This is a genomic window from Novosphingobium acidiphilum DSM 19966 (assembly GCF_000429005.1).
Lineage (GTDB): Bacteria > Pseudomonadota > Alphaproteobacteria > Sphingomonadales > Sphingomonadaceae > Novosphingobium > Novosphingobium acidiphilum.
This window is the reverse complement of record NZ_AUBA01000003.1, coordinates 113,591-225,800: the sequence shown is the minus strand read 5'-3', so window position 1 is coordinate 225,800 and position 112,210 is coordinate 113,591. Positions and strand designations below refer to the sequence as shown.

Genomic DNA, 112,210 nt, shown 5'->3' with positions numbered 1-112,210 from the left:
CAGACCTTCGGTGACGATCACATGCGCCATCGCGGTCAGAATCGCGACATTGGTGCCCGGCGTCAGCGGCAGGTGATAGTCGGCCTCGATATGCGGCGAACGCACGATGTCGGTGCGGCGCGGATCGATCACGATCAGCCTGGCGCCCTGGCGCAGACGGCGCTTCATGCGGCTGGCAAACACCGGGTGCCCATCGGTCGGATTGGCCCCGATCACCAGCATCACGTCGCTGTCTTCGACACTGTCGAAATCCTGCGTGCCGGCCGATGTGCCGAATGTCTTGCTCAGGCCATAGCCGGTGGGCGAATGGCACACCCGCGCGCACGTATCGACATTGTTGGTGCCGAACCCTGCCCGCACCAGTTTCTGCACAAGGAACCCTTCCTCGTTGGTGCAGCGGCTCGACACGATCCCGCCCAGCGCGTTGTTGCCGTGCTTGGCGGCAATCCGCTTGAATTCGCCCGCGGCATAGCCCAGCGCCTCTTCCCAGCTGACTTCGCGCCAGGGATCGGTTACTTTTGCGCGGATCATCGGCTTGGTCATGCGATCCTGATGGCGGGCATAGCCCCAGGCAAAGCGGCCCTTGACGCACGAATGCCCGCGATTGGCCTTGCCGTCCTTCCACGGCACCATGCGCACCACCTGTTCGCCGCGCAGTTCGGCGCGGAAGGTGCAGCCCACGCCGCAATAGGCGCATGTGGTGATGACCGATCGTTCGGGCTTGCCGATGTCCTTGATCGCCTTTTCGTTCAGCGTCGCGGTCGGGCAGGCCTGCACACAGGCGCCGCACGACACGCATTCGGAACTGAAGAAATTGTCGCTGGCCAGGCCGGCGCTGACCTTGGATTCAAACCCGCGCCCCGAAATGGTCAGCGCAAACGTGCCCTGCACCTCGTCGCAGGCGCGCACGCAGCGCGAACAGGCGATGCATTTGGACGGGTCGAAATCGAAATAGGGGTTCGAGGTATCGGTTGCCTCGCCCAGATGGTTTGCGCCTTCGTAGCCATAGCGCACATCGCGCAAGCCCACGTTGGCGGCCATATCCTGCAATTCGCAATCGTTGTTGGCGCTGCAGGTCAGGCAATCGAGCGGGTGGTCGGAAATGTACAGTTCCATCACCCCGCGCCGCAGTTTTTGCAGCCGGGCGGTTTCGGTGTGGACGGTCATGCCCTCGTTCACCAGCGTGGTGCACGATGCAGGGGTGCCGCGCATCCCGTCGATTTCAACCAGGCACAGGCGGCACGATCCGAATTGCTTCAGATTGTCGCTGGCGCACAGCTTGGGGATCGCCCCGCCCGACAGGGCGGCCGCGCGCATCACCGTGGTGCCTGCGGGCACGCTGACCGCGCGCCCGTCGATCGACAGCGTGACCGTGGTATCGCTCTTGACTGCAGGGGTGCCGAAATCGGCCTGGGGTTCATAGCCCATGCGTGGTGTCCTTTACGGCGGCAAGATCCGCCAGCGTGTTGATATTGACAGGTTGGCGCGAAAGCGTGGTTTCGCGCGCAGCGATCCGCGCGGCAAAGGCGCGCAACGAATGTCGGGTATCTTCGGCCAGCAGCGCATCGAGCGGCGCGCGCGCCGACACCGGCCACAGCCCGATCACCGGCGCATCTTTGGCATAGGCCGGCGCGGGCGACAGTTCATCCACCAGATCGACAGGCACATCGAACGCATCAACCGGGATCGACAGCACCGCATCGAAGCCGCGTTCGGCCGCGTGATGCAGCGCAGCGTTAAGCCCGCCCAGCGGACCCATCGCCGGGCGCGGCCGGTCGGCCACCCCTGCACACGACGCATGGTCGCGTCCCGCCACGATCACCGCATCGCATTGCCGTTCCAGCGCAGCCAGCGCGCGGTCGAGCAGGCTGCGCCCACCCAGTTCGGCCAGCGCCTTGTCGCTGCCGAACCGCGTCGACCGGCCGCCGGCCAGAACCACGCCCAGAATGCGCTGCCGCGTCATTCAGCGGCCTCTTGCTCGGGTGCGGCCAGGCCGAAATCCTGCGGAAAGTGCTTGATCGCCGACAGCACCGGATAGGGAGTGAACCCGCCCAGCGCGCACAGCGATCCGAACTTCATCGTTTCGCACAAGTCTTCCAGCAGTGCGATGTCTTCGCCCAGCGTGCGCGCGGCTTTGCGCGCGTTGTGCATCTGCGGCAGTGTTTCGACGCGATCGACCGTGCGGCCCGATCGCGCGCGGATGCGATCGATCACTTCGACCCCGCGCGTCGACCCGATGCGGCACGGCGTGCACTTGCCGCAGCTTTCGACCGCGCAGAACGACATTGCAAACCGCGCCAGCGCGCTCATGTCGGCGGTATCGTCAAACACGCTCAGTCCGGCATGGCCGATCAGGCCATCGGCCGCGGCAAAGGTTTCATAATCGAACGCCAGATGGAAATCGCTGGGCGGATGATACGCGCCCAACGGCCCGCCAACCTGCACCGCATGGACCGGACGACCGCTGGCGGTGCCCCCGCCGATCTCCATCACCAGCTCGCCCAGCGTGATGCCAAAGCCCACTTCGAACAGCCCGCCATGGCGCACATTGCCCGCAATCTGGATCGGCATCGTGCCGCGCGACCGGCCAAACCCGACCGCGGCATAAGCGGCGCCGCCATGGGCCATGATCCACGGCACCGCTGCCAACGTCAGCACGTTGTTGACCACTGTCGGCTTGCCGAACAGACCTTCGAGCGCGGGCAGCGGCGGCTTGGCGCGCACTTCGCCGCGTTTGCCTTCCAGGCTGTTGAGCAGCGATGTTTCCTCGCCGCAGACATAGGCCCCTGCACCCACGCGCACTTCGACCCGGAACGGTGCGATGATCGCGGCGGACAGCGCGGCCGCCGCCTCCATCTTGGCGATGGCATGCGGGTATTCGCTGCGGATATAGACATAGCCGACTTGCGCGCCGACCGCGTGCCCGGCAATCGCCATGCCCTCGATCAGCATGAAGGGATCGCCCTCCATCACCATACGGTCGGCAAAGGTCGCGCTGTCACCTTCATCGGCGTTGCAGACGATGTATTTGCGGTCGGCGGGCGCCCTGGCCACCGTCGTCCACTTGATCCCGGCGGGGAACCCGGCACCGCCGCGCCCGCGCAGGCCTGACTGGGTCACTTCGGCAATGGTCGCCTCGGCGCCCAGTTCGCGCGCGCGCGCCAGCCCGGCCCAGCCGCCGTTTGCTGCATAATCGTCCAGGCTGAGCGGGCGCGTCTTGCCGGCACGTGCAAACGTAAACCGCTGCTGGCGGGCGATGAACGGGTGGTGTTCGATCGCGCCGATGGCCAGCGGGCTGTTCCCCGCCAGCACCGCCGGGACATCGGCCACGGTCAGCGGGCCAAAGCCTTGCCCGTCGATATCGGCCAGGGGCTCAAGCCACTGCATGCCCCAGCTCGACACGCGCTCGACCGTGCAGCCCGCGGCCGCAAACGCCGCCGCGACGTGATCGGCGCCACAGGCAATGGCCAGCGCGTCGTCGCTGATGCGGACCTTGACCGTCATGCCACGCTCTCCACCAGTGCCGAAAGTTTGGCGGTATCAAGCCGCGCATGCAGCGTGTTGCCAACCATTGCGTTGGGGCCGACCGTGCACAGGCCCAGGCAATAGATCGGCTCGATGCTGACCCGGGTTTCGCCTTCGAATGCGCGCGCCAGCACCTCGACGCCGCGCGCCTGGCAGCTTTCCGACCGGCACAGCTTGATCACCGGGCGGGTGTGCGGTTCGACATGAAAATCGTGATAGAAACTGATCACCCCGTGCACTTCGGCGCGGCTGACATTCAGCGCATGCGCGATCGCGGGGATCACCGCTTCGGGCACATGGCCCAGCACCGCCTGGATATCGTGCAGGATCGGCAGCAGCGCGCCTTCGCGCGTGGCATGGGCGGCAAGGATGCGCGCCACTTCGGCGTCGCGTTCGCTTGCGGTCAGGTTCGTGGTCATAGTCATGTTTTCAGCCATAATGTGGTGATCCGCCCTTGGCCATCTGCCCGCTTGGGTCAAATCAAAAGCAGCAAAGGTTGATAGATCCCGTCTATCACAAAGGCGCGTGCGGCGGCCAGCGCGGCACGCGCACGCGGCAGCGGCGGATCGCGATCGAGCACCACCAGCCCCACCCGCCGCATCGGCTCTGGCGGATCGAGCGGCAGAAACCGGGCCCATTCGACACCGAGCAACAGATTGGCATAACTATCTGGCACAATGGCCGAAAATGCGCCCGACGCGACCATCGCCAGCAGCGCCACATGGCTGTCGGCGGTGGCGCGCGGCCGCACCGCATGGCCGCGCGCTGCCAGCGCGCGATCGAGCATCCGGCGATAAAGCATCGATTCGTCGAGCAGGCACAAGTCCTGCGCCACCGCTTCGTCCCAGGCGATAGTCAGACGATCGTCGTATTTGCCGCCACGCCGTGTCAGAAACCGGTAATCCTCGCTTGCCAGTGGCACACCGACCATGCCGGCAGGCGCCTCGGGGTCAAGATAGGTGATCCCGGCATCGACCTCGAGCGCGCTTAGCCCCTGGTCGATCGCGCGCGCCGTGGTCGATCGCACCGACAGCACCAGATCGGGATTGGCGGCCAGCAGCGCCGCGCCGAACCGTCCGACCAGCGGCAGTGCTGCGGGTATTGCCGCCAGGGTAAACGGCCCTTCCAGCGGGGTTTCGGCCACCGCCGCGGTCATCGCGCCCATCGCGCCAAGGATCTGGTGCGCCCAGGGCAGCATCGCCTCGCCATGCGGGGTCAGACCGATGAAGCGCCGGTCGCGATCGATCAGACGGCGGCCGAATTCCTGCTCCAGCGCAATCAGCCCCGATGACAGTGTCGGCTGCGACACCCCGCATTCGTCGGCGGCGCGGGCAAAATGCCGCACGCGGGCCAACGTAACGAAATATCGCAAGTGGCGCAGTTGCATCCGGCGTGGTCCTCCCGGCACGGTGCCTATCGCATTGCGCGCGCGGTGTCATCGCGCGGGGTTATTGCTCGGGAATGGGGCAAACGGCGCATCAGGACTGCACGGGGCGGATGTACCGTTCCACCTGTCTATCAAGCGTTTGCGCAGCAACAGGGTCAAGACCGGGCCGGTTGCGCCGCGCCGTGCAACAGGTGTCGGGACCTCCACCCAATGACCATCCGATTTCCCGATCCGGGCAAGCCATGCCACGAACCGATCGAACCGGCGATCATCGATCAGGGTCGACAGGTCATCCGGATCGAGGCGGCCGCGCTGGAGCGTCTGGCCGATGCGCTGGACCCGGCATTTGCCGCCGCGGTGTGCCTGATCATCAGCGCCGGTCACCGCGTGGTGGTGACCGGCATGGGCAAATCGGGCCATGTTGCGCGCAAGATCGTGGCCACCCTGTCGGCCACGGGCACCCCGGCCATGTTCCTCCACCCGGCAGAAGCGGCACACGGCGATCTGGGCATGCTGACGCCCGGTGACGTGCTGATCGCGCTGTCCAATTCGGGCTCCACGCCCGAAGTGCAGTTGATCATGCGTTATGCCCGGTCATTGGGATGTCGCAGCATCGCGATCAGCGGCCGCCCCGGTGCGCCGATGCTGCAGGCCGCCGACATCGCGCTGCTGTTGCCCCCCGCGCGTGAGGCATGCCCGGTGAATATCGCGCCAACCACATCGACCACGATGATGATCGCGCTGGGCGATGCGCTGGCGGTGGCGGTGATGGGGCTGCGCGGCATGTCGCGCGAACGGATCAAGGTGCTGCACCCCGGGGGTACGATCGGCGCCAGCCTGACCCCGGTCGAGGATCTGATGCACACCGGTGCGCGGCTGCCGCTGGTGCGCGTCGATGCACCGATGCGCGACGTGCTGGTGGTGATGACCGAAAAAAGCCTGGGACTGGCGGGCGTCATCGACGGGTCCGGCCACCTCGTGGGGGTTATCACCGATGGCGATCTGCGACGGCATATCGACACGCTGATGCAATCGATCGCGCGCGATGTGATGACCCCCGATCCACGCACGATCATGCTGGGCAGCTTTGCCGGCGATGCCCGCGCGATTTTGGCGGTGGCGCGGATCACCGCGTTGTTCGTCGTTGCGCGCGATGATCCGCATCGCCCGGTCGGCGTGGTGCATATCCACGATCTGGCGCGCTGCGATATCGCGGTCACCGCCGATGCGCCATACCCCGTAACCCCCGATTGGGATCGGCCGTGATGCGCCGCATGATCGTGATCCCCGCGCGCCACGCCTCCACCCGCTTTCCCGCCAAGCCGCTGGCCCCCTTGCGCGGCGCAAATGGCACAGTGCGTCCGCTGGTCGAACGCACCTGGCGCACGGCAATCGGGGTGCCGGGTATCGACAGGGTGATCGTGGCAACCGACGATGGCCGGATTGCCGATACCGCGCGCGGCTTTGGCGCCGAGGTGGTGATGACGCCCGCCACCTGCCGCAACGGCACCGAACGCTGCGCCGCCGTGCTCGACGCTGTGCACCAGACCCCCGATCTGGTGATCAATCTGCAAGGTGATGCGCCGCTGACGCCTGTCGCCGCAATCGCCGCGCTGATCGACCGCATCGAGCATGCACCCGATCTGGCCGTGGCAACGCCGGCAATGCCGTGCACGCCCGCTGTGCTGGCGGCGCTGCTGGGGGATCAGGCCGCGGGCCGGGTCGGCGGAACCACAGTGGTGTTCGATGCGGCGTTGCGGGCGCTTTATTTCTCCAGGCGCGTGATCCCTTATGCCGATCCGGCCATGCTGATCGCTGCTGCGCACCAGGTGCATCTGCATATGGGGGTCTATGCCTGTCGTCCGGCGGCGCTGCGCCGCTATGCCCTGGCACCGCCTTCGCGGCTGGAACTGCTCGAAGGACTTGAACAGTTGCGTTTTGCCGAAATCGGCCTGCCCGTCGGCATCGCGCTGTGCGCTGCACCCGCCTGGGATGCGATCGAATGCAACAATCCCGCCGATGTGCCGCGGATCGAACGCGTGCTGGCCGAACTGGGCATCGATTGATGCAAATTGCCGGGCATACCGTCGGCACGCATGCCAGCGACCGCTGGGCCCGCCCCTTCCTGATCGCCGGCCCCTGCGTGATCGAAAACGAGGCGTTGTGCCTGACCGTGGCCGATCATCTGGCCCGGCTGGGCGAACGGCTGGGCATTGCGGTGGTGTTCAAGGCCAGTTTCGACAAGGCCAACCGCACCGCGCACACCAGTTTTCGCGGACCGGGGATCGATGAAGGGCTGCGCGTGCTGACACGGGTGCGCGCAACCACCGGGCTGCCCGTGCTGACCGATGTGCACGATGTCGCGCAAGTGGTCGCGGCGGCACAGGCGGTCGATATCCTGCAGACGCCGGCATTCCTTGCCCGGCAGACCGACCTGATCGCGGCTGCCGCGGCCAGCGGCTGCCCGGTCAACATCAAGAAGGCGCAGTTCATGGCGCCGGGCGACATGGTGCCGGTCATCGCCAAGGCACGCGCCGCCGCGCGCGCCGCCGGCCTTGACGAAGACCGGTTCATGGTCTGCGAGCGCGGCACGATGTTCGGCTATCACAATCTGGTGGTCGACATGCGCGCGTTGATTGACATGCGCGACACCGGCTGTCCGGTGGTGTTCGACGCCACCCACAGCGTGCAATTGCCCGGCGCCCGGGGCACATCGTCGGGCGGCACCCGCCACCACGTCGCCCCGCTGGCGCGCGCCGCCGCCGCCACCGGCATCGCGGGCCTGTTTCTGGAAACCCACCCCGATCCCGACAAAGCCCTGTCCGACGGCCCCAACGCCGTGCCGCTGGACCAACTCGACGCGCTGGTTGAACAGGTGTTGCAGGTGGCCGAAGCATCAAGCACTTGAACAGATCGCGCATTCTGGGGCAAAGGCCACCACAGCATCATTTCAGCGCGATCGGACCGCTTGCCCGCCATGGATTTCAGTCCGATACCTGTTGAGACCGCAGTGGGTGCATTTCTGCTGGCGTTTCCGGCGTTGTTTTCGATCGTCAATCCGCTGGGTGGGGCGTTGATCTTCGACGCGGTTACAGTGGGGCGATCGCGCGCCGACAAGCAGCGCATGGCGCTGCGGATCGGGCTTTATGCCATGATCGTGCTGCTCGCCTCGCTATGGCTGGGGGGATACATTCTCAACTTTTTCGGCGTCAGCCTCAGCGCACTGCGCATTGCCGGGGGGCTGGTCGTGGCGGTACAGGCGTGGAGCCTGCTGATGCAGCCCGAAGCGCACGAAGCGCGCAAGGCGCACCAGGCAGAACCGGCGCAAAACGCCGAAGACATCGCCTTTTTCCCGCTGACCATGCCCCTGACCACCGGGCCCGGCACGATCGCGGTGGCGATCGCGCTATCCTCGCAACGCCCCACCAGCGGCTTTGCCCCGTTGGGCTTCTTCGGCGGGCTTAGCCTTGCGGCGGCGGCGATCGCACTGATGATCTGGATCTGTTACCGCGCGTCCGACAGCATCACCGCGCTGCTCGGCCAGGGCGGCGCACGCGTGATGTCGCGTCTGGTCGCGTTTCTGCTGCTGTGCGTCGGCGTGCAGATCATCGTGACCGGCGTGATCGGGGTCGCCGGCCTGGCGCACCTCACCACGCGCTGATCCAGGCATCGTCGGCCAACCGGTTGGAACCGGGTTAAACCCTGCGCAAAACCACCGACACATTGTTGGCGGGCATGTCGATCACATCTTCGCAGTGCAGCCCCTGCGCAGCCGCCACTGCGACCACCGCATCCAGATCGCGCAGACCCCACGCCGCATTGCGTGCGCGCAGATCGGCATCGAAGGCGGCATTGCCCGGTTCAAGCGCACGATCGGCACGGCGATAGGGGCCATACAGGTACAGCACGCCGCGGCGGGGCAGTATCCGCCCCGCCAATTGCATCAGCGCCAGCGTGGCGGCCCACGGGCTGATGTGGATCATGTTGATACACACGATGGCGTCGGCATATTCCACCGGCTGCGTCGCCGCCGTCACGTCGCAGTCGAGCGGCGCGCGGACATTCGCCAACCCTTCGCGTTCGCACCTGGCAACGATCGAGGCGCGCGCCACGGGCGAAGGGTCCGACGGTTGCCAGATCAGGCCGGGCATCGTCTGCGCAAACTGCACGACATGTTCGCCGGTGCCGCTGGCCAGTTCCAGCACCAGCCCGGTCGGGGGCAGCAACGGGCGCAGGATCGCGGCAATCAGCGCGCGATTGCGCAAGGCGGCAGGCGACGATTGGCAGCGTGGGTCGGTCATCGCCTATCCTGTAGCTGGGCGCGAAGCGCCTGGTCTGGCGCCGCGCCCGACCGATCCAGCGCATCGAGCGTGGCCATCGCCATCGCGCGATAGGCGGGCAGCAGATCGGGGCAATCGTGTGCCAGCGCGGCCAGATGCCGGCCGATGGTCTGGTCATCGCCGCGCACCAATGGCCCCGACAGCGCGGCGATGCCCCGATTCAGGCTGTTGTCGAGCGCCGCGCGCACCAAGGGTGCCAGCAACGCTGCCGGATCATCGACCCCGGCCCTGGCCAGCGCATCGGTCGATCCCGCAATCAGCGTCACCAGGTGGTTCGCCGCATGGCACAGCGCGGCATGATACAGCGCGCGGTGGTCTTCGGCAATTTCGACCGCCACCCCGCCCAATGCGGCAACAATGCACCGCGCCAGCGCGATCGATGCCGCATCCGCGCCCGTCACGGCAAACCGCGCGCCAACCATGCGCGCCACTTCCGCCGGCGCATCGCCGGTAAACGTCATCGCCGGATGGATTGCCGCGGTCAGCGCACCGCGCGCCGCCAGCAGCGACAAGACGCCGACGCCGCTGCGCCCGCTGACATGAAACACAAACGGCATGTTTGCCCCCATCGCGGCCGCCAGATCGCGGACCACGATGTCCAGCGCATCGTCGGCGACGGCCAGCGCAATGACATCGCACCGGTTCAGCAGGTCTGCGCTGTCACGCGCGGCCTGGGTATCGCCGATCCTGCCGCGGCCCAGCACCAGGATCGGACAGGCGCCATGCGGCGCCAGCCCCAGCGCCAGCGCAGCGGCCACGCGCCCGGTGCCGACGATGCCGATCTGGCGAAAGACAAATGCGTCCGGCACGGCCTAGGGCGCAACAAACGTCAGGTTCGAAGCCTGATCAACCGGCAGCGACTGGACCATGTCGCCCACCACGCCGCTGGCCGGATCGCGACGGAACACCACGACCGCATGACTGCGCTGGTTGGCTACCACGACAAAGCGTCCATCGGGGGAAAAGGCAAATTCGCGCGGTTCGCTGCCCGAAGTCGCGTGGCGATCGACCAGGCGCAGCGATCCATCGGCCGCCGACAGGGCGTAGGTGACCAGCGCGTTGTCGGTGCCGCGATCGGTTGCTGCCAAAAACCGGCCATCGGGCGAAAGGTGCAACGCGGCCGCCCCGACGGCCCCTCGGAAATCGGCCGGCGCCAGCGACAGCGTCTGGCGCAGCGTCAGATGCCCCTGCGCCTGGTCAAACACAGCCACCTGCCCCGCCATCTCAAGCGTGGCATAGGCATGGCGTCCATCGGCGGAAAACACCAGATGGCGCGGCCCCGACCCTGCGGGCAGATCGACAAAGGGCTGATCCCCGAGCGCCGACAAGGGCAGCTCGCGCTGTGCCGGATCATAGCGATAGACGTAGATCCGGTCCGCCCCCAGATCCTGCGCAAAGACAAACCGGCCGTCGGGCGATGACACCACCGAATGGACATGCGGGCTGGCCTGCCGCTGCGGATTGGCCATGCTCGCGCGATGCGTCTTGATCTGCGTCACCGGGCGCAGCGTGCCGTCGGCCGCCACCGGCACCACCGCCAGCGTCCCGCCCGGATCGGCAGAGCCGGAATAGTTCGCCACAAACAGATAGCGCCCATCGCGGCTGAGGCTGGCATACGTCGGATCTGCCCCAAGCGATGACACGCGATTGAGCAAGGCCATCCGCCCTGTCGCCGGATCGATGCGCCAGGCCGTAACCCGCCCCACCGGATCGCGCCGCCCGTCACCGTTTTCATTGACGGCATAAAGCCTGCGATGATCGGCCGACAACACCAGCCACGACGGATTTTCAGATGGCATGACCTGCACCGGCACTGCGGATATCTGCCCGGTGCGGTCGTCAAACCGATACAGCGTGATGCCCTTGTTCGTGCCCCCGGTATAGGCCCCGATCAGCAACGGCACCGATCGCGCCGCGACCTGGCCTGCTGTTGCCAGCAAAATCGCCGTGGCCGTGGCCAGCACCTTGAACACCATGCGCAACGCCTCCGCCAAACACCACGCGACCCGGGCTGCCCCCGCGATGCGCGCAGGTCAAGCGTTTCACAACCATGGTGCACTTCGGCGCTGTTGTGGGCCGATCGCCTCATGCCCGGTCATTTCACCTGGTTGATAATCCCCAGGCCCGCATAGGCAAAATTGGCCAAGGTATTGGCGAATTTCTGCAAATCGGCACCGGGAGCATTGGCCACGTAGAGCACGTCGTGATCGCGGATGCGGAAACCCTGCGCGATGAAGAACGCCGCCGGATCGGCCATATTCAGCCGATAGATAACCGGCACCCGGCCATCGGGCGTGGTTCGCGCGGTGGCAACCGTGGCCGGATCGAGCGCTGCCGGGTTTTCCAGCCGAAACAGAAACACCCCGTGGATATCGGCGCGCGCATCGTTCAGCCCGCCAGCGCGGCCCAGCGCCTGGGCCAGGGTCATGCCGGTGGCTTCGAACGGCACTTCGGCATTGGTGCCGGCAGCACCCAGCACGGTGAAGGTCCACGGCTGGTACAGCGCGGTCACCACATCGTCGGGGGCCAGCCGCACATTCTGTGCAGGATCGCGGATCACCGTGTCGAGCGGCATCGACGCCACTGTGGATCCGCGCGTGATCTGCAGCACCATTTTGGTGACCGGTTGCTTCACTCCGCCGGCATTGGCCAGCGCATCGAGCACGCGTTCGCCGTGCGGGGTCACGCCAAACCGCCCCGACGCGGCGACATCGCCAAGCACCGACACGTTTTTCAGCGCATTGTGCGTGATCCGCACGATCACTTGCGGATGGTTGGCCTTGCCCTGCAGGCGTTGCGTAATCTCGCGCTCGAGATCGATCGGCGAGCGCCCCGCGGCATCGACTTCGCCCACAAACGGCATGAAAATCCGCCCGGTTTCATCAACCGTCTGTTCGGGCAGGCCGGTGCTGCGTGCCGCCTGTATGCCCGAGGCCGGCGTGCCTGGCGGGCTGATCGTGGCAAACAGCGCTGCAGGCGGCGCCTCCCACACGGCAATGTCGATCGTGTCGCCCTTGCCGATCACCGTGCCGACCGGAGCGACATCGCCCAGCGCCTGCGCAAATGTCTGGCCATGGTCGGCCTGCACCAGGTGCGCTGCACTCGCGGCGGTCAGATCGACCACGGTGATGGCGGCGGCCTGAACCTGCGCGCCGCCGGCGTGGCGCAGCGCGCCGGCATATGGCCCCGACCGCCCGAACCGGCTGCAGCCTGCAACCGCTATAACCAGCGCCAGAACCAGCAGGCGGCCGAGCCGCACGCGCCGCACGGGGCGCCGATCTGTCGTTTTCATCATGCCGCCCTTCTAGCGCAACCGCAGGCGACGCCGTGGCAGGTATGGCTCCATTCCGGGGGTGTTGCGCGCGCTGCGGCAAAGCGCCGGTGGCAGCGCGGATGAGGCTTCCCGGCCACACCGGTGCCGCCCCTCGATCACGCCGAAACGGCTCTGATCCTGATGCAATCCGGTTTTGCCGCACAAGCGTGCCGCACTAGGCCGCCCTTCACACCGTGGCGGAAAGGCGTCTGCACATCATGAATGAACGCGGCAATGAATTGCCCGGTCCGTCGCGGCGCTGGTGGCTGCGGCCGCTGTTTGTGACGTGCGTCGTGCTGCCGTCGCTTATGGCGACCCTCTGGTTCGGCGTACTGGCATCGGACGTCTATGTCTCGGAATCGCGCTTTATCGTGCGCGGACAGGACAAGGCCACGCCGACTGCGCTGGGCCTGCTGCTCAACACGGCGGCGCTGGGCCACGGCACGCCTGAAAGCAGTGCTGCGCAAAGCTATCTGTTGTCGCGCGACGCGCTGGCCGCGCTCAACCATGGCAATGCCTACGCCCACGCCTACGCCCGGCCCTCGATCGCGCGGCTTGACCGGTTTGACCCGCTGGGTCTTGGCGGCAGTTTCGAGGATTTGTACAAATATTACCTGACCCACGTGCGTGTCGATACCGACAGCGCCGCAGGGATCACTGTGCTGAGCGTACGCGCCTATACCGCCGCCGATGCACGCGCTTTCAACGAACGGTTGCTGCGCATGGCCGAAACCACGGTCAACCGGATGAGCGCGCGCGCGCGGCAGGATCTGATCACCAGCGCGCAACACGAAGTGATCGATGCCAAAGCCGCCGCGCGCAACGCAAGCGCCGAAATGGCGCGGTTTCGCAACAGCGCCGGGGTGATCGATCCGACGCGGCAGGCCCCGATCCAGTACGAGCTGATCGCCAAGTTGCAGGACGAACTGATCGAGGCGCGCAGCGATCGGCGCCAGTTGACCATCATCGCCCCGCAAAGCGCCCAGATCGCAGCTCTCGATGCGCGGATTGCCGAAATCGGGACACGGATCAAGGAACAGTCCGGGCTGACTGCGGGCAATCGCATCAGGTCGCTCGCCGCCTCGAGCGAGGCCTATGAACGCCTGTCGCTCGACGCCGATTTCGCCGCCAAACGCCTTGCCGCAGCGCTCGCCTCGCTCGAGGCAGCGGAAAACGAGGCGCAGCGCAAATCGAGCTATGTCGAACGGATCGTCGAACCGGGCCTGCCCGACGCGGCGATCGAGCCGCACCGGCTGCGCGCCATCGTGACCACCCTGGCGTTCAGCCTGGTGGTGTGGGGCGTGATCACGCTGCTGATTGCAGGCATACGGGAACACGGATCGTGACCGCGCACCATCGCCCCGCGCTGGGCCCGGCGCTGGCGGTGCAAGGCCGCGTGGTGTTTGCACTGCTGATGCGCGAGGTGCTGACGCGTTATGGCCGGCACAACATCGGGTTTCTGTGGCTGTTTGTCGAACCGATGCTGTTCACCCTTGGCGTCACCGTGCTGTGGTCGCTCACCAAAAGCCTGCACGGCAGCACCATTCCGATCACCGCCTTTGCCCTGACCGGCTATTCCAGCGTGCTGTTGTGGCGCAACATGCCGGGGCGTTGCATCAATGCGGTCGAACCCAATCGTTCGCTGTTCTATCACCGCCATGTCCGTCTGCCTGATATTTTCGCGGCGCGGCTGCTGCTCGAACTGGGCGGCGCGACGATGTCGTTCATTCTGCTGGGCGTGATATTTTGCGGGCTCGATCTGCTCGAACCACCCGAAGACCTGCTGACCGTCATGACCGGATGGGGACTGCTGGCCTGGTTCGGCATGGCGCTGGCGCTGCTGCTGGGCACGCTGTCGCTGCGCAGCGAACTGGTCGAAAAACTGTGGCACCCGTTTTCCTATCTGACCTTTCCGCTGTCGGGTGCGGCGTTCATGGTCGATGCGCTGCCGCGCGATGTGCAGGATCTGGCGCTTTATCTGCCGATGGTCGACGGGGTCGAAATGGTCCGTGATGGCTATTTCGGCAGCTATGCCCATGCCCATTATGATGCCGGGTATCTGGTGGCGGTCTCGCTGATCCTGAGCCTGCTCGGACTGAGCCTGCTTATGCTGTCGCGCAATCTGGTGACGGTGGACGGATGATCCGCCTGCGCCAGATCGCGGTAACCTATCGCACGCGGCAGGGGCCGCGCCCGATCCTGCGCGGCATCGATCTGGATCTGGCGCGCGGGGAAAAACTTGGCATTCTGGGCCGCAACGGCGCGGGCAAATCGACGCTGGTCCGGGTCGTCAGCGGTGCTGAACGCGCGACCTCCGGACACGTCGAACGCACGATGTCGGTGTCATGGCCGCTGGCCTTTGCCGGCGCGTTTCAGGCTTCGCTGACGGGGCGCGACAACGTGCGGTTTATCAGCCGGATCTATCATTCGGATTTTCGCCGCAACATCGCCGCGGTCGAGGATTTTGCCGAACTGGGCGCCTATCTGAACGAGCCGGTGCGGACATATTCGTCGGGCATGCGCGCGCGGCTGGCCTTTGCCATTTCGCTGATCATCGAATTCGACTGTTTTCTGATCGATGAAGTCGCAGCCGTAGGCGATGCCCGGTTCCGCCAGAAATGTGAACACGAACTGTTCCACCGCCGTGCCGACCGCGCAATGATCATGGTCAGCCACGAAAATGAATACATCCGGAATCACTGCAACCGTTTCGCAGTGCTTGAAGGCGGCATGCTACACCCCTTCAACAGCTTTGACGAAGCGCACGACGCCCTGGCCGCAATCCTGGCGTGGCAACCCCCGGTTGATCCGGTTTCGCCTGAATGGAGCATCGATGCCCAGACCATCGCCTGAAGCCGCGATCAGCGAAGCCCCCGCTGCACAAGCCGCCACCGGAATTTTCAATTTCGAAGCAGGCACCCCACCCAACCGGCTGCAATCACCGCGGTATATGGCCGATCCCCATGCCATCACGCTGCCGCTGCTGCCCGCAGGCGCAATGCAGCCATCCGAGCGCGATCACAACGAAGCCGCGGTGCGCGCACGTGCCTGCAGCGCCTATCTGGGCGATCACACCGCGCTGTGCCGCATCATGGGGCGGTACAAATGCTATGTCGACACCCGCGACATCGGCCTGGCCAGCCACCTGATGCTCGACGGGTACTGGGAAATGTGGGTGACCGAGGCGCTGTCGGCGCTGGTCACACCCGGCATGACCGTCGCCGATATCGGAGCCAATCTGGGCTATTTCTCGGTGCTTCTGGCGGACTGGGTGGGACCGCACGGCCGCATGTTCGCGTTTGAGCCCAATCCCCGCATGCATGACCTGCTGACCAGAACGCTGGCCGTCAACGGCATGCACCATGCCAGCCCGCACCGCGTCGCGCTGGGCGATCGGGCGGGCGAGGCGATGCTGATGATCCCGCAAGGGGAGCCCAAGAACGCCTATATCGCGCCATTGTCCGATCCCCTGCCCGACCGGGCGGTGCGCGTGTCGACCAGGCGGCTCGACCAGAATCCGGACTGGGCCGATATCGAACTGGCCAAGATCGATGTCGAAGGCGCAGAGGAATTGATCTGGGCCGGCATGGCGGGCCTGCTGGACAGGCACACGTTGAAGACGGTCGTGCTGGAATTCACGCCGGTGCGGTATCGCGATCCGATGCGATTTCTGCGCGCGCTGATCGCTCCGGGATTTTCGCTGGCCCGTATCGATATTCACGACGGCATTGTCGAATGCAATCCCGAGCACGTGCTGGCGGGTGCCGCGCACGACGATGTCATGCTCGTGCTGCGCCGGTGATGTGGCGCAGATCCCATCTTACGCCTTTATGCTGAAAGTCGCTGACGCATGACCCGTATCCTGATCGATGGACGCAACCTTGGGCTTGAAAAAGGGACGGGCGTTGCGACGTACGCCCGCAATCTCAGTTATGAATTGCATGAAATGGGTCACGGGGTCGAAGTGCTCTATGGCTACGGCGCCGGGCCATCACGCAATGCGCTGATGCGCGAGATTGCATTTTTCGATTCCAACCATGGCGACCGCGATCGCATCGCTGCCGCGATCGAGGCGGTGCGTGGCCGCCTGGCCGGGCCGCTGGCCAAACATGCCTTTGATGTGCCGATCAGCGGCCGCGTGGTATCGCGCACGTTCAGCGCGCGGTTGCCCTATTTCGACCGCATCGTGAATTCGACCAATGTGTTCGGGCGCAGCCACGCAACCTTCAGCGCGTGGAAAATGATGTCGCGCCTGACCATGAAAAATCCGCCCGACATCGCGCATTGGACCTATCCGTTGCCGATCCGGCTGAAAGGCCGGCCCAATGTCTATACCCTGCACGATGTCGTGCCGCTGAAACTGCCCTACACCTCGCTTGACAACAAGCGGTTCTATTTGCGCCTGATGAAGCGGATCGCGCGCGTGGCCGACCATGTCGTCACCGTATCGGAATGTTCGAAACGCGATCTGATCGATCTTGTCGGGATCGCACCCGAACGCATCACCAACACCTATCAATCGGTCGACATCCCCGAAAAATTTCTGGCCAAGCCCGATGACGAAGTCGCGCGCGAAGTCGAGGGCGCGGTCGGGGTCGATTATAAGGGCTATTACCTGTTCTGGGGCTCGATCGAGCCCAAGAAAAACATCGGCCGCATGATCGAAGGGTATCTGGCCAGCAAAGTCGATGCTCCGCTGGTCATCGTCGGCGCGATGGCGTGGAAATCCGAAGACGAGCTGCGCCTGCTGAACGAGGAAAACATCGTTTTTCGCCGCACCATCGAAAACGACGAATTCACGCGCAAACGGGTGATGATCCTGCCCTACGCGCCGTTTTCGCTGCTGGTCAGCCTGATCCGCGGGGCGCGCGCCACGCTGTTCCCGTCGATTTACGAAGGGTTTGGACTGCCCGTGCTCGAGGCGATGCTGCTGGGCACGCCGGTCATTTCATCCAACACCGCCAGCCTGCCCGAAGTGGCCGCCGATGCGGCGCTGCTGGTCGATCCCTATGACACTGGCGCGATCGCGCGCGCCGTGCGCCGGATGGATGGCGATCCCGCCTTGCGCGCCGACTTGGCCGCGCGGGGCCGCATTCAGGCCGCCAAGTTCAGCCGCGAAGCCTATCGCCAGCGGCTGGCGCAGGTCTACACCGCGGTGTCCTGAGCGCGATCATGACGCCACCCCCCGATCTGCTGGCCCAGGCCTTTGCCCGCCACGGAACGACGCGCTGCGCAATCATGGCCACCACGTTCCGGTCGGGCAGCACCTGGATCGGGCGGATCATGGATCGGCACGGGTTGACCGGGATGAAGCACGAGCGGCTGCGCGCGGTCCCGGTGCATGGCGACGTCGCGCCGATGATCGATACCATGCTGGCGCAAACGCCAGGCGCGGTATTTGCCAGCCGCCTGATGTGGCCGCAACGCAACCGCCTGGCGCACCGGCTGGATCTTGGTCGTGCCGACAGCGCCCGGTTTGCGGCACAGTTTCCCGACGCAGATTGGCTGTGGCTGCGCCGCCGCGATGTCTTTGCACAAGGGGTCAGCCATTGGCGCGCGCGCGCCAGCGGCCGTTGGCATGTCCAATCGGCCGACCGGATCACCGAACCTGCGCCCCGCTATGATTTTGCGGCGATCGACGCCTGCGTGCGCGAACTCGTGCTGCACGATCGGTTGTGGCAGGATTTCTTTGCCCGGGCCGCCATTGCGCCGTGGGTTGTGTGGTATGAAGACCTGCTGCTTGATGCCGCCCCGATCGCCCGGTTCATGGCCCGGTTTGGCCATCACCTGGTCGAAACCGACAGCGATCTGGCGGTAATGGCCGATGCGCACAGCGCGATGTGCCGCGACCGGTATCTGGCCGACCTGTTCCGCCGCAGCAGGGCTCTGGACGATACGGCGGGTGCTGCTGCGGCATGATCATCTACCTGCACATGCACAAATGCGCCGGCACCAGCGTGATCCGTTCGGCGCAGGCCAGCGGCTTGCGCCTGCCGGCGGTGCATCAGAACGGCAATCTGCTGGATGCTGACGCAAAGCCGCTGAAATACCGCGGCATGCGGCGCCAGGACCTGATCGCACTGTTGCAGCGCCATCGCGATGACGGGGTCCAATTCTTCGCGATGGAATGGGATTTTCCACGCTTTGACATGTTTGACGCACTGCCGGACTTGCGCTTTTTCACGTCCTTGCGCGAACCGGTTGCGCGCGCGATTTCGAATTTCAGGATGGACAAGGTTGCCGGGTGGATCGCGCCCGAAATGCGCTTTGGCGACTATATCAACGGCGATGCACTCTATCGGTCGGACAACTATTATACCAGGATTCTGGGTCAACTCTGGCCCAAAGACACGGCCACGCCTGCCGATCTGGATCATGCCCTGGCGGTGCTGGCAGGCTTCGAAGCGGTGATCGTGGTGGAACAGGGCAATATGGCGCAGGTGTTGCCCCGGTTTGGCATTGCCGCCGAACCGCGCCGGTTCAACCGGTTCGATGCAGAAGCCGCCCGGGCCCGGCTGGGCGATGACTGGCACCTGCGGGTCAGCCAGCGCGAAATCGGCGATTTCATCGCGCGCAATGCGTTCGACTTTGCGCTGTACCGGCATTTCACCCGGATTGTCCGCCGCCAGTGCCACCCGCACCCCAAGGTCGCGGCCAATGGCTAAAGCCGGGTTCCGCCGCCTGCATGTCGCGATTGCCTTGCTGATTGCACAGGTATCGCCAGCGCTGGCGCACGACGCAGGCCCTGCCGGACAGATCACGATGGCGAACGGCGTGCTGTTGCGCGATGGCAGGCCCTGGGCGATGAAGGGGGTAAAGCTGGTGGGCCGCGTAACCCCGCAAAGCGCGCTCGACAACGGCACGGTGGGGCACGCGATCCACGTGGCGCACGGCCGGTTCGGACCGCAATTGCCTGTCCAGATCAAGGCCTTTGGCGCCGACACCGTGTCGATCGAGGTTTCACAATATGGCCTCGACCCCGGCCATCCGGTCCACGATCCGGGCTATGGCGCGCAAGTGGTCGACGCGATCCGCATGTTCCGCGCGGCCGGGCTGACCGTGATAATCTGCATGCAGTGGGAACGCGCGGCGGGCGTCAGGGGCGACGCCGGCGTGCCCGGCCAGACCACCGGCAATGCGTGGGCCGCGTTGCTGCCGATGCTGTCCAAAGACGATGCCGGTCTGATCCTGGATCTGTTCAACGAACCCGCCGGCATGCCCGGCCCCGCCACCTTTGCCACGTGGCAGGCCGCGCACAATGCGCTGGTTGCGCACGTGCGGCACGCCGGTTTCCATCGCCAGATCGTGGTGGTCAGCGGGCTACGCGGGGCCGAATGGCTGGACGGCACCCCGCCGATCACCGATCCCGACCATCGCGTGGTGTTCGGCATTCATCCGCAACTGTCGGTCAGCCAGTTTCATTTCGACAGCGCGGCGGGGTGGGATGCGGCATTCGGCAATTTCTGCCTGCAACACGCCTGCCTTGCCACCGAATGGACCCTGGCCCGCCGCCCCGATGAACCGCTGCGCACCGGTTGCGGCGGCAATGCACCGGAACTGGCAAAGACCCTGCTGAATTATCTGTGGCAACGCCGCATGGGCGTGGTCGGATGGTCGTTCGATTTCCCCGGCACGCTGTTTCAGGCCGATGCCCCCCAGACCGCGACCACGTTTGCCACCTGGGCCGGCACGTGCGAGGCCAGCCAGCAACCTTATGGCAACGGCCAGTTGCTGACCGACTGGTTCCACACGCACCGCTGAATGCCAAGCGTTGCACGGCGCAGACGAAGTTGGCGAAAACGTGCCCCCGCCGCCTAGCGACCGCAATCTGGCGCTGCGGGCAGGCCCGTTCCATCGTCCGGCGCTGGCGGGGCCTGTTCGACAACGCGGCGCCGAAAATCATATCCCGCGCTGCCCGATCGCAGCTGGTTGTGCCGGTGCAGCAGCCCGCCAAGCGTATCGGCAAGCGCGGTGCTGTCAGTCGACTGCGCCACCAGTGCGCGCAAGACGTGCTCGGCCAGATGGTCGCGTTCAATCGCCTGCGCGCACAACGCAGGCGCAGCGGGGCGATGCGACGTGGCGCCACGGGGCTGATGCGACAGGTGCTCAAGCTGTGCGCGGATCTGGGAATCATCGGCAAATGCGCCTTGGCGCAGGATCAGCCAGGGCAGCACTTCTTCGCGCAGTTCAAGCACGGTTGCGAGTTCATGGATCATTGCGGTTTCTGGCTGGCGCGCGAGCACCAGCGCGATCACATCGTTCAGCCATTGCGGATCGATCGTCATGCCTTGCCCGCATGCGTGGCCAGGACGTGCGCAACAAAGGCCTCGATCCCCTGCGCCATCGCCTCGGTGCTATAGCGTGCGGCCCATGCGGCGCGGGCCTGGTCCGCGCGCAGCGCCAGTTCTTCGCGATCGACGTTCAGCCACACCAGTTCGGCGGCAATCTGCTGCACCACGTCGGGGCCTTGGGCAAAGATGCGTCCGCCATGATCGTCGCGAACCACGTCCGGCAAAGCCCCGGCATCAAGCGTCAGCACCGGCAGGCCCGCCGCTATCGCCTCGATCGCGACCAGCCCGAACGATTCAAACCGGCTGGGCATAAGCGCAACATCCGCCCCGACATAGGCATCGTCCAGGCAATCGCGCTGCACCACCCCTGCAAAATGGATGCGCGGATGATGCAGGATCGCGCTCGCACCCAGCCGGTTGATCAGCGCACGCGCTGCACCATCCAGTTCGCCGCCCAGGAAAGCCAGTTCGACATTGGGCATGTCGATCACCGCCTGTGCCACCTGCACCGCAATATCAAAGCCTTTGCGCTGTTCGAAGCGGCCGACGAACAGAACGCGCAACGGGGCATGGTCGTGTCGGGCCACGCGGCGCGCCTCTGCTGCGGCTGCGCGCCTGATCCACGGGTCGGGCGTACCGTGCTCCACCACCGTGGCGCGCGGGGCAAGATCAATCCCGTGACGATCGGCAATGGCGGCGATGATCGCCCGGCTGTTGGCCAGGCAATGCGGCGCGCGCGCCAAGACGGCGGTTTCGGCGGCGATCATCGGCGCAACCTGGCGATGCGCCAAAAGCGGGCGTTCGGTCCATTCAGGCTTGAACGGCTGGGCCAGAGCATAAGTCGTGTGCAGGCTGACCACCGTGACGAAATCCGGATCATCGAGCAACGGCAGGCCTTCGAGATCCCAGATCGGAAACGACACGCAATCGAGCCCGAACGATTTGAGGAACTGCGCTTCTTGCCAGACCCGGTCTGCCCAGGCCGCCTGCCGCCATGGCAGACCATATCGTTCGACCAGCGCCCCGGTGCGGGCGCTGGCCTCGTCGGGACACAGGCGATGGATCCACAGCCCTTGCTCGAAGGAGATCGTTTCCCGGGCCCCGTCGATTGCCTCGGTCAGGATGTGCACTTTGTGCCCGCGCGCGCACAGGCCCTGCGCCACCAGCTGCGTCCAGCGCGCGATGCCATTGTCGTTGTGCGGCGGCCAACCCCGGCTGATCAGCGCGATGCGCCGGCCCGATGCCACCGCAAAGGGCTGAAACCGGCGCGGCGGGCGCTGGGCGACTTGCGCCAGATCGCCGACCGTCTTGTGTCCTGCAGCCATTGCCAGGCGCTGCCCGTCGCGCAGGCCGTGCAACAGATCCTGATCGAGCGCGTGGCGATGCCGGGCATCGATCGTGCCGCTGGCCGCAAATTGCGCGTTCACGTCCAGCAATTCGCGGCGATAGCTGTCGAGCGCTTCGCCCGCCCCGGCCAGATTGCCCGGCGAACCGTGCCGCGTGATGAAATAGCCCTTTGACACGGCCGAAGGGTACAGCGTGCGCGCAACGCATTCGCCCGAGCGAATGTGGCTGGGGGCAAACTGGTGCCAGACCAGCGCATGCGGCTCGTAATGCACCTGCCAACCGGCATCGACCAGCCGCAGGCACACATCGGTTTCATCCAGCAGATAGGCATATGTGTGATCAAACCCGCCAATGCCGCGCAAAGCCTGCGCCCGGAACGAGGCATTGGTGCCAAGCAGGCTGGGGAAAAAGGCGCTGCCCGGCCGGTTCAGCGGCCGTTCGTCGAACAGATCGGTCACCGGGTGCGCATTGCCATAGCGATCGCAGACGACTTTGCGCACCTGCCAATGCGTCCCGGTGTTGTCGATGGTAAAGCCGCCCACCGCCCCCACCGCCGGATCGCGATAGGCTGCGGTCAGGCGGCGCAGCCATTGCGGATGGGGCACGGCGTCATCGTCGATAAACGCAATGATTTCGCCCGCAGCCGCGGCAATGCCGATATTGCGCGACACCGACAGATTGGCATGATCGCAGCGCAGCGCCTTGATCGATTTGCCCCAGCGCGCGATGACCGCAGCGCTGGTGTCGGTTGACGGGCCGTTGACCACGATCACCTCGAACATCGGATAATCCAGCCCCGCCAGCCCCCGCAAGGCATCGTCGAGCCAGGCCCCCCGGTTATAGGTGTTGACGACGATCGATACCGCCGGATGCGTATCAGCCATGATCGGCCTGCACGATGTCGAGCAAGTCGCGGTTGTTGCGTGCGAATTCGGGCATCTGCAGCATCTGCATCAGGACCGCGCGATTGTCGGGCATATGCCGCAACAGATCGAGCATCCACGCCTCGTCAGACAGGCCGCGCACCCGGGTCAACGCCCCCAGCAGGCGCAGATCATGCACCGTGGGCGGGGCCAGCATCGGCGCAACATCCAGATCGGGCGTGGCACACCGGACGAAATCCGACCCGTTGGCGCGCGCAACATAGGCCAGATGCGGGTCAACCATGTCGGGCACCGCGCCAAGCGCCACCGCGCTGCGGTACCATATTTCGGCAAGCAAATGAGATCCCTGCTCTTTCGCCATGTGGGCATATTGAATGCAATAGCCCCAGTGCAGCGGCCAGAGTTGCAGCGCCATGCCGTATTCCTGCAGCGCCTCGGGCCAGTGGCCCGCATCGCGCGCGGCATCGGCGCGGGCGATCGCGCCAAGAAAGCGATCGTCAGACCGCGCCCGGTCCATCGTCCTGGCGATCTGTCCTGCGCGCGTCACCGATGGCTGCCAGGCCATGTCAAAGCGCGACGGTGGCGCGATGAATGGCGCCACGGCGGTTGCAGCCGGCACAACCTCGGCCAGGCGGGCCAGGGTTTGCGCGTCGACATAGGGATCTTCTGCGCCCACGATGCTGATCACTTCGTCCGTTTGCCCAGTCATCGGTTGAAATGTCGTCGGGTGAAATGCTGTCGGGTGAAATGTCATCGGGTGAAATGTCATCGGGTGAAATTCCACTTGCCACCTGCCTGCCGTGTTGCGCGCTGCCGCGCCGCGCATCCGCTATGCCGCGATCCCTAAGCAAGGGCGGGCAGATTGGTAGCGCACCATGCTCCGTTTCCGAGCGATTGCGTCTTTTGCGGCACGCCTTGCGGCCTATGAGCGGATGGCGATGGAACACCCCGCCCTTCTGCTCGATGTCAGCCGGCTGGTCTGGCGCCGGTGGGCAGGCCGCCTGCCCACCGGGATCGATCGGGTATGCCTGGCCTATTGCCATCGGTTTGCCGATCGCGCGCGCGCCGTCGTGCAATGGCGCGGGGCGGTGCGCGTGATACCGGCGCGGCAATCGCGGCGGCTGTTCGACCTGTTGCTGGCGCAGGGTCCGGGATTTCGCGCTGCGTTTGCCGCAACGCTGCCCGCCACCGTGGCCGGCCGCGCAAGCCGTGCCGATTGCCGCGGGCAGGTCTATTGCAATATTGGCCATACCGGGCTCGATCATCCGGCGCTGCCCCGCTGGATCGCGGCAAATGCGTTGCGCGCGGTGTTTCTGGTGCACGACCTGATCCCGATCACCCATCCGCAGTTCTGCCGCCCGGGCGAGGCGGAGCGGCATGATCTGCGCATGCGCCATGCCCTGGCCTGTGCCAGCGGCATCATCGTCAATTCGGCAGCGACGCGCCACGAACTGGCGCACTATGCGGCAAAGCGCCAGATGCCCCTGCCGCCGGTGCTGTCCGCCTGGCTGGGCAGCCCCGAATTGCCGGCCGGGATTGCCCCGGCGCGGATCGATCGACCGTGGTTCGTGACGGTCGGCACAATCGAGGGGCGCAAAAACCACGTCTGCCTGCTGCAGGTGTGGCAGCGCCTGGTGCAGATCATGGGCCCCGCCACGCCGCTGCTGGTGATTGTCGGGCAACGCGGGTGGGAAGCAGAACTGGCCCAGGCCATGATCGACCGCGATCCGGCCATCGCCGCGCATGTGATCGAACTGGGCCGCGCCGACGACGCGCAACTGGCCGCGCTGATTGCCGGCGCGCGCGCGCTGCTGATGCCTTCGTTTGCCGAAGGGTTCGGCCTGCCGGTGATCGAGGCGCTGCAGCTGGCAACCCCGGTGATTGCGAGCGACCTGCCGGTGTTCCGCGAGATTGCCGGATCGATCCCGCTGCTGATCGATCCCACCGACGGCCCGGGCTGGCTGGCCGCGGTGCAGGCCTTCATCACCGACGGGCCCGCGCGCCGGCACCAGATGGCAGCGATGACGCATTATCGCGCGCCGTGCTGGCCCGGTCATTTTGCGCAAGTCGAGGCCTGGCTGACGCGCGAGCAGCTGTGGTGAACGCTCGCAAACGCGCGCTCGTCATCGGATTTCGCCGATGGCGTGCATGGAACCTGGGCCCGATCCTGCGCGCCGCGGCAGATCCGGTGGTGTTTGTCCGCGATGTCGCAGCGGCCCGCGCGATGAACCCCGGACCCGGTGACGCGATCATGGTGTGGGGCGCCGCGCGGCCAGCGGGGCTGGACGACCTGATCGCGCAGACCGGGGCGCGGCTGGTGCGGATCGAAGACGGGTTCATCCGCTCGGTCGGGCTGGGGTCGGATCTGATTGCGCCGCGTTCACTGGTGTTCGACCCGTGCGGCATCCATTTCGATGCCACGTGCCCATCGCGGCTGGAAACGCTGCTGGCGACCCATGCGTTCGACGCCGCGCTGTGCGCCCGCGCCACCGCGTTGCGCGCCGAAATCGTGGTCCACGGATTGACCAAGTACAATATCGAGGACCCTGCCCCCCCGTCATGGGACAGCCGGGGCCGGCCCGTGGTGCTGGTGCCCGGGCAAGTCGAAAGCGATGCCTCGATCGCCTGGGGCGGCGGCACCGTGCGCACCAATCGCGCGCTGCTGCACTCTGCGCGCACGGCACGGCCCGATGCCTTTATCGTCTACAAACCGCATCCCGACGTGCTGAGCGGCAATCGGCACGGCCATGCCGCGCGCGATGCGCGGGGCCTGGCCGATCATGTCGAACGCCGCGCCTCGATCATCGCGTGCCTGGCGGGCGCCGATGCCGTCCACACAATGACGTCGCTCGCCGGGTTCGATGCGCTGCTGCGCGGGGTGGCGGTGGTGACGTATGGCGCGCCGTTCTATGCCGGATGGGGGCTGACCCGCGATTGTGCGGCCGATCATCCGGCCTGGGCACGGCGCGGGCGGCGCCTGACGCTTGATCAGTTGTGCGCGGGCGCACTGCTGCTGTACCCGTATTACTGGGACCCGCAGGCGCAGCGACCGGTCAGCGCCGAACAGGCGATCGCGGCAATTGCGTCCGAACGCGATCGTTTGCGCGCCAGCGCCGATCCCGACCGGCTGACCCGCGGTTTCTGGCTGCGGCAGGTGCGCAAGGGGCGGGTGCTGGCACGTGCCTTCATCGGCCGCGGCCTGCGGATCAATCCGGATTGACGCCAGTCCTGCGCCTGCCACCCTGTCGATGCCACGGCGGGCTTGATAAGCCGCAGTGCCGCTTTTGCGTTGGCAGATGGGCACATGGGCAAGGACGGTGGGGTGATCAAGGGCGGGATCGAGGCTTTTGCAGGGCGCCGCGTCCTGCTGCTGCAAGGTCCGGTGGGTCCGTTCTTCGCCCGTTTGGCGCGCGATCTGGAACGCGCCGGGGCGCACGTGTTTCGCATTGATTTCAACGGCGGCGACTGGCTGTTCCGCCCGCGCAACACGGCCTGCCGCACGGTCACCTGGCGCGGAACAATGCATGCCTGGCCCGACTGGCTGGCACGCCACATGGCCGATCTGGACATCGATCTGGTGTTCCTGTTCGGCGATTGTCGCCCGATCCACGCCGCCGCGCATGCCGTGGCCACGCGCATGGGGATCGAAGTCGGCGTGTTCGAAGAGGGCTATCTGCGGCCAGATTTCGTGACGCTGGAACGCCACGGGGTCAATGGCAACAGCCTGCGCCTGCGCACCGCGCGCGATGATCGCATCGCGCCAATGCGCGCCAGGCCGGTGCAGCCGGTGCCGCGTTCGTTCTGGCCGATGGTGCTGTGGGGGTTTCTCTATTTTGCCGCCGCAAGTCTGTCGCGGCCGTGGTTTGCCCATTACCGCCACCACCGCCCGCTGGGGTTTGCCGAGGCGATCCCGTGGCTGCGTTCGCCTTTGCGCAAGGCGTGGTATGGCCTGGCCGAACGCACCATGGCACCACGGTTGACCGGCGCCTGGTCGGGGCGATTTTTCCTGGTGCCCTTGCAGGTGCACAACGATGCGCAAGTGCATGCCCACGCCGATCTGGGCGGGGTACCAGGGTTCATTGCCCTGACCGTCGCCAGCTTTGCGCGCACCGCACCAGCCGACACCATGCTGGTGTTCAAACATCACCCGATGGATCGCGGATATCGTGACTATACCCGTCTGATCCGCCGCGCGGCGCGCGGGGCCGGGTGCGCACGGCGCGTGATCTATATCCACGATCAGCATATGCCCACGATCCTGCCGCATTGCCGGGGCACGGTGGTGATCAACAGCACCACCGGGCTGGCGGCCATAGGCTGTGGCCGCCCGACCATCACGCTGGGGGATGCGCTGTATGACCTGCCCGGATTGACGTTTCAGGGACCGCTCGACCGGTTCTGGACGCAGGCTGAAAACCATCCGCCCGACCGCGAAGCCTTTGACCGGTTTCGTTGCGACCTGATCGCCGAAACACAGATCAACGGCAATTTCTATCGCCGGCTTGATCGGCGTGGTTCGGCCACCGGGTTGATCTGGACCAGTGCCGAGACACCCGTGCAAAGTGCCGGCCAGGTGGTGCCGTTTCGCGTCAAAGGCTCCAATAGCGCAGACCCGCCGGCAAAGACGTCGGAACGAGCGACGCCTTCACATCGATGATCGCGCCGCCCGGCGCAACCATCGCCGCAATCGCCGCCTGGCCCAGCGCGGCATAGGCGCCGTGGCTGACCGCACAGATCACCGCATCAAGGTCGCAAAAGGCGTCAAGCGGGCTGAGCGCGATGCCGAATTCCTGCGCCGCTGCGGCGGGTTCGGCCAGCGGATCGTGCACCAGCGGCTCGACCCCGAATTCGCGCAGTTCGCGCACGATGTCGTAAACCTTGGAATTGCGGATGTCGGGCACGTTTTCCTTGAACGTCAGGCCCAGAATGCCCACCCGCGCATCGCGCAAGGCGCGGCCGCCCGCCGCCACCAGCTTGACCGTGCGCTGCGCGACATAGCCGCCCATGCCATCGTTGATCCGCCGTCCGGCCAGGATCACTTGCGGATGGTATCCCAATTGTTCGGCCTTTGCGGTCAGGTAATAGGGATCGACCCCGATACAATGCCCGCCGACCAGACCCGGATAAAACCGCAGGAAATTCCACTTGGTGCCGGCCGCCGCCAGCACTTCGCGCGTGGAAATGCCAACCAGATCGCAGATTTTCGAAATCTCGTTCATCAGCGCGATATTGATGTCGCGCTGGGTGTTTTCGATCACTTTGGCCGCCTCTGCCACCTTGATCGAAGATGCGTGGTGGATGCCCGCGATGACCACCGAACCATACAACGCGGCCAGTGTGTCCAGCGTGGCCCGGTCCTGCCCGGCCACCACCTTGACGATCTTTTCGAAGGGATGGTCCTTGTCGCCCGGATTGATCCGTTCGGGGCTGTAGCCCAGTTTGAAATCCACCCCGCTGACCAGACCCGACGCGCGCTCGATGGCGGGCGCGCAGACTTCTTCGGTGGCGCCGGGATAGACAGTGGATTCAAATACCACGATCGCGCCCGGACGGATAACCCGTCCGACAGTGGCGCAAGCCGCCTCCAGCGCGCCGAAATCGGGCCGATGTCCGTCGTCAACCGGCGTCGGCACCGTAACGATGATGATCGGGCAATGCGCCAGGTCAGCCGGATCTTCGGTAAGGTCCAGCCGCGCTGCGGCCAGGTCTTCAGCGCTGACTTCGCCGGTGAAATCGTGGCCCGCGCGCAAAGTGGCAATGCGATGGGCGCCGATGTCAAACCCGGTAACCTGGTATTGGCGGGCAAACGCCACTGCCAGCGGCAGCCCGACATAGCCAAGACCGACAACCCCGATCCGCGCGACAGGTTTCATGATGATCCGGGCAATCCGCTGAACTGGCAGGCAGGCGCGCGATTGCGCCGACCGGCCGATTCTAGCAGCGATCCCCTTATCGGCGGTAAACGCCAGACCGTTTTGCGGTCAGGGCTTGGTCGCCTCGGCCACCCCCAGCATCGATTGCATGATCTGTTCGGAAATCGATTGAACCGCGCCGGGGCTGTGCGACAGGAACAGGGTGTTGGTCTTGTCGTTTTCGCCGATCGATTTCAGCGTGTCGAAGTATTGCGTAACCAGCACCAGTTGCATCACGTCCTGCGCCGTCGCCTCGCCCATGACCTTTTGAAAGCCTTCGATCGAACTCGACAGGCCTTCGATAATCGCGCGGCGCTGGTTGGCGATGCCGTGGCCTTGCAGCGCCTTGCTTTCGGCCTCGGCCTCGGCCTTTTTGACCACCAGAATCTTCTCCGCCTCGCCCCGCGCGTTGGCCGCGACCTGTTCACGCTGCGCCGCGTTGATGTCGTTCATCGCCGCCTTGACTTTGGCATCGGGCACGATGTCGGTGACCAGCACGTTGACGATTTCAAAGCCGAACCCCGACATGTCGACATCCAGTTCCTGCTTCACCGCCGCCGCGATGCTCGACTGGCTGGCAAACACTTCGTCCAGCGTCATCCCGGGCACATGGCCCAGCACGACCTGTTCGACATAGGCCTTGATCTGCGCCACCGGGTCCGAAAGGCTGTAATAGGCTTCGTAGATCTTTTCGGGCCGCACCCGGGTCTGCACCGAGATAGGAATGGTGACAAAGACGTTGTCATGCGTCTTGGTTTCCATGGTCAGCGCGATCTGGTTGACGCGCAGGCTGATCCGGCCGTCGATGCGGTCGATCAGGGGCATTTTCCAGCCGAGACCCGGTGGCGCGCTGCGCTGAAACTGGCCAAACCGGGTGATGATCGCGGCTTCTGCGGTTTTCACCGTGTAAAAACTGCTCAACGCTGCAACCAGGCCGAAAAACAGGATCATCGATCCAAACGTCGTCAACACGATATCCATGTTCGTTCCCCACCAAACCGCCAACCTGCCGGTTACGCCATCGCGGTGTCGTGAATAAGTCAGACCTGGCGATTGTCCAAGCGATTGCCGATTGGCGCCAGGCACGAACTTCGGGCATGAACGGCAGACAGGTCACCGGGGAGATGGGCGCATGAACCGCCATGACGATGGCAGTGCGGGCGATGCCGATTATGGCATGATCGGTGCAGTCTACAATCGCTATCGCCAGCCCGAACCGCGCATTGGCGCGATGATTACAACCGCGCTTGGCGACGCACGCACCGTGCTCAATGTCGGCGCCGGAACCGGGTCGTACGAACCGCGCGACCGCGTGGTGACCGCGGTCGAGCCATCGGCCTCGATGCGCGCGCGCCGCGCGCCGGACCTGCCCCCGGCGATCGACGCGGTGGCCGAAGCGCTGCCATTTGCCGATCGCACGTTCGATGCCGCCATGACCACGTTTTCGGTGCACCAGTGGCCCGATCTGGAACGCGGCCTGACCGAAATGCGCCGTGTCGCGCGCGGCCCCGTGGTGGTGATGACAGCAGACCCGCTGGTGGTCGAGGCGTTCTGGCTGAACGAGTATGCCCCGCAAGTGCTGGCGGTCGAGGCGCGTCGTTATCCCGCAATGGACCGCATTGCCGCCGCGCTGGGTGGCACGGTCGACGTGATCGATGTGCCGATCCCGCTCGATTGCCGCGATGGATTTCAGGAGGCCTATTATGGCCGGCCCGAAATGTTTCTCGATCCCGCCGCACGCCGCGCCTGTTCGGCGTGGAGCTTTGTCGATGCCACGGTGGTACAGCGGCTCGACCGGGTGCTGTCAGCGGATCTGGCGTCGGGCGAATGGGACCGGTGCCATGGGTGGCTGCGCCGGCAACCGGAGTTTGCCGGGTCGCTGCGGATCGTCGTCGGCACGCCTGCGCCGGGCAAGCCCTGATCTGCTGAGGGTTCACCTTCTGCGTCCCTTGGGCTAAGCGCCCGTGGATGAGCGACCTTTCTTCCATCGAGCGCGATCTGTTGGCGCGGATCGATCCGGCAGCGATGCTGGACCAGGTGCTGGCGTGGAGTGCGATCAACACCGGCACGCGCAATCTGGCAGGCCTGGCGCAGCAGGCAGACCTGCTGGCCACCGCCTTTGCCGCGCTGCCCGGCGATGTCACGCTGGAACCCGCGGCCCCGGTTGAAGCCGTAACGGCCGATGGCCGCAGCGTGGCGATCGATCACGGCCGGCATCTGGTGCTGCGCGTGCGGCCAGGGGCCAACCGCCGGTTCCTGCTGACCGGGCACATGGACACGGTGTTTCCCCCCGATCATCCGTTCCAGACGGTGCGCTGGCTTGACGATAACACGGTGAACGGGCCCGGCGTGGCCGACATGAAGGGCGGGATCGCGATCATCCTGGCCGCGCTGCGCGCATTCGAAGCAGGCCCCCATGCCGCCGGCGTCGGCTATGACGTGCTGATCAACGCCGACGAGGAAACCGGCAGCCTGTCGTCGGCGCCGCTGATTGCGCGGCTGGCCCTTGGCAAAGCGGCGGCCCTGACGTTCGAGCCTTCGGCATTGCCCGACGGCACGCTGGCGGGTGCCCGCCCCGGCAGCGGCAATTACAGCGTGGTGATCCACGGCCGATCCGCGCATGCCGGGCGCAATCCCGAAGACGGGCGCAACGCGATTGTCGCCGCGGCCAGCCTGGTGCTGGCGCTGACCGATCTGTCGGGCCCGTCAATCAGCGTAAACCCGGCAAAAATCGAGGGCGGATCGGCCAACAATGTCGTGCCCGATCTGGCCATAGTGCGGTTCAATATCCGCCCGCGCGAAACCGCTGCCGCCGCCGGCTTTGCCGCAGCGCTGCGCGCCGCGATCGCCCGGATCGAGGCGGCGCATGGCGTGCACATGCATGTCCACGGCGGCATTTCACGCCCGCCCAAGCCGCTTGACGAAGCGGCCGAACGCCTGTTCCGCCTGGTGCGCGATTGCGGCGCCGCGCTGGGCCAGACCATCGGCTGGCAGGCCAGCGGCGGGGTCTGCGATGGCAACAACATTGCCGCCTGCGGTGTGCCCGTGGTCGATACGATGGGCGTGCGCGGCGGCGCAATCCATTCGGATCAGGAATTCATGATCGTGCCGTCACTGGGTGAACGGGCACGGCTCGCGACGCTTGTGCTGTCTCGCCTTTCCGGGGAAAACCAATGACCTTTCGCATTCGCGCGGCGCAACCGACCGATCTTCAGCACTTGTATGACATGGCCAAGCTGACCGGCGGCGGTTTCACCAACCTGCCGCCCGATCGCAAGGCGCTGACCGCCAAGCTTGATCGTACCGCGGCGGCTTTCGGCAACACCGACGATGGCGATCCGCGCCAGGTGAAGGACGAACTGTTCGTGCTGGTGCTGGAAGACACCGCCACGGGCGAAGTGCGCGGCACCGCGCAGATCTTTACGTGCGTGGGGCAGCAAATACCGTTCTATTCGTACCGCATTGCCACGCTGACCCAGCACTCCAAGGAACTGGGCCGCACATTCCGCGCCGAATTGCTGAATCTGGTAACCGATCTGGAAGGATCGAGCGAAGTTGGCGGGCTGTTCCTGCATCCGGGCGAGCGCGCGGGCGGGCTTGGCATGCTGCTGGCGCGCAGCCGGTATTTGTTCATCGCCATGCACCGCCAGCGTTTTGCCGACCGCATCCTGGCGGAATTGCGCGGGATCATCGACGAACGCGCAGGATCACCGTTCTGGGATGGGGTCGCCGGGCGGTTTTTCGGCATGAGCTTTCAAGAAGCCGACTATTTCAACGCGATCAACGGTCACCAGTTCATCGCCGATCTGATGCCCAAACATCCGGTCTATGTCTCGATGCTGCCCGAATCCGCGCGGCAGGTGATCGGCCTGCCCCACCCGACCGGCCGCGCGGCGATGCGCATGCTGGAAGAAGAAGGTTTTCACGCCGAAGGCTATGTCGATATCTTTGACGGAGGCCCGACGATGACCGCGCGCACCGACCGGGTGCGCTCGATCGCCGCCGCGCGCGCCGCCACCGTTACGCATGTGCGCGCGCCCGAAAGCAGCGCGGTGCACACCCGCGCGCTGATCGCGACCGGTCGCCTGGGCGATTTCCGCTGCGCCTATGGCGAAATTGCCGCCGATGGCGACAGCAGCGTGGTGCTCGATCCGCTGGCGGCGCAGGCGCTGGATGTCAGCGTGGGCGACACCGTGTGGCATGTGGCGCGATAGGACCCGACGCAAATGACCCTGGTGGAAATCAATTTCGACGGCCTGGTTGGCCCCAGCCACAACTATGCCGGCCTCAGCCTGGGCAATCTGGCCTCGGCCAGCCATGGCGGCGATCCGTCCTATCCGCGCGGCGCCGCACTGCAGGGGCTGGACAAGATGCGCCACAATCTGGCGCTGGGGCTGGCGCAGGGGTTTTTTGCGCCGCTGCCCCGACCCGATGCCGGATTTTCGGCGGCGCTGGGTCTGGGCACGCCGCATGACGGGGCGGAAGCCCGGCTGCGCGCGGCGGCCTGGTCGGCCAGCGCAATGTGGACCGCCAATGCCGCCACCGTATCGCCCGCGCCCGACACTGCCGATGGCCGGTGCCATCTGACCGCGGCCAATCTGGTAACGATGCCGCACCGCTCGATCGAATGGCCCGATACCGTGCGCCAGTTGCGGCTGGCCTTTGCCGATGCATCCCGCTTTGCCGTGCACGATGCGGTGCCGGCCTGTTTTGGCGACGAGGGCGCTGCCAATCACATGCGCATGGCCGCACGCCATGACGCGCGCGGGATCGAACTGTTCGTCTATGGCCGCCCCGGCGGGCCGTTTCCCGCACGCCAGCACGAACAGGCCAGCCGCGCTGTGGCCCGCCTGCACGGGCTGGACCCTGCGCGCACGCTGTTTATCGAACAATCGGCCGAGGCGATCGCGGCGGGCGCATTCCACAACGATGTCGTGGCAGTGGCCAACGAACGCGTGCTGTTTGCGCACGAAGCCGCCTTTGCCGACCCGGAAGGCACATATGCCGCGATCCGCGCAATGCTGCCCGAAGCCGAGATCGTGGTCGTGCCGACCAGCGCAGTCAGCCTGGCCGATGCGATCAAATCCTATCTGTTCAACGCGCAGTTGCTGACCCTGCCCGATGGCGCGATGGGCCTGGTGATCCCGACCGAAGCCTGGGACATGCCCGCCGTGCGCGGCTGGCTGAATACGATGCTGGCATCGAACGGCCCGATCCGCCGCGTGCTGCCGGTCGATGTGCGCCAGTCGATGGCAAATGGCGGCGGACCTGCGTGCCTGCGCCTGCGCGTGGTGGCCGATCCCGCCACGGTCGACGCGCGGTTCCTGCTCGATCCCGCACGTATCGACGCGCTGTCGGCCGTGGTGGCACAGACCTGGCCCGAACAGATCGACCCGGCAGACCTTGGCAGCGAAACGCTGGCACAGACCGTGCGTCATGCGCGCGGTGCCTTGCTCGATGTGGCGGGACTGGACGAACTGGCCTAGGCGGCGGCGACCGATTGCACAGCGCCGCCCACCAGCGTCGACCCGGTTTACAGTTAGCAAAGGTTTACCGCGAAGCGATCGGGCAAATACGCCACTGGCACGATGCTTGCTGACGTGTCATCTTGCTGAACCATGTTTGACCGGACAAAAACGATAATGCGCAAGATCGCCCGGCTGTTCATCATCAAGAACCGGATCGAGGCGTTTGCGATCATCTATGCGCTTGCGCTGGGCGCGGCCGAGCGCGGCAAGCACTATCTGGAAACCTGGCCCGGCTATCAGGGCCGGCTGCTGTTCGCCGCGGCCATGGTCGCCGTGTTCATGGCCGGTGCCAAGATCCTCGACGCCCTGAAATACGAACGCCAGACCCCCAACGCCAAACCTGACCAGGCGCAACGCGCGGATGCGCGCTGAATTGCATTAAGGGAATTTGTTTGGAGGCAGGGCGGGAGGTCTGCCGCGCGCGGCGCGCGCGCAAACACGGTGGGGCGTTTCTGTTGCCGGGTACGCCCCCAACCCCTGGTATCCCTTCTGTTGCCCGGTGGGTCCAACCGCGCTTGCGCCTTGTAAAATCTGGCCGTTAGGCCGTCAGATTACGCGGCGATTGCGAGTGCTTCGTTATCGTTGGCACTTGTGGGTTTTGAGCCTTGAACGGGTTACTCAGCCCGAGCAAAAATAACGCTTTTCAACACACGTCGATCCTAGTTCGGCCCCGTCATCTGTTCCGTTGCGACGAACGGAAAAGGTGGTGGAGCCGCCGGGTACCGCCCCCGGGTCCGCTGCGCCTATTGCACGTCACACTTTATCGCCATAGCCGGTCGAAACCGGCACCACCGCATATAGGCACTTGTCGCCAAAAGGAAAGGGGGGCGGACCACGTTGGCCCACCCCCTCCCGCTTTCGACCTGCCGCGATACGCTCAGCCGCGTGATTTCAGCGCGTCGCGAATTTCGGTCAGAAGGTCGACTTCGCTTGGGCCCGGCGGCGGCGCGGGCGGTGCTTCGGCGGGTTTCGGCATGGCCTTTGACACGAAATGGACCATGAGAAAGATGACAAAGGCCATCAACACAAAGTTGATCACTTGCGTGACGAACGCGCCATAGCCGAACATGGCCACGCCCGCCGCCTTCAACGCGGCATAGTCGCCAAGCGACCCCTTGTACGTGGCAGGGATATTGCCCAGCACGACAAACTTGTTGGAAAAGTTGATCCCCCCGGTCAAAAGACCCACCACCGGCATGATCATGTCTTCGGTCAAAGATGTCACGATCTTGCCGAATGCGGCGCCGATGATCACACCGACCGCCAGGTCGAGCACGTTGCCACGGGCAATAAATGTCTTGAATTCGCTGATCAGCGCCATTTGAAACACCCCCACAATAGATTAACGTCGATTAACCCCAGGCCTGCTTGCCACCGGGCCCTGCCGGTCGCAAGCATGAACTGATCCGACAAACCGCATACCGCCATCGACGGGATGCGCTTGAAGCGGTATCAGACGGGGGCCATCTCATGCGGCGGGCCGCTCGACCGCACGCCCGCCGAAAAGGAAAGTCCACGCTCATGGCCGCTCGTCTGTTCAGCCGTATCGCCCGTCTTGCCGTTGTTGCCGCCGCTGCCGCATCGCTGGCGGGATGCGGGGTCAATTCGATCCCCACCGCGCAGGAAAACGCCAAGGCGAAGTGGGCCGATGTGCAAAGCCAGTACCAGCGCCGATCGGACCTGATCCCCAACCTGGTGGCCACGGTCAAAGGCTATGCCAAGCAGGAACAGGACACTCTGACCAAAGTGACCGAGGCACGCGCTGCGGCAACGCAGATCAAGATTTCGGCCGACGATGTGACCGACCCCGACAAGGTCGCCAAGTTTCAGGCCGCTCAGGGCCAGCTGTCGCAGGGTCTTGGCCGGTTGCTGGCCTCGGTCGAGGCCTATCCCAACCTGAAATCGAACGAGAATTTCCTGGCGCTGCAAAGCCAGCTGGAAGGCACCGAAAACCGTATCACCGTGGCGCGGCGCGATTACAACGAGGCGGTGCGGCAATACAACGTGACGATCCGCACCTTTCCCGCGGTGATTGCCGCCAATGTGATCTATGGCGCAAAGCCGATGGTGCCGTTCACCGCGACCACGCCGGGCGCCGACACCGCCCCGTCGGTCAGCTTTGACGGGGGCACTGCGCCTGCCACTGCGACCAGGTCCGCCAACGACAACGCCACGGCCAGCCCCGCCAAAAAGACCGGCAATTGACCGCGATGATCCGGGGCGGGCGCGTCTTGCACCGTCTGGCCGCGCTGCTGGCAACGCTGCTGGTGGTGGGGCTGGCGCTGGGCCTGACACCGGCGCGGGCCGACAGTCTGCCGCAATTGACCGGGCGCGTGGTCGATGATGCGCATCTGCTGCAGCCGGCCGAGGTCGGCGCGCTCGATGCCAAGCTGGCCGCGCTGGAAACCCAATCACGGCGCCAGATGGTTGTCGTGACAGTGCCCAGCCTGGGCGGCGAGGACATTCAGGACTACGGCGTCAAGCTGGGCCGCGCCTGGGGCATCGGCGACAAAAAGCTGAACGATGGCCTGGTGATGATCGTGGCGCCCACCGAACGCAAGGTCGGCATCGAGGTCGGCTATGGCCTCGAGGGGATCGTGACCGACGCCATATCGGGCCTGATCATCCGCCACGACATGACGCCGCGCTTCAAAAGCGGCGACTACGCCGGCGGGATCAACGCCGGCGTCGACAACCTGATCGCGCAATTGCGCCTGCCCGATGACGAGGCGCGTGCCGTGGCCGCGCAGGCCAAGGTTCGCTATGCGCGCGAACAGGGGCCGCATTTCGATGCGGGATCGGTGGTGTTCATCATCATTTTCCTGCTGTTCTTTGTGCTGCCGTTCCTGCGCCTGCTGCGTGGCGGCGGCCGGCGGTATGGCGGCGGCGTGATGATCCTGCCGATGGGCGGCTTTGGCGGAGGCTGGGGCGGCGGCGGCGGCGGCGGTGACTGGGGCGGCGGCGGTGGCGGCGGCTTTTCCGGCGGTGGCGGCAGCTTTGGCGGCGGTGGCGCCTCGGGAGGATGGTAGGATGACCGACACGATCCTTTCAGCCGCCGACAGCACGCGCATTGCCGCAGCCGTCGGCGCTGCCGAAGCCCACGCCCAAGGCGAAATCGTCACCGTGATTGCCCGCGCGTCCGACAGCTATGCCGATATCGCGCTGGCCTGGTCGGCAGCGGTGGCGGGGCTGGCCCTGCTGGCGCTGACCTTGGCGCCACGGTTCTATCTCGATCTGGTCGATGGTGCGCTGGGGCTGTGGGCGCACCGCTGGACCCCGCGCGAAGTGCTGGGGCTGGCGCTGGGCGTGGCCAGCGTGAAATTTGCGGCGATGTGGCTGATCCAGCACTGGCATCGCCTGCGCCTGCTGCTGGTGCCGGGGCCGATCAAGGCCGCGCGGGTTCGCGCCCGCGCGCGGATCGCGTTCCGGCTGGCGGCGCAGGGCCGCACGCAAGGCGAAACCGGGGTGGTGATCTATCTGTCGATGGCCGAACGCCGCGCCGAAATCGTTGCCGACGCCACGATCGCGGCCAAAGTTGCACCCGAAGTGTGGGGTGATGCGATGCACGCAATGCTCGACCATTTTCGGGAAAGTCGTGTGGCCGACGGGGTTGTTGCAGGGGTTGCGGCGGTGGGCCTGGTGTTGGCAGAGCACTTTCCGCGCGACAGCAAACCCGCCAACGAATTGCCCGACGGACCGATCGAACTATGAGCCTGGAAAGCGAATACGAAGACCCCGAACAGATCCGCTGGCAGGGCCGCTTTCTGGTGATGAAGCAGCGCGGGCGCTGGGAATATGTCAGCCGCACCCGCGACATCCGCGCCGCCGTGATCCTGGCGATCGATCAGGGTCATGTCATCCTGGTCGAACAGTTCCGCATTCCGCTGGGGCGCCGCACGATCGAACTGCCCGCGGGCCTGGTCGGCGACGATGACGGCGGCGAAGGCGAAGATGCGTTGACCGCCGCGATCCGCGAACTGGAAGAAGAAGCCGGCTATCGCGCCGCCACGATCGAGGTGGTGGGTGAATTCTTTTCCTCGCCCGGCATGGTAACCGAAGCCTTCACCCTGTTCCGCGCGACCGGACTGGAACAGGTGAGCACGGGCGGCGGCGTGGATGGCGAGGATATCACCGTCCACCGCGTGGCGCTCGACGCGATCGAGCCGTTCATCGCCGCGCGTCGCGCCGAAGGGTTTGGCATCGATACAAGACTCTTGTTGTTTCTTGGCCCCCGTCTCATAAGCATTTAATCCAACGATTAAACACCACGGAGAGCGGGCATGGCAGGCAGGGTTGCAGGAAAAAAAGCGCTGATAACAGGCGCAGCGCAAGGCTTGGGTGCGGCCCATGCGCGCACCCTGGCGCGCGAAGGCGCACGCGTGCTGCTGACCGATATCAACGCCGACAAGGTTGCCGCCGAAGCCTCCAGCATCAATGCAGAACTGGGCGCAGGCACCGCATTTTCGCTGGCGCATGATGTGACCAGCGCCGAAGACTGGGACCGCGCCATCGCCTTTGCCGCCGAACATCTGGGCGGGCTGTCGGTGCTGGTCAACAATGCCGGCGTGGGCGTGCGCGGCAATATCGAAACCTGCACGCTTGACGAATGGCAGCGCGGCTTTGCCATCAATGTCGACAGCGTGTTCCTGGGTTGCCAGAAAGCGCTGCCGTTGCTGCGCGACAACCAGCCCGGATCGATCATCAACATCAGCTCGATCGCCGGGCTGATCGCATCGGATACCATGCCCGGCTATAACGCCAGCAAGGCCGCGGTGTGGATGCTGTCCAAATCGGTCGCGCTCTATTGCGCCAAGCGCGGGTGGAACATCCGCAGCAATTCGATCCACCCGACGTTTGTCGACACCCCGATCCTTGACGGCATCGGTGCCAATGCAGGGCTGACCAAAGAGGTGGTGATGACCAAGCTGGCGCGCCAGATCCCGCTGGGCCGGGTGGGGGTGCCGCAGGAAATTGCCAATGGCGTGCTGTACCTGGCCAGCGATGAATCCAGCTTCATGACCGGGGCCGAACTGAAGCTCGATGGCGGCATTTCGGCCATGTAGGCGGCCGGTGGCTGTCGTTCTTGTGGGTTCGGCCGAACAGATGCCACCGCAATGACAGCAATCGTTCAACGATCGCTTGATGGCTGCGCCAATTTTCGGCAATTTCGAGGTCATGAAAATTGATCTCAGGTTCGCCGGTGCGCTGGCGCTCGTCGTTGGTCTGGCCCCTGCCGCGCGCGCCGATGATGCCGGCAAGTGCAAGATCAACCCGATTGCCCAGTTGCCGGTGGCGATGGAGGGCAGCCGCGCCAGCGTTGCGGTAAAGATCAATGGCAAGGACACCCGCCTGTGGCTCGACAGCGGGGCGTTTTTCAATTTCATGCCAAAGGCCAAGGCGGTCGAACTGGGGCTGGCCACGCAATCGCTGCCGCCGGGCTTTTTCATCAGCGGCATCGGCGGCAGCTTTACCCCCGAACTGGCACGCGTGCGCGAATTCGGGTTGGGCGGCGGCACGTTGCACAACATGGAATTCATCGTCGGCGGCAGCGACCCGGGCAATGGCTTTCTGGGCGCCAATCTGCTGGGCATCGTCGACACCGAATTCGACTTTGCCAAAGGCCGGCTGATGCTGTTTCGCGAAACCGGCTGCGCGCATGTCAGTCTGGCCTATTGGGCCGCGGGCATGGCGGTGGGGGAAATGCCGCTGCTGGCGGGCAACAATCCGAACGACCATCACCTCTTTGCGCAAGTGCAGATCAACGGCCACGCGGTGCGCGCAATGCTGGATACCGGCGCCGAAACGCTGCTCAGCCGCCACGCCGCCGAACGCGTGGGCATCAATCTGAACGATCCCAAAGTCGTTGCCTCGATGACGATGAGCGGGGTTGGCACGCGCGGCCGGAAAAGCTGGATCGCGCGCACCCAGACCATTTCGCTGGGCGGTGAAACCATCAGCAACAGTCCGATCCGGGTGATCGACAACGGCGATGACTGGTCGGATCATGACATGCTGCTGGGCATGGATTTCTTTCTGTCGCACCACGTGCTGGTGTCGCAGGGTCAGCACAAAGTCTATTTGACGTACAATGGCGGCCCGATTTTTTCCGCCACCACCGAGCGCGAAATCGGCAAGATGGAAACCCGCGGCGAAGGCCTGGGCAAGGCAGAAGACGCGCTGGAGCCAAAAACCGCCGACCAGTTTGCCGGGCGTGGCTCGGCACGCCTGACCCGCGATGACCTGCCCGGGGCCATTGCCGACCTGACCGAGGCGATCCGGCTGGCGCCTGCGCGCACCGATCTGTTGAACGATCGGGCCAGCGCCTATTTCCGCAGCGGCAAGGCGGACCTGGGGCGCAAGGACATCGATGCCGCGCTGGCCATCGCGCCCCGTGACCACCGGTTGTTGACCCGGCGCGCGCAGATCGAACTGGGCAAAGGCGACAAGGCACGCGCGCTGGTCGATACCGACGCGGCGGCGGCAGCCATGCCCAAAGGATCGCTTGATGTGGTGGCGGTGGCGATGCTGTACGAACGGCTGGGCAAGGCCGACCGTGCGCTGGCGCTGCTCGATCCGGTGATCGATCTGCATCGCGACGACAACCGCTATCCCTATCTGCTCAACGCGCGCGCCTGGAACCGGGCGCTGGCCAATGCCGATCTGGACCGCGCGCTGCGCGATATCGATACCGCGCTGCGCAAGGCGGACAGCCCGGCGGCGATGCTCGACACCCGCGCGCTGGTCCAATTGCGGCGCAAGGATTACCCGGCGGCGATCGCGGCGGCGACCGGTGCGCTGGGCAAGGCGCCGAAAATGCCGTCTGCGCTGTTTGTGCGTGGGCTGGCACGTCTGGCCAGCGGCGATGACACCGGCGGCAAGGCGGACATCGCCGCGGCCCGCGCGATCAGCCCCAAGATCGACGATCGGTATTCCGACTATGGCCTGACCGCGCCAAAGGCTGAAGCATCCACCCCCGTCCGGCCATCAAAGCCGGACGAGGACGAGGACGAGGATGATTGATCAGTCAATGTGCCACCCGCACCCCCGGCCCAGCCGCCCACAGTGTACCTTGAATGGGTGGCTGGGCCGGGGGTGCGGGGCGGTGAGTGGCACCTGAACGCGCGGCGGGCGCGTTCAGACAAGGACGATCAAAACACGATGACGCTGCGGATCGATTTGCCGGCGTGCATCAGGTCGAACGCGGTGTTGATCTCTTCCAGACCCATGACGTGGGTGATCATCGGGTCGATCTGGATCTTGCCGGTCATGTACATGTCGACAATCTTGGGCACGTCGGTGCGGCCCTTGGCCCCGCCGAACGCGGTGCCGCGCCAGTTGCGCCCGGTGACCAGCTGGAACGGACGCGTGGCAATCTCGCGGCCGGCTTCGGCCACGCCGATGATGATGCTGGTGCCCCAGCCGCGATGGCATGCTTCAAGCGCGGTGCGCATGACTTCGGTGTTGCCGGTGGCGTCAAAGGTATAATCCGCGCCGCCATCGGTCAGTTCGACCACTTTGGCGACGGTTTCTTCGCGGCTCAGGCCCTTGGAATTGAGGAAATGGGTCATACCGAACTTGCGGCCCCATTCTTCGCGATCGGGGTTGATGTCGACGCCGATGATCTTGCCGGCGCCGGCCAGCCGTGCGCCCTGGATCACGTTGAGCCCGATCCCGCCCAGCCCGAACACCACGACATTGTCGCCGACCTGGACTTTGGCGGTGTTGATCACCGCGCCCACGCCGGTCGTCACGCCGCAACCGATATAGCAGCTCGACTGGAACGGCGCGTCTTCACGGATCTTGGCAACCGCGATTTCGGGCAGCACGGTGAAGTTCGAAAAGGTCGAGCAACCCATGTAGTGAAAGATCGGCTGACCCTTGTAGGAAAAGCGCGTGGTGCCATCGGGCATCAGGCCTTTGCCCTGGGTCGCACGGATCGCGGTGCACAAATTGGTCTTGCCCGACAGGCACGATTTGCACTGGCGGCATTCGGGCGTGTAAAGCGGAATGACGTGATCGCCGGGCTTGACCGAGGTCACGCCGGGGCCAACCTCGCGCACGATGCCGGCGCCTTCATGGCCCAGGATCGACGGGAAAATCCCTTCGCTGTCCAGCCCGTCAAGCGTGTAGGCATCGGTGTGGCACACGCCGGTCGCCATGATTTCCACCAGCACTTCGCCGGCGCGAGGGCCATCGAGATCGACTTCGACAATTTCCAGCGGCTTTTTGGCCTCGAACGCGACAGCGGCGCGGGTTTTCATGAAACGATCCTTTCAGGCAGATGGCATAGCGGTTGGCAGGGTGCATAATGGGCATGGCCCGGGGTGGCAATCTGTGGCACCCCGACTTGCCAAAATGTGATGGCCGGTTGCGGCCTGGCTTATGAACACGGGATACAGGCAATGCGCGTCAACCGGCTTGACCATGTCAACATCATCACCGACCGGCTGGATGAAACGGCGGATTTCTATACCGCGCTGCTGGGCCTTGAACGCCGCAACGCGCCACCGCCGTTGACCCCCGACAACGCGCAATGGATGTTTGACGACAACGGACTGGCGATCGTGCACATCAATTCGGTCGAGTGCCCGCGCACGTATGAACGCAGCGTAAAACCGGGTGCAGCGACCGGCGCGATCCACCATGTGGCGCTGACCTGCACCGGCCACGCCGAGCTGATGCAGCGTATCGACACGATGGGACTGGCCTGTCAGACCAACCGCGTCGACGCGATCGGCCTGACCCAGGTGTTCACCACCGACCCCAACAACGTGCTGCTGGAACTGAACTTTTTCGGCGACTGAGGCGTGGCCCGGTGCCGGGGGAACGGATCAGCGTGACGCCACCTTTTGCGATTCCAGCGCCTTGTCCTCGTTGGCGCGGTGGATCAGATAGGCGCGGATGGCTTCGGCATCGGCGGCATTGAGCGCGGATTTGAAGCTGACCATGCCCATCGTGTGCAACTGGCCGCCCAGCACCACCATTTTCAGCGCTTCGGCCGAGGCGATCACGCCCGAATGGCGCAGATCGGGGTTGAGATCGCCCGACACCGCGGCATCGCCGTGGCACACACTGCAATAGCGCGCATAATGCCCGGCGCCTGCGGCAATCTGCTGCGGCGTGCCGAACGGCGCCGGGGGATCAAGCACCATCTGCGACGGCGGCGGCGCAGCGGGCAGCTGGCCGCTGGCGCCCAGCTTGAACACCAGCAAGCGGCTGATATTGCGCCCTGCCCCGCCTTTGTTGGCCAGCGTGCCGGTGGCGATATCCCACACTCCGCCCCAGCCGGCCAGCACCGCGACATATTGTTCGCCATTGATCGAATAGGTCATCGGCGCCGCGATCACGCCGGTCTGGGTCGGGAACGACCACAGCTTTTCACCCTTGTCGGCGCTGTACGCCACGAACGTGCCCCCGGCATTGCCCTGGAACACCAGATTGCCCGCCGTTGACAGCACGCCGCCATTCCACGGGCTGGGCAGATCCACGCGCCAGGCCTGCTTCTGATGCGCCACGTCCCATGCGATCAGCGCGCCGGTGGTTTGTGCTGCGGCACCTTTGCGGATCTCGGTGTTGGCGGGCATCGCGGTCGCGGCGCCATCGAGCGCGGTCTGGAACCCGATCGCCGACGGTTTCCAGTCCTTGGCCGCCATATAGGGGAATGCGGCGATATTGGCCGGAATATACAGATATCCGGTCGCCTGGCTGTAGCTTTGCGGTTGCCAGCTGTGGCCGCCGACCGCGCCCGGTGCGCTGACCCAGGGCTTGCCCGTCTGTTCGTAGCGGGCATCGGGGTTGAGCGCGGGCCGCCCGGTGGCCGGATCGATCCCGGTGGTCCAGTTGACCGGCACAAACGCCTTGGCCGAGACAAATCTGCCGGTTTTTACGTCCAGCAGATAGACGTGCCCGTTTTTGGGCGCGTGGATCGCGACATGGCGGACCTGTCCGTCGATCGCCACATCGGCCACCGTGATCTGCGCATCCGAATCGAAATCCCAGCGGTCTTCGGGGGTTTCCTGGAAATGCCAGGCATAGGCGCCGGTGTCGGCATTGACCGCCACGACCGAGGCGGTGAACAGATTGTTGCCCTTGCGCCCCATCGGCGCGGGATTCCACGGCTCGGCATTGCCGGTGCCGAACAGGATCAGATTGGTTTTGGGATCGTAGGTGATCGAATCCCACACGGTGCCGCCACCGCCCATTGTCCACCATTTGCCCGTCCAGGTCTTGGCGGCAGTAGACATCGCCCTGTTTTCATAGCCTTTCGCCGGATCGCCGGGCACGGTGTGGAATTTCCACGCCAGCTTGCCGGTCTGGGCATCGAACGCCGCCAGATAGCCGCGCGCGCGGTATTCGGCGCCGCCTTCGCCGATGACAACCCGCCCCTTGACGATGCGCGGAGCGCCGGTGATCGTGTAATCGCGCTGATTGGGCACCGCCAGCACCGACCACACCGGTTTGCCGGTCTGCGCATCGAGCGCGACCAGCCGGCCATCAAGCGTGGCGACGAACACCTTGTTGCCATACAGCGCGACCCCGCGATTGACCGCATCGCAGCACGCGCGAACCAGCGTTTCGCGCGGCACTTTGGGGTCATAGCCCCACAGCTGTTTGCCGGTGGTGGCGTCATAGGCCTTGACCATCGACCACGCGGTGGAAACGTACAGCACGCCATTGTGCAGCAGCGGCGTCGCCTCCTGCCCGCGCGCGGTGTCGAGATCGGCCGACCAGGCCAGGCCCAGCTGTGCCACGTTGCCCGCATTGATCGTGCCCAGCGGCGAAAAGCGCTGTTCGCCATAATCGCGGCCATAGCTCAACCATTCGCCCGCGGGGCTGGCTGCGATATCCGCCGCGGTCACGCCGCCTGCGGCAATCGCAGCGCTGCCGCCCAGTTGCATCGTGGCCAGCGCCACGCCGCAGACAAGACCAATTCCGGCCCGAACCCGTCCCCGAACCACCGAATTGTTGCGCGCAATGCCTGTCATGGCTTTCGGGCCTCTCCTGTTGCGCCGGGGTCTTGCCCGGTCACCTGTCACGGTCTTTGGTATCATGGTAATCTGGCATAGCAATCTGGCCGAGGCCAGCGCAAATCTTAAGGGATTGGTTAAACGCGCCACCGCGCGTGGGCAAGTGTCGATCGGTGCAATCGCCCGTTACCGTCGATTGCAACGTTACGCAGGTCGGCTATCATGCTGACGATGCAGTCTTTGGAGACGTGTGCGATGTGCGATGACCTGACCGAAGCCGACAACATCGACTATCTGGCCCGCCTGTCGGTGGATCGCCGCCGCTTTGCCGTGATGGGCGCAGGCGCCGCCACGTTGGCCACGATTCCCGGCTGCATCGCCAAAGTGGCCGACCAGACGCCGGCGCTGCCGGTTGCGGGCCGCGCGGTATCGATCACCACGCCCGACGGCGTAACCGACGCCTGGTTTGTGGCCCCCACCACCGGCAGGCATCCGGCCGTGATCCTGTGGCCCGATATTGCCGGGCTGCGCGATGCCTACAAGACAATGGCGGCGCGGCTGGCCGGGGCCGGCTATGCCGTGCTGGCGGTCAATCACTATTACCGCGGTGCCAGGGCGCCGATTCTCGATTCGCTGGTGGCCTGGCGCACACCCGAAGGGCAGGCCCGGCTCAAACCGCTGATCGCCGCGATCACGCCTGCCGGCATTGCCCGCGATGCCGCCGCCTATGTCGGCTGGCTGGACCACCAGGGCGAAGTCGACACCGCCCGGCGCATCGGCAGCAGCGGCTATTGCATGACCGGCGGCTATACCGTGCGCACCGCCGCCGCGGTGCCGGGCCGCGTGGGCGCGGGTGCTTCGTTCCACGGCGCAGGGCTGGTCGATGAAAAAGCCGGACACGACAGCCCGCACCTGCTGCTGGCAAAGACGCAGGCTGCCTATCTGTTTGCCATCGCGCAGAACGACGATGCCAACGCGCCGACCGACAAGATCGCGCTGAAGGACGCGGCCAGCGCAAGCGGCCGGCCGGCCGAAATCGAGGTCTATCCGGCGCAGCACGGCTGGTGCACGATCGACGCCCCGGTTTATGACGAAGTGCAGGCGGAAAGAGCCTGGACCCGTATGCTGGCGCTGTTCAAGGTCAATCTTTAGGTGCGTGGCGTGCTGGTGGGTTATTTCACCAGTTCGCCACCCTTGATCACATGGACGACGTGTTCAAGCACGGTTACGTCCTGCGTCGGATCGCCGTCCACCGCGATCATGTCGGCATAGTGGCCGGGCGACAGCGCGCCGACGTCCCTGCTCCAGCCCAGCATCGCGGCCGAAGTTGTGGTGGCGGCCTGGATCGCCTGCATCGGGGTCATGCCCCACTGCACCATATATTTGAACTGCCGCGCATTCAGCCCGTGCGGATAGACCCCGGCATCGGTGCCGAACGACAGTTTGACCCCGGCGCGCACGGCCTTTTGAAACGCCTGGCGCTGCGCCAGCGTGGTCTCGGTGTTCTTGCGCATATAGTCTTCGGGATAATGATCGCGGCGCCCCACTTCGTCGGTCCAGTCGCCGTTGTAGACATCCATGTCCAGGAACACGCCGCGCGCCTTGGCCAGCGCGATGCCTTCGTCATCGATCAGGCTGGCGTGTTCGATGCCGCGCACCCCGGCGCGGATCGCCGCCTTGATCCCGGCGGCACCATGCGCGTGCGCGGTCACCCAGGATCCGCGCGCCTGCGCCACCGCCACCGCGGCGCGCATTTCGTCCTCGGTCAGTTCCTGCTGCCCCGCAACGGTGCCGATGGCAAACACCGCGCCGGTGGCGATCAGCTTGATCGAATCCGCGCCGTGCTGGAACAGATAATTGACCTTTTGCGTGACCTCGTCGGGGCTGTTGACCACGCCTGCGCGCATGTCGTCGGGCACATGCACATCAGCCGCCAGGCCGGTCACTTCGCCGCCGCCGCCGGGCGCGGTGATATAGGCGCCGACCGCCGCCATGCGCGGGCCGATCACATCGCCGCGATTGATCGCGTTGCGCAGTTCGACATCGCCGAACGCGCGGTAACAGCCGACATCGTGGACCGAGGTAAACCCGGCAAACAGCGTGGTGCGCGCATTGGCCGCGCCCATATAGGCGACCTCCATCGCCGAATGCAGCAACGGCTCGGCCGGATTGTTGGTTTCGCCCGTATCAGCCAGATGGACATGCATGTCGATCAGCCCCGGCAGTACGGTATAGCGCGACCAGTCGATCACTTTGGCGCCCGCCGGCAGCGCGCCATCGGGCATGATCGCGGCAACGCGGCCATCCTCCACCCGCAACACGCGCGCGCCTTCCACCGTGCCCCTTTCCGGATCGACCAGATGGCCTGCGCGCACAAAGACCGTTTCAGCCTGCGCCGTGCCGGCCATGGCCAGCACCATTGCTGCTGCGATCACGCTGCGCACAGCGACCTCATTTCCCCGTTCTGCACCTTTACGCCCAACGGGCAATGCGCGCGCAGCACCGCGCCCAGTTGCACGTCTTCATCATGCGCGACCCCGTCTGGCGGACCTTTGCGGGTGAACCAGCCCCGCGCCGCATCATGATCCAAGGTATAGCCAATTGCGACATCGGCGAACTGATCAGGCCGCGCGTTGACCCGGTAATGCGCGCGGACAATCTGCCAGTGGCCGGGAAGCACGTCCTGATCGGGTTGGCCGGGATGATCGGTGCGAACCGACACCTCGTGCCATTGCCCGGTCGCCTGACGGTATGCGCCCGGTGCCTGCGGCAGATCGATCACATCGGCGGCCGGGGGCGGATCGCCAATCGACAGCCGCTCAGTCGCGAAGACAAGCCGCACGTGTGGCTCTCCGGCGTTGCGCAGCACCAGTTCGTAAACCAGGTCAAACGTGTGCCGCCCATCGGGCAATCGCCCCAGATCGCGCACATAGAGCGCGCCTGACGGATTGTCGCCCTGTCCGCCCGGCGGCGGCGCGGGCGGATGGCCGGGATGCGCAAACACCATGCGCAGCACCATCGCCGCCAGCGCGATCGCCGCCAGCACGACCAGCCAGCGCAGCGCGGTGGCGGCCCGATCGAACGCGCCCGGAATTGCGATCAGAAATTCGCGCAAGGCCGCGTGGCGCGCCTTTTTGTCCTTGTTGCTCACCACTGTCCCCGATCAAACCACCCGACGCCTACCTTGGCAGACAAGCCCGGCCCCGGTCGAGCATTTCGTTACCCCGCGGGGTTGTATTTCGCCAGAAAGGCATCGAGCTTGTCCAGCCACAGCTGTTCATGCGCCGAGGTTGTGAAACCGTGGCCTTCTTCGGGGATGGTGTAGAATTCGTGGACCTTGCCGGCCTGGGTCAGGGCATCGGCATATTGCTTGCTCTGTTTCATCGGCACCCGCGTGTCGGCTTCGCCGTGCACGATCATCACCGGCACCTTCAACCGGTCGACGGTGTACAGTGGCGACACCGTTTTCAAATCGAAGGTCTTGTCGCCCTGCAATCGCGCGCGCCAGTTTTCGCGGTGCTTGGTGCCATCGAACCGGCCTGAATATTTCAGCCACCGCGGAACATCGCTGATCCCGGCAAAGCTGGCCGCACAGCGATAGCGTTCGGGGTTGCGCGTGGCCGCCCACAATGCGGCATACCCGCCGTACGAACTGCCGACCACGCAAACCCGTTTGGCGTCGACCATGCCCTGCGCGGTCAGCCAGTCCATGCCGTCGTCCAGATCGTCCTGCATCGACCGGCCCCACTGGCCCTGCGCAGCATCCTCGAACACTTTGCCGAAGCTGCCCGATCCGCGAAACTGCGGTTGCAGCACGGCATAGCCGCGATTGGCAAAAAACTGCACTTCTTCGTCAAAACTGCCGTCGTCGCGCACCCCGAACGGGCCGCCATGCGGCAGGATGATCAGCGGCAGGGCTTTGGCCGCGCGCCCCACCGGCAAAGTCAGATAGGCGGCCAGGGCCTGCCCGTCGCGGGCCTTGTAATGCACGAACCGGGTGGACGCCAGTTGCGCGGGATCGAGATGCTCGTTCACTTTGGCATAGCGGTGCATCACGCCTTCGGCCTGCTGATACAGGTAATACGCGCCCGGATCGGACGCGCTGGTCACGGCAATCATCAGCATGGCGTAATCGCGGCTGTGCGAAACGACCCACGCCTGCCGGTTGTCCCCGACCGCCTTGTCGAGATCGCCCTGCAACTGCGCCAGCGTGTCGTCAAACCAGTGCACGCGCGCGCGATCATCGGTGTATGCGGCCGAGATCAGCTTCTGGCCGTCTTCGCTGCTGTCGGCACTGTCGATATCGCTGCCGGGCGCAGCATAGACCAGACTGCCGCGTTTGTGCTGGATGAAGTCATATTCGTAGACCGCCCAGTAGGGATTTTCGGGGCCACGCGCGAGCATATAGCCCTTGTCGCTGCCCTGGGTCAGGCGGACGACATTGTCGATCGCCGAGTCATCGTCTTTGTCATCGTTGCCTTTGAGCACAACCCGGAACTTGTCGGCCGCGCCGCTGCGATAGACCATTTTCCAGTTGTGTTCGTCCGAATAGCCAAAACCATAGCGCACCACACCGCTGCTGTCGGCATACCAGTCCCAGATCCCGTCAAAGCTTCTGCTGACCCTGGTCGCACGATTGGTGGCCACGTCCATGCGCCAGACATCGGGATAATCGCTGAGCGAACTTTGAAACGCCATCAGCAGCGTCTTGCCCTCGGGATCGACCCACAGCACATCGTCGCCTTTCAGCCCGGCGATCTGGTGGTTGAGCAAGGACATCTTGCCGGCATCAATGTCAAAGGCCGTCATCCGCGTGGCATAGGCCTCGTCATCGTACCATTGCACGGTCGAGCCCAGGCTGATGATCAGGGTGTGGTTGCCCGCCCAGAAATAGCGCACGAGATCGCCCTTTTTGGGCACCTTGATCAACCGGATCGGCACTTTGCCGGTCACATCGGCAATCGCGAGCTGTTCTTCGCCCTTGATCGAAAACCGCGCCGCCAGGTGCAACCCGTCAGGCGACAGCACCGGATGCGTCATCAGTGCCCTGGCGGAAAAGTCGGCGGTGGGAATGCGCGGCGGGATTGCCGCAACCGCAGGCTTTGGCGCCGGATCGTCGGCGGCCACGGCCGGGGTCGACAGACCCGCACCCCACGCAGCCACCGTCAGCAGCAGACAGCGGCCAACCACCAAACCAAGTCCGGCCATGCACACCCCCCCGGGGCAGCGTCGGGCACATCGCGACGCCGCAGCCACGCATGTGCAACATCAAAGGTTTGGCGCACAAGCCCGAATTGTCGCGAATTATCGCCAAAGTGGCTGGCATTGCACGGCAGCACCAGCGCAACGGGGCAAATCCCTAGGCCTGTGTTCAACGGTATTAAGCCTGCAGCGCCGTATTCAAGGTGCCTATCGCGCGCGAAAGACCCGGCTTCCCATGTTCATCAGCACACCCCCTGTCATGGCCGATCAGGATGCCACCACCCCCGACGCCATGGCCGCCGCGCGCGCCGACCTGTTCCGCCAGGCGCAGGCGGCCTGCGCGCTGGGATCGCCGTTCGTGCGCGATGTGCTGGTGGCTGCCATGCGGCAATTGCACCGTGCGCCGATGCTGGCGCTGCGGCTGGCGACCTGGCCCGGCGACCGTGCGGCAGCCGCACTGGCACTGCGGGTCAACAGCGCGCTGCACCTGCTGGCGCGCAGTGGCGACGTGCCATCGCTGTCCGCGGCCTTTGCCACGCGTACCGGCGATGTCGATCGTGCGGTGGCCGATGCGTTTGAAGCCGCAGATACCACGCTCGCCCGCCTGATCGCGTATCCCACCCAGACCAACGAGGTCGCGCGCAGCGGTGCGCTCCATGCCGGGCTGATGGCGGCGACGGCACGATTTGATCAGCCGATCGAGCTGCTCGAACTGGGATCAAGCGCGGGGTTGAACCTTAATCTCGACCGTTATGCCTTTTGCCTGGGCGGCACCGCGTCGGGCGATCCCGCCTCTTCGGTCCGGATCGCACCGCGCTGGCACGGTCCTGCACCGCGCCGCCACCGGCTGCGCCTGGCCAGCGCCAGCGGGGTCGATCTGGCGCCGCTCGATGTCACCGATCCCGAATGCTGCGAACGGCTGATGTGCTATGTCTGGGCCGATCGCCCCGACCGCATGGCCCAGTTGCAGGCCGCGATCCGCATCGCCCGCCACCACCCCCCGCGTGTCGAGCGCGGGGATGCCGCCTGTTGGCTGAAAGACCGGCTCGATCGACCCCACGCCACCGGGGTAACCCGCGCCGTGGTCCATTCGATGCTGCGCCAATATCTCGATCTGGCGACCCGCGCGCGCATCCGCGATATGCTTGAATGTGCAGGCGCAAAGGCCGATGCCGCGCACCCGCTGGTCCACGTGTCCTACGAATGGGATGACGATCACCGCGTGGTCGAACTGGTGCTGACCATGTGGCCCCACGGCGAACGGCGGCTGCTGGCGCACCTCGACCCTTATGGCGATCAGGTGATCTGGCTGGGCTGAACCCCTGGCGGCGGTTGTGCCACCAGGGGTTGCGCAGTGGCGCGTTCCTAAAATTCGGACCAGTCGTCGTGGGCCAGCGCCGCCGAACCTGCCGCGCGCGCAATCGCGCGCGGCGCCGGCAGCGCGCGCGGTTGCGCGCGCGGCTGAACGGGGCGTGGGTGCTGCACCGCGCGTGCCTTGTCCTGCCCGCCGACGGTAAAGGCCGCAACCGCAGTGCCAAGCTTGTGCGCCTCGTCGGCCATCAGGTTGGTGGCGGCGGTGGTCTGCTCGACCATGGCGGCGTTCTGCTGCGTGGACTTGTCCATATCGAGGATCAGGCGGTTGACCGTTTCCATCGCCTGCGACTGGCGCGCGACCGTATCGGCAATCGTCTCGATCGCGCCGCTGACATGGCCGACGCGTTCGATGATGCGTTCGAGCGCATGGCCCGTTTCATCGACCAGTGCCACGCCCTGCCCGACATGCGTCGCGGCCGATCCGATCCGCACCTTGATATCCTGTGCCGCCGCTGTCGCGCGCAGCGCCAGAGCGCGCACTTCGCTGGCAACCACGGCAAAGCCCTTGCCCGCCTCGCCCGCGCGCGCCGCCTCGACCCCGGCATTGAGTGCCAGCAGATTGGTCTGAAAGGCGATGCCGTCGATCACCGTGGTGATATCGGCAATCTCGCGGCTGGCCTGATCGATCCCGTTCATGGCCTCGATGGCGCGGCGCACGACATCGCCGCCGGCTTCGGCTTCGCCGCGCGCTTCGGTCATGGCGCTGTTCGCCCGTGTCACCTGGGCGTTGCCTTCGCGCATCAGCCCTGTGATTTCCTCGATCGAGCGCGACGAATTGGCCAGGCCTTGGGCCTGCTGCTCGCTGCGCTGCGACAGTTCGGTTACCGCCACACGAATTTCGCTCGATGTCGCAGCGATCGAGCCGACCCCGTCGCGCACCACCACCATCGCTGCGCCCAGCTTTTCCATGGCGGCGTTGAAATCGACACCGATCGCGGCGAATTCGGGCGGCAAGGCGGACAGGCGGTGGCTGAGATCGGCCGACGACAGGTGATGCAACGAAATGCCGATGGCCTCGACCGCGGTCTGAAGGTTGTGTTCTGCGGCGACTTTTGCCTGCGCCGCATCGCGAAACACGCCGACCGCGCGCGCCATGTTGCCCAGTTCGTCGTCGCGATCGGCATCGGGCACATGGACATCGTGATGGCCCGAGGCCAATTGCGACATCACCCCGGTCAGCGCCACGATCGGGTGGGCAATCCCCTGGCCCAGCTTGCGCGACAACATCAGCGCCAGCGCAATCATCGCAATACCACCCAGAACCAGTGTGATCAGTGCGATGGTGATGGCCCGTTGCTGGCTGGCAGCATTGTCGGCGATCAGCTTGTCCTCGGCATCGCGCACACTGCGCAACGCCAGCACCGGCTTGGTGATCAGCACCGCCTTGCCCGCTGCGCGCACTTCGGCTTCGGCCTGTTCGCGGCCGCCCGTCTTGACCACCTCGATCAGACGATCACCCCAATCGTGCCGCCAGGTCTGTGTATCGTCGCGTGCGCTGCGGATCAGCGCCACCTTTTCGGGATCGGTCAGCTGCGCTTCGAGCGTGGCCACGGTGTGATCAAAATCGTCGCGCGCCTCGTAATAGGATTTCAGATAGCCGGTATCGCCGGTGACGAGATAGCCGCGTATCTGGCTGTTCTGCCGCAGCAGCGCCGATTCCAGGCTTAGCGCCTCGGCATGGATCGTCTGGCTGAGATCGTTGCGCACCATCGCCGAACGGATCATCAGGATATTGGCCAGGAACACCGCCATCATCACCGCGGCAGAGGCGATCACCAGCACAAACGACAGGCCAAGCTTGCGTTCGATGTTGAGCGAATTGAGCATGTTTCAAAATTTCCCCGCAAGGCGCGAACGCGCCACGCCGGCCCCAGGGCCCGTATGGCGGGTGTCCACAACAGACACCGGTCGTCGATGCATGAACGGTGATAAAAGCCAGGAATTAACCACGCACGGTGGCGCAGCTACGCATGGTTGCGGCTTTGGCATTTACAGACGCTTCAAAGCCTGTGCCCCGCAGCCGATCGCGCAGATCCGGCATGGCCATATCATCCATCTGAAATGCATCGATTTTCGCTGATTTCCACCGCCGATCTGACGGGATCGCAGCGGCGGCATGCGCCGTATCGCCGACCACCCGCGCCGCTGTCATGCCGGTTTCTTTGCGCAGTCCTCCTGATGCGGGCGGGTCCGGGCTGTTAAGCATGGCCGCCGCAAGAGGCCGTCTGCCTGTATCACCAGACGAGAGGCCTTTTGTGAAAACATCGATCACCGTGCTTGCGCTGTCCACCGCGCTTGTATCGCACACCGCCTGGGCTGACAGCCCCGCGCCCGATTCCGCTTCGGCCACACCGTCTGTCAAAGGCGCCTTTACCACCGGTGTTGCCAAGGGGCGCGATCTGCTCGACACCGCGATCTCGGCCAGCACGATCAGCGACAGCGATCTGCACAAGATCGGCACGACCTCGATCGCCGAAATCGTCGGCAACATTCCCGGCATCCGCGCCGAAACCGGCGGAACCGATGGCCGCGTATCGATTACCATCCGCGGGTTGCCGCTTGACGCCGACGGGTCGAAATTTTTGCAGATCCAGGAAGATGGCCTGCCCGTTCTGGAATTCGGCGATATCTATTTCGGCGTACCGACGCAGTTCCTGCGCAGCGACCTGGCCACTGGTCAGGTTCAGGCGATCCGCGGTGGATCGGCATCGACATTCGCGTCGAATTCACCGGGCGGAGTGGTCAATTTCATTTCGCGCACGGGCGAAGAAACCGGCGGCATGCTGCAATTCAGTTCCGGCCTCAACTATGCGCTGGGCCGGGTCGATTTCGACTATGGTCAGAAAATCGACGATCACTGGCGGTTCAATGTGGGTGGATTTTACCGCCGGGGCGAAGGACCACGGGCCACTGGCTACGATACATTCAACGGCGGCCAGATCAAATTCAACGCAACCCGCACCTTTGATGGCGGATACATCCGGTTTTATGCCAAAGTGCTGGATGACCGCGAACCCTTTCTTGGCGCCGTGCCCGTGCAGGTCAGCGGCAGCGACAGCGACCCTCATTTTTCACCACTGCCGGGCTTTGACCCGCGCAGCGATTCCGCCTGGACCCGCAATGTGTCCAGCGCTTTGGTGTTGAACCGCAGCAATCTGCCCGAAACCATCGACCTGCGTCAGGGCGACCACAGCAAAGTGCGCGCGTTCGGCATCGAGGCGCAGTTCGAACTGGCCGGATGGACGATCACCGATCGCGCGCGCTATTCGGTCATCTCGGGCCAGCACAATGAAACGGCCGGGCAGGTCTATATCCCGGCGGCGGCGCTGGCCGGTGCGCTGGGCGTGCCGGGCGGCACCGTCAGCTATGCCGACGGGCCGCTGGCCGGGCAAACGGTGGCCAATCCGGCCACGCTCAACGGCAACGGCCTGGCTGCGCTGGGCTTGCAGATCAACGCAGATATCAACAGCCTGAACTATGCCGTCAACGATCTGCGCGCCAGCCGTGTGTTTGCGCTTGCAGGCGGCAAGCTGACCACCACGGCCGGGTTCTATGCCTCGTCGCAGGATATCGACATGCTGTGGTCGTTCAACAGCACGGTGATGGATTTTGCTGGCGGGGGCAATTCGACCTTGCTCAATGTCACCACGCCGTCGGGTTTCCCGATTACCCAGGGCGGGGTGCTGTCCTACAGCTTTCTGGGCGGCAGCGGGCAGTTCAAGCGCGACCTTGATGTCCGGTTCCGCACGCTGGCACCCTATGGTTCGATCAATTACCAGGCGGGCAAACTGACGCTGGGTGCCAGCCTGCGTTACGACAGGACACAGGCGCGTGGCATGGTCTATGGTGCAGACCTTGGCGGCGGGCGCGTCGGCGTGGGCGCCTATGACATCAATGGCGACGGCGTGATTTCGCTGCCCGAGACGCAGACCGCAATGCTGCCGCTGTCGCAACCGGCATCGGTCGCCTATTCCTATGGCTTTGTGTCGTATTCGGCCGGGGCCAACTATCGCATTGCCGAAGATCTGTCGGCCTTTGCCCGGTACAGCCGGGGCGGACGCGCCAGCGCCGATCGTGATGTGTACCCGCCCAGTTTCAACCCGGCCACCGGTCAACTGGCCAATGCCAGCCTGGCCTTCAGCCCGATCAGGCAGGCCGAATTGGGCACCAAGTTCCGCAGCGGCCCCATCACCGTTTTTGTGACCGGGTTCTGGGCCTCGACCAAGGACACCAATGTCCAGGTTGCCGCCGATACCCAGGGCAACACGATTGTCGTGCCGATCAACCGCACCTACAGCGCAAAAGGCGTCGAATTGGAAAGCGAGGCCCGCAAAGGCCCGTTCAGCCTGCGCCTGGGGGCAACCTACACCAAATCGAAAATCGACAGCGATCTGGACAATCCTGCGGAAAACGGGTTGGTCCCGCGCCACGAGCCGAATTTCTTCATGACCGCAATGCCGCAATTCCAGACCGGCATGATCTCGATCGGGGCCAATGTCATCGGCGTGTCGAGCAGCTATGCCGAAGACACCGACCTGTTGAAGCAGCCGGGCTATGTGCTGGTCAATCCGTTTGTCGAAGTGCGCCCGCTGGCGCATGTCACCGCAACGCTGAACGTGTTCAACCTGTTCAACAAGCTGGCGTTCAGCGAAGTCGATTCGGGCGGTGTTCCGGCCAACGGGATCGTCAACATCCTGCCAATCAACGGGCGCACGCTGACCGCTTCTGTCCGCATCACCTTTTGAGCCCGGCCGGGTGCGGCAAACGCCGCACCCGGTCTGGATCAGGCGGCCGGTGCCTTCGGCGCGGTGCACGACTTCGCAGGCGCGCATCGGTCCGATCCGTCGCGATATCTGCCGCGTGTTGATCATGGCCGCCACGGCGCTGCGCAAATGCCGCGCTGTCACATTTAACCCTTTGTTCGCACATACATTTTCTGATGCTCCTATCCGCGCAAATACGGATGGCAGCGGTCACCGGAACCGTAACCATGCGCGCGGCAAGAGGCGCGCTGCGCATCCACCAGAAGAGGTTGTCCCATGAAAAAATCGCTTATCGTGCTCGCAGCCACGACTGCGCTTGCCCCCGTTGCGGCGCGCGCCGACGCCCAGGCCGCAGACGCCGGCACCACCCCCGCGCCGGCCACAAGCGCGTTCACCACCGGCGTTGCCAAGGGCCGCGATTTGCTCGACACCGCGATTTCGGCAAGCACGATCAGCAGCGCGGATCTGCAGCGGATCGGGACGCCCTCGATTGCCGAAATTGTCGGCAATATTCCCGGCATCCGCGCCGAAACCGGCGGCACCGATGGCCGCACCTCGATCACCATCCGCGGCTTGCCGCTCGATACCGACGGGTCGAAATTTCTGCAGATCGAAGAAGACGGCCTGCCGGTTCTGGAATTCGGCGATATCTATTTCGGCACCCAGACGCAGTTTCTCCGCGTCGACCTGAGCACCGCACAAGTGCAGGCGATCCGCGGCGGCTCGGCATCGACGTTTGCATCGAATTCGCCCGGCGGGGTGGTCAATTTCATTTCGCGCACCGGCGAGGAAACCGGCGGCGTGATGCAGGTCAGTTCGGGCGTCAACTATGGGCTGGGCCGCGTCGACTTCGACTATGGCAGCAAGATCGACGACCATTGGCGGTTCAACATCGGCGGGTTCTATCACCTTGGCGAAGGGCCGCGCGCAACGGGTTACGATGCCTTCAACGGTGGCCAGATCAAATTCAACCTGACGCGCAGTTTCGACAACGGCTATATCCGGGTCTACGCGAAAGTGATGGATGATCGCGAACCGTACCTGGGCGTGGTGCCGGTCGAAATCGGCGGAACCAATGCCAACCCGACCTATACGGCGGTGCCGGGGTTCGATCCGCGCAGCAATTCGGCGTGGTCACGCAATATCACCAATGACCAGGCGCTCAACCAGAACAATCTGCCGCAAAATATCGATCTGCATCAGGGCGATCGCAGCAAAGTCCGCGCGATCGGGCTTGAGGCGCAATTCGATGTCGCGGGCTGGACCGTGACCGACCGGTTCCGCTATTCGGATATTTCGGGCGTCCACAACGAAACCGTGCCGGCCGGTTATATTCCGGCAGCCGCCATCGCCACCGTGGTCGGCGGCGCGGGCGCACAGTTGAAATACGCCGACGGTCCGCTGGCGGGCCAGATTGTTGCCAACCCGGCGGGGCTTAACGGCAATGGCCTGGCTGCGCTGAACCTGCTCGATCATGCCGACATCAACAGCTTCGACTATGCCGTCAACGAATTGCGCGCCAGCCGGGTGTTTACGCTGGGTACGGGTAAATTGACCACCACCGCAGGCGTTTACGCCTCGTCGCAGGATATCAATATCCTGTGGTCGTTCGACACATCGGTAACCGATTTTGCCAGCGGCGGAAATTCGACCAACCTCAACGTCGTCACCGCAGCCGGCGTCCCGGTTACCCAGGGTGGCCTGTTGTCATACAGCTTCATCCACAGCGGCGGCCGCGGGCATCGCTATCTCGATGTCAACTTCCGCACGCTGGCGCCATTTGCTTCGGTCAATTACCAGGTGGGCAAATTGGCACTCGGCGGCAGCTTGCGCTACGATACCGGCAAAGTCGGTGGCGCCGTCTATGGTTCGGATCTGGGCGGCGGCCGGGTTGGCGTCGGGGCTTATGACTTCAACGGCGACGGCGTGATTTCGGCGGCGGAATCGCAAACCGCGGTGTTGCCTTTGTCGCAGCCCGCCGCGGTCGGGTATTCCTATCACTATCTGTCCTATTCGGCGGGCGCCAATTACCGCATTGCCGACGATCTGTCGGCTTTTGCCCGCTATAGCCGGGGCGGCCGCGCCGGCGCCGATCGCGGGCTGTATCCGCCCACGTTCAATTCTGCGACCGGACAGCCGGTTGCGCCCGACCTGGCCTATAGCCTGATCAAGCAGGCCGAAGTCGGCACCAAGTTCCGCAGCGGCGATGTCACGATCTACGTCACCGGGTTTTGGGCGTCGTCGAACGACATCAACAACCAGGTTGCACAGGATCAGAACGGGGCAACCATCGTCATCCCGATCAACCGGACCTATAGCGCCAAGGGCATCGAACTCGAAAGCGAAGCGCGCAAAGGGCCGTTCAGCCTGCGTCTGGGCGCGACCTATACCAAGGCAAAAATCGACAACGACGTGCTCAATCCGGCCGAAAACGGCCTGACCCCGCGCCACGAACCGACCTTGTTCTTCACCGCGATGCCCCAGTTCGATGGCAAATGGATCTCGGTGGGCGCCAATATCGTGGGCGTGGCCAGCAGCTTTGCGCAGGACAGCGACCTGCTGAAGCAGCCGGGCTATGTGCTGGTCAATCCGTTTGTCCAGATCCACCCGATGCCGCGCGTGACCGCAACGCTCAACGTCTACAACCTGTTCAACAAACTGGCGATTGTCGAAGCCGATGCCAGCGCGGTGCCTGCCAGCGGCGTTGTCAGCGTGTTGCCGCTGAACGGGCGCACGCTGACCGGGTCGATCCGCGTCACGTTCTGACCATGGCCGGGTGCGGCGATCGCCGCACCCGGTCTGTATCAGGCGGCCTGCGCCTTCTGGCCGGCGCGTTCCAGGTTGATCGCTTCGGCCAGCAGAAAGGCGAGCTCCAGCGATTGCGCGGCGTTCAGCCGGGGATCGCAATGGGTGTGATACCGATCGGCCAGACCCGCTTCGCTGATCGCCACCGCGCCACCGGTACATTCGGTGACATCGCGCCCGGTCATTTCGATATGGATGCCGCCGGCATGGGTGCCTTCGGCGCGATGCACCGCAAAAAAGCCTTCAACTTCGCGCAGGATGCGATCGAAGGGCCGCGTCTTGTAACCGTTGTCGGCCTTGATCACATTGCCGTGCATCGGATCGCATGACCACACCACCGGATGGCCTTCGCGCGCAATCGCGCGCACCAGCGGGGGCAGCCCGGCCTCGACCTTGTCATGGCCAAACCGGCTGATCAGCGTAATCCGCCCCGCCTCGCGCGACGGGTTCAGCGTATCAAGCAGCCGGATCAGCACGTCTGCGGTCAGGCTGGGGCCGCATTTCACGCCGATCGGATTGTCGACCCCGCGCAGGAATTCGACATGCGCCGATCCTTCGAACCGGGTGCGATCACCGATCCACAGCATATGCGCGCTGGTGTCGTACCATTTGCCGGTCAGCGAATCCTGCCGCGTCATCGCCTCTTCATAAGGCAGCAGCAGCGCTTCGTGGCTGGTGAAGAAACTGGTGCCCTGCAATTGCGGCACGGTTGCGGGATTCACCCCGCAGGCCTGCATGAAATCCAGCGCTTCGCCGATCTTGTCGGCCATTTCGCCAAATTTGGCCGCCCACGGGCTTTTGCCGATATGATCGAGCGTCCACTGGTGCACCTGGCGCAGATTGGCATAACCGCCGGTCGCAAACGCGCGCAGCAGATTGAGCGTGGCCGCCGCCTGGCTATAGGCGCGCAGCATCCGTTCGGGATCGGGGATGCGCTGTTCGGGCGTGAAATCGATGCCGTTGATGTTGTCGCCAAGATAGCTCGGCAATTCGACATCGCCGATTTTTTCCATAGGCGACGAGCGCGGCTTGGCAAATTGGCCGGCCATGCGCCCGACCTTGATCACCGGCTGCTTGCTGGCAAAGGTCAGGATCACCGCCATCTGCAACAGCACGCGGAACGTATCGCGGATGTTGTTGGGGTGGAATTCGGCAAAGCTTTCGGCGCAATCGCCGCCCTGGAGCAGAAATGCCCGGCCCGCGGCCACTTCGGCCAGATCGGCCTTGAGCGCGCGCGCCTCGCCTGCAAACACCAGCGGGGGAAAGCTGGTCAGCGTGGTTTCCACCGCCGCAAGCTTGTCCATGTCGGGATAGACCGGCAGATGCCGTGCCTCGTGCCCGCGCCAGCTGTGTGCATTCCAGTTGCTTGCCACTGTTCCTCGTCCTTGCGTTCCGGCCGGGTGTCGGCCGAAGTGCGCAAATAGGCGTGGCATGCTCCAAAAGCAAAGGCAGCGTTCCGATTACACTGATTTGCGCAATCAAATTGCGCAAATCAGTGCTTTTCGGGCACCACTTCGACTTTCCAGGTTGCATCCGGCTTCAAATAGTGGCGCGCCAGTTCCTGCATCGCCTCGGGCGTGGTGGTTGCCGAATCGACCAGGATCGATCGCAGGTCGGCCAGCTTGCGCGGTTCGCTGGCCCCGCCCTGCAACTGGTCGAGGTAGAACCCGTTGCCGGTGGACAGCCGCGTGATCCATTGCTTCATCGGTTCGGTCACACGCGCGATTTCATCGGCGCTGGGCGGATTGGCCACCAGATCCGCGGCAATCGTATCGGCGGCGGCAAAGAATGCAGGCAGATCGCGCGGGCGCAATTGCGTGGTCGCAGCGAAATACCCGCCCGATGACAGATCGAGCGGCCACGACGAATTGACCTGCGGGGCATAACTTGCGCCGATCTTTTCGCGCATCACGTCAAACAGCCGGTTCTGGAATATCTGCGACAGCAATTCCAGTTGCCGCGAAGTGCGCAAATCCGCGCGGCCGCCCCCGGTGGGCCAGGCCACCAGCGCCGCTGCGGTATCGGGATCGCCGCGATGGGTCAGCACCAGCGGCGTTTCGTTATGCGCGGGCAGATGTGGTGCCAGATTGGCCGGCGGCAGCGGCGCACGCAGCGGCAGCGCGCCAAACGTGCGGTTCAGCGCGGCCAAGCCGTCCTCGCGCTTGAAATCGCCAAACAGATCGACCTCGATCGGCCCCTGGCGCAACAGCGGTTCCCACACCCGCCGAAACCCTTCGGGCGTGGCCTTGGCCAGTTCGGCCGGGTTGGGCCGGGCAAAGCGCGGATCGCCATCGCGGATCAACCAGGGCAGATCGCGCTGCAGCACTTTCATCGGCGATCCGTTGGTGCTGTCGTAATTCAGCCGCAGCGCCGCCAGCGCGCGGGTGACCGGGTGATCGTCCCAGCGCGGCATCGCCAGCTTGGCTGCAAACAGATACAGCTGATCCGCCAGATCCGCCGGGCGCGTGTCGGCATAGAACCCGAATGCGGTGTCGCCGATATCGAAATCAAGGCTGAGCTTGCGCCCGGTAGCCAGCCGGTCAAGATCTTCGCGGCCATAGGTCGCAAACCCGGTGTCCATCAGCGCGGCCTCGCCCAGCGAGACATAGACGGCGTCCTTGGGATCGATCGCGCCATAGCCGCCGCCAAAGCGCACGCGCATGATAATCCGGCCCGGCTCTGCGTCGTTGGGCCACAGCAGCACTTTGACGCCGTTCGACAGGGTTACGCGTTCGATGGCGAGCAGCCCGGTCGGCACCGCGTCCACCACCTGGCCAGGCGTTCCGATCGGCGGCAAATCGGCGAAAGTCAGGCTGGTTGCGGCGATGCGGCTGCCCGCAGCCGCATCGACCGGCGCCACCATCGCGGTGCGCACATCGGCGGCGGTACCATCGTCAGCCTTGGGCGTGATCAGCACCGCACGTTCGACCGTGCCCTCGAACAAGGTGCGCGTGTGGGCCAGCACCGCGGCCGGCGTGAACAGCGGAATGGTCTTGCGGAAAATGGCATAGACCGTGTCGGGGTTGGCCACGGTTTCGCGAATGTCGACGGCTTCGGCAATTTCGTCGGCCAGCTTCGACCCGGCCTGGGTTTCCTGCGTTTCAACCGGGACTTTGTAACTGATTTCGAACTCGGCCACTTCGCGCGCGATTTCTTCGCGGCTGGGCGGGGTGGCCAGCGCATCGGAGATTACCGCGCGCACATCGCGCAGCGCCGATTTCCAGTCATCACCCAGCGGCGTAACCGTGATCAGCGTGGCATCGGCAGAGCGGTTGATCCGGGTCTGATCGACCGACGCCGCCAGATAGCTGGCGGTGCCGCGCGCCTTGGCCTCAAGCCGCCGGTTGATCAGCGCCAGCGCCAGCCGGTCGATGATATTGCCCTCGTTATAGACGATCGTGTCATTGACCTTGTGCCAGGGACGCAGGATCGCGGCATTGACCACGCGCGGCAGGCCGGGTTCGACAATCACCGCCGCTTCGTCAAACGGCACGCGCCCTGCCGGCATCGTGCCTGGGTGTTTGGCATCGCTGCCGCCCGGCGCGTGCGGCGCACCGAAATCGGGCTGCGGCGGCTTTGGCCCCACGCCATGCCAGTCACCGAACCACTTGGTGATTTCTGCCACCATTGCTGCGGGTTCGGCATCGCCGGCCACGACAATCACCGCGTTGTCGGGCCGGTACCATTTGTCGTGAAACGCCTTGATACTGGCGGCAGTGGCCGCCTCAAGCGTGGCGACCGTGCCGATCGGCGACCGGTCGGCCAGCGGCTGGCCCTTGAAGAAAGTGGCGCGCGTGGCCTCGACCACGTGGCTTTCGGCACCCTGGCGTTCGCGCATTTCGGCCAGCACGATCGGCACCTCGGTCTTCACGCCTTGCGGCGTAAAGATCGGGGACGCGATCATCCCCGACAACAGCTTGAACGTCTCGTCGATCGTCTCGGGCGAGGCATTGGGCAGATCGAGCTTGTAGGTGGTCTGCGTCGGGCTGGTTTCGGCATTGGTGTCGCTGCCAAAGGTCGCGCCCAGCTTTTGCCAGGTGGGGATCGCCTCACCCGATTTAAGGTATTTGGAATCGCGAAAGGTCAGGTGTTCGATCAGGTGGGCATAGCCGCGCTGGGCATCGGTTTCGTACAGCGATCCGACATCGGCGATCATGCGGATCGAGATCTGGCCCGGCGGCACGCCATTATGCCGCACCGCATAGCGCAGGCCGTTGGGCAGGATGCCGAACGTCCATTTCGCATCGTGCGGCACATCCGATCCGGCATACAGCCACGCCGGATCGGGCGGCGGCGCCGCCACCGCCGGGGATAGCGGCAGGGCCACACCGACCATGAGCGACAGACCAAGACCGAAACGCGCAGTGCGCAGACGCGATGACACCATGGCCCGATCTATAGGCCGCACAACAATGAAGGGCCAGTGAATAGGATTGGCTGGCCGTGTCCGCAGCCCCTGCGGGCAGGGCCAGCGGGCAATCAGTGTGCGGCAGGCTGCGCGGGTGCGGGCTGCGGCGCGCCGGCCTCCTGGGCCTGGCGCATCGCGGCAACTTCGGCGGCGGTCTTGGAATCGATCAGTTCGATCTGGAACACCAGATCGGCATTGGCCGGGATCGCGTCACCGGCACCCTTGGCGCCATAGCCAAGCGCTGCGGGCACGCACAGGCGATAGACGCTGCCGCGCGGCATCAGTTGCAGGCCTTCGGAAAATCCCGGAATAACGCTGTCGATGCTCAACGGCGTGCCCTGGTTCTGATCGAACACCGCACCGGTGGTCGCCAGATAGCCGATATAGCCGATCAGCACGAAATCGGTCTTGCCAGGCTTTGGCCCGGTCGCATCGCGCAGCACGGTATAGCCCAGCCCCGAGGCGGTGCGGGCCGAACACGCGCGCAGATCGGGCGCCACCACCGGCTGCAACGGCAGCTTGATGATCGCGGCCGGCGCAGGTGCTGCAGGAGCGGGCGCTGCCAGTGCCGGAATCGGCGCGGCGAGCGTGGTCAGGGCGAGAGCGATTCGCGCAAAGGTGTGGTTCATGGCCGCGCGCATAGGCGCTGGCGCGCGATGCCGCCAGACAGCAAACGACTGCCTGTCGCAAATTCTGCACCAAAGCGCCTGAAACCGCGAATTAACCTGGCGGTCGCCCCCAACAGCCCTTGACCCGAAGTGACCCGCACCTAAATGCGATGCATGTTCATAGAAACCGAAACGACGCCCAACCCGGCGACTTTGAAATTTCTGCCCGGCGAAGTGGTCATGGCCACCGGCACGCGCGAATTCACCAGCGACGAACAGGCCGCGGTGTCCCCGCTGGCGCAGGGCCTGTTTGCACTGGGTGATGTGACGGGCGTGTTCTTCGGCCGCGAATTCGTGTCGGTAACCATTGCGCCCGGCGCGGCGTGGAGCGATACCAAGCCGCAAGTGCTGGCGGTGCTGCTCGATCATTTCGTGACACAGACCCCGCTGTTTGCCGCAGGAGTGGCCGACTTTGCCGTTCCGGGCGAAGACGACGATGCGCCGGCCGATGATCCGGCCGATGCCGATATCATCGATCAGATCAAGGACCTGATCGAAACCCGCGTGCGCCCGGCCGTCGCCAACGATGGCGGCGATATCATCTATCGCGGGTTTCGCGACGGCGTTGTCTATCTGCGCATGCAGGGCGCCTGTTCGGGCTGCCCCTCGTCCACCGCCACGCTCAAGAACGGAATCGAATCGCTGCTCAAGCATTACGTTCCCGAAGTGAGCGAAGTGCGCGCCGCCTGATTTTTCGCGCCGCCTGATTTTTCCCACCCAGACCCTACAGGATCGTGCCGGCCATGCCCCAGCCCCTTGCCGATGCCGCGCTTGACCAATTGTTCCGCACTGCGCGCACCTACAACGGTTATCTCGACCGTCCCGTTTCCGAAGACCAGCTTGTCGCGATCTGGGATCTGCTCAAGATGGGACCGACCTCGGCCAATCAGCTGCCTGCGCGCATCGTGTGGTGCGTCAGCGATGACGCCAAGGAAAAACTGGCCGCAGCCGCCAGCGCTGCCAATGCCGACAAGATCCGCAAGGCACCGGTGTCGGCTGTTATCGGCATGGATCTGGATTTTCACGAACAGCTGCCGTGGCTGTTCCCCCACGCCGACGCCAAAAGCTGGTTCGCAGGCAACGAAGCGCTGCGCGAAACGTCCGCGTTGCGCAATTCATCGTTGCAGGGCGCCTATTTCATCCTGGCCGCCCGCGCGCTGGGGCTCGACACCGGGCCGATGTCGGGCTTTGACCAGGGCGCTGTGGACGCCGCGTTTTTTGCCGAAACGCCGCGCGTGCGCACCAATTTCATCTCGACGCTGGGCTATGGCGATCCCGCCACGATTTCCCCGCGCAGCCCCCGCCCCGATTTTGCCATGTTCAACCGCATTGCCTGAGCGGCAGCCGCGATGACCCGCGTGCTTGTCATCGACAGCGCGACAGAGACGTGTTCGGTGGCGTTGTTCGATCGGGGCATGCTGCTATCCGGAAACTGTGTCGACCTTGGCCGCGGCCATGCCGAACGGTTGGTGCCGATGATTGCCGATCTGCCCGATCGCGGCCGGGCGGCGCGGATCATGGTCAATCTGGGGCCGGGCAGCTTTACCGGCATACGCGTCGGCATTGCCGCCGCGCGTGCACTGGGCCTGGCCTGGGGCGCACACGTCGGCGGCTATGGGTGCCTCGATCTGGTCGCGGCGATGGCCCGTGCGCAATCCGGCGGCTCCGACATCGATGTGGTGATGACAGGCGGCCATGGCGAATGGTTCTTTGCCACGTATGACGCACAGGGCGCTGTGGTTGCACCGCTGGCCTCGCTCGCGCCCGATGCCGTAATCGGCCTGGCGCGCGCGCCGATCGTTGCCGGCAGCCAGGCCGGTGCCGTGGCCGCGCGCACCGGCGCGCACGACCTGGCGATCCGCCCCGATGCGCGCAGCTTTGGCCTGTTGGACCACGCTGCGTGGCGCCCGTCGGTCAGCCCGGTCTACGGCCGCGCGCCCGATGCACGTTTGCCCGGCTGACCGCGCATGGTGCATCCGCTCGACGACGTTGATCGTATCATGGATGTCATGACTTCGGCATTTCCTTCCGAATTCGGCGAAGCGTGGAACCGCCGCCAGGTCAGCGACGCCTTGTTGCTGCCGGCCACGCAATATGCGCTGATCGCAGACGATGGCGCGATGGAATTGAAGCCCTGTGATCCGGCTGCGGGTTTTTACTTATCGCGCGGAGTGCTCGACGAGGAAGAACTGCTGCTGTTTGCAATCGCCCCCGAGTCGCGGCGCAAGGGACTAGGCCATGCGTTGTTGCGGGAATTTATTGAACATGCCCGCCAGCGCGGCAAGAAAAGACTGTTTCTGGAAATGCGGCGCAACAATCCGGCCGGTATCCTCTATGCCAGCCATGGTTTTCGCGCGGTGGGAATACGGCCTCGGTATTATCGCGCATTGAACGGTGATCGGATTGACGCCATTACACAGGAACTCGTTCTAGAATGAATCCTTGTAAAAATCGGTTTTGGTTGGAAAATTCCTGATTTTTCCATTGCAGAGATCAAGAATGATTGTGTATTATCCCTGTCGGTCTATACGGTTTTTATCCGGCGGGAGAGTCGATTTATCTGATCGGCGAAAAAATCAATAATTTCAAATGGTTGACCATAACACAAACGGTTCAACAGTAAAGAAGGTCGGTTCGCAATGTCTGAAATTGAAAACGATCTGCGCGAGACGCTGATCACGCTCACCTCTGATATCGTCGCTGCACATGTCAGCAACAACAGCGTCGCCGTGGGCGATCTGGGCACGTTGATCAGCAATGTCTACACCGCGCTTGCCGGGCTGAAGCCCGCCGAACCGCAGGCCGAACCCATGCCGGAACCGGCTGTGTCGATCCGTTCTTCGATCAAGAACGATCACATCGTCTGCCTGGAAGACGGCAAGAAGCTGAAGATGCTCAAGCGGCACCTGGCCACCCGCTACAACCTGACCCCGGAACAGTATCGCGCACGCTGGAACCTGCCTGCGGACTATCCGATGGTTGCGCCGGCTTATGCCGAAAAGCGCCGCGAACTGGCCAAGAAGATCGGCCTTGGCCGCAAGCCTGCGCCCAAGCGCGGCCGCGCCAAAGCCTCGGCGGCCTGATCGCACATCCCGTTTGGGGTATGAAAGCCCGCGCGGCCGGATGGCATGGTCCATCCCGGCAGCGCGGGCTCTTCGTATCGACCTGAGGGTCTGTGGCAAAAGCGCCAGGCGCCTTTCAAGCCAGGCAGTGAACGCGCGGTTGCAGTCTTTGCCTGACAGCCTATCATTGGGCATCGCGATTTTTCCGGAACAGACGTGCACCAGCCCATCGATATCGAAGCCCTCTGCGCCGAGCGGGGATTGCGCATAACCGAACAGCGCCGGGTGATTGCCCAGGTCCTGTCCGAAAGCGAAGACCACCCCGATGTGGAGAAACTGCACGAACGCGCCGCCGCGCGCGATCCGCGCATATCGATTGCCACGGTCTATCGCACCGTGCGCCTGTTTGAAGAGGCAGGCATTCTTGACCGTCACGACTTTGGCGATGGCCGCGCCCGTTACGAAGCCACGCCAGAGGCGCATCACGACCACCTGATCGATGTCGAAACGGGCAAAGTGATCGAATTTGTCGATCCCGAGCTTGAGGCGCTGCAGCGCCAGATTGCCGAAAAGCTGGGCTATCGCCTGGTCGATCACCGCATGGAGCTTTACGGTGTCAAACTTGACCGCGATGCTTGAGCATAAGCCGCGCCCGATCGGCCCCGGCCGGGGCGAGGCCGTTACCTGGGCCGGCTGGATGCGCCTGTGGCTGCGCGCGCTGGGCCTGGTCATCACGCTGCTGATGTGCGTGCCGCTGCACTATGCCTATCGCACGGTGCATTACGGATCGCCGTTTCCCAAACTGTTCCTGCGGATTGCCTGCCGGCTGTGCGGGGTGCGCTTGCGGGTGCACGGCGTGCCGCTGAAGCGCGACGTGTTCTATATTGCCAACCACCTGTCGTGGGTCGATATCCTGGCACTGGGCGGAGCCAGCGGCACAGCGTTTGTGGCCAAGGCGGAACTGGGCGTGGCGCCGCTGGTCGGCTGGCTCGCGCGGATCAACCGCACCGTGTTCGTCAGCCGCGAAGACCGGCTGGGCGTGGCCGACCAGATCAACCGTCTGCGCGAAGCGCTGGCCGACAATTGGGCCGTGACGGTCTTTCCCGAAGGCACCACCACCGACGGCCATTCCTTGCTGCCGTTCAAGACCTCGATGCTGCGCGTGCTCGAACCGCCGCCACCGGGCGTGCTGGTCCAGCCGGTGGCGCTGGATTACGGCGCCGACATCGGCGAATGGATCGGCTGGATCGGCACCGAATCCGGGGTGGACAACGCCAAGCGCATCATGTCACGCCGCGGCACGTTCACACTGGACGTGTTCTTTCTGGAACCCTTTGACCCGCGCGATTACGTCGGCCGCAAAGCCATCGCCGCCGAAGCCCGCGCGCGCATCGTGCCCGCACTCGAAGCTCGGCTTGGCAAACCGCTGCGCCCGTTTGCGCACGCCGTTGGGCAGATCGGGTATGTGCCGCCCAGCAACAGGGCGGCATAAGGGCCAACGGTTTTCGCGGCAATGTGCCAAGGCCGGGCCGCCTTGGCGCGCTCAGCGCAAGCGCACGAGTTCGCCTTTCCACTTGGTCAGTGCGCGCACCAGTTTTTCCGAACGGTCCGCAAATTCGCCATCCATCGTCGCTTTTGCATCCGCCATGTTGCCGCGCTCGACCTGGGCAAGCACGCCGCCTGCGGTCTGGTGGAATTCGGCATGAAGACGCTTGATGACCTGGTAGGGAACGCCTGCCCGCACTTGCGCGTCAAGCGAAGGGCCATAGATCCACGTTCCGAATGCGCATTTGTCGTCACGGCAGGCATGCGCGGCCGTGATTTCGCATTGCCCCGACATAATCGCCGTGCGCAGCCGCATTTTCCACATTCCGTGCGCGCCGATCGCGCTGTTGACTTCATCAATGATCGCTTGGGCGTTCATTCCGGTTTCCAACTTTGGCATGACGCCGTTCGCAATCGTCGGCGTATCAGGATGCAACCGCAATAGAGCCGGAATATGGCGAGGCCCTCAACGAGCATGGTACACGCAACGCTATCGGATGGTACGTAAACGCCCGCAATGGCACCACCGCGCGCGCCCAAGACCTGCGCAGGCAACGGCCAAGCCTGGCACCTATCGCCGCCACTGTGGTATTTGCAAACGACATCGGCTAAGCGGCGCCGACTATGTCCGCGACCAATCCCCCCCGTACCTTTCACGTCAAAAGCTTCGGCTGCCAGATGAACGTCTATGACGGCGAACGCATGGCCGAATTGCTGACCGCGCAAGGCATGCAGGCCAGCGACGCGCGCGAAGATGCCGATCTGGTCGTGCTCAACACGTGCCATATCCGCGAACGTGCCACCGAAAAGGTCTATTCGGATATCGGCCGGTTGCGGCGCGACGATGGCACGACGCCGCTGATCGCGGTGGCGGGGTGCGTGGCACAGGCCGAAGGCGCGGAAATCATGGCGCGGGCGCCATCGGTGCGCGTGGTCGTCGGTCCGCAGGCCTATCACCGCCTGCCCGAAATGGTCGCAGCCGCCGCAGCCGGCGGGCGCGAGACCGAAACCGACATGCCGGCAGAGGCGAAATTTGCCGCCCTGCCGCGTCGGCGCAAGTCGGGCCCTTCGGCGTTCCTGACCATCCAGGAAGGCTGCGACAAATTCTGCACCTATTGCGTGGTGCCCTATACGCGCGGCGCAGAAATTTCGCGGCCCTTTGCCGATCTTATCGACGAGGCGCGCGCGCTGGTCGAAGGTGGCGCGCGCGAAATCACGCTGCTGGGCCAGAACGTTAACGCCTGGCGCGGTGAAAATGCCGCCGGTCAGCCGGTCGGGCTGGCAGGCCTTGCGCAGGCGCTGGCCAAATTGCCCGATCTGGCGCGGATCCGTTATACCACCAGCCACCCGGCCGACATGGACGACGCGCTGATCGCGGCGCATGGCGACAATCCCAAGCTGATGCCGTTTCTGCATCTGCCGGTGCAATCGGGCAACGATCGCGTGCTCAAGGCGATGAACCGCAGCCACACGGCAGAAAGTTATCTGAAACTGCTTGATCGCGTGCGCCGGAGCTGCCCCGATATTGCGTTGTCGGGCGATTTCATTGTCGGGTTTCCGGGCGAGACCGATGCGGAATTTGCCGACACTTTGTCGCTGATCGATGCCGCCGGCTATGCCCAGGCGTTCAGTTTCAAATATTCGGCACGCCCCGGCACGCCTGCGGCCGATATGGACGGACAGATCGCCGCAGAGGTGATGGATGATCGCCTGCAACGCCTGCAGGCACGTATCAACCGCGATCAACTGGCCTTCAACCGGTCCACGGTCGGGCGGCGCTGCACGGTGCTGGTCGAACGGCGCGGACGCCAGGACGGACAATGGCTGGGCAAATCACCCTGGCTGCAATCGGTGCATTTCACCGATCAGGCCGCGATCGGCGATCTGGTCGAGGTTGACCTGATCGAGGCGGGCCCCAATTCGCTGGCAGGGCGACGGGTCGGCTGACCCGCCGCCCCCCACGACCGATCACATGCGGTGATGGTGGTGATGCCAGTGGTGGTGGTGGTGATGCCAGCCGCGGGCATTGGCCATTGTCGGGGCCAGAGCGGCCGCAGCCACCGCGACGGCGACGATCGAAAGAAGTGCCTTGCGCATGATCGGTATCCTCCTGATTGCAAAGGTGCCGGCCCAGGTTTTGAGGGATGGTGCCGGCACCGTTAACCTCATGACAGGTTCTGCATTAACCGTCACCACGCGATGCAATCACCGATGATTCAGCTTTGTCGCAACGCCGCGACAGCGAGGCAAGCGTTGCCATTGCGACAACAGGTTGTGCAAATCGCCATGGGTCCACCAGAAATAACGGCCAGCTGTCTTGCGCATGCCACACAGCGGCATAATCTGGGGGGCACCGAAGCAAGGGAGACGCATGGCCCGTAAATTCCCCCGCGCCACGACCGTGGCGCATCGCGATACCCGTGGCGAGCCCACAGGCCATTATGGTGCCACGCACGAGGGCACCCATCGCGGCGAAGCCAATCGCCGTGCCCGGATAGAGATAGAATTCGACGAACAGTCGGTACTGGGCGCCCTGTTTGGTCAATTTGACACCAATCTCGTGCTGATCGAAAACCGGCTGGGCGTGTATATTTCGGCGCGCGGCAACAAGGCGCTGGTCGAAGGCCCGGTCGAAACGGTGGCGCGCGCGCGCGATGTGCTGCGCGGGATGTATCAACGCATCCTGTCGGGGCAGGAAATCGATGCGGGCACGGTCGATTCGCTGATCGCGATGTCGAACGAACCCACGCTTGAGGGCATTATTACCGGCGCGCCGATGGCCGCCCCGCCGATCCTGATCCGCACCCGGCTGAAAACCATCGCGCCGCGATCGAAAGTGCAGATCGATTACATGCGCGCGCTGGTGCGCGATGATGTGATCTTTGCGCTGGGCCCGGCCGGCACCGGCAAGACCTATCTCGCGGTGGCACAGGCGGTGTCGCAATTGATGAGCGGATCGGTCCAGCGGCTGATCCTGTCGCGCCCCGCGGTCGAGGCGGGCGAACGGCTGGGCTTTCTGCCCGGCGACATGAAGGAAAAGGTCGATCCCTATCTGCGCCCGCTGTACGACGCGCTGTATGATTGCATGCCGCCCGAACAGGTCGAACGGCGCATGGCATCGGGCGAAATCGAGGTCGCGCCGATCGCATTCATGCGCGGGCGCACACTGGCCGATGCCTTTGTCATCCTCGACGAAGCGCAGAACACCACGGTCGGGCAGATGAAGATGTTTCTTACCCGGTTCGGCCAGAACAGCCGCATGGTGGTGTGCGGCGATCCGCGGCAGGTCGATCTGCCCGGGGGCGTTGCTGCCAGCGGGCTGGCCGATGCGGTACGCCGGCTGGAAGGGATCGAAGGGATCGGCACCGTGCGGTTCGGCGTGGGCGATGTCGTGCGCCATCCGATCGTGGGCCGCATTGTCGAAGCCTATGAAGGCCAGGACAGCGCAGACACGCCATCATGACCGCCGCGCCGAGCATCGATTTCGATATCGATCCGGTCTGGGGCGATGCCACCGACTGGGAAACGCTGGCCTCTGCCGCGGCCGAGGCGGCGGCCACCGTGGCCCCCGAACTGGCGCATGACACCATGCTGGTCAGCCTGGTGCTGGCGGATGATGACGAAGTCCACGCGCTGAACCTGCAATGGCGCGCCAAGGACAAACCGACCAATGTGTTGTCGTTCCCGATGCTGTCGCGCGACGAGGTGCTGCGCGCGGCGGTCGATGCCGGGGCACCGGCGATGCTGGGCGATCTGATCCTGGCGCACGGTGTCTGCCTGCGCGAGGCGGCCGAAAAAAACATTACGCCGGCCGCGCATACCAGCCATCTGATCGTGCACGGTCTGCTGCACCTGGCCGGATACGATCACGAGACCGGCGAGGCCGAGGCCGAGGAAATGGAAGACCTGGAGCGGAAGGCGCTTGCACTTTTGGGCCTGTCCGACCCATATGCATGACTGAAGGGGGCGATCGGCGACGCACGTACGCGCGCCGGGCCTGCAACAGGAGACCGATCAAGTGGCCGAGGGCAACGGGTCCGGCGGCGAAAACCGTTCGGGCGAAGGCGACAGTAGCCCCGCGCTGTGGCGCATGGTCAAGGCACTGTTCCGTGGAAACGACCACGATCAGTCGCTGCGCGCACAGATCGAAGACGCAATCGCAGAACACGAAGGCGATCTGGGCACCGCCACCGACACCAGCGGCGATCTGGTCCCGCTCGAACGCCAGATGCTGCGCAACCTGCTGCATTTCAGCGAACACGACGCCGACGACGTGGCCATCCCGCGCGGGCAGATCGTGGCGGTGCCGGCGGGCGCCAGCTTTGCCGAACTGATCGCCGCGTTTGCCGAACATGGCCACAGCCGCCTGCCGATCTATGGCGAATCGCTCGATGAAGTGATCGGCATGGTGCACGTAAAGGACCTGTTCCCGATCGTGGCGCACATGGCCCTGCACGGGGGTACCGCGCCCGGCGACTGGTCGGGCCTGATGCGTCAACCGCTGTTTGTGCCGCAGGCCCGCGGCGCGCTGGATGTGCTGGGCGACATGCGCGCCAGCCGCACCCACCTGGCCATTGTCATCGACGAATATTCGGGCACCGACGGGATCATCACGTTCGAAGACCTGGTCGAGGAAATCGTCGGCGAGATCGAGGACGAACACGATGATGCCCCGGTCGACCTGATCCATTGCGTCAGCGAAGGGATCTGGGATGCCGATGCCCGCGCCGAACTCGACGAAGTGGGAAAAAGGGTGGATCCCCGGCTTGCCATCGTCGACGAGGATGTGGATACGCTCGGCGGGCTGGCCGTGGTGCTGGCGGGCGAAGTGCCGCCGGTGGGGCGCATTCTCGATCATGACAGCGGCTGGCGGATCGAAGTGACCGATGGGGACGAACGGCGCCTGACCCGGCTGCGGCTGCATGCGCCCGACTCCATCGACAAAGATACAGGAATGACCATCCGACCATGATCCGCCGCCTGCCCCCCTTGCGATCGCTCGAAGCGTTCATTCGCGTCGTGCGCGCCGGGTCTGCCAAGACGGCGGCGGCCGAACTGGCGCTAAGCCCCTCGGCGCTGTCGCGGCGGCTGGGTGCGCTTGAGGAATTCGTCAGCAAGCCGCTGTTCGAACGCAAGCACCAGGCGCTGAAACTGACCGAAGATGGCCAGGTGCTGTACGAGGCGGTTGCGCCGCTGATCGATGAAATGGCCGACCGGATCGACCGCCTGATCGACACCGGCAAGGGCATGCGGCTGCGGCTGGGCGTGCTGCCGCTGTTCGGCAGCCAGCGGCTGTTTCCGCGCCTTGGCGAACTGCGCCGGCTGCATCCGCAACTTCACATCGACATCGACAGCAGCCACGCCGCCGAAACCAAGCTGGGCGATACGCTGGATGCGGCGATCATCCTGTCCGAAGGGCCCGATGCGACGCTGCACGCGGTACGGCTCGATCACAACCGGGTCTATGCCATTGCCAACAAGGAAATGGCCGCCAGCCTGGGCGACCGGCCCGACCTCGACAAGCTGTCAAAGCAGACGTTCCTGGTGCACAACGACCTGCCGATGAGCTTTGAGGCGTGGAAACGCACGCTCCACCTCGAAAACCTGGAACCCCATGCCATCGATCATTTCGATTCGGGCCAGCTGATTCTGGAAGCCGCGGCGCAGGGCCTGGGCATCGCGATCATGCACGACGACCATTTTACGCGCAGCCACGATTCGCGGCTGGCGCGCGTCTACGACATCGAAGTCGACAGCCCCTACAGCTACTGGTTCGTGTGCCGCCCGCGCGCGCTGCAATCGCGCCCGGTGCGGCTGTTCCACGACTGGATGATCCGCGCAGGACTGTAATTCGGCGTTGCGCGCACTTGACCTAGCGCAAGTGCCCCGAAGCGATCAGTTCGGCCAGCTCGGGGGGCAGCGGCAGGTCCTGATGCGGTCCTGATGCAGGCTGTGCGGCCCCCATGGTGGTGGTGGTCGGCAGAACGCCGGCCCACACGGCGTGGTCCTGATCTTCGGGATCGCCCGGAGGGGCATCGCGCGTCTTTACGCTGGCCTCTTCGATGTCCATCCATAGCACGCTGGTGGCTTTCAGTTCCTGCGCGGTCATCGGCCGCAGGCTGTTCCATCGGCCGGGAAACAGATCATCGACCATGTGGCGCAGCGCCGCGGCCGTGTCGTCGGGATCGGTCATCACGTTTGCGCGTCCGAACACCATCGCCGAACGGTAATTGACCGAATGGTTGAACGCCGAACGCGCCAGCACATACCCGTCCATCAGGCTGACGGTCAGGCACACGCGCTGGCCCGGCACCTGGCGCAGGAACCGGCTGGCGGCGGACCCATGCCAATAGACGCGGTTGCCGTCGCGCCAGTGAAGCGTGGGTGTGACGTACGCTTCGCCATCGATCACATAACCGACGTGGCACAGCGGGCTGGCATCGAGCACGGCATGAACCGCCGCATGTTCGTGCATGCCGCGTGCGTGCATCCGGCGAATCCGGCTGCGTTCGGTAACAGGAAAATCGGTCATTGCGCCCCCGACCGATGCGTCGGCCGCAAAGAGGGTGCCGACGCATGGTTGCCCTACCCTATGGCCGGTGTGTAGAACCTGCAAGCCGGGGGTACGGACGCGCCGCGTGTTGTCGTTGAGAAAGGTACCACCATGCTGATACGTGCAGGATACGATATCGGGTTCGGAAGCACCCAGGCGGTGCCTGTCCTGGCCAACCTGTCGGTCCATGCCTCGCGCAACAAGGATCTGCGCACCGCGCAACGGATTTTCACCACGCCCGACGTTCCGCTGTACGATTATGTCGACAGTTTCGGCAATACCTGCACCCGCCTGACGATGCCCGCAGGCGGAATCACGATTTCGTGCGGATTCGTGATCGAAGATCCGTTCACGCCCGATCCGGTGGTGCCCGACGCGCGGCAGGCCGCACTGGCCGATCTGCCCGACGACGTGCTGATGTATCTGCTGGCCAGCCGCTATTGCGAAACCGACCGCCTGACCGATGCAGCGTGGAGCCTGTTCGGCCATGTGCCGCAGGGCTGGTCGCTGGTGCAGGCGATCGTGTCCTGGGTCCATGGCCATATCCGCTTTGACTATATGGCTGCGCGCCCGACCAAGACCGCGTTCGACGTGTTTCACGAACAGGCCGGCGTGTGCCGCGATTACGCGCATCTGGCGATCACGCTGTGCCGTTGCATGAATGTGCCGGCGCGCTACTGCACCGGATATCTGGGTGATATGGACCTGCCCGCGCCGATCGGTGACATGGACTTTTCGGCCTGGTTCGAAGTCTGGCTCGACAATCGCTGGTACGTGTTCGATGCGCGGCACAACACACCGCGCTGCGGTCGCGTGCTGATGGCGCGCGGGCGCGATGCCGCCGATGCGGCGCTGACCACCACGTTCGGCGCAGTCACGCTGACCCGGTTCGATGTCTACACCGACGAGGACCGGCTGGGCTGACATCGCCCTGGTCCTGCGGAACATACCGGTACCGAATTGATGCGGCGCACCGGCAGCCGCGTGCTAGAAGCCCCGGATCGCGCAACGATCCGGACCTTCGGCCAATCGTGGCCAAAGGGTCCTGTGCAGCACATGCTGCGCCCCGCCGCGACAGGACACCACCACCATGGCAAAATCACAAAAACGCAGCAATCGCGAAGAGCGCAAGCCCAAGGCGACCAAGACCAAGACGGCGCCGACCGCGCTGGCGCCCAATGACAACGCGCAGTTCAAGAACGCCGTGCGCGATCCCAAAGCCAAGCACTAAGGCAGCGTGGCCAAATTGCGCAGCACGACCGGCCTGCAAAAAGGACCTGGCCAGGCACAAGGCCGCAATCCGGTTTGAAAAGACCGCAGGGCGGCTTTTTCCGGCCGCGCCGTTCGCATCGTTGCGCCATTTCGCCCGATGATCACCCCTTCCCCAAAGCGGGGAAGGGGTTGCACGGTTATCCAGCGACCACTGTTGCCTTGTTGATCACGCCGGGCTTTGCCGGCGGTTCGCCCTTGGGCAGCGCGTCGATGTGTTCCATGCCGCTTTCGACCTCGCCCCACACGGTATATTGCCGGTCGAGGAAACGCGCATCGTCAAAGCAGATGAAGAACTGGCTGTTGGCGGAATTCGGATTCTGGGTGCGCGCCATCGAGCACACGCCGCGCACGTGCGGCACATCGTTGAATTCGGCCTTCAGATCGGGCTTCGACGAACCGCCCATGCCGGTGCCGTTGGGGCAGCCGCCCTGCGCCATGAAGCCCGGGATCACGCGGTGAAACTTCACCCCGTCGTAAAAGCCTTCGCCGGCCAGTTCCTTGATCCGCGCAACGTGGCCTGGCGCCTTGTCGGGCAGCAGGCGGATCACAACGTCGCCCGAATCGAGCGAGAATACCAGTTTTTCTTCGGCCATTGGTTCGGTCCTTTTCGCCAATTTGCGGCTGATATAGGGCGTTTGCGGGCATTGTCGACAGACAGATGTTCCTATCGGGCACCTTCCCTTTGCCGCCGGTGCCGCCTAGATCGGCGGCATGCCGTTGAACATGACCAAAGTCGCCTATGGCGCGCAGTCGCTGGAAGAAGTCCACGGCTGGTTTCAGACCCGCGGCGATCAGGCGCGGCTGACCACGCGCAACCTGCCGCGTCGCCATGCCGAAATGATCGGCGGTTCGGTTTACTGGATTTTCAAGCACCAGCTGGTCGCGCGGTCTGAAATCCTGGGCTTTGCCGAGGCGCCCGATGGCCGCACCGAGATCATCATCGCGACCCGCCTGATCGACGTCCACCCGCGCCCGCGCCGCGCGCACCAGGGCTGGCGCTATCTGGAAGAAGCCGACGCCCCAGCAGACCTTGGCAGTGGCGAAAGCGCCGACCTGCTGCCCCCCCAGATCGCCAGCGAACTGGCCCGGCTGGGGCTGGTCTAGGCGGTTTCCTTTGCCACCACGCGGCGCAGCGCATTGGCATAGGTCGCCGGGTCCTGCGCGCCGGGGATCAGGTATTTGCCATTGATGATCATCGCCGGCACGCCGGTGATGTTCCAGTCCCACGCCTGCTGTTCGCCGGCGGTGACGATCGCATCGAGTTCGGCGTCATGCAGCGCGGCACGGGCCGCGTCGGGATCGATACCCACCGATGCGGCGATATCGACCAGCACTTGCGCATCGCCGACATTGCGCCGCGCCTGGAAATGCGCGTCGAACAGCGCGTGTTTCAACCGGCCCTGCAGCTGCGGCCCGTGGTCGCGCAGCGCCATCACCAGCAGCTTGTGCGCTGCCCGCGTGTTCCACATCATCGCCGGCGGCGGATCGCCCGGCCCGGTGTAATCGAACGCATAGCCGGCCTGGCGCCCCACTTCGCGCAGGCGTTCGCGGCCTTGTACGGCTTCGTCGGCGCTGCGGCCATATTTGCGCATGATGTGCGCGCGCTGATCTTCGCCGTGTGCCGGCATGTCGGGGTTGAGCTCGAACGGGTGAAACCGGATCGTGGCGGCAACTTCGTCGCGCAGCGCCGACAGCGCGGTTTCCAGCTGGCGCGTGCCGATCACGCACCACGGGCACATCACGTCCGACCAGATGTCGATGGTGACCGGATGCGCGCTCATTGCTGCAACCACCAGCGCAGCAGATGATGCGCAATGGCAAAGGGCGGTGGCGCGATGAAGCCCGCCGCATCATCCCCGCGCATCGCCGCAATCACATCGTCGCGCGTGAACCAGCGCGCATCGTCCAGTTCGGTGCGGTCTATCGTAACCGCATCGTCATCGGCGAAAGCATGGCAGGCGATCATCAGCGACGATGGAAACGGCCAGGGCTGGCTGGCGACATAGCGCACATCGCGCACAACGATCCCAGCCTCTTCGGAAATTTCGCGCGCCACCGCCTCTTCGATGGTTTCGCCCGGTTCGACAAACCCCGCCAGCGCCGAATAACGACGCGGGGGAAAGCGGGGCTGACGGCCCAGCAGCAGGCGGCCCTGGTGCTCTACGGTCATGATTGTAACCGGATCGACCCGCGGAAAATGTTCGGCGCGGCAGGCATCATTGCTGCAACTGCGCTGCCAGCCGCCCTTTTTCAGCACGGTCGCATGGCCGCAGCGCGCGCAGAACCGGTGCCGCGCATGCCAGTCGACCAAGGCCTTGGCCGCGCCATAGATCGCCAGATCGGGCGGCGACAGCAGGCCCATGACCTGCCACAATCGCGGATCGGGCGGCGCTGTGCTGCCGGTACCCACCAGTTTGGGATCGACCGCCGCAAAACACGCGCGGCCATCGGGCGCCAGCCCCAGAAACACCAGCTCTGCCGTGGGATCGGCGTCGGCCAGAGTGCCCCAGTCGAGCCCGCCATCGGCGGCGATCTGCGGCGCAAGGCCGTCCATCAGCAGCAGCCGCGCGCGCCAGTTGGTCAGCCCCGCCAGCCTGTCCGGGTCCGACCGCACCGCATCGGCCCGGTCGATCACCGATCCCGAAAACGCGATGGTCACATCGGTCATGCAGGCGCCCTCAGCCCGCGCAGATCGGACCGCACCGCCATGGCGAATTCCTCGCCGATCGGCAGCGCGCCCGAAGGCATATACTGCACCCACAGCCCCGCGCTGGCGTTGCCGCGATAGCTGACAAAGCCGACCGTACCCGCCGCACCCGACCAGCCGAAGGTTCCGGCGTCATCGCCCACACCGACCCGGCCGCCGGCGCCAAACCCCGACGGGCGGCCAAACACTTTGGTGCCCGCAAGCGCGGGCGGCAGCAGATCGCTGGTGCCGATGCGCACCGCGCGCTCGTTCATCACGCGCCGTCCATCGAGCATGCCGTAATTCAGCACCATCTGCAGGAACCGGTCGTAATCGCGCGGCGATGTCACCAGACCGGCGCCGCCGAACGGATAGGCCGGTGGATCGAGATAGATCGATTTGGCTGCGGGATCGATCGGCACCAGCTTGCCGTTCAGCATGCCGTAATTGGTGGTCAGGCGCGCGGCATTTTGCGGCGCGACCTGGAAACCCGAACTGGTCATGCCGCAAGGGCCAAAGATGCGTTCGGCCAGATAGGCGTCGAACGGCTTGCCCGTCACGACTTCGATCACCCGACCCAGCAGATCAAGCGACACCGAATACGACCACTGCGTGCCCGGTTCATAGACCAGCGGCATTTCCGCCAGCTTGTCGGCAAATTCGGCCAGGCTGGGCAGAACCTTGCCGACGGTCAGGCCCGGGATCGCAAAGTGGCTGACTTCGGCGGGGACCAGCCCGTTGGTTTCGTAGGCGGTCTTGATCGGCCCGGTCTGGATGATCGAATAGCCAAGCCCCGATGTGTGGGTCAAAAGGTGGCGGATCGTGATCGGCGTTTTGGCCGGACGCACATCGGTCAGCGATCCGTCGGGCGTGACCTGCACCTGCATTTTTGCATAGCGGGGCAGAATATCGGCCAGCGGTGTATCGAGCGTCAGCTTGCCTTCGTCGATCAGGATCATCGTGGCCATGCCGGTGATCGGCTTGGTCATCGAATAGGCGCGATACAGGCTGTCGGCATCGGCCGGTCGCGGATCGCCCAGCGTCTGCACCCCGCGCGCGATCACCGATTGCATGCCGCCGCGGTTGATCAGCGACACAACGCCGGGCAGCTTGCCGCCGTCGACATAATCCGCCGCCAGTTTCGCCAGATGGGGATAGAGCGCTTGTGCATCGGGCGCGGCAAAGGCCATGCGCGGCATAAGGCCCACACCGCCGGCCAGCATCGCGCCACCCAGAAACCCGCGCCGCGAAACCGCGCTTGTGAAACCTTGTGCAGCCATACGTCTCCCCATCATTGTGCTATCGTTGGGCCGATGCCAGCCGCGCCGCCTTGGCAAACACGGTGGGCAACCCTGCCTCGTCGATCCGGTCAATCGGCCAGAATTCGCCATCCGGCCCGCATGGCAGAGGTTGGACCAAATTGTCGCCCGCGCAAAGCATCAATTGCAGATCCAGATCGAAATGGGTGAAGCCGTGGCGCACCACCCCGGCGGGCCGCCAGTCGCCCACAAACGGCGGCATGCCGTGGCCATCGGCGCCCGCATTCCAGCCATCATCGGGCAACGCGCGCATGCTGCCCAGCATGCCCCGATCCGGCCGGCGCACCAGCCACACCGCGCCGTGGCGTTCGATCCACCAGGCATGACCGGTGCGCTGCGGCTTGGCCTTTTTGGCAATCTTTGCCGGCAGGGTTTCGGCCAGCCCCCGCGCCAGAGCCCGGCAATCGTGGCGCAACGGGCACAGCAGGCAGCGCGGATTGCGCGGCGTGCACACCGTGGCGCCCAGGTCCATCATGGCTTGCGCAAAATCGCCTGCGCGCCGGTCGGGGGTGATCGACGCGGTTGCCGTGCGGATCGCCGGGCGTGACGCAGGCAGGGGTTCGACAATCGCAAACAGCCGCGACACCACGCGTTCGACATTGGCGTCAACCACCACCGCCGCGCGTCCGAACGCGATCGCCGCCACCGCCGCCGCGGTATAGGCGCCCAGCCCCGGCAGCGCACGCAACGCCGCCTCGTCATCGGGAAAGCCGCCGCGACGCGCCACTTCGCGCGCACACGCGATCAGGTTGCGCGCCCGGCTATAATACCCCAGCCCCGCCCAGGCGGCCATCACATCGGCCTCGTCCGCCGCCGCCAGCGCCGCCACCGTGGGCCAGCGCGCCACGAATTTGGCGAAGTAGGGCTGGACCGCGGCCACGGTGGTCTGTTGCAGCATCACTTCGGACAGCCACACGCGATACGGATCGGGTGGCGGCGCGCCCGGCGGGCTGCGCCAGGGCAGGATGCGCGCGCTGCGGTCATACCATTCGAGCAAGGCAAAGGATGGGGATCGATCGGTGTGAGTGCTGGCCTGCATCGCGCGGCTATGGCATGGGATTGCAGGTTATGGAACGCAAACGCACCGGCCCCGGGAACGACAGCGCCACCCCGCGCGCGTACGAACGCGCGCGCGGCGGAGAGGCGCGGATGATCGGCGATCTGATGCCGGCAATCGGCCGCACCGCGTTTCGCCGGTTCGGTTTTGTCCAGTCAAGCGTGGTCACGCGCTGGCCCGAAATTGTCGGCGCCGCGCATGCCCGCCATTGCGCGCCCGAATCGATCCGTTTCCCGGTGGGGGAAAAATCGCAAGGCACGCTGCATCTGGTGGTCAGCCCGGCGCACGCCCCGATCATCCAGCATGTGATCCCCGAAATCATCGAACGCGTGAACCGGTTCTTTGGCTATCGCGCGGTGGCACAGGTACGCATGCGCCAGGGCGTGGTTGCTGCCCCGCGCGGGGCCCAGCCCGCCGCCGCACCGCCGTCATTGCGTCCGGTGCCGATCGAGCTGGGCGACAGCCTGCGCGATGTCGGCGATCCTGAATTGCGCGCGGTGCTCGAATCGCTGGCACGCAGCCTTGATCAGATGGCCGAAAATGGGGCAAAGACGGTGCGCAAGCCGCGTTAGCGCCGACGAAGGCAGGAACAACAGGATATGGCAATGCTGAAGACCCTGGGACAATCCATTAGCTTGGCATTGGTTGCCGCACTGATGCTGATCACGCCCCGGGGGATGGCCCAACCGCCGGCCCATGCCGCACCGCGCACCGCAGCGCATACCGCCAACTGGAATGCCACGGTCACGCGCACGCCCGACGATGGCTATATCCTGGGCAATCCCAATGCGCGGGTGCATCTGGTGGCCTATATCAGCTATACCTGCCCGCATTGCGCCGCGTTCGAGCAAGAGGCGCGCGCGCCACTGGCGATCGGCATGATCGGCCCGGGCAAGGGATCGCTTGAAATCCGCCCATTCCTGCGCAACGGCCTCGATGTCGTCGCCTCGCTGCTGGCCGAATGCGGGCCACCGTCGAAATTCTATGGCAACACCCAGCTTCTGCTGGCCCGGCAACGCGAATGGCTGGCCCCGATCGACAAGCTGACCGATGCGCAAAAGGCGCGCTGGGATGCGCCCGGTTTCGGCGAAAAGATGCGCGCCATCGCCTCGGACCTTGGGCTTTATGCCCTGATGGAACAGCGCGGTTATGACCGGACCGACCTTGACAAATGCCTGGCCAACGAGGTGCTGGCCGACCGGATTGCCAAGCACACCCAGCAGGCCGCCGAAAAGGATGGCGTGAACGGCACCCCCGGATTTCTGATCGACAATGTGCTGGTTGCCGACACGTACAACTGGGCAGCGCTCAAGCCCCAGCTTGAAGCGCGCCTGCACTGATCCTTGTTCCTTGTCCCGGCCGCCCCTGCCGCCCTTTTTGCCGAAAGCCCGATGATCCGATGAAACCGATCCATTTTGCCCTTGCCGCCGCCCTGATGCCGCTTGCCCTCGGCCTTGGCGCCTGCGGCAAGAAGACTGATGCGCCTGTGGTGGCCGACACGGCCCTGGCCAAAGTTGCGCCGCCCGCAGGCAAGCAATGGAGCGATGTGATCACCGCGACGCCCGATGGCGGCTATCGCATGGGCAACCCCGATGCGCCGTTGAAACTGATCGAATATGGCGCGCTGACCTGTTCGCACTGCGCGGCATTTTCGACCGAAGGCTTTCCCACGCTGCGCGACGATTACGTGAACAGCGGCCGGGTCAGCTACGAACTGCGCTTTTTCCTGCTCAACCAGTTCGATGTGCCTGCGGTGCTGCTGGCCACCTGCAACAATGCGCCCGACACCGTGATCCCGATGGCCGAACAGTTCTGGGCCTGGCAGCCGACCATGTTCAACAACCTGAAGGCGGCGGGTGACGATGCGCAGAAGGCCCTGCAGGCGATACCTGCGTCACAGCGCCCGGCGGCGATCGCCCGGATGGCAGGCATGAACGATTTCTTTGCCCAGCGCGGGATCGCCACCCCGCAGGGCGCGCAGTGTCTGAGCGATGCCGGCCGCGCCTCGAACCTCGCCGCGCAGACCCAAAAGGCGCAGAACGACTTCAACGTAACCGGCACCCCGGCGTTCATCCTCAACGGCCGCAATCTCGAAGTGGCCGCCTGGGAGGGGCTTGAACCCGCCTTGAAAAAGGCCGGCGCGCGATAAGGCGCGCGGACGACCATGCAGTTCAAACGGCTTCGACTGTCGGGCTTCAAAAGCTTTGTCGAGCCGGCTGAACTGCGCATCGAACCCGGCCTGACCGGGGTCGTCGGCCCCAACGGCTGCGGCAAATCAAACCTGCTCGAAGCGATCCGCTGGGTCATGGGCGAAAGCTCGGCCAAGGCGATGCGCGGCGGCGGCATGGACGACGTGATCTTTGCCGGCACCACGCGCCGCCCAGCGCGCGATTTCGCCGAAGTCACGCTGAGCGCGCAAGTCGATACCCCCGGCGCCTATGGCACCGAACTGGAAGTGGTGCGGCGGATCGAACGCGGGGCGGGCAGCGTCTATCGCGTAAACGGGCGCGATGTGCGCGCGCGCGACGTGTCGCTGGTGTTTGCCGATGCCGCCACCGGCGCGCACAGTCCGGCGCTGGTCAGCCAGGGGCGGATCGCCGCCGTGATCGCGGCCAAACCGACCGAGCGGCGCATGATGCTGGAAGAGGCAGCAGGGATTTCGGGGCTGCACGTACGCCGTCGCGATGCCGAAACCCGGCTGCGCGCGACCGAGACAAACCTGGCCCGGCTCGACGATCTGGTGTCGGGGCTGGAATCGCGGATCGGCGCGCTGCGCCGTCAGGCGCGCGCCGCCGAACGCTACAAGGCATTGAGCGACCAGATCCGCCTGACCGAGGCGCAACTGGTTTACGCCCGCTGGCGCGATGCCGCGCACGCCGCCGATGCCGCCCGCGCGGCGCTGACCACGGCCGAAGCGGCGGTAACCGCGGCCCAGGCTGCAGCGCAGACCGCGCAGGCCGAACAGCACCAGGCCGCCGCGGTGCTGGCGCAAACCCGCGAAGACCTGTTTGACCGGCGTCAGGATGCGGCCGCGCATGGCCAGCGCATGGCCGGATTGGCCGCACAATTGCAGGCAGCACAGGACCGACTGGCCGATATCGACCGCCAGATTGCCCGGATCGACAGCGATCGCGACCAGGCCGATCGCCTGTCGCACGACGCGGCCGAGGCGCAAGGGCGGCTGGCGCGCGATCTGGCGCAGGCCGAGACCACGCTGAAAGACGAAGAAGAACGCCGCCCGCAGGCGCGTGCCACCCGCGACCGTGCCGAAGCCGACAGCCGCAATGCCGAACTGGCGCTGGCCACCGCCACCGCCGAACAGGCCGGGACCGATGCCGAATGGCGCGTTGCCGAAGCCGCGGTAACCGCCGCGCGTCAAGCCTTGGCGCGCACCGAGGCCGACGCCGCGCGCATCGCCGCACAGGCAGCGGCGCTGTCGCGTGAACCCGACCCTGCCTTGCGCCTGGCCGAGGCCGAAACCGCGCGCGACACCGCCGCGCTGGCGCTGGCCTCTGCGCGCGCGGCACGCGGCGCATTGACCACGCAACGCGAAGCATTGGTCAATGCGTGTGACGCAACCGCCCAGGCATTGGCTGCCGCGCGCGCGGACTGCGCAGGGCTGTCGCGCGAAGCCGAAGCGCTGGCCCGCGACAAGGCCGCGCGCGACAAAGCCGCCGCGCAACAAGACCGCGGGCCCACCGCGCTGTCGGCCACGCGCGTGGCGCCAGGATACGAACGCGCATTGGCCGCCGTGCTGGGGCGCGATGCACGGGCGCCGCTGGGTGCGGCGCCTGGTCAGGATGATGGCCGGTTCTGGACCGGCGCCCCGTCGTGTGTGCCCCTGCCCGATGCGCTGGCGCACCAGGTGACGCGGGCGCCTGCCGAACTTGGCGCCAGACTGGCGCGGGTGATCGTCGCCGATCGCGACGATGGGCGCGCACTGGCACCGGGTGAATGGCTGGTCACGCGCGCCGGGCGCCTGCGCCGCTGGGACGGATTTGTTGCCGCAGGCGAAGGCGCGGCCGAGGCGGCGCAGCTTGAAGCGGAAAACCGGCTGGTCGAGGTGCAGGCGTTGTTGCCCGCGCGCCAGGCTGCGCTTGACGAAGCCACGCGCGCCGACGCCGCCGCGCGCGCCGATCTGGCGGTGGTGCAGGCCGATCTGGCCGCCACCGAACACGCATTGGCGCAGGCCGGCGATGCCGAACGCGCCGCCTTGCGTGCATGGGACGCGGCGCAAGGCGCGCTGGGCCTGCGCCAGACGCGCAGCGCCGAACTCGATCGCGCGCGTGCCGATTGCGAACAGCAGCGCGCGCTGGCCCTGGCCGAACTGGCCGCTGCCGAGGCGCGCCGCGGCGCATTGCCCGATCCCGCCGCCGGCCGCGCCGCGCTCGAGGCGGCGCGCGCGCAGAATGGTGCCGCGCGCGTGGCGCTGCAAACCGCCAGCGCCACGCTGGCCGCGTCGGACCAGGCGATTGCCGTGGGGCGCGAACGGCTGTCGGCGCTGAAGAACGACATCCGCAACTGGCAATCGCGCGCCACCGATGCCGCGCGGCGACTGGCCGACATGGTCACCCGCGCCGAAGACCTGGCCGCCGAACGCGCAGTCCACGCCGCCAGGCCCAAGACCCTGATCGCCGAAATCGACGCGGGCGAGGCCACGCGCGATCGCCTGGCCACCGATTTTGCCGCAGCCGAAGCGGCGCAAACCAGCGCCGATGCCGCCAGCCGCGCGGCCGACCAGGCGCTGGCAGCCGCGACCGAGGCGCTGGCCGCTGCGCGCGAAGCGCGCGCAGGCCTTGCCGCACGCGCCGAAAACGAGGACCAGCGGCGACAGGAAATGGCGGGTATTTCGGGCGAACGGTTCCAGTGTCCGCCGCCGCTGTTGCCTGCAAAACTGGGCTTTGCGGGCGACGATGTCGGCCCCGCCGCGGCAATCAACACCGAACACGACCGGTTGACGGGTGAACGCGAACGGCTGGGGCCGGTCAATCTCGTTGCGGCCGACGACCTGGCGAGCGCCGAAGACGAACACGGCACCACAACCCGCGATCGCGCCGAACTGATCGAAGCGGTCGGACGGCTGCGCGGATCGATCGGCGCGCTGAACCGCGAAGGACGCGAACGCCTGCGCGCCGCGTTCGAAGCCGTCGATGCGCATTTTCGCCGCCTGTTTGCCGGTCTGTTCGATGGCGGCGAAGCGCATCTGGCGCTGATCGACAGCGACGATCCGCTTGAGGCGGGGCTGGAAATCTTTGCCCAGCCACCGGGCAAGCGGCTGCAATCGCTGACCCTGCTGTCGGGCGGGGAACAGGCGCTGACCGCGGTGGCGCTGATCTTTGCGCTGTTCCTGACCAATCCCGCGCCGATCTGCGTGCTCGACGAAGTCGATGCGCCGCTGGATGATGCCAATGTCGAACGGTTCTGCGATCTGCTGGATGCAATGGTGCGCGAAACCCGCACCCGCTATCTGATCGTCACGCACAACGCCGTGACCATGAGCCGGATGCACCGCCTGTTCGGCGTAACCATGGTCGAACGCGGCGTATCCCGCCTGGTCAGTGTCGATCTGGGCGGCGCCGAACAATTGCTGGCATCGGCCTGAATTCGGCCGCCGTCGGGCAGGATTTACCGGGTTATCCCCACCACAAAACAGGCCGCCGCCATCAGCAGTCCGGCAAAGCGGTTGGCGCGGAACCGTCGCAGGGCGCCGTCGCCGTCATCAGGGTTGAGCGTCAGCGCCTGCCAGCCCAGATGCAGCGCCACCGGCGCCAGCGCCAGCAATGCCAGCGGATCGGGCCGCATCAGCCAGATCGCCCCGCCCCACCCCGTCAGCGCCAGCGCATAAAGCGCGATGACACCCGTGCGCACATGCCGCCCGAACGACAGCGCCGACGATCCGATGCCCACCAGCGCATCGTCTTCGCGATCCTGGCACGCATAGATCGTGTCATAACCCATGCACCATGCCCAGCAGCCGCAATACAGCGGCACCAGCGGCAACAGATTGCCGAACCCGCTCGCCTGGACCCACCCGGTCGGCGCGCCCCAGGTGAACACCAGCCCCAGCCACGCCTGCGGCCAGCCGGTGATCCGTTTCATGAACGGATAGGCCGCAACCAGCACCAGGCTGCCCAGCGCAACAATCTTTGCCTGCCAGTGCAATTGCAGCAGCACGATCAGCCCGGTGCCGGCCAGCACCATGATCCACACCCACGCGGCGCGTTGCGACACCGCGCCGCTGGCGATCGGGCGCGCGGCCGTGCGCGCCACCCGTGCATCGAGATCGGCATCGACAATATCGTTGTAGACACAGCCCGCGCCGCGCATCGCGATCGAACCCAGCAGCAGCCACGCGACCATCGCCCACGACATCGTCGCACCCGCCAGAAACAGCCCCCAGGTGCAGGGCCAGAACAGCAGCCACCACCCGATCGGCCGGTCAAACCGCGCCAGCAGTGCATAGTGCCGCCACGGCAAGGGCAGCCTGGCGACAAAGCCCTTGTACTGGCTGTCGGGGACGATTGCGTCGGTCATGGCGCCATCTCCTGCGCTGCCGCGCGCGCCAGGGCAAGCCCGATTGCCGCGCGCGTCGTGCTGCCCTACCAAGGCTGCGATGACCGAACCGCTTCCCGCCACCCCCGCCTGGCCCCCGAAATCCGCGCCGCGCCTGTTTGTCCCCGGCCCGCTGGACCAGACGTCGGCAATCGCCATCGCGGGCCCGCAGGCGCATTACCTGTTGCGCGTGATGCGCCTGACCGAGGGCGCCTGTGTGATCGTGTGTGACGACATCACCGGCGAATGGGTGGCGCAGGCCGAACAGGTGGGCAAACGCGATCTGATCTTGCGCTGTGTCACCCGCCTGCGCCCGCGCGAACCGGTGCCCGATTTCTGGCTGTGCCCGGCGCTGTTGAAAAAGGACCGGTTTGACTGGGTGCTGGAAAAGGCCTGCGAACTGGGCGTGGCGCAGATCCGCCCGGTGCTGACGCGGCGCTGCGTCGCCGACCGGATCAACCCCGACCGCGTGCGCGCCACGCTGATCGAGGCCGCAGAGCAATGCGCACGCACCGCGCTGCCCACCTGCGACAGCCCGGTGCCACTGGCCGCGCTGCTGGCCGATTGGCCTGCCGCGCGCGCGCTGTTCTTTGCCGATGAAACCGGCGGGCAACCCGCCGCCGCCTGCTTTGCCGCGCACCGCGGCCCCGCGGCACTGCTGATCGGGCCCGAAGGCGGGTTCGACGATGCCGAACGCGCCGCGATCCGCACCCACCCCGCCGCCGTGCCGATTACGCTGGGGCCACGCATCCTTCGCGGGGAAACCGCCGCAATCGGGGGCACCGCACTGTGGATGGGCACTGCCGGCGACTGGTCCGCGCCGCAGATCGCATCGGGCATTATCGAATAAGTTGTAGCGCGAAACCCAATCGCACAGTAACGGATGCGCGCATGAGCACGCGACAGGAATCCGACACCAACGAACCCCTGATCGAGAGCCGCGAGGCGCTCATTGCACCGATGCAGAAGGGCGAAAAGCCGCCAGAGGCCTGGCGCATCGGCACCGAGCACGAAAAATTCGTCTATCGCAAGGCCGATCACCGCGCGCCGTCGTACGACGAGCCCGGCGGGATCCGCGATCTGCTGGCCGGCCTGGGCGAATTCGGCTGGGAACCGGTTGTCGAAGGCGGCAATGTGATTGCGATGAGCGGGGCCGACGGCGCGATCAGCCTGGAACCGGCAGGACAGTTGGAACTGTCGGGTGCGCCTTTGGAAACGCTGCACCAGACGTGCGAGGAAACCGGGCGCCATCTGGCACAGGTCAAGTCGGTGGGCGACAAACTGGGCCTTGGCTATCTGGGCCTGGGGCTGTGGCCCGACAAGACCCGCGCCGAACTGCCGGTGATGCCCAAGGGCCGTTATGCGATCATGCTGCGCCATATGCCGCGCGTCGGCACGATGGGCCTCGACATGATGCTGCGCACTTGCACGATCCAGGTCAATCTGGACTATGCCAGCGAAGCCGACATGGTGAAAAAGTTCCGTGTCAGCCTGGCGCTGCAGCCTCTGGCCACCGCGCTGTTTGCCAATTCGCCGTTTCTCGAAGGCAAACCCAACGGATACCTGTCGTACCGCAGCCATATCTGGTCGGACACCGATCCGCAGCGCACCGGCATGCTGCCGTTCGTGTTCGAGGACGGGTTCGGGTATGAACGCTATGTCGACTACATGCTCGATGTGCCGATGTATTTTGTCTATCGCGATGGCAAATACATCGATGCGGCCGGCCAGTCGTTCCGCGATTTCCTTGATGGCCGCCTGCCCGCGCTGCCGGGGGAAAAGCCGCGCAAGTCGGACTGGACCGATCACCTGTCGACCGCCTTTCCCGAAGTGCGGTTGAAATCGTTTCTCGAAATGCGCGGCGCCGATGGCGGCCCGTGGAGCCGGATCTGCGCGCTGCCCGCGTTCTGGGTCGGCCTGCTGTACGACCAGGGTGCGCTCGATGCGGCGTGGGATCTGGTCAAGGACTGGGACATGGCAGGGCGCGAACGCCTGCGCGCCGAAGTGCCGCGGCTGGCATTGAACGCACCGTTGCCCGGTGGCGGCACCTTGCGCGACATCGCCGGCGACGTGCTGGCGATTGCGCGCCAGGGCCTGGCTTCGCGCGCGCGGCTGAACGCGGCGGGCGACAACGAAACCGGGTATCTGATGCCGCTGGAAGAGGTGGTCGCGCGCGGCCGCACCTCGGCCGAACAGTTGCTCGATCTGTACAACGGACCATGGGGCGGCGATCTTGGCCGGATCTATGGCGAATCAAGTTTTTAGGGATAGCGCGATGATTCTGGTGATCGGTACGTTCCGCATGCCGCCCGAAAAACTGGCGCAGGCCCTGCCCGCGGCGCAGCGCGTGGTTAACGCCACCCGCGCCGAAGACGGCTGCGTGGCCTACAGCTATGCGCAGGATCTGTTCGATCCCGGCCTGATCCATGTCAGCGAAAAATGGCGCGACCGCGCCGCCTTGCAGGCCCATTTCAAGTCGGCGCACATGCAGGCCTGGATGGCCGAACGCGCCGATCTGGATCTGAGCGACCGCGATATCCGCGTGTTCGAAAGCGACGAGGGCGCGGCGGTCTAGGGTCAGGACCCTTTGCGGGGGCGTCGGGCGGCCAGCCATTGCCCCGCGCGCACCAGCGGTGCCGTGATCGGGCCATGATCGCGCATCCAGGCGTGATAATCGCGGTATTTGGCATCTTCGGCCAACAGATGCGCCTCTTCGGTGCGCGCGCGCCAGTAATAGACCGCGCTGACCAGGCCCAAGGTCACCGTGTTGCGAACCGCATCGACCCAGGAATGGCTGGTCGCCAGAAACGGCAGCGTGGCCAGCCACCAGAAGCTGTTTTTCGACAGATAGGCGGGATGGCGGGTCCAGGCATAAGGGCCGTTGGTAATTACCCCGCGATAGGTCAGGTTGGAAAAACGCAGCCCGAACGCCACGGTCGCCCAGGCGTAGATCGCGGTAAGCACCACCAGCAGCCCCGCCCACAGCCACAACAACGGCGTGCGCCCCGCCAGCCAATAGCTCCAGTCGGCGGTGTTCTGGTGATAATCGAGCACCGCGCCGCCGCCCATCGGGCTGAACGGGGGATAGCACAGCAGCGCCGCCAGCCACCCGGCCAGCAACGGATTGGCGGTGCGGATCTGCGCATCGAGCGGCTTGATCGTCAGCAGATAGCCGACCATCGCGATCTGCACATCGACCATGAACATGAAATCGATCGTTACCGTGCCGATCGTTACCGGATCGCTGGCGATATGCGCGAAATCGGCCCGGACCTCTTCGGTGAAACCGATCGTCACGATCGACAGCATGAACGCGATGAAAAACCCCTTCACCGCCCAGGCGCGCAGATGATGCGCAACGTGCGCCGGGTCAAAAGACTCGCGCCCGATCAGCATTGCGCCGAAATGCCACGCCGCGTCGCGCGGATCGACCAGCACACGATCCAGCCACAGCACATAGGGGATCGCCCCCAGAAACAGCACCGGCGCAGCATAGCCCAGCACATCCATGGCATAGAGATAATTGCCCCGCCAATACCACCGGCCAAGGCAATAGATCGCCGCGATCAGCGCCCAGGTTGCCCACAATCCGGCCAGCTTGGTGATCGACACATCAAGCGTTTCGCCAAGCGCCCGAGGCGCGCTCCAGTCGATCCCGGTCGACGCGCGCCGATGCACTTTGTCGACCAGCAGCGACCATGCGACCATCGGCAGACCCGACGCGATCAATGCCACCAGCGCGGCGTTGGGCCCCGACAGCGGCGCATGCGGCCCGGGCAGCGCCAGCATGTCACCGATCAGGCCCCAGTTGCGACAGACCAGCAACCAGACCACGAGCCCCGCCAGTCCTGACAATCCGACGCCGGCCGAGACATCGCTGACAGGGCGCGGCGGGCGCGGCGAAAGGGAACGCGGGTCGGTCATGACCCACCCGCCATAGCCGCCAAGCTCCCAACAAAGGATGAAGCCGGGAACCTTGCGATCCCCGGCTTCATGATTTTCAACGGCAGACCGCCAACCGCCTTAGCGATAGGCGGTGATCCGCCCGCTGTTGTCGAGCGCGTAAAGCGTGTTGTTGGCAACCACCGGGGCCAGGGTAAACCCGGCTTCGGCGCGGAACACCTTGGTCAGCTTTCCATCGTCGACCGACGCCGTGGCGATATCGCCTTCGGAACTGGCCACCCACAGGCGGTTGCCCGCCAGGACCGGGCCGGTCCACAAGATATCGCCCTTTTTCTTCTTGATCACGTGCCAGCGCGGCAATTGCGACAGCCAGCGCACTTTGCCGCTGCCCTTGGTGATGCACAGCAGCTTGTCTTCATCGGTCAGCGCAAAGATCCATTCGCCGGCGATCGCCGGGGTGGAAATGCCCGCCAGATTAAGCTCCCACACGCGCTGTCCGGTCACCAGTTCGTAGGCGGCCATGCGTCCGCCCTGGCCCAACGCATAGACCCGGCCATTGTCGATGATCGGATCGGCATCGATGTCGGTCAGGATCGACACCGACGTGGCGATCGAGGTGCGCGCCAGCGCGTCGTTCCAAAGCTGGCGTCCGTTTTCATAGCGATAGGCGACCAGTTCGCCCGAAGAATAGCCGGCCACGATCGTGCCCTGCGCCACCGCAGGCGCGGCCACGCCAAACACGCCGGTCTGCGCCAGCGATCCGGATTCGTTCCACTGGGTCGCACCATCGGCCGCGTTGAGCGCGGCAATCTGGTTGTCCTGCGTCATCACGATGACCGAACCGTAACCGACCGCGGGCGAACCGCGCAGCGGCCCCAGCGGCTTTACCCGCCACTTGATCTTGCCCTTTTCGGCATCGAGCGCGGCCACTTCGCCAAGCCCGGTGGTGATATAGACCACGCCATCGTCATACGACGCGCCGCCGCCAAACACCGACGAGGTGTCGGCGGGAATGTCAAAGCTGGTTTTCCACAGCTCGTGGCCGGTGTCGGCGTTGAACGCGCGCAGCACGCCCAGCGTGTCCATCACGAACAGTTTGCCATCGCCCACCACCGGCGCCGCAGCCAGCCGGCGCAGCGGCGATGAACCCGAGATATTGGCCGTCCACAGCTTGTGCAGATGGTCGCCCAGCGCCAGATGGCCATAGGACTTGGCAGCGTTACCGCCACCCTGGCTCCATTCGGTGTTCACCTGCGGGGTGGGCAGCACCACCGCCACGCTTGCCAGCGCATCGTCGACTTTGGTCCCCGCCTCGATCCGCGACAGGATCGGCACGCGCGTCCCGGTGGTCGGCGTGGTCTTGACCTTGTGCTTGTGGCCGCCGCAGGCACCCAGCGCCAGCGCCAGCGCCGCCACCGCGGTGATCGCCAGCGCGCGACGCGCCACCGACGGTTGCGAATTGGTCATTGTGTCAATCGGCATGCGCGTTCCCGGCATCATTGTGTCCTGATCGTTCATTGCGCAACCGGCTGCCCGGCCGACGAAAGTTCCGGCCCCGGATCGGCGCCCAGTTGCAGCGCCAGCTGGCGGACCCGGCCGCGCAACGACGACGGCACCCCGGTATCCTTGGCCATGGCGGCAAACATCGCGCCGGCCTCGGCCTTGTGACCCAGCTTCATCTGCGCCACCGCCACCAGTTCGCCCGCGCTGCCGAACCACGGCGTGCCCGGCACGGCCAGCGGCTTCAGCTGGTCGATCACGTCCTGCGGCTTCATCGAATCGAATTTCGTTGCCACTTCGCGCACCTTTGCAAGATCGCGATAGGGCTGCGGCGCAGAGGCATCGGCCGCGACCGCGGCAAAGATCTTTGCGGCGTCATCGGGCTTTTTGCGATCGAGCGCAGCACCCCCTTCAACCAGCCGGGCCGCCGCGGCATAGCCCGGGCCGCCGGTCGCTGCGATCTGGTCAAGGCTGGCCCGCGCCGGGTCCCAGCGGCCTGAGGCAACCTGATCAAGCGCAACGGTAAACGCCTCGGCCCTGGTGCCGGCGACTTGCGCGACGTGGTTGGTCCACACCATCCACCCGGCCAGGGCCAGCAGCAGTGCCAGAATGGCGCTGCCGATCACGGTGCCATAGCGGCGAAACAGGCGCACCGCGTCATCTTCGCGCAGGGCATCGTCGACTTCGCGCAGAAACACCTGTTCCTGCGCCGCGCGGCGTTCGTCCTTGCGATCGGAAAGGTTCGACGGGTTCTTAGGAATCAGGGCCAAGAGAAAGGCTTTCGGATCGGCTGGAACGGATGCCGTGAATACAGACGGTGATCGGGCGGTTTAGCGAAGCGCCGCGTCAATTCAACCTCAATGACGACAGCCGGCCACTGCTCGTCGCACTTCGCACCGCGATCGGGGTCAAATTTCAGCCAAATTCGGGCCTGCCCAGCGCTGCACCATACAATTGCGCATAGCGCGCGGCCATCGCCGCCTCGTCAAAGGTGGTTTGCGCCCGCGCGCGATTGGCCGCACCAATCCGTGCGCGCAGGTCTGCATCGGCGCCCAGCCGCATCAGTGCCGCGGCCAGCGCCGCCTCGTCGCCGGCCGGCGTAATCAATGCGGCGTTTTCGTCCGAGACCATCTGCATCACGTCGCCAACCGCCGGGCTGGCCACGGCAAGGCCCGCCGCCATCGCCTCGATCACCGACAACGGTGCCTGTTCGCTGTCGGACGACAGCGCAAACAGGTCGAACAGGCCGATCGCCGTGGCGGGATCACCGACATGACCCGGCAGATGCACCCGGTCCGACAGACCCAGCCGCCGCGCCTCGGCGGCGATTGCTTCGCGTTCGGGGCCATCGCCCACGATCACCAGTTGCCAGTCGGGCGCCATCGCAGCAAACGCACGCACCAGCCGCGGCAGGTTCTTTACCCGACGCAGCCCGGCCAGCGTGCCCAGCCATTTGGTTCCCGGCTGTTTGACCGCGCCGGGCAAGGCATCGGCGCGCGGTTTTCGGCGCGCCGGGGCATAGCGCGCGGTGTCGATCCCGTTGGCGATGCGGTGCACCCGCCCCGACGGCTGCGCCCAGGGGCCAAGCGCGATCGATTCGAGCAGGTTCGACGGCACCACCAGCGCGTGCGCGCGCGCCAGCGCCAGGCGGCGGTACCAGTTGCGTTGCCATTTCAGGCCTTGCGCCTCGTCGGCGTTGAAGCCGTCTTCGTGGTGGATCAGCGGGGCCAGGCCCTGCATCGGCCCGAACAGCGCGTGCGCCATGCAGGCATCCATCGCCCCCCAGTTGTAGGTCAGGATCAGGTCAAAACCGCGCATCGCACGCGCCAGCGTCTGCAACCGCCGCACCCCGAACCGGCCTGCCAGCGGGGGAAATCCGAACGGGTAATGCACCGCGATGCCGGGCGCGATCAGATCGCGTGCGCCCATCGCCTGGGGCATGGCCGACACGATCGAATGGCTGGCCGCAGGGCCGAACCGGTTGATCAGCGCCACCGCACGACGTTCCTTGCCGCCTGTGGCAAAGGTTGAATGCAGGTGCAGGATATGCGGCGGACGGCCGGTCACGCCGCCGCGTCCTGCGGGCACCGCGCCGATGGCCCGGCGTTGCTTTGCCAGATAGAGTCGAAGCGTGCGCCCATGGTCTGACCGGTTGCGGGCAAAGCCGACGATTCGCAAGCCACCATTGGGCAAAAGCTTGCGCCCGCGCAGCTAAACCCGCACAAGCAGCGCAATGACCGACCCTGCCTATCGCCCCGATCCGCGTATCCTGAGTTTGGCACCGTGGTTGGGCGATCCGGTGCACGCGGCCGATTTTCCCGAAACACGGCTGCGCTGGCGCAACGACCGTGCCGCCGCGCACGTCGGCCTGGCCGGGCTCGATGATGCGCAATGGATTGCCCATTTCGGCCGGTTTGTGCCCCTGCCCGGCAATCTGCCGCAACCTTTGGCGCTGCGCTATCACGGCCACCAGTTCCAGGTGTACAACCCCGATCTGGGCGACGGGCGCGGATTTCTGTTTGCGCAAGTGCGCGATGACACCGATCGCCTGCTAGATCTGGGCACCAAGGGATCGGGGCAGACCCCGTGGAGCCGGCAGGGCGATGGCCGCCTGACGCTGAAGGGCGCGGTGCGCGAAGTGCTGGCAACCGAAATGCTCGAAGCGCTGGGGGTCAACACCAGCCGCACGCTGAGCGTGATCGAAACCGGCGAAAACCTGTGGCGCGGTGACGAGCCTTCGCCCACCCGGTCGGCGGTCCTGGTGCGGCAAAGCCACGGACACATCCGGATCGGCACGTTTCAGCGCCTGCTCGCGCTTGACGCCCGCGACGAGATGCATGCGCTGATCGACTATTGCCTGACCACGTTTCCGGGCCCCGCCGGAACGGACGGCGCCAGCCCGGCCGCGCGCCTGCTTGAACACGTGGTCGAACGCCTGGCCGATCTGGCCGCGCAATGGATGGTCGCGGGCTTTGTCCACGGCGTGCTCAACACCGACAACATGAACATTTCGGGCGAAAGCTTCGACTATGGCCCCTGGCGTTGGCTGCCGCGCTGGGATGCGAACTTTACCGCCGCCTATTTCGACCACCAGAAACTCTATGCCTTTGGCCGCCAACCGCAAACGCTGCACTGGAACTGCGGGCAATTGGCGGTTGCGCTGCGGCTGGTCGAACAGGCACCGCCGCTGATCACGGCCCTGGGCCGTTTTCCCGAAGTGTACCGTGCTGCCATGGCGCGCCGCTGGTGCTGGCGGCTGGGGGTGATCCCGCGCGGCGTCGATGAAGACAGCGCGATGATCGCGGTGTGCGAAAAGACGATGGTTGATACAGCCCAGGGCCCCGACGCGTTTTTCCACGCGCATCGCGGCGGGCGCGCGGCGACCGGCATTCTGGCCGAGGCGCTGGCCGCGTATCAGCCCGCGCATGGCGAACATCCATATTGGTCCGATGATCTTGCGCAAACCCTGTTGATCGACGATGTGGAGGCGATCTGGGCAGACATTGCCGAACACGATGACTGGGGCGCGTTTCACGCCAAGGTTGCCGCTATCCGGCGCATGGGACAAGCCTGCGCACCGGCTCTGCCGCCGGCAGGACACGCGGCAGCGGATTTGTAGACGCAAGGCAGGATGGATCGGCAAGGCGTGGCATCGGGCACACTCATTTCCCACGAACCGGCAACCGGGGCGCCGGTATGGACCGGGCCGGTTGGCGATATCGACGACGCGGTGGCGCGCGCACAACGCGCGTGGCCGGCCTGGGCGGCGCAGCCGCATTCCAACCGCATCGAGCTGGTGCGCCGTTTTGCCAACGCACTGCGCCGCGAACACGATCGTCTGGCCACGTTGATCGCGCGCGAAACCGGGCGCCCCTTGTGGGAAACCCGCGGCGAGGTCGAAGATGCGGTGGCCCGGGTCGAAGTGGCGGTGCGCGCTTATGCCGATCGCACCGCACAGCGCCGGCTGGACAGCGCCTTGCAGGGCAGCGCCGCACTGCGCCACAAACCGCACGGCGTGCTGGCCGTCATCACGCCTGCAAGCAGCCCGGTCGCGGCGCCGGTGGCACAGATCGTACCGGCGCTGATCGCCGGCAACGTGGTGGTGTTCAAACCCTCGGAACGCGCGACTGGCAGCGCCGAGCTGCTGGTGCAATGTTTTCACCGCGCCGGAATTTCGGCGACCGTGGTGCAGATGGTGGCAGGTGGCCCCGACGAGGGCAAGGCGCTGGCCGCGCACGACGACATCGACGGCGTGCTGTTCACCGGGTCGGCGCATGTGGGGATTGCCATCAACCGCAGGCTGGCGGCCAATCCCGGCAAACTGGTCGCGCTGGAAATGGGCGGCAACAATCCCATCGTGGTGTGGGATACGCCCAAGATTGCCGATGCCGCGGTGCTGGTGGTGCAATCGGCCTTTGCCAGCGCAGGACAACGCTGCACCTCTGCACGCCGGCTGATCGTGCAGTCCGCGCTGGCCGATGATCTGATCGAAGAGGTGCGCCGCCTGGCCGACCGCCTGATCGTGGGCGCCCCGTTCGACGATCCGGCGCCGTTCATGGGACCGGTCATGGACAATCGCGCGGCCGACGGCCTGACCGAAAGCTTTGTCTATCTGCTGTCCAATGGCGGGCGCGCGATCAAGCACCTGGTCCGGCTGGACGAGGCCAACCCGTTCCTCAGCCCCGCAATCATCGATGTGACGCGGATGAATGAACGCCCCGATGTGGAACTGTTCGGTCCGTTGCTGCAAGTCGTGGCGGTGGATGATTTTGAGGGCGCGATTGCCGAGGCCAATGCCACGCGGTTCGGCTTGTGCGCTGCGCTGGTCGGCGGATCGCCGCAGGATTACAACCGGTTCTGGTCGCAAGTGCGCGCCGGGGTCATCAACTGGAACCGGCCGACCCACGCCCATTCGACGGGCGCACCGCTGGGCGGTGTCGGCCTGTCGGGCAACCATCGCCCGGCGGCCTATTACACCGCGGATTCGTGTGCCTATCCGGTGGCATCGGCCGAACTCGATCAGCCAAGGGCGGGGATCGGCGTCGGCCTGAAGGACGTGTAGCCCCGGTCAGGGCGCTTTGTCGCGCGCGATCGGGTGCGGCGGAGTCATCGGCCCCGGAGGCACAATCGCCAGGTTTCGCGCGTTTTGTTGCGACAGATCGGGATCGACCAGCAGTGGCGCCTGCAGCGCCGCGCGCATCACCGGATCGCGCGGCGCGTCCTGCACGGCAGGTGCCGGCGCATTGCAACCGCCAAGCAGCAACACCATCAACAACAGGGCAGAGCGCAACGTCATGCCGCCCTTGTCACCCGGATCGCGTTAACACCCGGTGTCCAAGGACGGCATGGCCCCCTGCCCCAGCCGATCAGCGGCGAAAATATCCATCGCGCCATTCGATCATCCGGTCATGATGGCGCATTTCGCGCCAGTCGCGGTGATAGCGATAGCCTTCGTCATAGCCGCGGCCGCCATAATCGCGTTCGTGGCTCCAGCCCTGGCGACCTTCATAAGGCCGGGCTGATGCGGGCACCGCGGCAACCACCCCGGTCAGCGCGACCAGTCCCAGCGCAACACGGGCAACGAGCGTTTTCGACAAAGTCATCATGGCACTTCATCCTGTTCGATCGAACGGCGCCCGGTGGGATCGTGCTGCGGGATCGTTCGATTGTTCATGTTTAGGTCGTCCAACATGAACGAATGAAGAATGAACCTGGTGGAACGCGTTTTCCTGACCAGATATTTCGCGCGCTTGCCTTGCCAGCGTTCGAACCCGCCTGCCATGGCACCGCGCATGACTGCAAACGCCGCCCACCACACCCGCACCGGCCTGATCGCCGGGCTGTCGGCCTATATCATCTGGGGCTTCATGCCGATCCTGTTCCATCTGCTGCACGCTGTGCCGCCGCTGGACGTGGTGGCCTGGCGCGTGGTGTTCACTTTGCCCGTGTGCCTGGTGTTCGTATCCATCAGCAAGGGCTGGAACGACCTTGTCACCACCTTGCGCCAGCCGCGCCTGGTGCTGCGCCTGGTGGTCAGCGCGCTGCTGGTGGGCACCAACTGGACGCTTTATGTTGCCGCCGTCGTCCACGGCCACGTGCTGGCGACCAGCCTTGGCTATTACATCAATCCGCTGGTCAATGTCGCACTGGGCACGCTGTTTCTGGGCGAACGCCTGTCGTGGCGGCAATGGACCGCTGTTGCCATCGCGGCGGCGGGGATCACGCTGTTGCTGGGCGGGGCGATTGCCATGCTGGGCACCGCGCTTTCGCTTGCGGTCACGTTTTCTCTGTATGGCCTGATGCGCAAGACCACCCCGGTCAAGGCGATCACCGGGCTGACGATCGAAACCATGGTGCTGTACCCGCTCGCCGCATTCTGGGCCTATGGCACCACGCAAGGGGCCGCCGTGTCGGCGATGGGCGGCGGCGGGTTGACGCCGGTGCTGCTGGTATCATCGGGGTTGATCACCGCGGTGCCGCTGATCCTGTTTGCGGTGGCGGCACGCAATCTGGCGCTGTCGACGCTGGGGTTTCTGCAATTCACGGCACCGACGATCGTATTCCTGATCGGCATCGTGCTGGGCGAAACGCTCGATACGCTGCGCGTCGCCTGTTTCGTGCTGATCTGGATCGCGCTGGCGCTGTTCGTGTGGGATATCTGGCGGCGCAACCGTTTGGCGCGCTGACCGTGGGGTCTGCCTTGCGCATCAGCCCAACGCTTGTCTATCCGGCAAACCGCCAATTAAGCGTTTCGCCGGCGTGAAACGGCACGATCGTCGTGCCGTTGCAGTCATAGCTGGCGGGCACAGTGACCGGTTCGCGCACCAGCGTCACGGTCTGCGTGTTCACCGGCAGGCGATAGAACGCCGGGCCATTGCGCGAAGCGAACGCCTCGAACCGGTCAAGCGCGCCCTCTTCCTCGAACACCGTGGCATAGCTTTCCAGCGCGAACGGAGCGTTGAACAGCCCGGCACAGCCGCACGCCGCTTCTTTCAGATGCTGCGCATGGGGCGCGGTGTCGGTGCCCAGGAACACGCGATCGAACCCCGATGTCGCCAGCGTGCGCAGCGCCTGGCGGTGATGTTCGCGCTTGGCCACCGGCAGGCAATAGGCATGCGGGCGGATGCCGCCGACCAGCATGGCATTGCGGTTGATATGCAAGTGTTGCGGGGTGATCGTCGCAGCGACATTGGGGCCCGCATCACGCACGAAGTCGGCGGCTTCGGCGGTGGTGATATGTTCGAACACCACACGCAATCCGGGCAGATCGGCAATCAGCCGGGTCAGCGTGCGCGCGATGAACACGGCTTCGCGGTCAAAGATATCGACATCGGCATCGGTCACTTCGCCATGGATCAGCAGCGGCATGCCGATTTCGGCCATGCGTTCGAGCACCGGATAGATCCGCGCGATATCGGTCACCCCGTGCGCCGATCCGGTGGTGGCATGCGCCGGGTATAGCTTGGCCGCCACGAACACGCCCGCCGCATGGCCGCGTGCCACTTCGTCGGGATCTGTGTCATCGGTCAGGTACAGCGTCATCAGCGGGGCAAAATCGCTGCCCTGGCCCACCGCCTCGACGATCCGCGCGCGATAGGCGGCAACGCCTGCCATATCGGTCATCGGCGGATTGAGATTGGGCATGACGATCGCGCGCGCGAATTGCCGCGCCGTGTGCGGCGCCACACCCTTAAGCAACGCACCATCGCGCAAATGCACATGCCAGTCGTCGGGGCGGCGGATCGTCAATGTCTGTGTCATGGCCTTTCCCATACGCAACAGACACCCTATCTGTCACCCATGCCGAACACCAAACTTGCCCCCCGCCTTCATGCCCGCGCCGTTCTGCGCCTGTCACAGACCGATCCTGCCGAAGATGTCGCCGCATTTCTGCAAGGACTGGTGACCCAGGATGTGACCGGTGACCTGCCTGTCTGGGCCGGGTTGCTGTCGCCCCAGGGCAAGGCGTTGTTCGATTTCCTGGTGTGGCGCGACGGCCAGGCGCTGCTGATCGATTGCGCGGCCGATGCCGCCGATGCGCTGGCGCGGCGCCTGTCGATGTACCGACTGCGGCGCCCTGTCGCGATTGCGCGCGATCCCGCGCTGGGTGTGTTCTGGCAGGCTGAAACCGGGCCTGACGCGGCTGTGCGCGATCCGCGCCTGGCGGCATTGGGCTGGCGGTGGATCGCGCCGGTCAACCACACCGATGGCCATGCCGACGCAGCGTGGCTGGCGCACCGCCTGGCGCTTGGGGTGCCCGAGGGGCAGGCCGAACTGGGCAGCGACGCCACGCTGTGGCTGGAAACCAACGCCGCCGACCTGAACGGGGTCAGTTTCACCAAGGGCTGCTATGTCGGGCAGGAAAACACCGCGCGGATGAACTGGCGGCAAAAGGTCAATCGCCGGCTGGTGGTGGTGCCGCTGGACCGGTCGCGCCCCGATCGGCAGCGGGTTGCCTATCCCGATCTGGGGCTGGCGGTCGATCATCTGCGGGTTGAGGATATCGACGATGCGCCCGGGTGGATGAACCTGACGCCCGAGGCCTGATCAGCCCTGTTCTTCCAGCGTTTCGCGCAGCATCTGTTCGGCGCGGTCGCGCGCGGCATGCCGCGGCAATTCGAGCGCACGGCTCAGCGGGCCGCCCAGCAGTGCATCGCCCAACGCCATCAGCGTCAGCGCCAAAGTGTTGTCACGGCGGCGTTCCCCGCCGAATTCATCCAGATCGATCACCAGATCGTGGATCGTTTCGACAATCGGATCGAGCGCGTCGCGATTGCCGGTGACCAGCATCCACGATGCCAGCGCGCCTGCACCTTCGCGATCGAACGCATCGAACGTCAGATCGACCACATTGCGCGGCGATCCCATGCCCGACCGGCTGGCCAGCACGGCTTCGCGGATCTTGGCGCAGATCGTCGCGGTCAGATACCGCGCAAGATCGCGGTGCAGCCCCGCGGCAGAACCGAAATGGTGCAACAGATTGGCATGCGTACGCCCGATCATCGCGGCCACAGCCTTGAGCGTCACCGCCTGGGGGCCGTCCTCGATCAGCAGCAGGCGCGCCGCCTCGAGCGCGGCCACACGACTTTCTTCCGGACTGAGACGCTTGCGTGTTGCCATTGACCCCTGGGCATTCCCGCCGACAGACCCGATTGTCAGCCGGGTTTGCCTAGGGCCAAGTGGCCGTAATGGCAAGAAACAGCTAAAGCCATGACCCTAGGCGGCGTGGCGCATCGGTTCGGGGTCGGCCGGGTCGCTGGCGGGCGGGCACAGGTTCAGCGCGTAAACATGCGCAGCTTCGGCACCGCCACGCGCGGCGCTGTCGTGCATGCGCACATGGCCTGTCGGCACAAAGCCCAGCCTTGCCAGAACCCGCCCGGTGGCCGGACTGTCGGCATAGTGATGGGCGATCAGCCGGCAATGCCCGAGTGCTGCCGCCACCGACAGGGTGGCGCGGGCCGCCTCGGTGGCAAAGCCCCGGTTGCGATGATCGGGCACCGTCCACATGGCCAGCTCGGTTTCGCCGCCATTGTCGATCAGACCCGTCATCCCGACCACCAGCGCGCCATCAGGCCCGGGCACGGTCACCACGAACAACGGGTGATGCATCGACTGCGGCGACGTTGCCGGGAACAGGGCATTGTTCATCCAGGCCCCGGAAAATTCGGCCCGTTCTTCGGGCCAGGCTGGCCGCAAGAACAGCCGTTCGCTGCGAATGAACATCGTTCATCTCCTTCATCCGCCCCGCCATTTGCATTGGGTGGTCGATCCGATCGGTCGCCTTGGCCCGGTCCCTCCGGGTGGCTGCGACGCGCGGATAACCGACTGACGTGACAGGACTATTTCGACATGCGTCGATTGCATCCGATTTGCGGCAAACGGCGCTGCAAAACGGCTGGTCGGGGATGAGGGAGACGCAAAAAGAGGGAGACGGGCGGGCCCCTCTCCCTCGATCAGCCGGTTTGCGTATGCAAGACCGGCGGGGGCCATCCCGTCAGGATGGCCCGTGTTTGAACCATCCGGTTATTCGGCGGCTTCTGCCATCATGTCGACCGACACGTATTTGCGGCCAAGCTTGCCCGAATGAAAACGCACGCGGCCATTGGCCGTGGCGAACAGCGTGTGATCGCGGCCCAGGCCGACGTTCGCACCGGGATATACGCGGGTACCGCGCTGGCGAATGATGATGTTGCCGCCGATCACGTCCTGACCGCCGAACTTCTTCACGCCAAGGCGCTTCGACTGCGAATCGCGACCGTTGCGCGACGAGCCGCCTGCTTTCTTGTGTGCCATAGTAGATTACTCCTCGAACGCAGTCGGATCAGGCGACGGACAGGATGCGCAGCAGCGTCAACTGCTGACGATGCCCGTTCTTGCGGCGATAGTTGTGGCGGCGACGCTTTTTGAAAACGATCACCTTTTCCGATTTCGCCTGCGCGATGATTTCGGCCGAGACCGTCACCGACGCGGGATCAGCCAACGCGCCGTCCTTGCCGGCAAGAAGGATATCGCCCAGCGTGATCGTTTCGCCGGCTTCACCTGCCAGCTTTTCGACCGCGATCTTGTCTCCGGCGGCGACGCGATACTGTTTGCCGCCCGTGCGCACGATTGCGAACATGGTTTCCTGCTATCCGTTTCAAATGCCTGACCAACCCGACATCGGCGAAATTCCGCACCCCGAAGGTGGCGGCGAATCGCAGACAGCTGGAATTGGGCGAAACCCCGCGAAATTGCGAAGTTCCTCAAAAGAGCGGCGCGGATAATCGAATGCAGCGATCGTGTCAACATTTCGCCGCAGCACTTCCAGTCGCCGCCCGGCATGCTATGGCACGCCAATGCCCGATCTGTCACGCGCCCTGTTGCACACCGTCACGCTTCTTTCGACTATGGCCCTGGCCGGATGCGGCGGCGGCATGGCGGGCTATCCGTCGCTGGCCCAACGCCCCGCGGAACGGGCCTTTGCCCAGCCCCCACTGGCCGCGGCCCCCACGGCGCCGGGCACGGCCGATCCGGTGATCATGCACCAGATCGACACGTTGCGCGCGCAGGCCGCGCGCGCTGCGGATCAATTCAACCACAAGGCGCAAGTGGCCGACCGCCTGGCCACTGCCGCCCACGGCAGCGGTGTGGGCAGCGAAGCCTGGGCTGCGGCAACCACGGCGCTGGCTGCGCTCGATTCGGCGCGCAGCGAAACCGCCGTGCCGCTGGGCGATCTCGATGCGCTGCAAGTGCGCACCGCGGTCAGCTCTGCACAAAGCAACTCGGCGCAAGGTGACGCGACGTATGCCGCCGTGGCTGACGCCAATCGCGAAGTAACCGAGATTGTGAAGTCTGAAGACGCGCGCATCGCGGCGCTGCGCAGCCTGCTTGGAAACTGAAGCGCGGCGCGTTCAATCCGGAACGCAGCGCGCGTCGGCAGTTTTTGGTTGCGCATCGTTTATTGTAAAAAAACGATGCGCACGTATCTGCACGCCGCCTAGCCCCAGCGCGCGCGGTCGGCGTGGTCTTGCCCGCGTGGTTCGATCCAGCGCCAGCCCTCGGCGGTGCGTTCACGCTTCCACAGCCATGATTCGCCCTTGAGGTGATCCATCACGAAGTCGGTTGCGGCAAATGCGTCGCGCCGATGGCGCGAGGCGCCGGCCACCAGGACGATCGGATCGCCGGGTGCCATTTCGCCCACGCGATGCACGATCAGCATGCCATCCAGCTGCCAGCGCGCCACGGCCGTGTCGCCAAGGGCCTGAAACCCCGGCAGCGTCATCGGCGCATAGTGCCGGATTTCCAACGCCAGCACCCCGTGATCGGCGCGCACCTGGCCCAGGAACGTCACCACACCGCCCGCATCGGGCACGCGTGACACAAACCCGGCAATTTCGCGCGCGGGATCAAACGCCCTATCGCTCAGGCGCACATCGAGCATGTCAGCCGCCGCTGACCGGTGGCAGAAATGCCAGCTCGTCGCCGTCGACCAGCGTGATGCCGCCGCTTTCGGTCAAAAGATCGCCGTTCAGCGCCAGCCGGATGCGATCATCGAGCAGGGCAACCGCCAGTTCGCGATCGAGCCCGGCCAGAACCTGGTCCAGCGGTCCGGGCGCCACGGCCAATCCGGCAGTCCCGGCAAGGTCTTCAAGGCGCCCCAGGAACACCAGCCGCGCAAAGCCGCTCATCCGCCCGTGACCGACATGTGCCGCGATACGGTCGGGCGCCCGCCAGGACCGGAAATGTCGAAGCTGTGCCGTTCCTGCTTTTCACCCATCGCGCGGGCAAAGGCATCGTTCAGCGCCGCCTCGCGCGCATCGCTGCGCAGCGCGGCGCGCAAGTCGACGCGGCCCTCGCCACCCAGGCACATATACAGCTGCCCGGTGGCGGTCAGCCGCACGCGGTTGCAGCCTTCGCAGAAATTGCCCGTCAGCGGCGTTATGAAACCCAGCTGTCCGCCGGTCTGCGCCACATCGACATAGCGTGCCGGGCCGCCGCTGCGCGCCACGCTGGGCGTCAGCGTCCAGCGCGATTCCAGATCGCGACGCACCGCGTCGAGCGGCAGATAATGGTCGAACCGGTCACCCTCGACATCGCCCAGCGGCATGACTTCGATCAGCGTGATCGCGTGGCCTTCGCCATGCGCCCAGGCGACCAGATCGGGGATTTCGTGTTCGTTGATGCCCTTGAGCGCGACTGTGTTGATCTTGACCTTCAGGCCGGCATCGCGCGCGGCGGCAATCCCGGTCAACACATCGTCCAGCATGTCGCGCCGTGCCAGCGCGGCAAACTGCGCGCGGTCGCGCGTGTCGAGCGACACGTTGATCCGACGCACGCCTGCCTGCGCCAGGTCATCGGCAAATTCGGCCAGCCGGGTGCCATTGGTCGTCAGCGTCAGTTCGTCGAGATCGGTGCCGACATGGCGGCCCAGCGCACGCACCAGATCGATCATGTCGCGCCGCACCAGCGGTTCGCCCCCGGTCAGCCGGATTTTGCGCACCCCGCGCGCCATGAACGCGCGCGAGGCAAGATACAGCTCTTCCAGCGTCAGCACCTCGGCGCGCGGCAGGAACTGCATGCGTTCGGGCATGCAATAGGTACAGCGCAGATCGCAGCGATCGGTGACCGACAGCCGCAGATACGTGATCGACCGCGCAAAGCGGTCAATCAGCGGGGCGGCGCCGGTCTGGCCGGCGGCGGGTTCATGGGTCATCGTCACCGGCCCATATATACGAAGTCTCGGGGGTAAGATTCAAGGTGCGCGCCGCTATCGACGAACAGGGTTTCGCCGGTGGTCGATCGGGCCGTGGCCAGATGCAGCACCGCATCGGCGATGTCATCCGGGGTCGACAGCCGGTCCAGCGGCATCAGCGCACGCAGCCGATCCCATTGGTCAGCGTCATAGTCGTCGGTCGGCAAGGTCAGCCCCGGTGCGACCGCGTTGACCCGGAAACAGGGCGCAAGTGCGCGGGCCAGCGTGCGTGTCGAGGCATGCAGCGCCTGCTTGGACAGGGTATAACTGATCTGATCGGGCACCGGATTGCGCACCCGCTGGTCGATGATCTGCACCGCCGCACCCGGGGTCTGCGTCACGGCCAAAGCCGCCGCCAGCGCCCGCGTCAGCAGGACAGGCGCATGGCAGTTTACCCGAAAGTGCAGGTCAAGCCCCGACGCATCAAGGCTGTGCATGCCGTCGTCGCGGAACACCGAGGCGCAATTGACCAGCAGCACCGGCACACGACCGGCCGCGTCGACAATTACGGGGATCAACGACTCGACCGCGGCCAGGTCGCCCAGATCGGTGGCCACAGGAAACACCCGCGCGCCCATCTGCGCCAATTCATCGGCAAAAGCGGCATCGAAACTGTGCGCGTGATGCGCGTGCAACGCCAGGTCATAACCGGCGCCTGCCAGACGGCAGGCTATGGCAGCCCCGATCCGCCGCCAGCCGCCGGTTACCAGCGCAAGCGGACGAGGGCCGGACCCGGTCATCCCCGCCGGTGCCGGGTCAGCGTCATGCCGATGTCTTCGCCCGCCTCGCTGATGGCCAGCTTGACGATCTTGACCGTGACACTTTCGACCCGCGCGTCTTGCAGGAACAGCGTTTCGGCAATCTGATCGCCAATCGATTCGATCAGCGTGAAATGCACGCCCTGCGGCAGGCCGCCGGTGGCGGCAAATTTCAGGTCCATGTAATTCTTGCTGGCCGACAGCGGCGTGTCGGGGGCAAATTCGGCCTGCGGCTGCAACGCCACCGCGATCGAGATGCGCAGCGGTTGCGGCCGCCCGGTCTCTTCCGAGTAGACCCCGGTAAGAACGTCGGTTTCGATATTGGCGACTTCAAGGATCAGACTGTCTTGCACGGCGCGGGCCTGTGGCACCGCGCGCGCAATTTGTCCAGTTTCAGCACCGTGCAGCACCGCGATATCGCTCATCATTACGTCCTTTAATCGCCAGACCAGCGTGCAAAGATGGCGGTGGGCAGCACCCGGCCGCCTTCGCCCTGTTCGTGAATACCCAGATCGCCGTGTTCGATCGTGCCTGGCAGATGCCGCAAAGCCTCGTCCAGCAGCCCGGCCAGCGCCAGCGACGACATGCGCACCGCATAGACCGTCAGGAACAGGAACCGGCTGTCCTTGTCCAGCAGGTTCGCACAATCGCCGATCAGGCCGGGCAGCCCGTCTTCCAGCCGCCACACTTCGCCTTCGGGGCCGCGTCCGAATTTGGGGGGATCGAGAATGATCCCGTCATAGCGCCGCTGCCGCCGTACCTCGCGCGCGGTGAATTTCACCGCGTCGTCGACGATCCAGCGGATCGGCCGATCCTCCATGCCCGACAACGCGGCGTTGACGCGGGCCTGGGCCACCGATTTCTTCGAGGCATCGACATGCGTCACCGGCCCATGGCGCGACAGCGACAGCGTTCCGACGCCGGTATAGCCGAACAGGTTCAGCGTGGCGGCATCTTCGCGCCCGTCCAGCCGTTCGCCCATCCAGTCCCACACCGGGGCCATGTCGGGGAAGAACCCGAGGTGGCGAAACGGCGTGCAGGCGGCGGTAAAGCGCACCTCGTCACGCGCCAGCGGCCAGCCATCGCGTGGCACGGGGCTGTCGAAATGCCACCGCCCGCCGCCATCTTCGTCCGATCCGGGGATGAATTCGCCATCGGCGGACCAGTCGTCCAGCCGCGGCCGCCACAGGGCCTGCGCTTCGGGCCGGATGAAGCGATAGCGGCCATACGATTCGAGTTTGCGCCCATGGCCCGAATCGAGCAGCCTGAAATGATCCCAGCCGCTGCCGATCATCAACCCGGGTTGGAGAACCAGCCTGGCCATCAGGCAGCCCGTCGCGCAAGGTGCGATGGATCAAACATGGCGGGGCGTGGCGCGCGTGATGATATAATCGCGCAGGCCCTCGTAATCGCCGGGCAGGCGATCGTAGCGCTCTTCGCGATCGAACAGATCGCCGACGCGTTCGGGCAGCACCGGGCGCTGGCCGATCGCGGCCTGCACCGCATCGCCAAATTTGGCGGGATGCGCGGTGGCCAGCGTAACCACCGGCACATCGGCAGGCAGACCGGTCGCGGCGCGTGCCGCATCGAGGCCGATCGCGGTGTGCGGATCAAGCACTTCGCCGCATGCGTCGAACGCCCAGCGCTGGCTGGCGATCATGGCCTCGGCGGTGGTGCGCGCGCTGGTGAACAGGTGGCCCATATGCGCGCGTTGCGCATTGGTCAGTTGCAGCACTTTGTCGGCCTCGAACGCCTTCATCTGTGTCGCGATCAATGTGGCGTCGCGCCCGGCAGCGTCGAACAGCAACCGTTCGAAATTGGACGAGACCTGGATATCCATCGACGGCGCGGCCGTCGGCGTGACCGAACCGGCCGAATAATCGCCCGACGACAACGCGCGGTGCAGGATATCGTTGATATTGGTCGCCACGATCAGCCGTTCGATCGGCAGGCCCATTTGCGCCGCGACATAGCCCGCAAAGACATCGCCGAAATTGCCCGTCGGCACCGCAAACGCGACCTTGCGCTGCGGCGCGCCCAGTTGCAGCGCCGCCGCGAAATAATAGACCACTTGCGCCATCAAACGCGCCCAGTTGATCGAATTGACCGCGGCAATGCCGAACCGCCCGGTCACGGCGGCATCGTTGAACATGCGCTTTACCGTCGCCTGCGCGTCGTCAAAGCTGCCGTCGATGGCGATGTTGTGCACATTGGGCGCCAGCACCGTGGTCATCTGGCGGCGCTGCACATCGCTGACCCGGCCATGCGGGTGCAGCATGAAGATATCGACTTTGGCCCGGCCCGCCACTGCATCGATCGCTGCCGATCCGGTATCGCCCGAGGTTGCGCCGACAATCGTCAGATGATCATCGCGGCGGCCCAGAAATTCTTCGAACAGCAGGCCCAGCAATTGCAGCGCCACGTCCTTGAACGCCAGCGTGGGGCCATGGAACAGTTCGAGCAGCCATTGCCGTTCGTCCAGTTGCTTCAACGGGGTGACCGCGGCATGCGAAAACCGGCCATAGGCCAGGGTGGTCAGTTCCAGCAGGCGATCGGGTGTCAGGCAATCGCCGACGAACGGCTGCATCACCCGCTGCGCCAGTTCGGCATACGACATGCCCGCCATCGCCGCGATCGCGTCGTGCGTAAAACGCGGCCAGGCTTCGGGCACATAAAGCCCGCCATCGCTGGCTAGGCCCGCGAGTGTCACCCCTTCGAAATCGAGCGCGGGCGCATTGCCCCGCGTGCTGACATATTTCATGCGAAACCCCGTATGGTCGCGGGGGCGACTAGCCGCGATGGCCCATGAAGGCAACCGATGACCCGGCACCACGCGCGCGCATGCCTATTTTTGACGACGCCGCAGCGCCAGCGCATAGATGATCAGCGCGGTGGCCGCGAACAGGAACCATTGCACCGCATACGCCAGGTGGTTGTTGGCAATCGCGCGGGGATCGGGCGTGGCATTGGCGATCAGCCCGGCCTGCGGCGGATCGGCCACGATGTGCCAGTCAAGATTGCGCAAGGCAGGCCCAGCCGGCGCCAGCGCGACCCCGCTCTTTTTACCGGGCACCGCCACACCCGTCAGGCGGCCCCCGCGCCACCGTACCGGTGTTACCGTCGATGACCAGCCGATCACCACCGGCACGCGCGTCTGCACCGTCCCGGCACGATGACCGCACACCACGACATGCGCCCAGCCCGATTGGCCCATGGCATTGCCACCGCCCACAACCTGGTCGGGCCCGGCATCGGGGCAATCCCACTGCACATGACGATAGGCGGCGTTGCCGGGCAGATCGGCCCCGGTCACGATCAGCGGCGCAGCGATCGCCGCGGCGGCCGAATACTGCGCCAGCAGCGCGTCTTTCCAGTGCAGGCGCTGCACCTGCCATAGGCCCAGGCCGATCATCGTGCCAATGGCCAGCAGCACGACCAGCGTGGCGATAACGGGGGGGCGGCGCATCAGGTCACATCCTTGCGATTCAGGGTTTGATCCGCCGGGTCAGCAGCGTCACTTTGACCAGGCGCAGCGCGCCGATCATCACCAGCGCGACCACCGGCGGCCAGATCAGCGCGTGCAGCCACAGCGGCGGGTGCAGCGCATCGTCGAATCGCACCGCCCCCAGCGCCAGCAGCACGACCAGCGGCAGCACCACGGGATAGAGCGCGCGCGGCCCAGGCTCGTACGCGGCAAGGTCCAGGCCACAGCCGCGGCAGCGCGGGGCAAAGGCGGCCGGTGCGGCGAACACCCCCGATGCGCCGCAGCGCGGGCAACGTCCCGCCACGGCCCCGAATGCGAAAAGGGCAGCCCGGACCAGGCCGGACTGCCCTTTCGAGACGGGATGACCGTCGGGCGGGATCATTCGATCACGGCACCCCAGTTGCCCCAGACATAGATCGCGACAAACAGGAACAACCACACCACGTCGACGAAGTGCCAGTACCACGCAGCGGCTTCGAAACCGAAATGCTGACGCGGGGTAAAGTCATCCTGATACGCGCGCACCAGGCACACCACGAGGAAGATCGTGCCGCACACCACGTGAAAGCCGTGG

The 112,210-nt window shown here is 65.3% G+C and carries 114 protein-coding genes and 1 other RNA gene (2 of these 115 cut by a window edge); 58 read left to right on the top strand and 57 right to left on the bottom strand.

Annotated elements, in window-relative coordinates; translation table 11 throughout:
* The 5 genes in view from fdhF to G404_RS0103855 are tightly spaced (at most 50 nt apart) and all read right to left on the bottom strand, a layout consistent with a single transcriptional unit that may run on beyond the window.
* A protein-coding gene (gene fdhF / locus G404_RS0103875) for a formate dehydrogenase subunit alpha (RefSeq protein WP_028639928.1) crosses the window boundary here: on the bottom strand, positions 1–1,428 show its 5' portion. Its footprint begins 1,416 nt before the window's first position; 1,428 of the gene's 2,844 nt are visible here — the first part of the coding sequence; its start codon is at positions 1,426–1,428; its stop codon lies off the left edge, out of view.
* The gene (mobA, locus tag G404_RS0103870) at positions 1,418–1,963 is read right to left on the bottom strand and encodes a molybdenum cofactor guanylyltransferase (protein ID WP_028639927.1); all 546 of its coding nucleotides are present in this window, start codon (positions 1,961–1,963) and stop codon (positions 1,418–1,420) included. Before mobA ends, fdhF begins: the two co-directional genes overlap by 11 nt.
* Positions 1,960–3,504 (bottom strand): NADH-ubiquinone oxidoreductase-F iron-sulfur binding region domain-containing protein, encoded by a 1,545-nt coding sequence (locus G404_RS0103865; protein WP_028639926.1) that lies wholly within the window; start codon positions 3,502–3,504, stop codon positions 1,960–1,962. Before G404_RS0103865 ends, mobA begins: the two co-directional genes overlap by 4 nt.
* The gene (locus tag G404_RS0103860; RefSeq protein ID WP_245584378.1) at positions 3,501–3,950 is read right to left on the bottom strand and encodes an NAD(P)H-dependent oxidoreductase subunit E; all 450 of its coding nucleotides are present in this window, start codon (positions 3,948–3,950) and stop codon (positions 3,501–3,503) included. Before G404_RS0103860 ends, G404_RS0103865 begins: the two co-directional genes overlap by 4 nt.
* Before the next feature lie 50 nt (positions 3,951–4,000).
* A complete protein-coding gene (locus G404_RS0103855; protein WP_028639924.1) occupies positions 4,001–4,912 on the bottom strand; it encodes a LysR family transcriptional regulator in 912 nt (303 codons plus the stop codon).
* Between the two features lie 210 nt (positions 4,913–5,122).
* Here G404_RS0103855 and G404_RS17960 point away from each other — a divergent pair, with 210 nt between their 5' ends.
* The 4 genes from G404_RS17960 to G404_RS0103835 all read left to right on the top strand — a co-directional run bounded on the left by G404_RS17960 (position 5,123) and on the right by G404_RS0103835 (position 8,573).
* On the top strand, positions 5,123–6,178 hold the full coding sequence (locus G404_RS17960; protein ID WP_051280120.1) for a KpsF/GutQ family sugar-phosphate isomerase: 1,056 nt from the start codon (positions 5,123–5,125) through the stop codon (positions 6,176–6,178).
* The gene (gene kdsB, locus G404_RS0103845) at positions 6,178–6,978 is read left to right on the top strand and encodes a 3-deoxy-manno-octulosonate cytidylyltransferase (protein WP_028639923.1); all 801 of its coding nucleotides are present in this window, start codon (positions 6,178–6,180) and stop codon (positions 6,976–6,978) included. The genes G404_RS17960 and kdsB overlap by 1 nt, the downstream gene beginning before the upstream one ends.
* Complete coding sequence (gene kdsA / locus G404_RS0103840) at positions 6,978–7,820, top strand: 3-deoxy-8-phosphooctulonate synthase (RefSeq protein WP_028639922.1); 843 nt, start codon at positions 6,978–6,980, stop codon at positions 7,818–7,820. The genes kdsB and kdsA overlap by 1 nt, the downstream gene beginning before the upstream one ends.
* 102 nt (positions 7,821–7,922) lie before the next feature.
* Complete coding sequence (locus G404_RS0103835; RefSeq protein WP_211230726.1) at positions 7,923–8,573, top strand: MarC family protein; 651 nt, start codon at positions 7,923–7,925, stop codon at positions 8,571–8,573.
* A 34-nt stretch (positions 8,574–8,607) separates the two neighbouring features.
* Here the strand turns inward: G404_RS0103835 and G404_RS0103830 are convergent, their stop codons facing one another.
* The 4 genes from G404_RS0103830 to G404_RS0103815 all read right to left on the bottom strand — a co-directional run bounded on the left by G404_RS0103830 (position 8,608) and on the right by G404_RS0103815 (position 12,544).
* Positions 8,608–9,213 carry a DUF938 domain-containing protein gene (locus tag G404_RS0103830; protein WP_028639920.1) on the bottom strand — a complete coding sequence of 202 codons (606 nt, stop codon included), beginning with the start codon at positions 9,211–9,213 and terminating at the stop codon, positions 8,608–8,610.
* The gene (locus G404_RS0103825; RefSeq protein WP_028639919.1) at positions 9,210–10,061 is read right to left on the bottom strand and encodes a Rossmann-like and DUF2520 domain-containing protein; all 852 of its coding nucleotides are present in this window, start codon (positions 10,059–10,061) and stop codon (positions 9,210–9,212) included. Before G404_RS0103825 ends, G404_RS0103830 begins: the two co-directional genes overlap by 4 nt.
* A 3-nt stretch (positions 10,062–10,064) precedes the next feature.
* Entirely contained in the window at positions 10,065–11,228 is a 1,164-nt protein-coding gene (locus G404_RS0103820) for a lactonase family protein (RefSeq protein ID WP_211230725.1), read from the bottom strand.
* Positions 11,229–11,347: 119 nt separating this feature from the next.
* A complete protein-coding gene (locus G404_RS0103815) occupies positions 11,348–12,544 on the bottom strand; it encodes a polysaccharide biosynthesis/export family protein (protein ID WP_051280163.1) in 1,197 nt (398 codons plus the stop codon).
* A 239-nt stretch (positions 12,545–12,783) separates the two neighbouring features.
* Between G404_RS0103815 and G404_RS0103810 the strand changes: the two genes are divergently transcribed.
* Genes G404_RS0103810 through G404_RS0103775 form a run of 8 tightly spaced genes read left to right on the top strand, consistent with a single transcriptional unit; the run spans position 12,784 to position 20,326 of the window.
* Positions 12,784–13,911 (top strand): KpsE/RkpR family capsule polysaccharide export protein, encoded by a 1,128-nt coding sequence (locus tag G404_RS0103810; RefSeq protein ID WP_051280118.1) that lies wholly within the window; start codon positions 12,784–12,786, stop codon positions 13,909–13,911.
* A complete protein-coding gene (locus G404_RS0103805) occupies positions 13,905–14,708 on the top strand; it encodes an ABC transporter permease (RefSeq protein WP_051280162.1) in 804 nt (267 codons plus the stop codon). Before G404_RS0103810 ends, G404_RS0103805 begins: the two co-directional genes overlap by 7 nt.
* Positions 14,705–15,418 (top strand): ABC transporter ATP-binding protein, encoded by a 714-nt coding sequence (locus G404_RS17955; RefSeq protein ID WP_051280116.1) that lies wholly within the window; start codon positions 14,705–14,707, stop codon positions 15,416–15,418. The genes G404_RS0103805 and G404_RS17955 overlap by 4 nt, the downstream gene beginning before the upstream one ends.
* The gene (locus G404_RS17950; RefSeq protein ID WP_051280114.1) at positions 15,399–16,367 is read left to right on the top strand and encodes an FkbM family methyltransferase; all 969 of its coding nucleotides are present in this window, start codon (positions 15,399–15,401) and stop codon (positions 16,365–16,367) included. Before G404_RS17955 ends, G404_RS17950 begins: the two co-directional genes overlap by 20 nt.
* A 48-nt stretch (positions 16,368–16,415) precedes the next feature.
* Positions 16,416–17,729 (top strand): glycosyltransferase family 4 protein, encoded by a 1,314-nt coding sequence (locus tag G404_RS0103790; RefSeq protein WP_028639914.1) that lies wholly within the window; start codon positions 16,416–16,418, stop codon positions 17,727–17,729.
* Positions 17,730–17,737: 8 nt separating this feature from the next.
* A complete protein-coding gene (locus G404_RS19740) occupies positions 17,738–18,484 on the top strand; it encodes a Stf0 family sulfotransferase (RefSeq protein WP_084600992.1) in 747 nt (248 codons plus the stop codon).
* Positions 18,481–19,230, top strand: a complete 750-nt coding sequence (locus G404_RS20595; RefSeq protein ID WP_028639912.1) for a hypothetical protein — start codon at positions 18,481–18,483, stop codon at positions 19,228–19,230. Before G404_RS19740 ends, G404_RS20595 begins: the two co-directional genes overlap by 4 nt.
* Positions 19,223–20,326 carry a cellulase family glycosylhydrolase gene (locus G404_RS0103775; protein WP_169719679.1) on the top strand — a complete coding sequence of 368 codons (1,104 nt, stop codon included), beginning with the start codon at positions 19,223–19,225 and terminating at the stop codon, positions 20,324–20,326. The genes G404_RS20595 and G404_RS0103775 overlap by 8 nt, the downstream gene beginning before the upstream one ends.
* A gap of 53 nt (positions 20,327–20,379) precedes the next feature.
* On the opposite strand, the gene G404_RS0103770 is transcribed toward G404_RS0103775, so the two are convergent.
* The 3 genes from G404_RS0103770 to G404_RS0103760 are packed head-to-tail and all read right to left on the bottom strand — an operon-like array spanning position 20,380 to position 23,796.
* On the bottom strand, positions 20,380–20,850 hold the full coding sequence (locus G404_RS0103770) for a hypothetical protein (protein ID WP_028639910.1): 471 nt from the start codon (positions 20,848–20,850) through the stop codon (positions 20,380–20,382).
* Positions 20,847–23,087 carry a glycosyltransferase gene (locus tag G404_RS19735; protein WP_051280112.1) on the bottom strand — a complete coding sequence of 747 codons (2,241 nt, stop codon included), beginning with the start codon at positions 23,085–23,087 and terminating at the stop codon, positions 20,847–20,849. Before G404_RS19735 ends, G404_RS0103770 begins: the two co-directional genes overlap by 4 nt.
* On the bottom strand, positions 23,080–23,796 hold the full coding sequence (locus G404_RS0103760) for a hypothetical protein (protein ID WP_156906180.1): 717 nt from the start codon (positions 23,794–23,796) through the stop codon (positions 23,080–23,082). Before G404_RS0103760 ends, G404_RS19735 begins: the two co-directional genes overlap by 8 nt.
* A 229-nt stretch (positions 23,797–24,025) precedes the next feature.
* On the opposite strand from G404_RS0103760, the gene G404_RS0103755 reads away from it, so the two are divergent.
* The 3 genes from G404_RS0103755 to G404_RS17930 all read left to right on the top strand — a co-directional run bounded on the left by G404_RS0103755 (position 24,026) and on the right by G404_RS17930 (position 27,744).
* Positions 24,026–25,189 (top strand): glycosyltransferase family 4 protein, encoded by a 1,164-nt coding sequence (locus G404_RS0103755; RefSeq protein WP_028639908.1) that lies wholly within the window; start codon positions 24,026–24,028, stop codon positions 25,187–25,189.
* A complete protein-coding gene (locus G404_RS17935; protein WP_211230724.1) occupies positions 25,186–26,307 on the top strand; it encodes a capsular polysaccharide export protein, LipB/KpsS family in 1,122 nt (373 codons plus the stop codon). The genes G404_RS0103755 and G404_RS17935 overlap by 4 nt, the downstream gene beginning before the upstream one ends.
* An 84-nt stretch (positions 26,308–26,391) precedes the next feature.
* On the top strand, positions 26,392–27,744 hold the full coding sequence (locus G404_RS17930) for a capsule biosynthesis protein (RefSeq protein ID WP_051280108.1): 1,353 nt from the start codon (positions 26,392–26,394) through the stop codon (positions 27,742–27,744).
* Here G404_RS17930 and G404_RS0103740 read toward each other — a convergent pair.
* On the bottom strand, positions 27,677–28,960 hold the full coding sequence (locus G404_RS0103740) for a nucleotide sugar dehydrogenase (RefSeq protein WP_036520241.1): 1,284 nt from the start codon (positions 28,958–28,960) through the stop codon (positions 27,677–27,679). The two genes, G404_RS17930 and G404_RS0103740, sit on opposite strands and share 68 nt — an antisense overlap.
* Positions 28,961–29,068: 108 nt before the next feature.
* A complete protein-coding gene (locus G404_RS0103735; RefSeq protein WP_028639906.1) occupies positions 29,069–29,980 on the bottom strand; it encodes an SPFH domain-containing protein in 912 nt (303 codons plus the stop codon).
* Between the two features lie 151 nt (positions 29,981–30,131).
* On the opposite strand from G404_RS0103735, the gene G404_RS0103730 reads away from it, so the two are divergent.
* From G404_RS0103730 to G404_RS0103710, 5 genes are all read left to right on the top strand, one after another.
* The gene (locus tag G404_RS0103730; RefSeq protein ID WP_028639905.1) at positions 30,132–30,920 is read left to right on the top strand and encodes a class I SAM-dependent methyltransferase; all 789 of its coding nucleotides are present in this window, start codon (positions 30,132–30,134) and stop codon (positions 30,918–30,920) included.
* Between the two features lie 47 nt (positions 30,921–30,967).
* Complete coding sequence (locus tag G404_RS0103725; protein WP_028639904.1) at positions 30,968–32,176, top strand: hydrolase; 1,209 nt, start codon at positions 30,968–30,970, stop codon at positions 32,174–32,176.
* Positions 32,173–33,213, top strand: a complete 1,041-nt coding sequence (locus G404_RS0103720; RefSeq protein WP_028639903.1) for an arginine N-succinyltransferase — start codon at positions 32,173–32,175, stop codon at positions 33,211–33,213. The genes G404_RS0103725 and G404_RS0103720 overlap by 4 nt, the downstream gene beginning before the upstream one ends.
* Positions 33,214–33,225: 12 nt before the next feature.
* The gene (locus G404_RS0103715) at positions 33,226–34,485 is read left to right on the top strand and encodes an N-succinylarginine dihydrolase (protein ID WP_028639902.1); all 1,260 of its coding nucleotides are present in this window, start codon (positions 33,226–33,228) and stop codon (positions 34,483–34,485) included.
* Positions 34,486–34,638: 153 nt separating this feature from the next.
* A complete protein-coding gene (locus G404_RS0103710; RefSeq protein ID WP_028639901.1) occupies positions 34,639–34,899 on the top strand; it encodes a hypothetical protein in 261 nt (86 codons plus the stop codon).
* A gap of 106 nt (positions 34,900–35,005) precedes the next feature.
* On the opposite strand, the gene ssrA is transcribed toward G404_RS0103710, so the two are convergent.
* Both ssrA and mscL read right to left on the bottom strand, forming a co-directional pair.
* Positions 35,006–35,353, bottom strand: a transfer-messenger RNA (tmRNA) gene (ssrA, locus tag G404_RS20015).
* Between the two features lie 51 nt (positions 35,354–35,404).
* On the bottom strand, positions 35,405–35,848 hold the full coding sequence (gene mscL / locus G404_RS0103705) for a large conductance mechanosensitive channel protein MscL (RefSeq protein WP_028639900.1): 444 nt from the start codon (positions 35,846–35,848) through the stop codon (positions 35,405–35,407).
* A gap of 200 nt (positions 35,849–36,048) precedes the next feature.
* Between mscL and G404_RS17925 the strand changes: the two genes are divergently transcribed.
* From G404_RS17925 to G404_RS0103675, 6 genes are all read left to right on the top strand, one after another.
* Entirely contained in the window at positions 36,049–36,732 is a 684-nt protein-coding gene (locus tag G404_RS17925; RefSeq protein ID WP_084600988.1) for a LemA family protein, read from the top strand.
* 5 nt (positions 36,733–36,737) lie between these two features.
* A complete protein-coding gene (locus tag G404_RS0103695; protein WP_036520239.1) occupies positions 36,738–37,556 on the top strand; it encodes a TPM domain-containing protein in 819 nt (272 codons plus the stop codon).
* A 1-nt stretch (position 37,557) separates the two neighbouring features.
* A complete protein-coding gene (locus tag G404_RS0103690; protein ID WP_028639898.1) occupies positions 37,558–38,238 on the top strand; it encodes a TPM domain-containing protein in 681 nt (226 codons plus the stop codon).
* Positions 38,235–38,777, top strand: a complete 543-nt coding sequence (locus tag G404_RS0103685) for an NUDIX hydrolase (RefSeq protein ID WP_028639897.1) — start codon at positions 38,235–38,237, stop codon at positions 38,775–38,777. The genes G404_RS0103690 and G404_RS0103685 overlap by 4 nt, the downstream gene beginning before the upstream one ends.
* Positions 38,778–38,807: 30 nt before the next feature.
* Positions 38,808–39,590: an SDR family oxidoreductase gene (locus G404_RS0103680; protein WP_028639896.1), complete on the top strand. Its 783-nt coding sequence runs from the start codon at positions 38,808–38,810 to the stop codon at positions 39,588–39,590.
* Positions 39,591–39,669: 79 nt separating this feature from the next.
* Positions 39,670–41,547, top strand: a complete 1,878-nt coding sequence (locus G404_RS0103675; RefSeq protein WP_156906179.1) for an aspartyl protease family protein — start codon at positions 39,670–39,672, stop codon at positions 41,545–41,547.
* A 128-nt stretch (positions 41,548–41,675) separates the two neighbouring features.
* Here G404_RS0103675 and G404_RS0103670 read toward each other — a convergent pair whose 3' ends face one another.
* Positions 41,676–42,788, bottom strand: a complete 1,113-nt coding sequence (locus G404_RS0103670) for an S-(hydroxymethyl)glutathione dehydrogenase/class III alcohol dehydrogenase (RefSeq protein ID WP_028639894.1) — start codon at positions 42,786–42,788, stop codon at positions 41,676–41,678.
* A 99-nt stretch (positions 42,789–42,887) separates the two neighbouring features.
* Between G404_RS0103670 and G404_RS0103665 the strand changes: the two genes are divergently transcribed.
* Positions 42,888–43,331 carry a VOC family protein gene (locus tag G404_RS0103665; RefSeq protein ID WP_245584377.1) on the top strand — a complete coding sequence of 148 codons (444 nt, stop codon included), beginning with the start codon at positions 42,888–42,890 and terminating at the stop codon, positions 43,329–43,331.
* 27 nt (positions 43,332–43,358) lie between these two features.
* Here the strand turns inward: G404_RS0103665 and G404_RS0103660 are convergent, their stop codons facing one another.
* Positions 43,359–45,512 carry a PQQ-dependent dehydrogenase, methanol/ethanol family gene (locus tag G404_RS0103660; protein WP_051280106.1) on the bottom strand — a complete coding sequence of 718 codons (2,154 nt, stop codon included), beginning with the start codon at positions 45,510–45,512 and terminating at the stop codon, positions 43,359–43,361.
* Positions 45,513–45,749: 237 nt separating this feature from the next.
* On the opposite strand from G404_RS0103660, the gene G404_RS0103655 reads away from it, so the two are divergent.
* On the top strand, positions 45,750–46,646 hold the full coding sequence (locus tag G404_RS0103655) for a dienelactone hydrolase family protein (protein WP_028639891.1): 897 nt from the start codon (positions 45,750–45,752) through the stop codon (positions 46,644–46,646).
* 20 nt (positions 46,647–46,666) lie between these two features.
* Here G404_RS0103655 and G404_RS0103650 read toward each other — a convergent pair whose 3' ends face one another.
* The 3 genes from G404_RS0103650 to G404_RS17920 all read right to left on the bottom strand — a co-directional run bounded on the left by G404_RS0103650 (position 46,667) and on the right by G404_RS17920 (position 50,702).
* Entirely contained in the window at positions 46,667–47,914 is a 1,248-nt protein-coding gene (locus tag G404_RS0103650) for a Xaa-Pro dipeptidase (RefSeq protein WP_036520311.1), read from the bottom strand.
* Between the two features lie 11 nt (positions 47,915–47,925).
* The gene (locus G404_RS0103645; RefSeq protein ID WP_028639889.1) at positions 47,926–48,645 is read right to left on the bottom strand and encodes a hypothetical protein; all 720 of its coding nucleotides are present in this window, start codon (positions 48,643–48,645) and stop codon (positions 47,926–47,928) included.
* A 68-nt stretch (positions 48,646–48,713) separates the two neighbouring features.
* Entirely contained in the window at positions 48,714–50,702 is a 1,989-nt protein-coding gene (locus tag G404_RS17920; RefSeq protein WP_051280104.1) for an alpha/beta hydrolase family protein, read from the bottom strand.
* Between the two features lie 229 nt (positions 50,703–50,931).
* Here G404_RS17920 and G404_RS0103630 point away from each other — a divergent pair, with 229 nt between their 5' ends.
* On the top strand, positions 50,932–52,014 hold the full coding sequence (locus G404_RS0103630) for a DUF2332 domain-containing protein (RefSeq protein ID WP_245584376.1): 1,083 nt from the start codon (positions 50,932–50,934) through the stop codon (positions 52,012–52,014).
* A gap of 47 nt (positions 52,015–52,061) precedes the next feature.
* On the opposite strand, the gene G404_RS0103625 is transcribed toward G404_RS0103630, so the two are convergent.
* A complete protein-coding gene (locus G404_RS0103625) occupies positions 52,062–53,897 on the bottom strand; it encodes a methyl-accepting chemotaxis protein (protein ID WP_028639887.1) in 1,836 nt (611 codons plus the stop codon).
* A 115-nt stretch (positions 53,898–54,012) separates the two neighbouring features.
* Positions 54,013–54,222: a hypothetical protein gene (locus tag G404_RS0103620; RefSeq protein ID WP_156906178.1), complete on the bottom strand. Its 210-nt coding sequence runs from the start codon at positions 54,220–54,222 to the stop codon at positions 54,013–54,015.
* 103 nt (positions 54,223–54,325) lie between these two features.
* On the opposite strand from G404_RS0103620, the gene G404_RS0103615 reads away from it, so the two are divergent.
* Positions 54,326–56,815 carry a TonB-dependent receptor domain-containing protein gene (locus tag G404_RS0103615; protein ID WP_028639885.1) on the top strand — a complete coding sequence of 830 codons (2,490 nt, stop codon included), beginning with the start codon at positions 54,326–54,328 and terminating at the stop codon, positions 56,813–56,815.
* Between the two features lie 294 nt (positions 56,816–57,109).
* Positions 57,110–59,599, top strand: coding sequence for a TonB-dependent receptor (locus G404_RS0103610; protein WP_036520236.1), 2,490 nt, complete (start codon positions 57,110–57,112; stop codon positions 59,597–59,599).
* 38 nt (positions 59,600–59,637) lie between these two features.
* Here G404_RS0103610 and G404_RS0103605 read toward each other — a convergent pair whose 3' ends face one another.
* From G404_RS0103605 to G404_RS0103595, 3 genes are all read right to left on the bottom strand, one after another.
* A complete protein-coding gene (locus G404_RS0103605) occupies positions 59,638–61,011 on the bottom strand; it encodes a class II 3-deoxy-7-phosphoheptulonate synthase (RefSeq protein ID WP_028639883.1) in 1,374 nt (457 codons plus the stop codon).
* 119 nt (positions 61,012–61,130) lie between these two features.
* Positions 61,131–64,025 carry a M16 family metallopeptidase gene (locus G404_RS0103600; RefSeq protein WP_028639882.1) on the bottom strand — a complete coding sequence of 965 codons (2,895 nt, stop codon included), beginning with the start codon at positions 64,023–64,025 and terminating at the stop codon, positions 61,131–61,133.
* 92 nt (positions 64,026–64,117) lie between these two features.
* The gene (locus G404_RS0103595) at positions 64,118–64,675 is read right to left on the bottom strand and encodes an FKBP-type peptidyl-prolyl cis-trans isomerase (protein WP_028639881.1); all 558 of its coding nucleotides are present in this window, start codon (positions 64,673–64,675) and stop codon (positions 64,118–64,120) included.
* 153 nt (positions 64,676–64,828) lie between these two features.
* Here G404_RS0103595 and G404_RS0103590 point away from each other — a divergent pair, with 153 nt between their 5' ends.
* From G404_RS0103590 to G404_RS17915, 7 genes are all read left to right on the top strand, one after another.
* A complete protein-coding gene (locus G404_RS0103590) occupies positions 64,829–65,404 on the top strand; it encodes a NifU family protein (protein WP_028639880.1) in 576 nt (191 codons plus the stop codon).
* A 53-nt stretch (positions 65,405–65,457) separates the two neighbouring features.
* Complete coding sequence (locus G404_RS0103585) at positions 65,458–66,051, top strand: malonic semialdehyde reductase (RefSeq protein WP_028639879.1); 594 nt, start codon at positions 65,458–65,460, stop codon at positions 66,049–66,051.
* Between the two features lie 12 nt (positions 66,052–66,063).
* A complete protein-coding gene (gene tsaB / locus G404_RS0103580) occupies positions 66,064–66,675 on the top strand; it encodes a tRNA (adenosine(37)-N6)-threonylcarbamoyltransferase complex dimerization subunit type 1 TsaB (RefSeq protein WP_028639878.1) in 612 nt (203 codons plus the stop codon).
* Between the two features lie 6 nt (positions 66,676–66,681).
* Positions 66,682–67,152, top strand: a complete 471-nt coding sequence (locus G404_RS0103575; protein ID WP_028639877.1) for a GNAT family N-acetyltransferase — start codon at positions 66,682–66,684, stop codon at positions 67,150–67,152.
* Between the two features lie 201 nt (positions 67,153–67,353).
* On the top strand, positions 67,354–67,797 hold the full coding sequence (locus G404_RS0103570) for a Ros/MucR family transcriptional regulator (protein WP_028639876.1): 444 nt from the start codon (positions 67,354–67,356) through the stop codon (positions 67,795–67,797).
* A gap of 195 nt (positions 67,798–67,992) precedes the next feature.
* Complete coding sequence (locus G404_RS0103565) at positions 67,993–68,415, top strand: Fur family transcriptional regulator (RefSeq protein WP_028639875.1); 423 nt, start codon at positions 67,993–67,995, stop codon at positions 68,413–68,415.
* Entirely contained in the window at positions 68,408–69,268 is an 861-nt protein-coding gene (locus G404_RS17915) for a lysophospholipid acyltransferase family protein (RefSeq protein WP_051280102.1), read from the top strand. The genes G404_RS0103565 and G404_RS17915 overlap by 8 nt, the downstream gene beginning before the upstream one ends.
* Before the next feature lie 51 nt (positions 69,269–69,319).
* Here the strand turns inward: G404_RS17915 and G404_RS0103555 are convergent, their stop codons facing one another.
* Positions 69,320–69,721, bottom strand: coding sequence for a CZB domain-containing protein (locus G404_RS0103555; RefSeq protein WP_156906176.1), 402 nt, complete (start codon positions 69,719–69,721; stop codon positions 69,320–69,322).
* 224 nt (positions 69,722–69,945) lie between these two features.
* Between G404_RS0103555 and miaB the strand changes: the two genes are divergently transcribed.
* Entirely contained in the window at positions 69,946–71,268 is a 1,323-nt protein-coding gene (gene miaB, locus G404_RS0103550) for a tRNA (N6-isopentenyl adenosine(37)-C2)-methylthiotransferase MiaB (protein ID WP_028639873.1), read from the top strand.
* Between the two features lie 21 nt (positions 71,269–71,289).
* On the opposite strand, the gene G404_RS20915 is transcribed toward miaB, so the two are convergent.
* Complete coding sequence (locus G404_RS20915) at positions 71,290–71,418, bottom strand: hypothetical protein (RefSeq protein WP_281170249.1); 129 nt, start codon at positions 71,416–71,418, stop codon at positions 71,290–71,292.
* A gap of 274 nt (positions 71,419–71,692) precedes the next feature.
* Between G404_RS20915 and G404_RS0103540 the strand changes: the two genes are divergently transcribed.
* From G404_RS0103540 to G404_RS0103525, 4 genes are all read left to right on the top strand, one after another.
* Positions 71,693–72,784, top strand: a complete 1,092-nt coding sequence (locus G404_RS0103540) for a PhoH family protein (RefSeq protein ID WP_036520232.1) — start codon at positions 71,693–71,695, stop codon at positions 72,782–72,784.
* A complete protein-coding gene (gene ybeY, locus G404_RS0103535; RefSeq protein WP_036520230.1) occupies positions 72,781–73,278 on the top strand; it encodes an rRNA maturation RNase YbeY in 498 nt (165 codons plus the stop codon). Before G404_RS0103540 ends, ybeY begins: the two co-directional genes overlap by 4 nt.
* A 61-nt stretch (positions 73,279–73,339) precedes the next feature.
* Positions 73,340–74,293 (top strand): hemolysin family protein, encoded by a 954-nt coding sequence (locus tag G404_RS17905; RefSeq protein WP_036520227.1) that lies wholly within the window; start codon positions 73,340–73,342, stop codon positions 74,291–74,293.
* Positions 74,290–75,171: a LysR substrate-binding domain-containing protein gene (locus G404_RS0103525; protein WP_051280100.1), complete on the top strand. Its 882-nt coding sequence runs from the start codon at positions 74,290–74,292 to the stop codon at positions 75,169–75,171. The genes G404_RS17905 and G404_RS0103525 overlap by 4 nt, the downstream gene beginning before the upstream one ends.
* Before the next feature lie 22 nt (positions 75,172–75,193).
* On the opposite strand, the gene G404_RS0103520 is transcribed toward G404_RS0103525, so the two are convergent.
* Positions 75,194–75,853 carry a pyridoxamine 5'-phosphate oxidase family protein gene (locus tag G404_RS0103520; protein ID WP_028639869.1) on the bottom strand — a complete coding sequence of 220 codons (660 nt, stop codon included), beginning with the start codon at positions 75,851–75,853 and terminating at the stop codon, positions 75,194–75,196.
* 132 nt (positions 75,854–75,985) lie between these two features.
* Between G404_RS0103520 and G404_RS0103515 the strand changes: the two genes are divergently transcribed.
* Both G404_RS0103515 and G404_RS20590 read left to right on the top strand, forming a co-directional pair.
* The gene (locus tag G404_RS0103515; protein ID WP_028639868.1) at positions 75,986–76,798 is read left to right on the top strand and encodes a transglutaminase-like domain-containing protein; all 813 of its coding nucleotides are present in this window, start codon (positions 75,986–75,988) and stop codon (positions 76,796–76,798) included.
* 166 nt (positions 76,799–76,964) lie between these two features.
* Positions 76,965–77,105: a hypothetical protein gene (locus G404_RS20590; protein ID WP_169719678.1), complete on the top strand. Its 141-nt coding sequence runs from the start codon at positions 76,965–76,967 to the stop codon at positions 77,103–77,105.
* A 178-nt stretch (positions 77,106–77,283) separates the two neighbouring features.
* Here G404_RS20590 and G404_RS0103505 read toward each other — a convergent pair whose 3' ends face one another.
* Positions 77,284–77,739, bottom strand: coding sequence for a peptidylprolyl isomerase (locus G404_RS0103505; protein ID WP_028639867.1), 456 nt, complete (start codon positions 77,737–77,739; stop codon positions 77,284–77,286).
* Positions 77,740–77,857: 118 nt separating this feature from the next.
* Here G404_RS0103505 and G404_RS0103500 point away from each other — a divergent pair, with 118 nt between their 5' ends.
* On the top strand, positions 77,858–78,250 hold the full coding sequence (locus tag G404_RS0103500) for a DUF1489 domain-containing protein (protein WP_028639866.1): 393 nt from the start codon (positions 77,858–77,860) through the stop codon (positions 78,248–78,250).
* Here G404_RS0103500 and G404_RS0103495 read toward each other — a convergent pair.
* The 4 genes from G404_RS0103495 to G404_RS0103480 are packed head-to-tail and all read right to left on the bottom strand — an operon-like array spanning position 78,247 to position 82,190.
* Positions 78,247–78,927, bottom strand: coding sequence for a DsbA family oxidoreductase (locus G404_RS0103495; protein ID WP_028639865.1), 681 nt, complete (start codon positions 78,925–78,927; stop codon positions 78,247–78,249). The two genes, G404_RS0103500 and G404_RS0103495, sit on opposite strands and share 4 nt — an antisense overlap.
* The gene (gene nudC, locus G404_RS0103490; RefSeq protein ID WP_028639864.1) at positions 78,924–79,814 is read right to left on the bottom strand and encodes an NAD(+) diphosphatase; all 891 of its coding nucleotides are present in this window, start codon (positions 79,812–79,814) and stop codon (positions 78,924–78,926) included. The genes G404_RS0103495 and nudC overlap by 4 nt, the downstream gene beginning before the upstream one ends.
* Positions 79,811–81,112 (bottom strand): serine hydrolase domain-containing protein, encoded by a 1,302-nt coding sequence (locus G404_RS0103485; RefSeq protein WP_036520223.1) that lies wholly within the window; start codon positions 81,110–81,112, stop codon positions 79,811–79,813. The genes nudC and G404_RS0103485 overlap by 4 nt, the downstream gene beginning before the upstream one ends.
* A gap of 19 nt (positions 81,113–81,131) precedes the next feature.
* Positions 81,132–82,190 carry an A/G-specific adenine glycosylase gene (locus G404_RS0103480; protein WP_028639862.1) on the bottom strand — a complete coding sequence of 353 codons (1,059 nt, stop codon included), beginning with the start codon at positions 82,188–82,190 and terminating at the stop codon, positions 81,132–81,134.
* Between the two features lie 29 nt (positions 82,191–82,219).
* On the opposite strand from G404_RS0103480, the gene G404_RS17900 reads away from it, so the two are divergent.
* The 4 genes from G404_RS17900 to G404_RS0103460 all read left to right on the top strand — a co-directional run bounded on the left by G404_RS17900 (position 82,220) and on the right by G404_RS0103460 (position 87,810).
* Positions 82,220–82,780 (top strand): DUF721 domain-containing protein, encoded by a 561-nt coding sequence (locus G404_RS17900; RefSeq protein ID WP_051280098.1) that lies wholly within the window; start codon positions 82,220–82,222, stop codon positions 82,778–82,780.
* 63 nt (positions 82,781–82,843) lie between these two features.
* Positions 82,844–83,548, top strand: a complete 705-nt coding sequence (locus G404_RS0103470; protein ID WP_245584375.1) for a thioredoxin domain-containing protein — start codon at positions 82,844–82,846, stop codon at positions 83,546–83,548.
* A 95-nt stretch (positions 83,549–83,643) separates the two neighbouring features.
* Positions 83,644–84,357 carry a thioredoxin domain-containing protein gene (locus G404_RS0103465; protein WP_245584374.1) on the top strand — a complete coding sequence of 238 codons (714 nt, stop codon included), beginning with the start codon at positions 83,644–83,646 and terminating at the stop codon, positions 84,355–84,357.
* A gap of 15 nt (positions 84,358–84,372) precedes the next feature.
* Positions 84,373–87,810, top strand: a complete 3,438-nt coding sequence (locus G404_RS0103460) for a chromosome segregation SMC family protein (protein WP_028639859.1) — start codon at positions 84,373–84,375, stop codon at positions 87,808–87,810.
* Positions 87,811–87,833: 23 nt separating this feature from the next.
* Here the strand turns inward: G404_RS0103460 and ubiA are convergent, their stop codons facing one another.
* Positions 87,834–88,742 (bottom strand): 4-hydroxybenzoate octaprenyltransferase, encoded by a 909-nt coding sequence (ubiA, locus tag G404_RS0103455; RefSeq protein WP_028639858.1) that lies wholly within the window; start codon positions 88,740–88,742, stop codon positions 87,834–87,836.
* A 79-nt stretch (positions 88,743–88,821) separates the two neighbouring features.
* On the opposite strand from ubiA, the gene G404_RS0103450 reads away from it, so the two are divergent.
* The 3 genes from G404_RS0103450 to G404_RS0103440 are packed head-to-tail and all read left to right on the top strand — an operon-like array spanning position 88,822 to position 91,335.
* Positions 88,822–89,610: a 16S rRNA (uracil(1498)-N(3))-methyltransferase gene (locus tag G404_RS0103450; RefSeq protein WP_028639857.1), complete on the top strand. Its 789-nt coding sequence runs from the start codon at positions 88,822–88,824 to the stop codon at positions 89,608–89,610.
* 41 nt (positions 89,611–89,651) lie between these two features.
* Positions 89,652–91,025 (top strand): glutamate--cysteine ligase, encoded by a 1,374-nt coding sequence (locus G404_RS0103445; protein ID WP_028639856.1) that lies wholly within the window; start codon positions 89,652–89,654, stop codon positions 91,023–91,025.
* 10 nt (positions 91,026–91,035) lie between these two features.
* Entirely contained in the window at positions 91,036–91,335 is a 300-nt protein-coding gene (locus tag G404_RS0103440) for a putative quinol monooxygenase (RefSeq protein ID WP_028639855.1), read from the top strand.
* Positions 91,336–91,337: 2 nt separating this feature from the next.
* On the opposite strand, the gene G404_RS0103435 is transcribed toward G404_RS0103440, so the two are convergent.
* The 4 genes from G404_RS0103435 to G404_RS0103420 form a co-directional block, all read right to left on the bottom strand.
* On the bottom strand, positions 91,338–92,684 hold the full coding sequence (locus G404_RS0103435; protein WP_028639854.1) for a methyltransferase family protein: 1,347 nt from the start codon (positions 92,682–92,684) through the stop codon (positions 91,338–91,340).
* 99 nt (positions 92,685–92,783) lie between these two features.
* On the bottom strand, positions 92,784–94,145 hold the full coding sequence (locus G404_RS0103430; RefSeq protein ID WP_245584373.1) for an outer membrane protein assembly factor BamB family protein: 1,362 nt from the start codon (positions 94,143–94,145) through the stop codon (positions 92,784–92,786).
* 32 nt (positions 94,146–94,177) lie between these two features.
* Positions 94,178–94,933 carry a tetratricopeptide repeat protein gene (locus tag G404_RS17895; protein WP_036520218.1) on the bottom strand — a complete coding sequence of 252 codons (756 nt, stop codon included), beginning with the start codon at positions 94,931–94,933 and terminating at the stop codon, positions 94,178–94,180.
* Between the two features lie 145 nt (positions 94,934–95,078).
* Positions 95,079–96,230 (bottom strand): glycosyltransferase, encoded by a 1,152-nt coding sequence (locus G404_RS0103420; protein WP_028639852.1) that lies wholly within the window; start codon positions 96,228–96,230, stop codon positions 95,079–95,081.
* A 166-nt stretch (positions 96,231–96,396) separates the two neighbouring features.
* Between G404_RS0103420 and G404_RS0103415 the strand changes: the two genes are divergently transcribed.
* Together G404_RS0103415 and G404_RS0103410 are read left to right on the top strand one after the other, a co-directional pair.
* A complete protein-coding gene (locus G404_RS0103415; protein WP_028639851.1) occupies positions 96,397–97,782 on the top strand; it encodes a protein adenylyltransferase SelO family protein in 1,386 nt (461 codons plus the stop codon).
* Positions 97,783–97,809: 27 nt separating this feature from the next.
* On the top strand, positions 97,810–99,225 hold the full coding sequence (locus G404_RS0103410) for a succinylglutamate-semialdehyde dehydrogenase (RefSeq protein ID WP_028639850.1): 1,416 nt from the start codon (positions 97,810–97,812) through the stop codon (positions 99,223–99,225).
* 6 nt (positions 99,226–99,231) lie between these two features.
* On the opposite strand, the gene G404_RS17890 is transcribed toward G404_RS0103410, so the two are convergent.
* From G404_RS17890 to G404_RS0103395, 3 genes are all read right to left on the bottom strand, one after another.
* A complete protein-coding gene (locus tag G404_RS17890; protein ID WP_156906175.1) occupies positions 99,232–99,459 on the bottom strand; it encodes a hypothetical protein in 228 nt (75 codons plus the stop codon).
* A gap of 70 nt (positions 99,460–99,529) precedes the next feature.
* Complete coding sequence (locus G404_RS0103400; RefSeq protein WP_036520213.1) at positions 99,530–99,769, bottom strand: hypothetical protein; 240 nt, start codon at positions 99,767–99,769, stop codon at positions 99,530–99,532.
* Complete coding sequence (locus tag G404_RS0103395) at positions 99,766–99,945, bottom strand: hypothetical protein (protein WP_156906174.1); 180 nt, start codon at positions 99,943–99,945, stop codon at positions 99,766–99,768. The genes G404_RS0103400 and G404_RS0103395 overlap by 4 nt, the downstream gene beginning before the upstream one ends.
* Before the next feature lie 10 nt (positions 99,946–99,955).
* Between G404_RS0103395 and rarD the strand changes: the two genes are divergently transcribed.
* Positions 99,956–100,849 carry an EamA family transporter RarD gene (rarD, locus tag G404_RS0103390; protein WP_028639847.1) on the top strand — a complete coding sequence of 298 codons (894 nt, stop codon included), beginning with the start codon at positions 99,956–99,958 and terminating at the stop codon, positions 100,847–100,849.
* A gap of 37 nt (positions 100,850–100,886) precedes the next feature.
* Here rarD and pyrC read toward each other — a convergent pair whose 3' ends face one another.
* The gene (pyrC, locus tag G404_RS0103385) at positions 100,887–101,924 is read right to left on the bottom strand and encodes a dihydroorotase (protein WP_028639846.1); all 1,038 of its coding nucleotides are present in this window, start codon (positions 101,922–101,924) and stop codon (positions 100,887–100,889) included.
* 39 nt (positions 101,925–101,963) lie between these two features.
* Between pyrC and ygfZ the strand changes: the two genes are divergently transcribed.
* Positions 101,964–102,710, top strand: coding sequence for a CAF17-like 4Fe-4S cluster assembly/insertion protein YgfZ (ygfZ, locus tag G404_RS0103380; RefSeq protein WP_028639845.1), 747 nt, complete (start codon positions 101,964–101,966; stop codon positions 102,708–102,710).
* Here the strand turns inward: ygfZ and G404_RS0103375 are convergent, their stop codons facing one another.
* The 4 genes from G404_RS0103375 to rplU form a co-directional block, all read right to left on the bottom strand.
* Entirely contained in the window at positions 102,711–103,283 is a 573-nt protein-coding gene (locus tag G404_RS0103375) for a TetR/AcrR family transcriptional regulator (protein WP_028639844.1), read from the bottom strand.
* Between the two features lie 96 nt (positions 103,284–103,379).
* A complete protein-coding gene (locus tag G404_RS0103370; protein ID WP_028639843.1) occupies positions 103,380–103,886 on the bottom strand; it encodes a GNAT family N-acetyltransferase in 507 nt (168 codons plus the stop codon).
* 300 nt (positions 103,887–104,186) lie between these two features.
* Positions 104,187–104,456 carry a 50S ribosomal protein L27 gene (gene rpmA / locus G404_RS0103365; RefSeq protein WP_028639842.1) on the bottom strand — a complete coding sequence of 90 codons (270 nt, stop codon included), beginning with the start codon at positions 104,454–104,456 and terminating at the stop codon, positions 104,187–104,189.
* A gap of 28 nt (positions 104,457–104,484) precedes the next feature.
* A complete protein-coding gene (gene rplU, locus G404_RS0103360; RefSeq protein ID WP_028639841.1) occupies positions 104,485–104,781 on the bottom strand; it encodes a 50S ribosomal protein L21 in 297 nt (98 codons plus the stop codon).
* 217 nt (positions 104,782–104,998) lie between these two features.
* Between rplU and G404_RS17885 the strand changes: the two genes are divergently transcribed.
* Positions 104,999–105,541, top strand: a complete 543-nt coding sequence (locus G404_RS17885) for a hypothetical protein (protein WP_051280095.1) — start codon at positions 104,999–105,001, stop codon at positions 105,539–105,541.
* 98 nt (positions 105,542–105,639) lie between these two features.
* Here the strand turns inward: G404_RS17885 and G404_RS0103350 are convergent, their stop codons facing one another.
* The 10 genes from G404_RS0103350 to G404_RS0103305 all read right to left on the bottom strand — a co-directional run.
* The gene (locus tag G404_RS0103350; protein ID WP_028639840.1) at positions 105,640–106,083 is read right to left on the bottom strand and encodes a molybdenum cofactor biosynthesis protein MoaE; all 444 of its coding nucleotides are present in this window, start codon (positions 106,081–106,083) and stop codon (positions 105,640–105,642) included.
* 1 nt (position 106,084) lies between these two features.
* Positions 106,085–106,330 carry a MoaD/ThiS family protein gene (locus tag G404_RS0103345; protein WP_028639839.1) on the bottom strand — a complete coding sequence of 82 codons (246 nt, stop codon included), beginning with the start codon at positions 106,328–106,330 and terminating at the stop codon, positions 106,085–106,087.
* Positions 106,327–107,355 carry a GTP 3',8-cyclase MoaA gene (gene moaA, locus G404_RS0103340; RefSeq protein ID WP_051280155.1) on the bottom strand — a complete coding sequence of 343 codons (1,029 nt, stop codon included), beginning with the start codon at positions 107,353–107,355 and terminating at the stop codon, positions 106,327–106,329. Before moaA ends, G404_RS0103345 begins: the two co-directional genes overlap by 4 nt.
* Positions 107,356–107,357: 2 nt before the next feature.
* Positions 107,358–108,134 carry an SDR family oxidoreductase gene (locus G404_RS0103335; RefSeq protein WP_028639837.1) on the bottom strand — a complete coding sequence of 259 codons (777 nt, stop codon included), beginning with the start codon at positions 108,132–108,134 and terminating at the stop codon, positions 107,358–107,360.
* Entirely contained in the window at positions 108,131–108,505 is a 375-nt protein-coding gene (locus G404_RS0103330; RefSeq protein ID WP_028639836.1) for a dihydroneopterin aldolase, read from the bottom strand. Before G404_RS0103330 ends, G404_RS0103335 begins: the two co-directional genes overlap by 4 nt.
* An 83-nt stretch (positions 108,506–108,588) precedes the next feature.
* On the bottom strand, positions 108,589–109,476 hold the full coding sequence (locus tag G404_RS0103325) for a class I SAM-dependent rRNA methyltransferase (protein WP_028639835.1): 888 nt from the start codon (positions 109,474–109,476) through the stop codon (positions 108,589–108,591).
* A gap of 30 nt (positions 109,477–109,506) precedes the next feature.
* Positions 109,507–110,913, bottom strand: coding sequence for a threonine synthase (thrC, locus tag G404_RS0103320; RefSeq protein ID WP_028639834.1), 1,407 nt, complete (start codon positions 110,911–110,913; stop codon positions 109,507–109,509).
* An 84-nt stretch (positions 110,914–110,997) separates the two neighbouring features.
* Positions 110,998–111,618, bottom strand: a complete 621-nt coding sequence (locus G404_RS0103315; protein WP_028639833.1) for an SURF1 family cytochrome oxidase biogenesis protein — start codon at positions 111,616–111,618, stop codon at positions 110,998–111,000.
* A gap of 19 nt (positions 111,619–111,637) precedes the next feature.
* Positions 111,638–111,904 (bottom strand): DUF983 domain-containing protein, encoded by a 267-nt coding sequence (locus tag G404_RS0103310; RefSeq protein WP_245584371.1) that lies wholly within the window; start codon positions 111,902–111,904, stop codon positions 111,638–111,640.
* 110 nt (positions 111,905–112,014) lie between these two features.
* On the bottom strand, positions 112,015–112,210 hold the final stretch of the coding sequence (locus G404_RS0103305) for a cytochrome c oxidase subunit 3 (protein ID WP_028639831.1). 629 nt of this gene lie beyond the right edge of the window; only the last 196 of its 825 coding nucleotides appear in the window; the start codon falls outside the window, past its right edge; the stop codon is at positions 112,015–112,017.

Coding starts and splice junctions, on each gene's coding strand:
- mobA (WP_028639927.1), bottom strand. CDS start 1,963: ATGACGCGGCAGCGCATTCTGGGCGTGGTTCTGGCCGGCGGCCGGTCG.
- G404_RS0103865 (WP_028639926.1), bottom strand. CDS start 3,504: ATGACGGTCAAGGTCCGCATCAGCGACGACGCGCTGGCCATTGCCTGT.
- G404_RS0103860 (WP_245584378.1), bottom strand. CDS start 3,950: ATGACTATGACCACGAACCTGACCGCAAGCGAACGCGACGCCGAAGTG.
- G404_RS0103855 (WP_028639924.1), bottom strand. CDS start 4,912: ATGCAACTGCGCCACTTGCGATATTTCGTTACGTTGGCCCGCGTGCGG.
- G404_RS17960 (WP_051280120.1), top strand. CDS start 5,123: ATGACCATCCGATTTCCCGATCCGGGCAAGCCATGCCACGAACCGATC.
- kdsB (WP_028639923.1), top strand. CDS start 6,178: ATGCGCCGCATGATCGTGATCCCCGCGCGCCACGCCTCCACCCGCTTT.
- kdsA (WP_028639922.1), top strand. CDS start 6,978: ATGCAAATTGCCGGGCATACCGTCGGCACGCATGCCAGCGACCGCTGG.
- G404_RS0103830 (WP_028639920.1), bottom strand. CDS start 9,213: ATGACCGACCCACGCTGCCAATCGTCGCCTGCCGCCTTGCGCAATCGC.
- G404_RS0103820 (WP_211230725.1), bottom strand. CDS start 11,228: ATGGTGTTCAAGGTGCTGGCCACGGCCACGGCGATTTTGCTGGCAACA.
- G404_RS0103815 (WP_051280163.1), bottom strand. CDS start 12,544: ATGAAAACGACAGATCGGCGCCCCGTGCGGCGCGTGCGGCTCGGCCGC.
- G404_RS0103810 (WP_051280118.1), top strand. CDS start 12,784: ATGAATGAACGCGGCAATGAATTGCCCGGTCCGTCGCGGCGCTGGTGG.
- G404_RS17955 (WP_051280116.1), top strand. CDS start 14,705: ATGATCCGCCTGCGCCAGATCGCGGTAACCTATCGCACGCGGCAGGGG.
- G404_RS17950 (WP_051280114.1), top strand. CDS start 15,399: ATGCCCAGACCATCGCCTGAAGCCGCGATCAGCGAAGCCCCCGCTGCA.
- G404_RS0103790 (WP_028639914.1), top strand. CDS start 16,416: ATGACCCGTATCCTGATCGATGGACGCAACCTTGGGCTTGAAAAAGGG.
- G404_RS19740 (WP_084600992.1), top strand. CDS start 17,738: ATGACGCCACCCCCCGATCTGCTGGCCCAGGCCTTTGCCCGCCACGGA.
- G404_RS20595 (WP_028639912.1), top strand. CDS start 18,481: ATGATCATCTACCTGCACATGCACAAATGCGCCGGCACCAGCGTGATC.
- G404_RS0103775 (WP_169719679.1), top strand. CDS start 19,223: ATGGCTAAAGCCGGGTTCCGCCGCCTGCATGTCGCGATTGCCTTGCTG.
- G404_RS0103770 (WP_028639910.1), bottom strand. CDS start 20,850: ATGACGATCGATCCGCAATGGCTGAACGATGTGATCGCGCTGGTGCTC.
- G404_RS19735 (WP_051280112.1), bottom strand. CDS start 23,087: ATGGCTGATACGCATCCGGCGGTATCGATCGTCGTCAACACCTATAAC.
- G404_RS0103760 (WP_156906180.1), bottom strand. CDS start 23,796: ATGACTGGGCAAACGGACGAAGTGATCAGCATCGTGGGCGCAGAAGAT.
- G404_RS0103755 (WP_028639908.1), top strand. CDS start 24,026: ATGGAACACCCCGCCCTTCTGCTCGATGTCAGCCGGCTGGTCTGGCGC.
- G404_RS17930 (WP_051280108.1), top strand. CDS start 26,392: ATGGGCAAGGACGGTGGGGTGATCAAGGGCGGGATCGAGGCTTTTGCA.
- G404_RS0103740 (WP_036520241.1), bottom strand. CDS start 28,960: ATGAAACCTGTCGCGCGGATCGGGGTTGTCGGTCTTGGCTATGTCGGG.
- G404_RS0103735 (WP_028639906.1), bottom strand. CDS start 29,980: ATGGATATCGTGTTGACGACGTTTGGATCGATGATCCTGTTTTTCGGC.
- G404_RS0103730 (WP_028639905.1), top strand. CDS start 30,132: ATGAACCGCCATGACGATGGCAGTGCGGGCGATGCCGATTATGGCATG.
- G404_RS0103725 (WP_028639904.1), top strand. CDS start 30,968: ATGAGCGACCTTTCTTCCATCGAGCGCGATCTGTTGGCGCGGATCGAT.
- G404_RS0103720 (WP_028639903.1), top strand. CDS start 32,173: ATGACCTTTCGCATTCGCGCGGCGCAACCGACCGATCTTCAGCACTTG.
- G404_RS0103715 (WP_028639902.1), top strand. CDS start 33,226: ATGACCCTGGTGGAAATCAATTTCGACGGCCTGGTTGGCCCCAGCCAC.
- mscL (WP_028639900.1), bottom strand. CDS start 35,848: ATGGCGCTGATCAGCGAATTCAAGACATTTATTGCCCGTGGCAACGTG.
- G404_RS17925 (WP_084600988.1), top strand. CDS start 36,049: ATGGCCGCTCGTCTGTTCAGCCGTATCGCCCGTCTTGCCGTTGTTGCC.
- G404_RS0103695 (WP_036520239.1), top strand. CDS start 36,738: ATGATCCGGGGCGGGCGCGTCTTGCACCGTCTGGCCGCGCTGCTGGCA.
- G404_RS0103690 (WP_028639898.1), top strand. CDS start 37,558: ATGACCGACACGATCCTTTCAGCCGCCGACAGCACGCGCATTGCCGCA.
- G404_RS0103685 (WP_028639897.1), top strand. CDS start 38,235: ATGAGCCTGGAAAGCGAATACGAAGACCCCGAACAGATCCGCTGGCAG.
- G404_RS0103680 (WP_028639896.1), top strand. CDS start 38,808: ATGGCAGGCAGGGTTGCAGGAAAAAAAGCGCTGATAACAGGCGCAGCG.
- G404_RS0103675 (WP_156906179.1), top strand. CDS start 39,670: ATGGCTGCGCCAATTTTCGGCAATTTCGAGGTCATGAAAATTGATCTC.
- G404_RS0103670 (WP_028639894.1), bottom strand. CDS start 42,788: ATGAAAACCCGCGCCGCTGTCGCGTTCGAGGCCAAAAAGCCGCTGGAA.
- G404_RS0103665 (WP_245584377.1), top strand. CDS start 42,888: ATGGCCGGTTGCGGCCTGGCTTATGAACACGGGATACAGGCAATGCGC.
- G404_RS0103660 (WP_051280106.1), bottom strand. CDS start 45,512: ATGACAGGCATTGCGCGCAACAATTCGGTGGTTCGGGGACGGGTTCGG.
- G404_RS0103655 (WP_028639891.1), top strand. CDS start 45,750: ATGTGCGATGACCTGACCGAAGCCGACAACATCGACTATCTGGCCCGC.
- G404_RS0103650 (WP_036520311.1), bottom strand. CDS start 47,914: ATGGTGCTGGCCATGGCCGGCACGGCGCAGGCTGAAACGGTCTTTGTG.
- G404_RS17920 (WP_051280104.1), bottom strand. CDS start 50,702: ATGGCCGGACTTGGTTTGGTGGTTGGCCGCTGTCTGCTGCTGACGGTG.
- G404_RS0103630 (WP_245584376.1), top strand. CDS start 50,932: ATGTTCATCAGCACACCCCCTGTCATGGCCGATCAGGATGCCACCACC.
- G404_RS0103625 (WP_028639887.1), bottom strand. CDS start 53,897: ATGCTCAATTCGCTCAACATCGAACGCAAGCTTGGCCTGTCGTTTGTG.
- G404_RS0103620 (WP_156906178.1), bottom strand. CDS start 54,222: ATGACAGCGGCGCGGGTGGTCGGCGATACGGCGCATGCCGCCGCTGCG.
- G404_RS0103610 (WP_036520236.1), top strand. CDS start 57,110: ATGAAAAAATCGCTTATCGTGCTCGCAGCCACGACTGCGCTTGCCCCC.
- G404_RS0103600 (WP_028639882.1), bottom strand. CDS start 64,025: ATGGTGTCATCGCGTCTGCGCACTGCGCGTTTCGGTCTTGGTCTGTCG.
- G404_RS0103595 (WP_028639881.1), bottom strand. CDS start 64,675: ATGAACCACACCTTTGCGCGAATCGCTCTCGCCCTGACCACGCTCGCC.
- G404_RS0103590 (WP_028639880.1), top strand. CDS start 64,829: ATGTTCATAGAAACCGAAACGACGCCCAACCCGGCGACTTTGAAATTT.
- G404_RS0103585 (WP_028639879.1), top strand. CDS start 65,458: ATGCCCCAGCCCCTTGCCGATGCCGCGCTTGACCAATTGTTCCGCACT.
- tsaB (WP_028639878.1), top strand. CDS start 66,064: ATGACCCGCGTGCTTGTCATCGACAGCGCGACAGAGACGTGTTCGGTG.
- G404_RS0103575 (WP_028639877.1), top strand. CDS start 66,682: ATGGTGCATCCGCTCGACGACGTTGATCGTATCATGGATGTCATGACT.
- G404_RS0103570 (WP_028639876.1), top strand. CDS start 67,354: ATGTCTGAAATTGAAAACGATCTGCGCGAGACGCTGATCACGCTCACC.
- G404_RS17915 (WP_051280102.1), top strand. CDS start 68,408: ATGCTTGAGCATAAGCCGCGCCCGATCGGCCCCGGCCGGGGCGAGGCC.
- G404_RS0103555 (WP_156906176.1), bottom strand. CDS start 69,721: ATGCCAAAGTTGGAAACCGGAATGAACGCCCAAGCGATCATTGATGAA.
- miaB (WP_028639873.1), top strand. CDS start 69,946: ATGTCCGCGACCAATCCCCCCCGTACCTTTCACGTCAAAAGCTTCGGC.
- G404_RS20915 (WP_281170249.1), bottom strand. CDS start 71,418: ATGCGCAAGGCACTTCTTTCGATCGTCGCCGTCGCGGTGGCTGCGGCC.
- G404_RS0103540 (WP_036520232.1), top strand. CDS start 71,693: ATGGCCCGTAAATTCCCCCGCGCCACGACCGTGGCGCATCGCGATACC.
- ybeY (WP_036520230.1), top strand. CDS start 72,781: ATGACCGCCGCGCCGAGCATCGATTTCGATATCGATCCGGTCTGGGGC.
- G404_RS0103525 (WP_051280100.1), top strand. CDS start 74,290: ATGATCCGCCGCCTGCCCCCCTTGCGATCGCTCGAAGCGTTCATTCGC.
- G404_RS0103520 (WP_028639869.1), bottom strand. CDS start 75,853: ATGACCGATTTTCCTGTTACCGAACGCAGCCGGATTCGCCGGATGCAC.
- G404_RS0103515 (WP_028639868.1), top strand. CDS start 75,986: ATGCTGATACGTGCAGGATACGATATCGGGTTCGGAAGCACCCAGGCG.
- G404_RS20590 (WP_169719678.1), top strand. CDS start 76,965: ATGGCAAAATCACAAAAACGCAGCAATCGCGAAGAGCGCAAGCCCAAG.
- G404_RS0103505 (WP_028639867.1), bottom strand. CDS start 77,739: ATGGCCGAAGAAAAACTGGTATTCTCGCTCGATTCGGGCGACGTTGTG.
- G404_RS0103500 (WP_028639866.1), top strand. CDS start 77,858: ATGCCGTTGAACATGACCAAAGTCGCCTATGGCGCGCAGTCGCTGGAA.
- G404_RS0103495 (WP_028639865.1), bottom strand. CDS start 78,927: ATGAGCGCGCATCCGGTCACCATCGACATCTGGTCGGACGTGATGTGC.
- nudC (WP_028639864.1), bottom strand. CDS start 79,814: ATGACCGATGTGACCATCGCGTTTTCGGGATCGGTGATCGACCGGGCC.
- G404_RS0103485 (WP_036520223.1), bottom strand. CDS start 81,112: ATGGCTGCACAAGGTTTCACAAGCGCGGTTTCGCGGCGCGGGTTTCTG.
- G404_RS0103480 (WP_028639862.1), bottom strand. CDS start 82,190: ATGCAGGCCAGCACTCACACCGATCGATCCCCATCCTTTGCCTTGCTC.
- G404_RS17900 (WP_051280098.1), top strand. CDS start 82,220: ATGGAACGCAAACGCACCGGCCCCGGGAACGACAGCGCCACCCCGCGC.
- G404_RS0103465 (WP_245584374.1), top strand. CDS start 83,644: ATGCCGCTTGCCCTCGGCCTTGGCGCCTGCGGCAAGAAGACTGATGCG.
- G404_RS0103460 (WP_028639859.1), top strand. CDS start 84,373: ATGCAGTTCAAACGGCTTCGACTGTCGGGCTTCAAAAGCTTTGTCGAG.
- ubiA (WP_028639858.1), bottom strand. CDS start 88,742: ATGACCGACGCAATCGTCCCCGACAGCCAGTACAAGGGCTTTGTCGCC.
- G404_RS0103450 (WP_028639857.1), top strand. CDS start 88,822: ATGACCGAACCGCTTCCCGCCACCCCCGCCTGGCCCCCGAAATCCGCG.
- G404_RS0103445 (WP_028639856.1), top strand. CDS start 89,652: ATGAGCACGCGACAGGAATCCGACACCAACGAACCCCTGATCGAGAGC.
- G404_RS0103440 (WP_028639855.1), top strand. CDS start 91,036: ATGATTCTGGTGATCGGTACGTTCCGCATGCCGCCCGAAAAACTGGCG.
- G404_RS0103435 (WP_028639854.1), bottom strand. CDS start 92,684: ATGACCGACCCGCGTTCCCTTTCGCCGCGCCCGCCGCGCCCTGTCAGC.
- G404_RS0103430 (WP_245584373.1), bottom strand. CDS start 94,145: ATGCCGATTGACACAATGACCAATTCGCAACCGTCGGTGGCGCGTCGC.
- G404_RS0103415 (WP_028639851.1), top strand. CDS start 96,397: ATGACCGACCCTGCCTATCGCCCCGATCCGCGTATCCTGAGTTTGGCA.
- G404_RS17890 (WP_156906175.1), bottom strand. CDS start 99,459: ATGACGTTGCGCTCTGCCCTGTTGTTGATGGTGTTGCTGCTTGGCGGT.
- G404_RS0103400 (WP_036520213.1), bottom strand. CDS start 99,769: ATGATGACTTTGTCGAAAACGCTCGTTGCCCGTGTTGCGCTGGGACTG.
- G404_RS0103395 (WP_156906174.1), bottom strand. CDS start 99,945: ATGGCAGGCGGGTTCGAACGCTGGCAAGGCAAGCGCGCGAAATATCTG.
- rarD (WP_028639847.1), top strand. CDS start 99,956: ATGACTGCAAACGCCGCCCACCACACCCGCACCGGCCTGATCGCCGGG.
- pyrC (WP_028639846.1), bottom strand. CDS start 101,924: ATGACACAGACATTGACGATCCGCCGCCCCGACGACTGGCATGTGCAT.
- ygfZ (WP_028639845.1), top strand. CDS start 101,964: ATGCCGAACACCAAACTTGCCCCCCGCCTTCATGCCCGCGCCGTTCTG.
- G404_RS0103375 (WP_028639844.1), bottom strand. CDS start 103,283: ATGGCAACACGCAAGCGTCTCAGTCCGGAAGAAAGTCGTGTGGCCGCG.
- G404_RS0103370 (WP_028639843.1), bottom strand. CDS start 103,886: ATGTTCATTCGCAGCGAACGGCTGTTCTTGCGGCCAGCCTGGCCCGAA.
- rpmA (WP_028639842.1), bottom strand. CDS start 104,456: ATGGCACACAAGAAAGCAGGCGGCTCGTCGCGCAACGGTCGCGATTCG.
- rplU (WP_028639841.1), bottom strand. CDS start 104,781: ATGTTCGCAATCGTGCGCACGGGCGGCAAACAGTATCGCGTCGCCGCC.
- G404_RS17885 (WP_051280095.1), top strand. CDS start 104,999: ATGCCCGATCTGTCACGCGCCCTGTTGCACACCGTCACGCTTCTTTCG.
- G404_RS0103350 (WP_028639840.1), bottom strand. CDS start 106,083: ATGCTCGATGTGCGCCTGAGCGATAGGGCGTTTGATCCCGCGCGCGAA.
- G404_RS0103345 (WP_028639839.1), bottom strand. CDS start 106,330: ATGAGCGGCTTTGCGCGGCTGGTGTTCCTGGGGCGCCTTGAAGACCTT.
- moaA (WP_051280155.1), bottom strand. CDS start 107,355: ATGACCCATGAACCCGCCGCCGGCCAGACCGGCGCCGCCCCGCTGATT.
- G404_RS0103335 (WP_028639837.1), bottom strand. CDS start 108,134: ATGACCGGGTCCGGCCCTCGTCCGCTTGCGCTGGTAACCGGCGGCTGG.
- G404_RS0103325 (WP_028639835.1), bottom strand. CDS start 109,476: ATGGCCAGGCTGGTTCTCCAACCCGGGTTGATGATCGGCAGCGGCTGG.
- thrC (WP_028639834.1), bottom strand. CDS start 110,913: ATGAAATATGTCAGCACGCGGGGCAATGCGCCCGCGCTCGATTTCGAA.
- G404_RS0103315 (WP_028639833.1), bottom strand. CDS start 111,618: ATGCGCCGCCCCCCCGTTATCGCCACGCTGGTCGTGCTGCTGGCCATT.